This is a genomic window from Streptomyces sp. DT2A-34 (genome assembly GCF_030499515.1).
Classification (GTDB): Bacteria; Actinomycetota; Actinomycetes; order Streptomycetales; family Streptomycetaceae; genus Streptomyces.
This window is the reverse complement of record NZ_JASTWJ010000001.1, coordinates 2,460,001-2,575,343: the sequence shown is the minus strand read 5'-3', so window position 1 is coordinate 2,575,343 and position 115,343 is coordinate 2,460,001. Positions and strand designations below refer to the sequence as shown.

The following is a 115,343-nucleotide window of genomic DNA, read 5'->3' as shown; positions in this document are numbered from 1 at the left end:
CCGGGATGGTCAGCCACGCGGGGGAGCAGGGCCGTACCTTCCAGGAGGTCAAGCGGATCGGCGCCGAACTCGCCCTGCTGAGCGAGAAGGTGGCCGACAGCCGCGTCGAGGCCGCCGAGGTCGCCGTACTCCTCGACTGGAACGCCTGGTGGGCGAGCCAGCAGGACGGGCGGCTGTCTACCGAGGTCGACCACCCGCAGGTGGTCCGGGCCTGGCACCGCGCCCTGTGGGAGGCGCAGACCGTCGCGGACTTCGCCCACCCCGAGCACGACCTGTCCGCGTACAAGCTGGTCGTCGTCCCGCAGCTGTACCTGATGACGGACGCGGCCATCGACCGCCTCGTCGCCTACGTCGAGGGCGGCGGCACCCTCGTCGCCGGCTTCCAGACCGGCGTCGCCGACGAGGACGACCGGGTGCGCGCGGGTGGCATGGACGCCCGTCTTCGCGACCTCTTCGGCATCCGCGTCCTGCACGAGTGGTGGCCGCTCGACGCGGGCGAGAAGGCCGACGTCGAGGGCTTCCACGGCACCCTGTGGTCCGAGGAGATCGAGGCGGCGGACGACGTGGACGCCGTGACGCCCTACAAGGGCGGCGAGCTGGACGGGCTGCCGGCCGTCCTGCGCAAGGGCCGTGCCTGGTACGTCTCCACCCTCCCCGAGCCGCACGCCCTGCGCACCCTGCTCGCCGACATCGCCGCCGGCGCGGGCGTACGGCCGACCCTCACCGGGCTCCCGGCCGGCGTGGAGGCGGTCCGCCGGGGCGGGCTGCTGTTCCTGCTCAACCACGGGCGCGACGGCGTCACCGTGCCGGTGCCCGGCCGCCACCGCGACCTGCTGACCGGCGCGGACGTCACCGACGGGGTGGAGCTGGGGCGGTACGGCGTGGCCGTGCTGGAGGCCGCCTCATGAGCGGACCGGTACACGGCATCTGGGACCCCACCCCCGCCGCCCGCTGGGAGGACGCCTTCCTGAGCGGGAACGGCCGACACGGCGTCATGGTGTTCGGAGATCCGAACGCCGACCGGATCATCGTCAACCACCACACCCTGGTCCGCCCCAACGGCAGCGAACACGCCCGCCCACCGGCCCTCGCCGCCGAACTCCCGCAGCTCCAGGACCGGTTGCTCGCCGGAGACGTCATGGCGGCCGAGCGGTTCACCGACGGGCGGGAGCTGCAGTGGGTGCAGCCCTTCCATCCCGCCTTCCAGATACGGCTGCGTCGTCCGGTCGCAGAGGAGCGCGAGAACCGCGAGGACTACCGCCGCGAGGTCGACTTCGCCACCGGCGTCTGCACCGCCATGCGGGGCGGCTGGCGGAGCCAGGTCTTCGTCTCGCGCGCCGACGACGTCATCGTCCAGTACGTCACCGAGCCCGGCCTCACCGCCGACGTCACCCTGGACCCTCAACTGCCCGGCGCACCCTATGGCTTGGCCGTCGGACACAGCGCAGTCCTCACCCCCGACGGCGCGCTCCTCACCCTCCGCGTCCGCTACCCCGGCAGCGACCGCGCGTACACGGGCGTCACCCTCGCCCTGGTCACCGGCGGCAGCACCCGCACCTCCCTGCCCGGCATCCGCGTCGAGGGTGCCCGCTCGCTGCTCCTCCTCACCCGGGTCCAGCGGCACACCGGCGAGCTGGACGCCCTCGCCGAGGCGCGAGCGCTGCGCGCCCTGCTCCCCGACGGCGACGAGGACCCGTACGACCGCCTCCTCGCCCGCCACACCGCCCTGCACCGCCCGGCCTACCTCCGCGCAGGCCTCGACCTCGGCGCCGACGACGCCGAACGCGCCCTTCCCGGCTCGGAGTTGGCCAGCAGCCCGAAGAGCCCCGCCCTCCTGGAACGCCTCTTCGCGGCCGGCCGCTACCACCTCCTGTCCGCCGCCGGAATGCTGCCGCCCCGGCTCACCGGCCTGTGGACCGGCGACTGGAACACGGCGTGGTCGGGCGCGTTCACCACCGACGCCAACCTCAACCTCCAGACCGCGTCGGCCGCCGCGGCCGCGCTCCCGGAGGTCACGGAGGCCCACGCCGCCCTCATCCACGGCCAGTTGGACCACTGGCGCGACAACGCCCGCACGATCTTCGGCACCCGGGGCGTCGTGGCCCCCGCCCACACCGACGGCGAGTCCGGGCACCTCTACCACTTCAGCCGCGAATACCCCCTGCACCTGTGGACCGCGGGCGCCGACTGGCTCCTCAAGCCCCTCGTCGACCACGACGAGACACGCGGCGACCGCGATTCGCGCACCGCCGCCGTTCTCGCCGAAGCGGCCCGGTTCTACGAGGACTTCCTCACCCGGAGCGACGACGACGGCCATGTGGTCGTCGTCCCCTCCTACTCACCCGAGAACCGCCCGGCGAACGCGAGCTGGGTCACCCTCAACGCCGCCATGGACCTCTCGGCGGCCCGGCACGCCCTGCTCACGGCGGCCGACTACCACCCGGACACCCCGGACGCCGACCGCTGGCGCACCCTCGCCGACCGCCTCCCGCCCCACCGGATCAACGAGGACGGCGCCCTCGCCGAATGGGCCTGGCCCGGCCTGGCGGACACCTACGACCACCGCCACCTCAGCCACCTCTACGGCGTCTGGCCGCTCGACGAGATCACCCCGTACGACACCCCCGCCCTCGCGGCGGCCGCCCACCGCGCCCTCGAACTGCGCGGCGCCGAGAACGACTCGGCGCACGGCCACCTCCACCACGCCCTGATCGCGGCCCGCCTCAGGGACGCCGCCCGGGTCGCCCACGCCCTCGACCAGGTGCTGGGCGGCGACTTCTTCCACGCCTCCCTGATGAGCGCGCACTACCCGAAGCGCGACGTCTACAACGCGGACGCCGCGCACACCCTGCCCGCCGTACTGATCGAGATGCTGGTGCAGTCGACCCCGGACCGGCTGGTCCTGCTGCCCGCGCTGCCGCCGACGCTCCCGCAGGGCCGCCTCCGGGGCGTACGGACGCGGTTCGGCGCGGAGGTCGACCTGACCTGGACGCCCGACGGGGCGACCGCCGTCCTGAGACCGTCTCGCACCGTCCGCATCGAACTCCGGACTTCCTCCGGCGACGGCGATGTACGACCGCTCGACCTCGTCGCCGGAGAAGACCACGTCCTCACCTTGGGGGCGTGGTAACTCCCCCCGCAATTCCCCCCACCCATGGAAAGGGACACCATGGCAAAGACAGCTCTGCGCAAGATCACCACGGCCGTGCTGGCCCCGGCGATGGCCCTCGGTGCCGTCGTCGGTCTCGCCTCCGCCCCCGCCTCGGCCGCGGTCTGGAACTCCTGCGACCAGTGGGGCAACACCAGCCTGAACGGCTACACGCTCTACAACAACATCTGGGGCTCCGGCGCCGGCAGCCAGTGCGTATGGGCCAACTCCGGCACCAACTGGGGTGTCTGGGCCAACCACCCCAACACCGGCGGCATCAAGTCCTACCCCAACTCCAAGAAGGTGATCAACAAGACGATCGCCTCCCTCGGCTCGCTCACCAGCAGCTACAACGTCAGCGTCCCGTCGTCCGGCGCGTACAACACGTCGTACGACATCTGGGACACCGACTACGACTACGAGATCATGCTCTGGGTCAACTACAACGGGGCCGTCGGCCCGCTCGGCACCTCGCAGGGCAACGTCACGCTCGGCGGCCACACCTGGACCGTCTACAAGGGCACCAACGGCGTCAACGAGGTCTTCTCGTTCCTGCGGACGTCCGACTCCTCCTCCGGCACCGTGAACATCAAGCCCATCCTCAGCTGGATCGCGGGCAAGGGCTGGATGTCCAGCAACGAGACCATCGGTGACGTCCAGTTCGGCTACGAGATCACCTCGTCGTCCGGCGGTCTGGACTTCACCACCAACAACCTGACCGTCAGCAGCAGCTGACGTCTCATCAGGGCCGGGGTCGGTCCGCGTCCGTTCTCAGGCGCGGTCGACCTCGGCCCGCAGCGCGTTGTAGTCGGCGAAGGCGGACTCCACGTCGGCGCGGGTCAGGCCGTAGCGGGCCAGGTCGTAGCGGTGCGGGCGGGTGCCCTTCGGGCGGGCCACGGCCCCGGGGAGCCGGGTGGCCTCGGCGTCGGTCCAGCGGGCGCCGATCGCGTCGTACAGCTTGGGGGCGCCCGTGGCCGGCTCGGAGGCGAGCCAGGCGTACGGGGCGTCCACCAGGGCGTGGGGCGGGATGGCGGCGCGGGCCGCGAGGCCGCGCGTCATGGCGTGGCTCAGCAGGTCGAGCCAGAGGGTGCCGATGCGGTGCAGGTCCAGGGGGCGGGTGCTGACGGCCATGCCGTGCTCGACCAGACTGCAGAAGGAGGCCACGACGGTCACCGGGTCGCGGTGGCACCACACGATCGTGGCGTCCGGGAAGACCGTGCGCAGCGCGTCGAGGTTGCCCAGGTGCATGGGTGACTTGAGGACCCAGCGGCGGCGCGGGCGGCCGTACTGCAGGACCTGGAACACCTGCTTGAGATACCGGTAGTCGTCGACGAACTCCCGCTCGCGGTACCACGCCGCGTACTCGGGGATCACCGCCTGCGACAGCGGCATCAGGGCGTGCGGCAGGGCGAAGGTGCACTCCTCCGGGCCCTCGGCGGCCATCGCGTGGATGTCGCGGAAGCGCGGCGCGAACAGGTTGGTGCCCTGGACCAGACGACGCCCCGCCGTGACCGCCTTGCGGCGCTGCCGGGGCGGCAACTCCAGGTCGGGTGTGAGCAGTTCCCACAGCAGCGGGCCTCGGTGCTCGGCCGAGAGCGACAGGACGGCGTGCGTGACGGTGGTCGCGGTGCGCGGCAGGCCCACGACGAACACCGGCTTCTCGATCGGCTCCCGCTCGATCCCGGGATGCTCGGCGATCAACCGCCGTACGCGGGCCCGGTTGGTGAGATGCCGGCGCACGAAGACCTGCGCGGACTGCCAGCCGACCGGGGTGAGGTTCTCGGCCTTCGCCCACCAGCCCAGCAGCGACCGGAAGTCGTCCACGAACTGCCGGTCTCCCGGAGACTCCCCGGCCTCCACCGCGATCCGGTCGAAGACCCGCTCGTGCCCGTGACGGGAGCCGAAGGTCGGACGCAGCAGCAGATCGGCCAGGGTGAGGGCTATCGGAGACGTGGACACGCGGCGACTCTATCCCGCCTAACTCACTTGCACGAGCGGCGAGTTGGTCGACCTGTCGAGGGAGTGACCGGAAGACCTCCACCCCCCCGGCCACCCCCTCCGACACGGCTACTCCGCTACAGGCAGCCGTGCCCCGTCCCGCAGGAACAGCGGGATGCGGTCCAGCGGGGCGTCGACCGTCACGGTCGTACCGCCCTCGTACGTCTCCCCGGTCCACGCGTCCGTCCAGCGCGCCCCCGCCGGGAGGTACACCGTCCGGGCCGTCGCGCCCGCCGTCAGCACCGGCGCGACGAGCAGGTCGTGGCCGAACAGGTACGAGTCGTCGACCGACCAGGCCGCCTGGTCCTCGGGGAACTCCAGGAACAGCGGGCGCATCACCGGCAGGCCCTCCTCGTGGGCCTCGCGCATGACCTGCAGGACATACGGCTTCATGCGCTCGCGCAGCCGCAGGTACTGCTCCAGGATGGCGCCGGCCTCCTCGCCGTACGACCACACCTCGTTCGGGCCGCCGGTCATCTGCGGGCCCAGCGGCATGCCCGGGTCGCGGAAGCCGTGCAGTCGCATCAGCGGGGACAGCGCGCCGAACTGGAACCAGCGGACCATCACCTCGCGGTACGCCGGGTCGTCCGGGTCGCCGCCGTGGAAGCCGCCGATGTCGGTGTTCCACCAGGGGATGCCGGACAGCGCGGTGTTGAGGCCGGCGGCGATCTGGCGGCGCAGGGTCGGGAAGTCGGTGCCGATGTCACCGGACCACAGGGCGGCGCCGTAGCGCTGACTGCCCGCCCACGCCGAGCGGTTGAGGGTGATGATCTCGTCCTCGCCGGTCGCGCGCAGGCCCTCGTAGAAGGTGCGGGCGTTCTCGGCGGGGTAGATGTTGCCGACCTCCAGGCCCGGGCCCGTCCAGTAGCGCAGGTTCTCCTGGAAGCCCGGCTTCAGCTCCGGCTCGCAGGCGTCCAGCCAGAAGGCCGTGATGCCGTACGGGTCGAGGTAGTTCTGCTTGACCTTGGACCACACGAACTCGCGGGCCTCGGGGTTGGTGGCGTCGTAGAAGGCCACCTGGACCGTCGACGCCACCTCCTTGTCGGGCCAGTCGGCGTGTGCCATCGGGCCGTACTGGGTGCCGATGAAGTAGCCGCGCTGCTCCATGACCGGGTGGTTCTCGGAGAGGGGGGAGACCGAAGGCCAGACACTGACCACCAGCTTGATGCCGAGCTCGTCCAGCTCGCGCACCATCGCCGCCGGGTCCGGCCACTCCTTCGGGTCGAACTTCCACTCGCCCAGGTGGGTCCAGTGGAAGAAGTCGCAGACGATGACGTCGATGGGCAGACCGCGGCGCTTGTACTCCCGCGCGACGGAGAGGAGTTCGTCCTGCGTGCGGTAGCGCAGCTTGCACTGCCAGAAGCCCGCCGCCCACTCCGGCAGCATGGGCGTACGGCCGGTCACCGCGCTGTAGCGGCGCTGGCCGTCGGCCGGAGTGCCCGCGGTGATCCAGTAGTCGATCTGGCGGGCGGAGTCGGCCACCCACCGGGTGCCGTTGTGCGCGAGCTCCACGCGGCCGATCGCCGGGTTGTTCCACAGCAGGGTGTAGCCACGGCTGGAGGCCAGCACCGGGATGCCGACCTCGGCGTTGCGCTGGACCAGGTCCAGGACCAGGCCCTTCTGGTCGAGGCGGCCGTGCTGGTGCTGGCCGAGGCCGTACAGCTTCTCGTCGTCGTACGCGGCGAAGCGCTGCTCCAGGCGGTGGTAGCCGTTGCCGACGGCGGTGTAGAGCCGCGAGCCCGGCCACCAGAAGTGGGCGCGCTCCTCGGCGAGCACCTCGGTGCCGTCCTCGGTGCGCAGGAAGCGGATCAGGCCCTCGGCGTCGACCTCGACGGTCAGCGCGCCGACGGTCAGCACCCCCAGCCCGTCCTCGATCTTGACCGTCGACTCGGTCGCCGGGGCGGACTCCAGGAGCGCGCCGGGCAGTCCGTCGAGGATGGGGCCGCCGAGCCGGGCACGCACCCGGACCGCGTCCGGACCCCACGGCTCGACGCGCAGCGTCTCCTGGCGGCCGCTCCACTCCAGCGCACCGTCCCGCTCACGGAACGTGCCGACGGTCGGGGACGACTGCGCGAGGCTGACCGTGCCTGGCTGAGGCTGGTTGTCGGCAGACTGATTCACGAGAGGCGCTCCTGAAGAGGGCGGCGGGGGCAGACATGGGGGTGCCCGGTAAGGGCTCGGTGCGGAAAGGAGGCGGGAGAACGGGGGTGGGAGAGCGGGTGGGGAAACGGTCAGTGGGTGGCGGACGGCGCCGGGCCCGTGCTCGCCCGCTGGGTCAACTCGGGTGCGATCAGCACGACTTCGTCGCTGCCGCGTCCCTCCAGCTTGGCGACCAGCTGCTGCACGGCATGCCGGCCCATCTCCTGCGCGGGAATGGAGACGGACGTCAGCCGCACCGAGGCCTGGGTGGCGACCTGGTCGGGGCAGATGCCGACCACCGACACGTCCTCCGGCACGGCCCGGCCCTGCTGGCGGAGCAGGGCGAGCAGCGGCTCGACCGCCGACTCGTTCTGCACGACGAACCCCGTGGTGCTCGGCCGCTCGTCGAGTATCCGGGCCAGGGTGACGGCCATCGCGTCGTACCCGCCCTCGCAGGGCCGGTGCAGCAGCCGCATCCCCAACTCCTGGGAACGCAGCCGGAGTCCGTCCAGCGTGCGCTCGGCGAAACCGGTGTGCCGCTCGTACACGGCCGGGGCCTCGCCTATGACAGCGATGTCCCGGTGCCCCAGCATCGCCAGATGCTCCACACACAGCGCGCCGGTCGCCTTGAAGTCGAGATCGACGCAGGTCAGCCCGGAGGTGTCGGCCGGCAGCCCGATCAGCACGGACGGCTGGTCGGTGCCGCGCAGCAGCGGCAGCCGCTCGTCGTCCAGCTGGACGTCCATCAGGATCATCGCGTCGGCCAGCCCGCTGCCGGTGACCCGGCGTACGGCGTCGGGGCCCTCCTCGCCGGTCAGCAGCAGCACGTCGTATCCGTGCGTACGGGCCGTGGTGGCCACCGCGATGGCGATCTCCATCATCACCGGCACATACATGTCGGTGCGCAGCGGGATCATCAGCGCGATGATGTTCGACTTGCTGCTGGCCAGGGCACGGGCGCCCGCGTTCGGGTGGTAGCCGAGTTCGCGGATGCTCTGCTCGACCCGCGTCCGGGTGGTCGCGGAGATGGACCGCTTGCCGCTGAGGACATAGCTCACCGTGCTCGCCGAGACTCCGGCGTGCTGGGCGACCTCGGCGAGGGTGACCATCCAGCTCTCCAAGCTTTGTGAAGCGCTTCGACAGTGCGCGGTGCGAATAGGGGCAGGTGTGTGGGTGGTTCGACAGTAGCTCCACCGGGGGTGGGTGTCCATAGGTTGTCGAAGCGCTTCGACTCAGAGTTTCCCGAGGGTGCCGACGCGGGCCTCGGCGGGTACGCCGGCCCTCCGCGCCGCGTGCCCGGGACGGCTTTCCGGGGCGCGTGTCCGCGATGGGCTTCCGGGGCGCGGCTTCCTCCCTACCATGACGACCGATGCGGTGTCGGCGGTGCGCGGGCCGGGGGACGCGCCGGTGACGGAACCTTTCCCGGAGGCGGCGGCCACTGAGGGGACGTAAGCGATCCAGCCCCGGAAGGACCGTCCCCCATGCAGCACCGCCGCCCCCGCCTGTCCAAGAAGGCGAAGACCCTCGTCTCCGCCGCGGTCGCCCTCGCGGCCGCCGCCGGTGTCACCGTCGCCCAGGCGGACGAGTCGAGCAAGAAGTGCGCGGCCTTCGACACGATCACGCTCGGCAAGTACTACGTGAACAACAACCTCTGGAACGAGGGCAAGTTCACCGGCACCCAGTGCGTCTGGGACAACTCCCGGTCGGGCTCGACGATCTCCTGGGGCACGGACTACAGCCTGGCCAACAGCGCCACGGGCAAGGACTACGACGTCAAGACGTACGCCTCCACCGTCCTCGGCTGGCACTGGGGCTGGAAGGTCGACAAGGCGACGACCGGCCTGCCGATCCGCGTCGGCGACCGCAAGCCGGTCCGGACGAGCTGGGAGTTCTCGGTCAGCTCCAACCCCGGCACCATGAACGTCGCCTACGACCTGTGGCTGCACACCAAGAACACCGCCGACTGGCAGGACCAGCCCACCGACGAGGTCATGATCTGGCTCAACCGCCAGGGCGGCGCGGGCCCGCTGGGCACCAAATACGGCAGCGTCAGCCTGGGCGGCGCGATGTGGGACATCTACGAGGGCGACATCGGCTGGAAGGTCCACTCCTTCGTCCGCCGCGCCAACACCACCAAGGCCACGCTCAACCTCGACGACTTCACCCAGGCACTCGTCCGGCGCAACCTGCTCAGCAACGACAAGTACGTCTCCGGCATCGAGTCCGGCACCGAGGTCTTCAAGGGAACCGGCCGCCTGGACACCAAGGCGTACTCCGTCAACATCGGCTGAACGGACGCGCGCGGGGTGGTGGGGTCGCCCGGAATCGGGTACATACGATCGGGTAGCACCCGTCGGTAACCAAACGGCCCAAGATCCCGATTCGCGGCGAGGTGAGCCTCATGTCCGCAGCACCCCCGAAGCCTACTGTCAGTGAGCGTGAGGCCCGCCAGGTGGCGGAGGCCGCCCGGCAACAGGAATGGCGCAAGCCCAGCTTCGCCAAGGAACTGTTCCTCGGCCGCTTCCGCCTCGACCTCATCCACCCCCACCCGATGCCCACCGACGAGGCCGCCCAGCGCGGCGAGGAGTTCCTCGCCAAACTGCGCGACTTCGTCGAGACGAAGGTCGACGGCGCCCTCATCGAGCGCGAGGCCCGCATCCCCGACGACGTGATCGACGGGCTCAAGGAGCTCGGCGCCTTCGGCATGAAGATCGACACCAAGTACGGCGGGCTCGGCCTCGGCCAGGTCTACTACAACAAGGCCCTCGCCCTGGCCGGCTCGGCGTCCCCGGCGATCGGCGTCCTGCTCTCCGCCCATCAGTCGATCGGCGTACCCCAGCCGCTCAAGCTCTTCGGCACCCCGGAACAGAAGGAGCGGTTCCTGCCGCGCTGCGCCCGCACCGACATCAGCGCCTTCCTGCTGACCGAGCCCGACGTGGGCTCCGACCCGGCCCGCCTCGCCACCTCCGCCGTACCGGACGGGGACGACTACGTCCTCGACGGGGTCAAGCTGTGGACGACCAACGGCGTCGTCGCCGACCTCCTCGTCGTCATGGCCCGCGTGCCCAAGTCCGAGGGCCACAAGGGCGGCATCACCGCCTTCGTCGTCGAGACCAACTCGCCCGGCATCACGGTCGAGAACCGCAACGCCTTCATGGGCCTGCGCGGCATCGAGAACGGCGTCACCCGCTTCCACCAGGTCCGCGTCCCCGCCGCCAACCGCATCGGCCCCGAGGGCGCCGGCCTGAAGATCGCCCTCACCACCCTCAACACAGGGCGGCTCTCGCTCCCCGCCTCCTGCGTCGCCGCCGGCAAGTGGTGCCTGAAGATCGCCCGCGAGTGGTCGGCGGCGCGCGAGCAGTGGGGCAAGCCGCTCGCGCACCACGAGGCCGTCGGCTCGAAGATCTCCTTCATCGCGGCCACCACCTTCGCCCTGGAGGCCGTCACCGACCTCGCCTCGCAGATGGCCGACGAGGACCGCAACGACATCCGTATCGAAGGCGCCCTCGCCAAGCTCTACGCCTCCGAGATGGCCTGGACGATCGCCGACGAACTCGTGCAGATCCGCGGCGGCCGCGGCTTCGAGACGGCCGAGTCGCTGCGGGCCCGCGGCGAGCGCGCCGTCGCCGCCGAGCAGGTCCTGCGCGACCTGCGCATCAACCGCATCTTCGAGGGCTCGACGGAGATCATGCACCTCCTGATCGCCCGCGAGGCCGTCGACGCCCACCTCTCGGTCGCCGGCGACCTCATCGACCCCGAAAAGTCCCTCCAGGACAAGGCGAAGGCGGGCGCGAACGCCGGCGTCTTCTACGCCAAGTGGCTGCCGAAGCTGGTCGCGGGGCAGGGGCAACTGCCGTACTCGTTCGGCGAGTTCAAACGCGGCGTCGACCTGTCCGCTCACCTGCGCTACGTCGAACGAACGTCCCGCAAGCTCGCCCGCTCCACCTTCTACGGCATGTCCCGCTGGCAGGGCCGCATGGAGACCAAGCAGGGCTTCCTCGGCCGGGTCGTGGACATCGGCGCCGAGTTGTTCGCCATGAGCGCGGCCTGTGTCCGCGCCGAGCACCTGCGCGGCCAGGGCGAGCACGGCCGCGAGGCCTACCAGCTCGCCGACGCCTTCTGCCACCAGGCCCGCCTGCGCATCGAGGAGCTCTTCGGCCGCCTGTGGTCCAACACCGACGACCTCGACCGCAAGGTCGTCAAGGGCGTGATGTCGGGCACGTACGAGTGGCTGGAGCAAGGGATCGTCGACCCGTCGGACGACGGCGCCCCGTGGATCGCCGACGCGACACCGGGCCCGAGCCGGCGGGAGAACGTGCACCGCCCGATCAGGTGACGGACACCCCGAGGGGTCACTGCCCGCAGTGACCCCTCACCGTCCTGTTACCCGCCGATGGGGACGCCCTGTCCTTCCTGTCGGCCCTTACGGCCACAATGGGGGGATGAGCGACAGTCCAGCCCCCCTCGCCGACCCGCATCTCGTCTACGACCCCGTGGCGGGCGACGGCCCCAAGGACGTGGTGATCCTCGGCTCCACCGGCTCGATCGGCACCCAGGCCATCGACCTCGTGCTGCGCAACCCCGACCGGTTCCGGGTCACCGCCCTGTCCGCCAACGGCGGCCGGGTCGCCCTCCTCGCCGAGCAGGCGTACCGGCTGAGGGCGCGGACCGTCGCGGTCGCCCGCGAGGACGTCGTACCGGCACTGCGGGAAGCTCTGACGGCCCAGTACGGCACGGGGGAGCCGCTCCCCGAGATCCTGTCCGGCCCGGACGCCGCCACACAGGTCGCCGCCTCCGACTGCCACACCGTCCTGAACGGCATCACCGGCTCCATCGGCCTCGCGCCCACCCTCGCCGCCCTGGAGGCGGGCCGCACCCTCGCGCTCGCCAACAAGGAGTCGCTCATCGTCGGCGGCCCGCTGGTCAAGGCCCTCGCCAAGCCCGGGCAGATCATCCCGGTCGACTCCGAGCACGCGGCCCTGTTCCAGGCGCTGGCGTCCGGCACGCGCGCGGACGTCCGCAAGCTTGTCGTCACGGCGTCCGGCGGCCCCTTCCGCGGCCGCACGAAGGCCGAGCTGGCCCACGTGACGGTCGAGGACGCCCTCGCCCACCCCACCTGGGCCATGGGCCCGGTCATCACGATCAACTCCGCGACCCTCGTCAACAAGGGTCTGGAGGTCATCGAGGCGCACCTGCTCTACGACATTTCCTTCGACCGCATTGAGGTGGTCGTGCATCCCCAGTCGTATGTTCACTCGATGGTTGAGTTCACGGACGGATCCACGATCGCCCAGGCGACGCCCCCCGACATGCGTGGGCCGATCGCCATCGGCCTCGGCTGGCCGGAGCGCGTCCCCGACGCCGCCCCCACGTTCGACTGGAGCAAGGCGTCGACCTGGGAGTTCTTCCCGCTCGACAACGACGCGTTCCCGTCGGTCGACCTGGCGCGCCACGTGGGCGAGCTCGCGGGCACCGCGCCCGCGGTGTTCAATGCGGCCAACGAGGAGTGCGTGGAGGCCTTCCGGGCCGGCGCACTGCCGTTCAACGGGATCATGGAGACCGTGACGCGGGTGGTGGAGGAACACGGCGCCCCGCGGGCGGGAACCTCACTCACCGTCGCGGACGTCCTCGAAGCGGAGACCTGGGCCCGCAGGCGGGCACAGGAACTGGCGGTACACACGGCGGAGGCCCGTGCATGACGACCCTGATGTTCATCCTCGGCATAGTGCTGTTCGCGGTCGGGCTGCTCTTCTCGATCGCATGGCACGAGCTGGGCCACCTGTCCACGGCCAAGCTGTTCGGCATCCGGGTGCCGCAGTACATGGTCGGCTTCGGCCCGACCATCTGGTCGCGGAACAAGGGCGAGACCGAGTACGGCATCAAGGCGATCCCGTTCGGCGGCTACATCCGCATGATCGGCATGTTCCCGCCCGGCCCCGACGGCCGCCTCGAAGCCCGCTCCACCTCGCCCTGGCGCGGCATGATCGAGGACGCCCGCGCACAGTCCTACGAGGAGCTGCGCCCCGGCGACGAGAGCCGCCTGTTCTACACGCGCAAGCCGTGGAAGCGCGTGATCGTGATGTTCGCGGGCCCCTTCATGAACCTCGTCCTCGCGGTGGCCCTGTTCCTCACCGTGCTGATGGGCTTCGGCATCCAGCAGCAGACCACCACCGTCAGCTCGGTCTCCCAGTGTGTCATCGACCAGAAGGAGAAGCGCGAGGACTGCAAGGCGTCCGACGACAAGTCCCCGGCCGCGGCCGCGGGCATGAAGGCCGGCGACAAGATCGTCTCCTTCGACGGGGTCCGGACCGAGGACTGGAACACCCTCTCCGACCTCATCCGCGGCAGCGCCGGCGAGAGCGTCCCGATCGTCGTCGACCGCAAGGGCGAGGAACTGACCCTGCACGCGAAGATCGCCACCAACTGGGTCGTGCAGAAGGACTCCGGCGGCGCGTATGTCGAGGGCAAGTACGTCCAGGCCGGCTTCCTCGGCTTCAGCGCGGCCACCGGCGTCGTCAAACAGGACTTCGGCGACTCGGTGACCTGGATGACCGACCGGGTCGGCGAGGCCGTCGACTCCCTCGTCGCCCTGCCCTCCAAGATCCCCGCACTGTGGGACGCGGCCTTCGGTGACGGCCCGCGCGAACCGGACTCCCCGATGGGCATCGTCGGCGCGGCACGGGTGAGCGGTGAGATCGCCACGCTGGACATCCCCGCCTCGCAGCAGCTGGCCACCTTCGTGTTCCTCCTGGCCGGCTTCAACCTCTCCCTGTTCCTGTTCAACATGCTCCCGCTGCTGCCGCTCGACGGCGGCCACATCGCGGGCGCCCTGTGGGAGTCGCTGCGCCGCAACACGGCGAAGGTGCTGCGCCGCCCGGACCCGGGTCCGTTCGATGTGGCGAAGCTGATGCCGGTGGCTTACGTCGTCGCCGGAATCTTCATCTGCTTCACACTCCTCGTACTGGTCGCGGACGTGGTTAACCCGGTCAGAATCTCCTAGTCACACGGAGTTCGAGGCGGCCCGGGATCATGGGGAGTCCCGGGCCGCCTTCCATTGAGTGGGTTTACGGGCCGATGGGGGTCCCCCCGCCGAGTGCATTCGAGGTGGGGGAGTGCTGGGGTGAGGGCCCGTGCCGTAATCTCGAAGCCTGGAGCCCGCTGCTGACGGGACCGGACCTTGATCCACGACTTGGGGTTGCACAGCAGATGACTGCGATTTCTCTCGGCATGCCGTCCGTTCCGACCAGGGTTGCCGAGCGCCGGAAGAGCCGGCAGATCCAGGTCGGCTCCGTGGCGGTAGGCGGAGACGCCCCGGTGTCCGTGCAGTCGATGACCACGACCCGTACGTCCGACATCGGCGCCACCCTCCAGCAGATCGCCGAGCTCACGGCCTCCGGCTGCCAGATCGTGCGCGTGGCCTGCCCGACCCAGGACGACGCCGACGCCCTCGCGACGATTGCCCGCAAGTCCCAGATCCCGGTGATCGCGGACATCCACTTCCAGCCCAAGTACGTCTTCGCGGCCATCGAGGCCGGCTGCGCCGCGGTCCGCGTGAACCCCGGCAACATCAAGCAGTTCGACGACAAGGTCAAGGAGATCGCGCGGGCCGCCAAGGACCACGGCACCCCGATCCGCATCGGCGTCAACGCCGGCTCCCTGGACCGGCGCCTGCTGCAGAAGTACGGCAAGGCGACGCCCGAGGCCCTGGTCGAATCGGCGCTCTGGGAGGCCTCGCTCTTCGAGGAGCACGACTTCCGGGACATCAAGATCTCGGTCAAGCACAACGACCCGGTCATCATGATCGAGGCGTACAAGCAGCTCGCCGCCCAGTGCGACTACCCGCTCCACCTCGGCGTCACCGAGGCGGGCCCGGCCTTCCAGGGCACGATCAAGTCCGCTGTCGCCTTCGGCGCCCTCCTCTCCCAGGGCATCGGCGACACGATCCGCGTGTCCCTGTCGGCTCCCCCCGCCGAGGAAGTGAAGGTCGGCATCCAGATCCTGGAGTCCCTGAACCTCAAGCAGCGCGGCCTGGAGATCGTCTCCTGCCCGTCCTGCGGCCGCGCCCAGGTCGACGTCTACAAGCTGGCCGAGGAGGTCACGGCGGGCCTGACCGGCATGGAGGTCCCGCTGCGGGTGGCCGTCATGGGCTGCGTGGTGAACGGCCCCGGCGAGGCCCGCGAGGCCGACCTCGGCGTCGCCTCCGGCAACGGCAAGGGCCAGATCTTCGTCAAGGGCGAGGTCATCAAGACCGTCCCCGAGTCCAAGATCGTCGAGACCCTCATCGAGGAGGCCATGAAGCTGGCCGAACAGATGGAGGCGGACGGCGCCACCTCGGGCGAGCCTTCGGTCTCGGTGGCGGGCTGAGGTTCGGCCCTGAACGGGCCTCGTCCTCAAACGCCGGATGGGATGTGGGGGCCGCAGTCCCCCAAGGGGCGCGGGACTGTATCGATCTGCGGCTCCGCCGCGTGGGCGCGACCAGCCCCCACCCACCCGCAGTCGCCAACCTCTCGGAGCGGCCCGAGCTCGTAGGCGTCCGGCCCAGCGGCGCAGCCGAGGGGCGGCGTGGCTCAGCTTCCGCAGGTACAGTGCGGGGATCAGCAGAACCCCAGCGTGAGGCCCCGTACGTGTTGACCCAGACCACCTCACGGGTGCTCGAACCGAGCGACCTGGACGCCGCGCTCGCCGTCCTCGACCGCGAGCCGGTCGCGAACGCCTTCGTGACGTCCCGTGTCCAGATCGCCGGCCTCGACCCCTGGCGCCTCGGCGGCGAGATGTGGGGCTGGTACGACGGCGGCATGCTGACATCCCTGTGCTACGCGGGCGCCAACCTCGTCCCGATCTGCGCCACCCCACGGGCGGTACGGGCCTTCGCCGACCGGGCCCGGCGCGCGGGCCGCCGCTGCTCCTCCATCGTCGGCCCCGCCGAATCCACCGCCCAGCTGTGGCGCCTGCTGGAGCCCAGCTGGGGCCCGGCCCGCGAGGTCCGCCGCCACCAGCCCCTCATGGTCACCGACCGCATGCCCGCCGACATCACCCCGGATCCGTACGTCCGCCGCATCCGCAAGGACGAGATGGAGACGATCATGCCGGCGTGCGTGGCGATGTTCACCGAGGAGGTCGGCGTATCGCCGCTGGCAGGCGACGGCGGGCTGTTGTACCAGGCCCGCGTCGCCGAACTCGTGGGCTCCGGCCGCTCCTTCGCCCGCCTCGACCAGAACGGCAAGGTCGTCTTCAAGGCGGAAATCGGCGCCGCGACGGACAGGGCCTGCCAGATCCAGGGCGTGTGGGTGGCCCCGGAGTACCGAGGCCAGGGCCTGGCGGCCCCCGGAATGGCGGCCGTACTGCGCTACGCCTTGGCGGATGTCGCCCCGGTGGTCAGCCTCTACGTCAACGACTTCAACACGGCGGCGAGAAGGACGTACACCACGGTGGGCTTCCAAGAGGTCGGCGCATTCATGAGCGTCCTGTTCTGAAGTGCCGCAAGGGGCGCGGGACTGTATCGATATGCGGCTCCGCCGCGTGGGCGAGACCAGCCCAACCCGCGGCCGAACTACAACCTGTAGCCCCCTGTACGCTCCCCACATGCGCCTTCCCGGTCACGGACACCGCCGCCGGCCCGACGACATCGTGATCGCCCCCCTGGACCTCTCAGCCCGAGTCGATGAGGCCCTGGCCGTCCAAGCCGTCGCCTTCGGCCTGGGCCCCGACGAGGTAGCCGTACGCCGCCAAATCGTCCTGCGCCACATGACCTACCCAGGCGCCCGCTCCCTCGGCGCCACCACCGCCGGGCGCCTCGTCGGGTTCGTGTACGGCATGCCAAATGACCGCACCCACTGGTGGTCCACCGTCGTGGAGCCCTACCTCCGAGCCCAGGGTTACGACGACTGGCTCGACAACTCCTTCGTCATCACGGAACTCCACGTCCACCCGCGCTACCAGAACCGAGGCGTCGGCCGCTCCCTGATCACCACGATCACGGACGGCGCCACCGAACCCCGCTCGATCCTCTCGGCGATCGACGTCGAAAGCCCGGCCCGCGGCCTCTACCGCTCCCTCGGCTACCAGGACCTCGCCCGCCAGGTCCTCTTCCCCAGCGCCCCCAAGCCGTACGCCGTGATGGGCGCCCCTCTGCCGCTGCGCCGCCGATAACCGATTTCCACCGCCCCGTACCCCCCGGCTAACCTCCTGCCATAACCCAAACCAGCAGGAGTACGAGAACCATGGCGAACGCACCGGTCCAGCGCATGTCCCAGTTGATGGCGAAGACGCTGCGCGACGACCCGGCGGACGCCGAGGTCCTCAGCCACAAGCTGCTCGTCCGCGCCGGCTACGTCCGCCGCACGGCGGCCGGCATCTGGTCGTGGCTGCCCCTCGGCAAGCGGGTCCTCGCCAACGTCGAGCGCATCGTCCGCGAGGAGATGGACGCGATCGGCGCCCAGGAGGTGCTGCTCCCCGCGCTGCTGCCGCGCGAGCCGTACGACGCGACCGGCCGCTGGGACGAGTACGGCCAGGAACTGTTCCGGCTCAAGGACCGCAAGGGCGGCGACTACCTGCTCGGCCCCACCCACGAGGAGATCTTCACCCTGCTGGTGAAGGACCAGGCATCCTCCTACAAGGACCTGCCGGTCATCCTCTACCAGATCCAGCACAAGTACCGTGACGAGGCCCGTCCCCGGGCCGGCATCCTGCGCGGCCGCGAGTTCCTCATGAAGGACTCCTACTCCTTCGACACCGAGGACGAGGGCCTCGCCCAGTCCTACGCCCTGCACCGCGAGGCGTACCAGAAGATCTTCGCGCGCCTCGGCCTCGACTACCGCATCTGCGCCGCCACCGCCGGCGCGATGGGCGGCTCCAAGTCGGAGGAGTTCCTCGCCCCGGCCGGCGCCGGTGAGGACACCTTCGCGGACTGCCCGAACTGCGACTTCGCGGCCAACACCGAGGCGGTCGCGTACGAGCTGAAGCCGGTGGACGCCGACGGCGTGGCCGCTCTCGAAGAGATCCCCACCCCGGACACCCCCACCATCGAGACCCTCGCCGCCCACCTCGGCGTCCCGGCCTCCGCCACCCTCAAGAACCTCCTGGTGAAGGTCGACGGCGAGATCGTCGCCGTCGGTGTTCCCGGCGACCGCGAGGTCGACATGGACAAGGTCGAGGCCCACTTCGCCCCGGCCGTCGTCGAGATGGTCACCGAGGCGGACTTCGCGGGCCGCCCGGACCTGGTCCGCGGCTACGTCGGCCCGCAGGGCCTGGGCGAGAAGGTCAAGTACATCGCCGACCCGCGCGTGGCCCCCGGCACCTCCTGGATCACCGGCGCCAACAAGGACGCCACCCACGCCAAGAACGTCGTCGCCGGCCGTGACTTCGAGGTCGGCGAGTACGTCGACGTCGTGGTCGTGCAGGACGGCGACCCCTGCCCGAACTGCGGCACCGGCCTCAAGCTCGACCGCGCCATCGAGATCGGCCACATCTTCCAGCTGGGCCGCAAGTACGCCGACGCCCTCAAGCTCGACGTCCTCGGCCAGAACGGCAAGCCGGTCCGCGTCACCATGGGCTCCTACGGCATCGGCGTCTCCCGCGCGGTCGCGGCCCTCGCCGAGCAGACCGCCGACGACAAGGGCCTGTGCTGGCCCGCGGAGGTCGCCCCGGCCGACGTCCACGTGGTCGCCGCGGGCAAGGCCCTGCAGACCGAACTCGCCCTCGACGTCTCCGAGAAGCTCTCCGCGGCCGGTCTGCGCGTCCTGTGCGACGACCGGGCGGGCGTCTCGCCGGGCGTGAAGTTCACCGACTCGGAGCTGATCGGCGTACCGCAGATCCTGGTGGCCGGGCGGCGCGCGGCCGAGGGCGTCGTCGAGCTCAAGGACCGCAGGACCGGTGAGCGCGAGGAGCTCACGGTGGACGAGGCGATCGCTCGCCTGACGGCGTAGTACCGCCGGAGGCGCCTTAAAGGAACCCCTCAGAATCTTCTCCGGGGGCCTAAAGGCGCCTCACAGCTATTCCTCAGGCCGTTCCCCGACCGTAGGACGTGACAGAGCGTCACTACGGAGGGGAACGGTCTTGCGTACCAGGGAAAGAGGCGCCGCGGCAGCGGTCCGCAGAGGAGCACAGCGCACGGCGGCGACCGCGGTGGCGATCACGCTCGCGGCCACCGCGGGGGTCTTCGCCCTGATCGGCACCATGCAGACGGACGCCGACACGACGGCGAGCGGCAGCGCGGGGTCGAGCAGCTCCAGCAGCACGAGCACTTCCAGCAGCACGTCGAGCGGCGGCACGGAATCGACGTCCTCGACATCGTCGACCGACAACTCCTCGTCGACCGACAACTCCTCGTCCTCATCGAGCAGTTCCGCGTCGGACTCCTCCGCGTCGGACTCCTCCTCATCGAGTTCGTCCTCGTCGAGTTCGTCCTCCTCCGGCCTGACCTCCGGCAGCGGCTCCGCCGACTCCGCCTCGGGGGCGTCGTGATGAGCACAGCCCTGCGCACGACCGCCGCCACCGACTGGCGTGCCCTCGGCACGAGCGTCCGGCTCGTCGTCACCGACCCGGCACTGCTGGACTCCTGCAACCTCCTCCTGGCCCGGCACCTGGCCGAGGTCGACGCCGCGTGCAGCCGCTTCCGTACGGACTCGGAACTCGCCTCCCTCGACGACTCGGCAGGCCGCCCGGTCAGGGTCAGCCCCCTGCTCGCCGAGGCCCTCGCGGTCGCCCTGCGCGCGGCCGAGACCACGGACGGCGACGTCGACCCGACGGTCGGCTCGGCGATGGAAGTGATCGGCTACGACCGGGACTTCACCCTGGTCAGCGAGGACGACCGGCCGGTACGGCTGAGGGTGCGGCGCGCTCCCGGCCGGCGTCAGGTGCGGCTGGACCGGGAGACCGGCACGGTCAGCGTCCCGGCCGGGGTCCGCCTGGACCTGGGCGCCACGGCCAAGGCCTGGGCGGCCGACAGGGCCGCCGCGATGCTCGCCGAAGCGGCCGGCTGCGGAGTGCTCGTGAGCCTCGGCGGCGACACGGCCGTCGCGGGCGAACCCCCGGCGGGCGGCTGGCAGATCCGCGTCCAGGACGTCACGGGCCCGGTCGACGAGACGCCCACGCAAGGGCCGTACGCCACGGTGGGCCTGCACAGCGGAGGCCTCGCGACCTCGGGCACGGCGGCCCGCAACTGGCGCCGCGGCGGCCACGCCCTCCACCACATCGTCGACCCGCGCACCGGCCTGCCCGTCCGCTCGCCCTGGCGCACCGTCTCGGTCGCCGCGGCCACCTGCGCCGACGCCAACGCGGCGAGCACGGCGGCCCTGGTGAAGGGCGCGGGCGCGGAGCGCCGGCTGACGCGGCTGGGCCTCCCGGCACGGCTGGTCGCGCAGGACGGGACCGTGGTCACGACACCGGGCTGGCCGACCGCTGCCGCCTCCGATCCGGAGCCGGCCGCATGACCTCCGAAACCCTCTGGTACGCCAACCGCGCCACCGGCGCCGTCTGCCTGGTCCTGTTCACGGTCGTCGTCCTGCTCGGCATCGCGGTACGCCTGCGCGGAAGGATCCCCGGCCTGCCCCGCTTCGGCACCGTCACCCTCCACCGCACCCTCTCCCTCTCCGCCACGGCCTTCCTGGCCCCGCACATCGCGTTCGCGGTGATCGACGACTACGTCGACATCACCGTCCTCGACGTCCTCGTCCCCTTCGCCTCCGAGCACCAGCCCCTGTGGCTGGGCCTGGGCACGGTCGCCTTCGACCTGATGCTCGCGGTACTGGTCACCAGCCTCCTGCGGGAACGCGTCGGCCACCGCACCTGGCGGGCCGTGCACTGGCTGGCGTACGCCTCCTGGCCCATCGCCCTGATCCACGGCGTCGGCATCGGCACGGACACCGGCAGCGACTGGATGACCTGGCTCACCGTCGCTTGCGTGGCCGCCGTGGTCACCGCCTTCGGTCTCCGCCTCGCCCACTCCGCACGCGCCGCCCGCCGCACGCCCGCCGCCCTGCTCCGCACGGCTGAAGGAGCCCGACCGTGACCATGACCTTCACCGACGTCCACATGTCCCCCCGGCTGCTCGCCCCCGGCGGCGCCCCGGCCGACTTCACCACGCACGAAAAGCGCTACGGCCCCGTGCCGTACGGCGATCCCGCCGGCCTGCTGCGGGAGGTCGCCGAGTCCGGCCTCACCGGTCGCGGGGGAGCGGCGTTCCCCGTCTACCGCAAGCTGCTGTCGGTGACCGAGGCGGGCCGGCGCTCGGGCCGTACGCCGGTCGTCGTGGCCAACGGCGCCGAGAGCGAGCCCGCGAGCCGCAAGGACCGGACGCTGCTGCGCCTGTCACCCCATCTCGTCCTGGACGGCCTGCAGTTGGCCGCCGCCGCGGTCGGCGCGGGGGAAGCCCATCTGGCGGTGGAGGACGGCGCGTCCTACCTCGAGTCGGCCCTCGGCCAGCGGGTACGACCCCGTGCCCGTGCGAGTCGTACGGCTCCCCAAACGGTTCCTGTCCGGCGAGTCCTCGGCCCTCGTCCGGTACGTCTCGTCAGGCGCCGCCCTGCCCACGTACCAGAGCCCGCCGGTTCGCGAACGCGGCGTCCACCGGGCCCCGACCCTGGTCCAGAACGTCGAGACCCTGTCCCACCTCGCCCTGATCGCCCGCTACGGCGCCGACTGGTTCCGCTCCGCCGGCACCCCTGCCCAGCCCGGCAGCGCCCTGTGCACGGTGCATGTGCCGGGACGCGGACCCCGGGTCCTGGAGGCCCCGTTCGGTATGCCGCTGCACCGGCTGCTGCCCCTCGACGGCATGTCGGCCGTCCTGCTCGGCGGCTACCACGGCACCTGGATCCCGGCCGCCGATGCGGCCCGACTCACCGTGGACTCGGCGCACTTGGGCGCCGGTGTCCTCGCCGCCCTCCCCGCCGACCGCTGCGGCCTCGCGGAAACCTCCCGAGTGCTGCGCCACCTGGCCCTCCAGTCGGCCGGCCAGTGCGGCCCCTGCCTCAACGGCCTGCCCCGCATCGCCGCCGCCTTCGCCACCCTGGCCACCGCCGGGCCCCAGGGCAGCACCCGCACCGACGTGGCCCGCTGGGCCGGCCTGGTGGAGGGCCGCGGCGCCTGCCACCACCCCGACGGCACGGTCCGCCTGGTCCGCAGCGCCCTGACGACCTTCGCGCCCGAACTCGACGCCCACGCAAGCGGCTTCTGCACCGCGACCGACCGCACGCCGCTACTGCCCGTACCCCAGGAGACCTGACATGGACCAGCGGATCGACATCGACTGGACGTCCTGCGAGGGCCACGGTTTGTGTGCGGAACTCCTGCCGGACCACATCACGCTGGACGAGTGGGGCTACCCGTTCGTCGCCGACACTCCCGTCCCCGCCAGAACGGTCAAACGAGCACGCAGAGCAGCGACGGACTGTCCTGCGCTGGCCTTGAAGCTGATGGCGAGCCCAACCCCCTAAGGGGCGCGGGGCTCCTCAAAGCCACCCGGCAAACTCCAACAACAACTCAGCATCCTTCGGCCGCCCAACCCTGACCGCCCGCACCCCGGACTCCACGGCCCGAAACAGCGTCCACCCCCGCAACCGGTCCTGATCCACCTCCAACGACTCCGCAAGCCGCTTGACCCGCCGCCGCGTAGTCGCCGCCCCCGAAGGCGAGGCAATCAGATCCTCCACCCGATCCCGCACCAGCCGAGCCAGATCGAACGCGCACTCACCCACCACCGGATCCGGCCCCACCGCCAGCCACGGCATCCGCTCCCCGGCCAGCACCTTGCTCTGCCGAAACGTCCCATGCAGCAACCGCCGCTCAGGCGGCGCGGCCAACAACTCCTCGCGCGCGGCAAGCGCGGCGTCGACGAGCGCCGTCACCTCGGCATCCGCAGACGCAGTCGCCCGCATCGCCTCGGCCTGCCGACCCGTCCGCCCGGCGACGGTCTCGAAGGGATGCTCACCAGGGGGCTCCACCCACAGCCGCCGCAGCGTCCCCGCCGCCTCCAGCAGCGCCTTCGCCTCCGGCAACGACCGCACCGACACATCCGGGTGAAGCCGCTCCAGCAACAGCACACCCTCGACGGAAGGCTCGTCGAGCAGTTGTACGGCGCCCACGCCACCCCAGTGCGCCAGCGCCGCCCGCTCGCTCTCCGGACGGGCCCGGGGCGGGGCCAGCTTCAGCACGGCGGGAGTGCCGTCCGGGCGCCGTACCAGCACCACCAGGCTGCTGCGGCCGCCCGGCACCTGCACCCGCTCAACGGTCAACTCGCGTAGCGCGACGGCCTGGTGGGCCGCCTGCGGCAGCTTCTCCAACCAGTCGTCACCGTCCGGTGCCGTCTCACCGAGCGCCCTGACCAGACGCTGCGGCGGTTCGAAAGCCATGCGCGAGTCGTTCCCTTCCCGTGTCCCGTGTCCCGTGTCCCGTGTCCCGTGTCCCGTTCCGGTACTCCCGTACTCCCGTACGTGTTCGCCGGCCCGGCGTCAGGCGGTGGGCGCCGCCGATGCCGACGCCGTGGCCGCCCGCTCGGCGAGCCCAGGGAAGGCTACGCTCTCGCCCCGCCAGCGCACCGCCCGCACCGCGGCCTCCCGCAGCGCCTCGGCGGCCGTACCCCGCAGCTCACCCTCGGCTGCCCGCACCAGGTCGGAGTACACCCCGGCCACCCGGTCCTCCAGTTCGGCGGCGAGCCGGACGGCCGCGGCCGAGTCCGGCACCGGGAAGGGCAGCGCGTACGCGGCGCTCGCGGCGGCAGGCTCGGCGCCCAGGTCGCGTACCTCGCGCGCCAGCGCGTCCCGCCGCGCCCGGTGCGCGTCGTACGCCGCGCGCGCTTCAGCGCGCCGTCCCTCGCGGATCCGGCCGCCGACGACGCCGTATCCGTACACCGCCGCGTGCTCGGCGGCGAGCGCCGCCTGCAGCGCCGTCAGCCGCTGCTTCTTCGCCTCGCTCACTTGGCCCCCTCCGTCAGCAGATACGCGTGCGCCGCCCCCGCCGCGGCCACCGAGGCCAGCAGCCGCGCCGGCTCACCCGGCAGGTCCAGCAGCGCCTTGGCCCGCCGATCCGCGAGAGCCCGTTCGGCGGCGGCGAGGTCGGCGAGGGCCTCCTTCTCGTCGAGGGGCACGGCGGCCGACGGCGAACCGGAAGGTGACGGCGACGCGGAAGGTGACGGACTGTCCGAGGCCTTACGGCCGCCTCCGAACGCCTCCACATGCCGTACGGCCTCCGCCCGCAACGGCCCCACCAGCTCCGCCAGCGCCGGATGGGCGGCGAGCACCGCGTCGTACCGCTCGACCAGCCCCTCGCTGTCCCGTGCCGCACGCGCGCGTGCCCGCTCGGCGACCGACGGGCTGCCGCTCGTGCCGCCGTCGGAGTCCTCGGAACCGGACGAGCAGCCCACCAACAGGGCGGCCCCGGCAGCCGAGGCGAGCAGAGTCCTTCTGCGCGGCCCCGAGGGGATGCGCGAGGGCGGGGGGTACGGCACGGCAGACGTCCTCGGGGCTCGTACGAACACGCGGGCGGGGAACACCGGCCCGCCGCTGATCACGGTACCCGCGAACCCCCGAGACTCATGTCACCGGCTCGTGGACCGCCCAAGGGGCGCGCAGTCCCCGAGCTCTTGGGCGCGGCGGCCCCACCGCCGGAGGCACACGTGACGGCAACAGCCCTCGCGACCGGATACCCTTTGACCAGACACGCGACCCATCCCACAACAGCACACGCGGCCGAGGAGTCACCCGGATGAGCACCACCCAGAGCGAGAGGCTGCGAGAACTGCTGGAACCGCTCGTCACCTCCCAGGGCCTGGACCTCGAAGAGATCGCGGTGGAATCGGTCGGACGCAAGCGAGTGCTGCGCGTCGTCGTCGACTCCGACACCGGGGCGGACCTGGACCAGATCGCCGATGCGAGCCGTGCGCTCTCGGCGAAGCTGGACGAGACGGACGCGATGGGCGAGGGCGAGTACACCCTCGAGGTCGGCACCCCCGGCGCGGAGCGCCCCCTCACGGAACACCGGCACTACGTCCGTGCCGTCGACCGGCTGGTGAAGTTCCAACTGGCCGAGGGCGGCGAGCTGGTGGCCCGAATCCTGAAGGTCGACGACAACGGTCTCGACCTCGAAGTGCCCGGAGTGAAGGGCCGCAAGGCCACCTCCCGCAGACTCGGCTTCCCGGAGATCGACAAGGCGCGCGTGCAGGTCGAGTTCAGCCGCAAGGACAGCAAAGACAACAAGGACGAGAAGGAAGAGGAGGCGTAGCCGTGGACATCGACATGAGTGCCCTGCGGGGCTTGGTACGGGAGAAGGAGATCTCCTTCCCCCTGCTGGTCGAGGCGATCGAGTCGGCCCTCCTCATCGCCTACCACCGCACCGAGGGAAGCCGCCGCCACGCGCGCGTGGAGCTGAACCGGGAGACCGGCCATGTGACCGTGTGGGCGAAGGAGGATCCCGAGGATCTGGAGGAGGGCCAGGAGGCCCGCGAGTTCGACGACACCCCGTCCGGCTTCGGCCGTATCGCCGCCACCACCGCCAAGCAGGTCATCCTGCAGCGGCTGCGCGACGCCGAGGACGACGCGACGCTCGGCGAGTATGCCGGCCGTGAGGGCGACATCGTCACCGGCGTGGTCCAGCAGGGCCGCGACCCGAAGAACGTGCTCGTGGACATCGGCAAGCTGGAGGCCATCCTGCCCGTGCAGGAGCAGGTGCCCGGCGAGACCTATCCGCACGGGATGCGGCTGCGGTCGTACGTCGTACGGGTGGCGAAGGGCGTCCGCGGTCCCTCCGTGACCCTCTCGCGCACGCACCCCAATCTGGTGAAGAAGCTCTTCGCCCTGGAGGTGCCGGAGATCGCCGACGGCTCCGTCGAGATCGCCGCCATCGCCCGCGAGGCCGGCCACCGCACCAAGATCGCCGTACGGTCCACCCGCAGCGGCCTGAACGCCAAGGGTGCCTGCATCGGCCCCATGGGCGGCCGTGTGCGCAATGTCATGGGCGAGCTGAACGGCGAGAAGATCGACATCGTCGACTGGTCGGACGACCCGGCCGAGATGGTGGCGAACGCGCTGTCGCCGGCCCGGGTCTCCAAGGTGGAGGTCGTGGACATGGCGGCCCGCTCGGCCCGCGTGACGGTGCCCGACTACCAGCTGTCGCTGGCGATCGGGAAGGAAGGGCAGAATGCCCGGCTTGCCGCCCGGCTCACCGGCTGGCGGATCGACATCCGTCCGGACACCGAGCAGCCCGGGGAATAGATCCCGGCCGCAGGCCGCTTAGATCACGTCAGGTTACTGCGCGACAACTGTTCGGATCCTGCCCCGAAGGGGTGAGGTCGGTGCGGGGAGGTAGACTTAAGAGTGTCTGGCCGGACACGCGTCCGCGCATGCCCTGAACGCACCTGTGTGGGGTGCCGGGAGCGAGCGGCCAAGGCTGATCTGCTGCGCATCGTGGCGATCAAGGATGAATGCGTCCCTGATCTTCGCGGTACGCTGCCCGGCCGGGGTGCGTATGTGCACCCCGCACTGGTCTGTCTCGACCAGGCGGTACGCCGCCGGGCGTTCACGCGGGCGTTGCGCGCCCCGGGAGCGCTCGACACAAAGGCGTTGCGCCAGTACGTCGAGCGGACAACAGTTGCTGAGCAGGCAACACCGTAAGAAGCGTCGCGCGGAACCCCCGTGCGGCCCAGGTACCCCGCGAGTTGGAAGTAGGTCGAGATTGCGATGAGCACTCGATGAGCACGCGATGAGTACGCCCATGAAGTAGCGACGGTCCGGCCGCAACCCGGACCTAAAAGGAGCGAAGTGGCTAAGGTCCGGGTATACGAACTCGCCAAGGAGTTCGGGGTTGAGAGCAAGGTCGTCATGGCCAAGCTCCAGGAACTCGGTGAATTCGTCCGTTCGGCGTCTTCGACCATCGAAGCGCCCGTCGTCCGTAAGCTGACGGACGCCCTCCAGCAGGGCAACGGAGGCGGCAAGCCCGCCCCCGCACGCAAGGCTGCTCCGGCCAGGCCGGCAGCCCCCTCTCCCGCGCAGGCTGCCCGTCCGGCCGCCCCACGCCCGCCGGCCCCCAAGCCGGCCGCCGCCGAGAAGCCCGCGGCTCCCGCCGCGCCGGCCGCTCCCGGCCCCCGTCCCACTCCGGGCCCGAAGCCCGCGCCGCGGCCCGCCCCGGCGTCCCCGGCTCCGACCACGCCCGAGTTCACGGCACCCCCGTCGGCTCCCGCCGCGCCGGCCGCCTCTCAGGGCCAGGGCCAGGGCTCCGGCCCGCGTCCGGGCGCCCCGCGTCCGGCCGGCCAGGCCCCGCGTCCCGGCGCCCCGCGTCCGGGTGGCCCCGGCCAGGGTGGCCAGGGCCGTGGTGACCGTGGCGACCGTCCCGGCGCTCCGCGTCCGGGTGGCGGCGCCCAGCGTCCCGGCGGTCGTCCGGCCGGTCCCCGTCCGGGCAACAACCCGTTCACCTCTGGTGGCTCCACCGGCATGGCGCGCCCGCAGGCGCCCCGTCCCGGCGGTGCCCCGCGTCCCGGTGGCCCGGGTGGCGCCGGTGCTCCCGGCGGCGCTCCGCGTCCGCAGGGCCAGGGCGGTCCCCGTCCCCAGGGCGCGGCGGGCGGTCCCCGTCCGCAGGCTCCGGGCGGCGCGCGTCCCACGCCGGGCGGCATGCCCCGTCCGCAGGGCGGCGGTCCTCGTCCCGGCGGCGGCCCCGGCGGCCCGCGTCCCAACCCCGGCATGATGCCGCAGCGTCCTGCTGCCGGCCCGCGTCCCGGCGGCGGTGGCCCCGGTGGCCGTGGTCCCGGTGGCGGCGGTCGTCCCGGTGGCGGTGGCGGTGGCGGCGGTCGTCCGGGCGGCGGCGGCTTCGCCGGTCGTCCCGGTGGCGGCGGTGGCGGCGGCTTCGCCGGTCGTCCCGGTGGTCCCGGTGGCGGTGGCGGCGGTTTCGCCGGTCGTCCCGGTGGTCCCGGCGGTGGCGGCGGTGGCCGTCCCGGCTTCGGTGGCCGTCCCGGTGGTCCCGGTGGCCGTGGTGGCACGCAGGGCGCCTTCGGTCGTCCCGGTGGTCCCGCGCGTCGTGGCCGTAAGTCGAAGCGGCAGAGGCGCCAGGAGTACGAGGCCATGCAGGCCCCGTCGGTCGGCGGCGTGATGCTGCCTCGCGGCAACGGCGAGTCCATTCGCCTGTCGCGCGGTGCGTCGCTCACCGACTTCGCGGAGAAGATCAACGCCAACCCGGCGTCCCTCGTCGCGGTCATGATGAACCTCGGCGAGATGGTCACGGCCACGCAGTCCGTCTCCGACGAGACGCTGCAGCTCCTCGCCGACGAGATGAACTACACGATTCAGATCGTCAGCCCCGAGGAGGAGGACCGCGAGCTGCTCGAGTCCTTCGACATCGAGTTCGGCGAGGACGAGGGCGACGAGGAAGACCTGGTGGTCCGTCCGCCGGTCGTCACCGTCATGGGTCACGTCGACCACGGTAAGACCCGACTGCTCGACGCCATCCGTAAGACGAACGTCATCGCGGGCGAGGCCGGCGGCATCACCCAGCACATCGGTGCCTACCAGGTCGCGACCGAGGTCAACGACGAAGAGCGCAAGATCACCTTCATCGACACCCCGGGTCACGAGGCGTTCACCGCCATGCGTGCCCGTGGTGCGAAGTCGACCGACATCGCGATCCTGGTCGTCGCGGCCAACGACGGCGTCATGCCGCAGACGGTCGAGGCGCTCAACCACGCCAAGGCGGCCGAGGTCCCGATCGTCGTCGCGGTCAACAAGATCGACGTCGAGGGTGCCGACCCGACCAAGGTGCGCGGTCAGCTCACCGAGTACGGGCTGGTGGCCGAGGAGTACGGCGGCGACACCATGTTCGTCGACATCTCCGCCAAGCAGGGTCTGCACATCGACTCCCTGCTGGAGGCCGTGATCCTCACGGCCGACGCCTCGCTCGACCTGCGGGCCAACCCGAACCAGGACGCGCAGGGCATCTCGATCGAGTCCCGCCTCGACCGCGGCCGCGGTGCCGTGTCGACGGTCCTCGTCCAGCGAGGCACGCTGCGGGTCGGCGACACGATGGTCGTGGGCGACGCCTACGGCCGAGTGCGCGCCATGCACGACGACAACGGCAACAACGTCACCGAGGCCGGCCCGTCGACGCCGGTGCAGGTCCTGGGCCTCACCAACGTCCCGGGTGCGGGCGACAACTTCCTCGTGGTCGAGGAGGACCGTACGGCCCGCCAGATCGCGGAGAAGCGTGCCGCTCGCGAGCGCAACGCGGCCTTCGCGAAGCGCACGCGCCGCGTGTCGCTGGAGGACCTGGACAAGGTGCTGAAGGCCGGCGAGGTCCAGCAGCTGAACCTGATCATCAAGGGTGACGCTTCCGGTTCCGTCGAGGCCCTCGAGTCCTCGCTGCTCCAGCTGGACGTCGGCGAAGAGGTCGACATCCGCGTCCTGCACCGCGGTGTCGGTGCGGTCACGGAGTCCGACATCGACCTGGCCATGGGCTCCGACGCCATCGTCATCGGCTTCAACGTCCGGGCAGCCGGCCGTGCGCAGCAGATGGCGGAGCGCGAGGGCGTGGACGTCCGGTACTACTCGGTCATCTACCAGGCGATCGAGGAGATCGAGGCGGCCCTCAAGGGCATGCTCAAGCCGGAGTACGAAGAGGTCGAGCTCGGTACGGCGGAGATCCGCGAGGTCTTCAAGTCGTCCAAGCTGGGCAACATCGCGGGTGTTCTCATCCGCTCCGGCGAGGTCAAGCGCAACACCAAGGCGCGCCTGGTCCGCGACGGCAAGGTCATCGCGGAGAACCTCAACATCGAGGGTCTGCGTCGCTTCAAGGACGACGTCACCGAGATCCGCGAAGGGTTCGAGGGCGGTATCAACCTCGGCAACTTCAACGACATCAAGGTCGACGACGTCATCGCGACGTACGAGATGCGGGAGAAGCCGCGGGCGTAAAGCCGACGGTTCGTGCTGGCCGGCGGGACTTCGGTCCTGTCGGCCAGCGCGCCGTTTGCGGAGAGTGTCCGACCGGCACGGGGACGCCGGGCCGCACGGTCCACGGAGCGTAATATCCGTCGATCCGCCCGGCCCCTTCGTTGTACGGTTTCTGATGTCCCTGGCCACACGGCCGGCAGGACCATCGATCCCGTACCGGCGGGTGAACCGGTTACACATGTACGTGGGGACGCTGTCCTTCGACCTCCTCCTCGGCGACGTACGGTCGCTGAAGGAGAAGCGCTCCGTCGTCCGCCCGATCGTCGCCGAGCTCCAGCGCAAGTACGCGGTGAGCGCGGCCGAGGTGGACCACATGGACCTCTACCGGCGGGCCGAGATCGGCATCGCCATGGTGTCCGGCGACGCCGGTCACCTCACCGACGTACTGGACCGGTGCGAACGGCTGGTCGCCGGGCGTCCCGAAGTGGAACTGCTGTCGGTACGGCGGCGCTTCCACGGTGAGCACGACGACTGACGACCAACAGCCAAGAACGTAGAAGAAGAAAGAACGGGAGACGGACCAGTGGCCGACAACGCGCGGGCGAAAAAGCTGGCGGACCTCATCCGAGAGGTGGTGGCCCAGAAGCTGCAGCGCGGGATCAAGGACCCGCGGCTCGGCTCGCACGTCACCATCACGGACACCCGCGTCACGGGTGATCTGCGGGAGGCGACCGTCTTCTACACGGTGTACGGGGACGACGAGGAGCGCAAGGCCGCGGCCGCCGGACTGGAGAGCGCCAAGGGCGTGCTCCGCTCGGCCGTCGGGGCGGCCGCGGGCGTGAAGTTCACGCCGACCCTCACCTTCGTCGCCGACGCCCTGCCGGACACCGCACGCACCATCGAGGACCTCCTCGACAAGGCGCGCCAGTCCGACGAGAAGGTGCGCGAGGTGTCCGCGGGCGCGAAGTACGCCGGTGAGGCGGACCCGTACCGCAAGCCGGGTGCCGAGGACGAGACGGACGGCGACACCGCGGAATGACGCAGAAGCACACCACGCCCGACGGCCTTGTCATCGTCGACAAGCCGTCGGGCTTCACTTCGCACGACGTGGTCGCCAAGATGCGCGGCATCGCCCGCACCCGCCGCGTCGGGCACGCCGGCACCCTCGACCCCATGGCGACGGGCGTGCTCGTCCTCGGCGTCGAGAAGGCGACCAAGCTCCTCGGTCATCTGGCCCTGACCGAGAAGGAGTACCTGGGCACCATCCGCCTGGGCCAGACCACGGTCACCGACGACGCCGAGGGCGAGATCACGGCGTCGGCCGACGCCTCGAAGGTCACCCGCGAGGCCATCGACGCCGGGATCGCCAAGCTGACCGGCGACATCATGCAGGTGCCGTCCAAGGTCAGCGCCATCAAGATCGACGGCGTGCGCTCCTACAAACGGGCGCGGGACGGCGAGGACTTCGACATCCCCGCGCGGCCGGTCACCGTCTCGTCGTTCTCGGTGTACGACGTCCGGGACGCCGTCGCCGACGACGGCACCGCCGTTCTCGACCTGGTCGTGTCGGTGGTCTGCTCCTCCGGCACCTACATCCGGGCCCTCGCCCGTGACCTCGGCGCCGACCTGGGCGTCGGCGGCCACCTCACGGCGCTGCGCCGCACCCGCGTCGGCCCCTACAAGCTGGACGCCGCCAAGACATTGGACCAGCTCCAGCAGGAGCTGACCGTGATGCCGATCGCCGAGGCCGCGGCGGCCGCCTTCCCGCGCTGGGACGTGGACGCCAGGCGCGCCCGTCTGCTGACGAACGGCGTCCGCCTCGACATGCCCGACGAGTACGCGGGCAGCGGCCCCGTCGCCGTCTTCGACCCCGAGGGCCGTTTCCTGGCGCTCGTGGAGCAGCACAAGGGCAAGGCGAAGAGCCTCGCCATCTTCGTCTGAGGGGCAGGCAGAGGGGCCGGCTGAGGCGCCCGGCCTCCGGCCTCCTTCGGAAGTCCGCCCGTGGAGCGGCGGTCACGGGGTGGTCCTCTGCCCGCCGCTCCACGGTCCCCCCTCGGTTCCCCCACCCCTAGGGTGTATCCAGCGACCCCCGTCTGTTCACCCGTCCGTGCGGGCGCTCGGAGTGAACCGAGGGAGCGGAAGGGGGCGCGTTCACCGCGCGAGCTGTCCCGCTGATCACATCGCACCTACCGTCGAAAAAACAGGGCGCGGGCGTATGGGCGTGTGGACGTACGGCGGGGAGGTTCGACGATGGCGGGACGGGGCCCGCGGGCGGGCGGCGACCGCCGGATGCCGGGGATGCAGGGGATGCCGGGGATGGCTGACGGGGCGCGGGTGACGGGGGAGGCGTGGGGCGCCGAGGGCCCGGATCCATCGGGCCCGCGGGACATGTCGGACGGCATCGGCGCCCGTGTCCGCGACGCGGCCCTGGTGCGCATCCACGACCCGGCCGGTCGGCCCCGCGGCCTCGGCTTCGTCGCCGACCACCGCGGCACGGTCGTCACCAGCCACGAGGCCGTCGACGGCCTGTCCCGTCTGGTCCTGCACGCCGCCGAGGGCGACCGCAGCTGTGTGGTGCCCGAGAGCGCGGTGACCCCGTTGCCCGCCCTCGACCTGGCGCTCGTACGCACCGAAGGGCTGGGCGTGGACCCGCTGCCGGTGACCGTGCGGGACCGGGTCGAAACCGGGGCGTACGTCCGGATCGCGGCCGGTGGCTGGCGGGAGGCGCGGGTGCTGGGCGCGACGTCCGTGACGTACCCGGCGACGGACCGCTGCCATCTCCTCGACGACGCCCTGGAGTTGGCGATCGGCACCGCCGGCCGGGACGCGCTGCGGCCGGGCGGAGGGGCGGCCGGGGGCCCCGTGCTCGACGCCGGGACCGGCGCGGTGGTGGGCGTCCTCGGCACGGCACTGCGGTCCGGCCACCGCGACGCCGGGTTCGCCGTGCCGCTGCTGCCTCCCGTCACGGCCGACGGGCCGCTGGCCGAGCTGCTCGCCGAGAACGCGGCGACCGTGCCGGCGTACGGCGCCGACCTGAACCTGGCCGGCGTACTGGAACTGACGGCCACGTCGGTCGGCCAGGACGGTCCGGCGGGGGTTCCGGCAGGCTGCGTCGGCGGTGTGGAGGCCGGGGGAGTGGGGGCGGTGGCCCCGGTCCAACGGGCCTCGGTGGTACGGGAGTTCAACGCCTTCACCGAGAGCGGGGCAGCGGTGCTGGGCCTGGTCGGGCCCCCGGGCAGCGGCCGTACGACCGAACTCGCGGCCCTGGCCGCCCGCCGCCACCGCGATCCGGAACCGGCCCCCACCCTGTGGCTGCGCGGCGCCGACCTGAAGGACGACGACACCTCGGTGGCCGACGCCGCAGGTCGGGCTCTGACCCGGGCGGCCCGCATCGTGGCGGCGGCGGCCTCGTCCGACCTCGCCGCCCTGGGCGACACGACCCCCGAGCGCCTGGCCCACCTCTCCCGCAGCACCGGCCGCCCCCTCCTGCTCCTCCTGGACGGCCCGGAGGAGATGCCTCCCGTCCTGGCCCACCGCCTCACGGAGTGGACCGAGGGCACGGAGGAGTGGCTGCGGGTGACGGGGGCGCGGCTGGTGGTGGCGTGCAGGGCGGAGTACTGGGAACGGGCGGGCGCCGAGTTCCCGGAGGAAGTGCTGTACGGCTCCGCCGATCGGGCGGTGCACGGCACGTCCGGGTGGTTTCCGCCCTGCGTACGGCTCGACGACCTCACCCCCGACGAGGCCCGGCACGCCCGAATCCGTTACGGCATCCCGGAGGGCGCCCTCGCCGGCCCCGACGCCCGCCACCCCCTCACCCTCCGCCTCCTCTCCGAGGTCCGCGCCGCCCTCCCCGACACGCCCCACCCCCGGCTCGACCGCGACGACGTCCTCTCCGCCCACCTCGACCTCATGTGCCTGCGCATCGCCGTCCGCCTCGCCGCCCAGAACGGCCTGCGCGGCACCGCCGTACGCCGCCTCGCCGCCAAGGTCTCCGGCCAGGTACACGAGGCCGCCCGCCGCAGCCTCGGCCCCGGCCAGGGGGAGCTGGACCGCGCGTCCTTCGAGGCCGTGTTCCCCTGGGGCACCGCCCCCGCGAGGCTCGGCGGCGGCACCGGCTGGGCGTCCGCCGTGCTCACCGAGGGCCTCCTGGTCCCCGCGGGCAACGGCTACCGCTTCGCCCACGAGGAACTCGCCGACTGGATCCAGGGCATGCACCTCGACCTCGACGAGGCCCTGCACGCCCTGGTCCACCGCCGCCGCACCGACCCCGACGCCGCTCACCCCGTGCCCGTACCGCACCACCGCATCGGTCCCGTCGTCCAGGCCCTCCTCCTGCTGGCGCGTCACCAGGGTGCCGACCAACTCGCCCTCCGGCTGGAGGAGTTGGCGCAAGCGCTGGACGCCGACCGGCACTCCTGGTGGGCCGCCCGGCTCCTCACCGAGACCCTGCTGCGCGTCCCCGACGCGACGCCGTACCAGGACGTACTGCGCCTCCTCACCGACCGGATCGTGGCCTGGAGCCGGCACCACGGCAGCGTGCCCCCCGAGCTCGGCCCCGACTTCTGGACCGCGCTGCCGGTCCCGGACGGCGAGCGCCTCGACCTGCTCCGCCGCCTCGTCCTCGCCGACGGCCCGCCGACCGACGCCGCAGCGCCCCGGCATCCCCGCTACCTCGACGCCGTGGCCCAGCTCCTCGCCGCCGACCCCACCGCCGTACAGCCCCACCTCACCCGCTGGTTCGACGACGACCGCCCGCTCCCCGCCACCCCCGACGCGACCGTCGGCCGCGCCGCCCAGGCCCTGCTGTACGCCCACCGCGACCGCGCGCCGGACGAGCTCACCGAGACGCTGGTCGACAGCGCGCACCGCCGGGCCGACGAGCTGCTCGCCGTGCTGGCCGAAGAAGAACCGTCCGCCCTGTGCCGCGCCGTCGACCGCTGGGCGCACGACGAGAGGCCCGCCCGACGCGTCGCCGCGGTGGTGTACGGGCCGCGCGCCGCGCCCCATGCCCGCACCGAGGCCGACCGCGAGCTTCTGCGCCACGCGGCCCTCGCGCTGCTCGACCGCCCCACCGACGGCACCCTGCACGGCGGCGCGCTCGCCATGCTGGTGCGTGACCCCCGCACCCGTGCCCGTCATCTCCCGCAGGCGGTACGGCACTTCGCGGCCGGTGACCCGCAGCTGCCGCCCAGCGCCCTGGTCACCGCCCTGACCACGCACCCCGAGCCGGTCCTCGACGCCTTCCGCGCGCGCCTGCACCGACCGGACGCCACGGAGGCGCTGCGCACCCTCGCCGACGTCACCCCGCCCGGCCTCGCCGGCCGGGTCGCCGCCCTCGTGGGGGAGGCGGTGGAGCGGCACCCCGAGGCCGCCGAGGACATGGCCGCGTACGTCGGCCGGCGCCTCGACCACGGCCCCATCGCCCGCGCCGTACTCCTCCCGCTGGTCACCGGCCTGCTGGCGGGCGGTCCGGAAGAGGTGCGGGCCGCCCTCGCCGCCGTACTCGCCGCTCCCGGCACCCCCGCCTCGCGCGCCCTGCGCCGCGAGCTCCTGGACTTCCTGCTGGACCACGAGCGCAGCCCCGCCGTGCTGGACGCCTTCCTGCACGCCTCCGTCCGGCAGAGCGGCGAGCAGGGCGACGGTCACCTCCGCGATCTGGTCCACCACACGGGAGTGCTCCTCGTCCGCACCCCGGACGGCGCGGCCCGCTTCGACCGCGGACTGGTCGATCTCGGCCGCCACGTCCCCGGCTTCGCCGCGCGCATCGCCGGCTGGCTGAACGACACCCCGCAGGAATGGGCGACGGTCGTGGGGCCGAGCACCCGCCGGATGATCGAGAGCCTGGCCGGCGTACGAGTTCCCGCATGAGCAGCTGACCAGCGCGTCCCTACGTGCACCCGGTCACAGCCCCATGCCGATGCGGGCCCGAGGCGCCCGGCATGGCACCCTTAGACCTGCGTAAGAGCGTCCGAGGCACAGACGGACACGGGTTCGACGAGTTTGCGACAAGGAGCAGGCACAGTGCAGCGCTGGCGTGGCTTGGAGGACATCCCCGAGGACTGGGGGCGCAGCGTCGTCACCATCGGCTCCTACGACGGGGTCCACCGCGGGCACCAGCTGATCATCCGGCACGCCGTCGACCGCGCCCGTGAGCTGGGCGTTCCGGCCGTCGTCGTCGCCTTCGACCCGCACCCCAGCGAGGTCGTCCGCCCCGGCAGCCACCCGCCCCTGCTGGCCCCGCACCACCGCCGCGCCGACCTCATGGCCGAGCTGGGCGTGGACGCGGTGCTGATCCTCCCCTTCACGACCGAGTTCTCGAAGCTGTCGCCGGCCGAGTTCGTGGTCAAGGTCCTGGTCGACAAGCTGCACGCCAAGGCGGTCGTCGAGGGCCCCAACTTCCGCTTCGGCCACCGCGCGGCGGGCAACGTGGACTTCCTCGCCGAACAGGGCAAGACCTACGACTTCGAGGTCGAGGTCGTCGACCTGTACGTGACCGGTGAGGCGGGCGGCGGCGAGCCCTTCTCCTCGACTCTGACCCGGCGCCTGGTCGCCGAGGGCGACGTCACCGGCGCCGCCGAGATCCTGGGCCGCCCGCACCGCGTGGAGGGCGTGGTCGTACGGGGTGCTCAGCGGGGGCGAGAGCTCGGCTTCCCGACCGCCAACGTCGAGACGCTGCCGCACACCGCCATCCCCGCCGACGGCGTCTACGCCGGCTGGCTGCACGCCCAGGGCGAGGTGATGCCGGCCGCGATCTCCGTCGGCACGAACCCGCAGTTCGACGGCACCGAGCGCACGGTGGAGGCGTACGCCATCGACCGCGTGGGCCTGGACCTGTACGGCCTGCATGTCGCCGTCGACTTCCTCGCCTTCGTCCGCGGCCAGGCGAAGTTCGAGTCGCTCGAGGCCCTGCTGGAGCAGATGGCCGAGGACGTGAAGCGCTGCCGGGAGCTGATCGCTGCCGCGGGCTGAACGGCACGACGACAGAGGGCCGGCACCGTGAAGGTGCCGGCCCTCTCCCTTTTCCAGCCGTCCGCTACTGCTGCGTCCAGCCGGGCGGTACGACGCCCGGCTGCTGGTTCGGCTGACCCTGCTGCGGATCCTGCGGCGGCGGCGCCTGCTGCTGCCAGCCCTGGCCCGGCGCGGGCTGCTGCGGGGCCTGCCCCCAGCCCTGACCCGGCTGCGGGGCGCCGCCGGGCTGGGCGTAGGGCTGCTGGGGCTGCTGCTGCGGGTACTCCTGCTGCTGCGGGTACTCCTGCTGCTGCGGGTACTCCTGCTGGGGCGGGTACCCCTGCTGGGGCTGCTGCTGGTACTGCATGTTCGGGTTGCCGAAGCCCTGCTGCGTCCGCGCGATGTCCTCGGCGATGAGGGCGGCGAGGTCGAAGTAGGCCTCGCGGGTCTTGGGACGCATCATGTCGAGGTCCACCTCGGCACCGGCCGCCAGGTGCTCGTCGAACGGGATCACGACGACACCGCGGCAACGCGTCTCGAAGTGCGCGACGATGTCCTCCACCTTGATCATCTTGCCCGTCTCGCGGACACCGGAGATCACGGTGACCGACCGCTGGACGAGGTCGGCGAAGCCGTTCGCCGACAGCCAGTCGAGCGTGGTCGAGGCGCTGCTCGCGCCGTCCACCGACGGGGTGGAGATGATGATCAACTGGTGGGCGAGGTCCAGGACTCCACGCATCGCGCTGTAGAGCAGACCGGTACCCGAGTCCGTGAGGATGATCGGGTACTGCCGGCCCAGCACGTCCAGCGCGCTGCGGTAGTCCTCGTCGTTGAAGGTGGTGGAGACCGCCGGGTCCACGTCGTTGGCGATGATCTCGAGACCGGAGGGCGCCTGCGAGGTGAAGCGGCGGATGTCCATGTAGCTGTGCAGCTGCGGGATCGCCTGCACCAGGTCACGGATGGTCGCGCCCGTCTCGCGCCGGACCCGTCGGCCGAGGGTGCCGGCGTCCGGGTTGGCGTCGATCGCCAGGATCTTGTCCTGACGCTCGGTGGCGAGCGTGGCGCCGAGCGCCATGGTCGTCGTGGTCTTGCCGACGCCGCCCTTGAGGCTGATCACCGCGATCCGGTAGCAGGACATCACCGGCGTACGGATCAGACCCAGCTTCCGCTCCCGCTCCGCCGCCTCCTTCTTGGCGCCGAGCTTGAACCGGGACGGGGCCTGGTTGTTCTTGCGGGCCTTGGGCTGGTTGCGCAGCAACCGGTCGGAGGAGAGCTCCACGGCGGCGTTGTAGCCGAGCGGAGTCCCGGGCGCGGCTTGCTGCTGCTGGGGAGCACCGGGGCCGGCCTGGGGGCCGGGAGGGGCGCTCCAGCCCTGGTTGCCCTGGGCGCCCGGGTTGCCGTAAGCGGCGGGCGGCACAGCGGGGTTCTGCTGCGGCGCGGGCTGCTGCGGCGCCTGCTGCTGAGGGGCCTGCTGCTGGGGCTGGGCCGGGGGCTGCTGTTGGGGGGCGGGCTGCTGCGGCTGCGCGGGCTGCGGGTAGCCGTAACCGGCCTGCTGGGGCGGGTAGCCGTAGCCGGGCTGTGCGGGGTGCTGCGGCTGCTGGGGGTAGCCGTACCCGTCCGCCTGCGGTTGTCCGGCCTGGGGGTGCCCCGGCTGGGGCTGTCCGGGCTGCGGCTGTGCGGCCTGCGGTGCCTGCTGGGGGTAGCCGTATCCGGCGGCCTGCGGCTGTCCGGGATGCGGCTGTCCGGGCTGAGGCGCCTGCCGCGGGTCGACGGCGGGCTGTCCGGCCTGCGGCGCCGGGTAGCCGGCCTGCTGGGCCGGGCCGAACGTGCCTTGCGGCGGGGTCTGGTGTGCCGGAGGTGCGGGCTGCTGCTGGGCGGGAGGCTGGGGGTAGCCGTATCCGCCCGCCTGTGCGGCGGCGGCTTGGGCGGCGGCAGCCTGTGCGGCGGCGGCCGCGGCCTGCTGGTCCGGCTGTCCCGCCTGCTGCGGCATGCCCTGGCCGGGGTGCGCGGGGGCGAAGCCCTGGGGCAGCGGGGGAAGCGGCTGCCCGGTCTGGGGCGGCGTGGGGGCCTGGCCGGCGGGCTGTGCCTGAGGTGCCTCCGGGGCCTGCCCGGTGGGCTGTGCCTGCGGCTGCTGTCCTTGAGCCGTCGCCGGGTCCGCGGGGGCCTGCGGCTCTGCCTCCGCCGTCGCCGCAGCGGCCTCGGAATCGGCATGCCCGGGGGAGTCCGCGTCGGCCTGGACGGGCGCCGACTCGTCGCCCTCGGCACCGGGGACGGAACCGGTGGAGTCACCCGGCTCCGCCTCGTCGCCCGGCTGCTCGTCCACGTCGTCGTCGGCACCGCCGAACAGCAGCGCCGCCTCGGCGTCGGCGGCGGCGTGGTTGAGCTCGGGCTCCGGCTCCGCCACCGGCTGTGCGGGGGCGGGCTGTTCGGGCGCGGGCGCTGCCGGGACGCCGGCCGCCGGGGTGGCGGTCGGGGCCGGGCCGGCCTGGGCGTCCGTGTCGACCGGACGCAGCACGGGGAAGCCGGGTGCGGCGGGCGGCTGGGCAGGCGTGTGCTGTGGGGGCGCGGCGGGCGGCTGGGCAGGCGCGCCCTGCTGCGGGGCGGTGAAACCACCCGAGGTGTCCTGCTGCGGTACGCCGAAGCCACCGGACGTGTCCTGCGCCGGCTGCGGCGCTCCGGCTCCGGTCTGCTGGGGATAGCCGTACCCGCCGGCCGCGGGGGCGCCCGGCGCGGACTGCTGCTGCGGAAAACCGTAGCCACCCGTGGCGGGGCCCTGCTGGTGCGGGCTGGGCGTGCCCTGAGCCGGAGTGGGCTGCGCGGGCTGGGCCGGGTGCGGGGGCTGGGCGGGCTGCTGTGGCGCACCCTGGGCCGGCGGCTGAGCCGGTCCGGGAGCGGGCGGTGCGGGAACGCCGGGCGGACCGGTGGGCGACCCGACGGGCGATCCCGTCGGCGGTGGCGGCGACGGCTGCCCGCCGTCCTGCTGTTCACCGGCCGCGGAACCACTTTGCGTACTTTGGGCGTACCAGGCGGGAGGTGTGTAGACGATTTCGAACTCGCCGGTGAGATCCACCTCGTGATCGTCCCCGTCCGAGGAAGGGCTCCCGCCGTTGTACTCGGACCGATCCCTGTTCACTGCTTGCCTCCTGGTCAGCCACTGCTGCTGAGCTGGTCGTCGTCGCGGCCGGGCGGACCGAGTGGCTAGTCCCACGCGACTGCGATCGTCACCGCACCACCAGAAGCCTAATCACTCGCATGGCGGGACGGAAAAGCCCCCACGGGCGCGGACGCTATAGCCCCGGTCGCGTGGACGGAAGTGCCGCATGGGCGCGGACGGAAAGCCCCCTGGGCGAGGCCTCGTTCGCGCCCCGCCCGAAGACGACGACGTGTCAGTCCATACGACGGGCCACGCCGAGCAGGCCCGTCTCCGCATCGGTGGGTTCGGTCATGACGAACTTCTGATGCTTGCGAGTGCACCACAGGGCGACGCCGTCGTGAAGGGTCGGCAGGTGCTGGAGTTGTTCCTCCGGGATCCCGAGCGTGTCCCGTACGGCCTCGGTCTCGTAGGGCGAGATGCGCTGGATCCCGACCAGATGGGCCTGAGCCAGCCAGCGCGGCGCATGCTCACTGACGAACGGCAACACCGTCACCACCGCCTGCCACGGCACGGACGTCACCCGCCCGCGCGGCGGTCGGATGCCGCAGTCCCGGAACAACACCACCGGACTGGACACCGACGGTCCCTGCGCGGGAACCCGGCCCACCGGATAGACCGTCACGCACTGCTGACCGCCGCCGGCCGCCTGGGCCAACTGCTGCCAGGCCTGCGGACGTCCGGTCTCGACGCCCACGCGCGCGCCCGTCGCGGCGGCGCGCAACGCCAGCACCTGGGCGAGCCAGAGGCCACCCACGAGCACGACGTCGAAGGCGGTCGGACGGGACAGACCCAGCACGGCCGGCTGCTGTTCCGGGTCGGTGCCGATGATCACGCCGTCGTCACCGATCGGCATGCTGATCGCCGCGAGCTCGTCGGCGGTGACGACATGGCGGTTGCGGCGCGGCCCGCGCAGCCCGAACCCCGGGCTGACGATGCGGCGTTGCTGCTGCGGGGTCTCCGGCTGCCGGATGATGGGGATCATGCCGGTGTCGGTGGGCGAGGCCACGTGTGCCGGCGTGCGCCCGGGGGCCCGGCCCTGCTGCCCCGGGGGCATGGTCGAGGCGGGGTGGGACATCAGTACGTACCTCCGAGCGGCAGAGTGGCGAGAGCACCGGGGACCTGCTCCCGGTCGAGACGGACCAGACCGACCTTCGCGGCACTCGCGGCCCGCTCCAACTCCCGCCCCACCTGGCCGACTTCACTGTCACCGCGAGCGGTGACGCGGACGTGCCCGGTGAGGGCGACACCCCGGTTGCCGGCCTTGCTCAGGGTCATGCTGAACGTCGTGGCGAGCACCGGCAGCGAGGTGAACCGCGTGACCAGTTCGGGCAGCGCCACACCACCGCTCCCCAACTGCGGCCAGCGGGAGACCCAGTACGTCGTGTGGTACCGGTCGTCGACCCGCCAGGTCCGCACCGACTCGACCGTACGGCGCTGGGGAGTCCGCCCGTCCTGGGCGTGCTGGGCGTTGGCGCGCGGGTTCAGGCAGCTGGACGTCGCGAGCGCCTGCACCAGCTCGGTCTCGTCCAGGATGGTCGCCTTGAAGCCGGCGCCGGCCAGCCGGCTCGCCAACTGGTCGGCCACGCGCAGCAGGGCGCGCTGCGCGCCGGGGACGCCGTCACCGCGGGCCTGGACCGCCTCCGGGCACAGCTCCGGGTCGAGCTTGAGGGCGACCCACGTGAGCCGGAGCGCGGGCGAACCGGACTGCGCCTGGAGGGGGCCGTACGACCGCGCGGCCAGCGACTGCTGCGGCAGATGCGGCGCCGGCGCCGGCTGCGTGTGCTGCACGACCTGTACGGAGGCGAGACGGATCCCGTCGACCTCGAGGGCGTCCTGGATCAGCCGCAGCGGCAGCTGCCGCTCGGCGGCGCCGGGACGCAACGGCTGGTCTCCCGGCTGCACGAACAGGACGGCGGTCAGGAAGGAACCGTCGCCGATCATGCCGATCGAGCGGTCGTCACGGGAGACGAAGGAGTACGTCCGCAGGGCGGGGTCGCATTCGACGACCGCTGCCAGCATCGCGTCCGTCCCGGGCGACACGGGCTGCTTGGCGTCGCGCCGGCGCTGCCTCAGCGCGCGGGTCGTCTCGTACCACTCGGGCAACGGACGGCGACCCCGGCGCAGAACCGCCAGGAGCAGCAGCAACGCCGCCACGACACCGGCCGGTACGAGCAGCCAGGACGTGTCGGCGGCCCAGGCGGCCAGCATGACCGCCGCCGCGAGCTCCACCAGGATGAGCTGCTGCAACCGCACCGGGCCCAGACCGCCGGGGCGCGGCAGCGTGCGCGGCGACGCGGCGGCGGGGGCGGCCGGGGCAGTCGACGAACGTCTGCCGCCCGGACCTCCCTGTTGCTGCTGTGCGCGGCGTCCGCGCCGAGTGCTCGTAGCGCTGGTCATCCCCCGGGACATCCCTTTCGCGAAGTAGTGGCCGTTGGCCGGGCGGGATCCTCTGTTCCGAGAGGTCCGCGATCCCGGCGACGGGCCAGGGGCACCGATGGCCCTCAACATCCATGCGGGTGGCTCACGGTACCCGCTGCGGAACACCGGGCGACACAGGGGACACCCAAAACCCAGGTGGTCAGCCTGTCATGGACCGGCCCCGCGTGGTGGAGCGCTGTCGTGAAGCTCTGTGAAGATGCGGGGTCGGCCGCACACCTGATGGATCGTCGCCCCGTGGCGCAGGGCATAGTAGGTGCCTGCGCGGCCGGATCGGCCTGTCGAGCGCGGTCGAAGTATCGCGATCACGCCCGAAACACCACGACCGCGATCGAAGCATCACGACCGTGATCGAGCAGTACAGACGCGGCAGACGCGGCCGGAACGTCGCAACACCATCGAGCATCACAAACGGGAGAAACGGGGACCATGGCAAAGCGTCGGGATGAGCTCGCCGCCTACACGTTCGCTCGCAAGCGCACCGTCGCGGCGTTCCTGGCGCCGTCACCGGGCGGCTCGGAGGAAGGCGCCCCGCGTCCCATTCGTACGGTGATGCCCAGCCTCGGCGTGGGCCTGGTACTGGTGCTCGGCTTCATCGCCTGGGGCGTGATCAAGCCCACGGCACCCAAGGGCTGGGACACGCCGGGCGAGTACATCATCGTCGACAGCGACTCCACGACGCGGTACGTGGTCCTCGATCCGGACCCGGACGACAGCAAGGTGGAGAAGGTCCTCCACCCGGTCCTCAACTACGCCTCCGCGAAGCTGCTGCTCGACAAGGGCAAGGGCACCGTTCTCGAGGTCCCCGGCAAGGAGATCGACAAGAGCGGCATCCGGCACGGCGCGACGATCGGCATCCCCTACGCTCCCGACCGGCTGCCCGCCAAGGAGGACGCGGAGACGCCGAAGACCTGGGCGGTGTGCGAGCGTCCGACCCCGGGATCGGAGACCGGCGCCATCGACCGTGCCGTCTTCGTCCTCGACGCCGACGACGCCAAGTCGCTGAACAACGCGGGGAAAGTCAACCCCAGCGAGGCTCTCTACGTCGTAGAGCGCCAGACCGGACGGCAGTTCCTGGTCGACAGCAAGGGCAACCTCTTCTTGCTGGGCGATACGGCGGGTCTCGACAACGTCACCATGGAACTGCTGCGCAACGCCGTGGTCGGCCGGGATGCCGAGCCGCAACCGGTGAGCGCCGAGTGGCTGCGCACCCTCAACAAGGGCAGCGTCATCACCTTCCCGACGGTCCCGAACGTCGGCGAGGCGACCTCGGTCCAGGGACTCCCCGCCAACGCGAGCACGGTGGGCCGGGTGCTCAAGGCGCAGGACGCGCAGGGCGAGCAGTACTACGTCGTCCTCAAGAACGAGATCGCCGCCATCACGCCCTTCGTCGCAGCCCTGATCAAGGCATCGCCCGCCGCCGAGGAGGCGTACGGCCAGGACGCGATCGAAGACATCAAGGTCGCCCCCCAGGACATCACCACAGCCAACAACGGCCCGGCGAACCGCTTCTACCAGAACAAGGGCTGGCCCCAGACCGTTCCGCAGCAGGCCAACCCCGCGACCACGCCGAACGGCGAGGCCCGTAACACCTCGTGCAGCGTCTACGACGGCACCATCGGCGAGGGCAACAAGCCGCAGCTCGCCGCCTGGGCCGGAACGGCGTACCCGAAGAGGGTCATCGCCGACTCGCTCAGCGCCTACGTCTCGTCCGGCTCGGGCCTGCTCTTCACGGAGGTCACCGGTGCGGCAGGGGGCGGCGGCGCGCAGTACCTGCTGACGGACACGGGCCTGCGGTACTCGCTGCCGAAGGGCAACGACAGCGCGGCGAAGGCGGAGGAGAGCGGCAGCGACTCGTCCTCGGACGCCTCGGGCTCTTCGAACGGTGACGCGAGCGAGACGGACAAGGCGCGCACGCGGCTGGGTTACGAGGACGTCTCCCAGCCCGCGATCGTGCCGCAGACGTGGGCGACATTCATCCCGAAGGGGCCCACCCTGGACACCGGAAGCGCGGCGCAGGAACAGAGTCAGTGACCTGACCAACAGGCTTGCGGGCAGGCGCACTTGACAGTAAGACGGCGTGAGCGTCACAAGATGATCGCTCAAGTGTGTGAGCCGTGTAACTGATTGGCCGTGCCTGTGGTCTGGTGACAGGCTGGCGATAGAGTGTTTGCAGCGCTCAACGGTGCGAAGCTTCTCCGGGCACCAGTGCAGGTTTCCCGGATCAACGACGACATGGGGGAAGGTTCATCATGGCCGGCCAGTTCCGGGTAACAGAGGACGAACTCACCAAGCTCTCCGGTGACATCAACACCGTCAACGGCCAGCTCCAGGGCGAGATCCGCCGCCTCAACGGAGTGATCGACCAGATCGCCGGCGGCTGGAAGGGCCAGGCGGCCCAGTCCTACCGCCAGCTCCAGGACCGCTGGAACGCGGACGCGAAGAGGATGAGCGACATCCTCAACGACATCAAGGAAGCCGTGGACTCCACGCGGAGCAACTACTCGGCGTCGGAAGAGCAGCAGAACGCCGAGATCAGCAAGATCATGTCGGACTTCGGCTGATCGAGCCGTTTGGTCCGTTCGGGCTGATCAAGCCGTTCGATCCGATCAAGCCGTTCGATCCGATCAAGCTGGTCGGGCTGAAGTTCTCCACTTCCTCCCGACTTCCACAGACTTCCTTCGATTCTTCCTGAAAGGGAACGACGATGTCGATCCTCGTCAATTACGCAACCATCACCAACGCGTCCACGGACGTGAAGTCCACGGCCGGCCGCATCAAGCAGCAGCTCGACGACATCGAGGCCGCGGTGAAGCGCGTCGCCAGCACCTGGGAAGGCGAGGCGCAGGAGGGTTACCAGCGCAAGCAGCGCGAGTGGGACCAGACCGCCGCCGACCTGCACGCGACCCTGCTGAAGATCTCCACCGCGCTGCAGAGCGCGGCCGAGAACTACCAGGCCACTGAGAAGAGCAACGCCAACACCTGGGCCTGAGCCCGTCGGCGGCCCGAGGGGCTTGAGATGAAGAGAATCGGCCCAGCTGACGCCACGGCGTCGGCTGGGCCGACCTCTGCTTCGGGGTCGTACACAACTTCTGCGGGATCGCGGACAGCTTCTGTGGGATCGCAGACGACTTCTGTGGACCTGCATGCAGCAAATCCCGCAAATCTTCACAAGTGTCGCTACAGCCACGACACCAGCTACATCCACGACATCCGTCACATACACATGACCCAGCTTCGAGAGAAGCAAGGAAGCCCTGGGGGCCTGAACATGGGGGGCCTGAGCGTGAAGGGCCGGACAGCCCGCTCGCGTAGCCGTAACAGTGGAACCCGCGCACTGCAGCGGGTTTTTGGTGTGCTCGCGGTGACGGGGATCTGCTGTACGTCGGCGTTGGTGACGCCGGCATTCGCTGACCCGTCGGTACCTACGCGCCACACGGCGGCAGGCGCCCTTGGTTCGAGCGGCACCGTGTCGGCCGGCACGGAATTCGGCCTGGCGGACAGCACGGAATGCGTCTTCGGCGGCAAGGTCATCAAGTCCACGCCGTGGTCGCTCCAGCGGATCCTGCTGGACCAGCTGTGGGGACAGGCGAAGGGCAAGGGCGTCACGGTCGCGGTGATCGACACGGGTGTCGACGCCTCCAACCGCCAACTGACCAACGCCATGGCCCCGGGCAGCAAGACCTTCGTCGACGGCGCCGCCACCAAGGACATCGAAGGACACGGCACCCGGGTCGCAGGCATCATCGCGGCCCGTCCGCTCAAGGGCACGGGCTTCGTGGGCATCGCACCGGAGGCCAAGATCCTCTCCCTCCGTTACACGGGCGGGCAGGAGAAGCAGGGCGACGCGGGGACGATGGCGGCGGCGATCCGTTACGCGGTCGCCCAGGACGCGAAGATCATCAACATCTCCTCGGACACCCAGAACAAGAAGGACGACCCGACACTCGCGGCCGCCGTGGCGGACGCGGTGGATGCGGGCGCCCTGATCGTGGCAGCCGCTGGCAACGACGGCGCCGACGGCAAGCTCGCGAAGACCTACCCCGCGGCCTACGACGGCGTCCTGGCGGTGGCGGCCTCCGACCGCAACGACGAACGCGCCCCCTTCTCACAGTCGGGCAACTTCGTCGACGTCGCGGCACCGGGCGTCAGCATGGTCTCCACGGTCCCCCTCGGCGGCCAGTGCACCGCGGACGGCACGAGCTTCGCGGCGCCGTATGTCGCGGGTGTCGCGGCTCTGCTGATGGACAAGTACCCGGAGTGGAACGCCGCCCAGATCGCCACCCGCATCGAGGAAACCGCACAACGCCCGGGGCGCGAGCCCAACCCCTACATCGGGTGGGGCGTCGTCGACCCGGTCGCCGCGTTGCAGGAGGAGTCGACACCGGGCGAGTCTCCGGAGCCGGATCCGCCGGTCGCGCCCGGAGCGGGCGGAGTCGTTCCGATGGCTGTGACCATGGGGGAGAGTGAGGCTGAGCGGGAACGCCGGGTAGCTATCTATGTGTTGGGCACGGGGATGGCTCTGGCGTTGGTGGTTGCGGGGAGTGGGGTGGCTTTGCGGGACTGGCGTAGTCGGCGGGATGCGTTGGCTGGGCCGGTTGGACGGGCTGGGCAGTCCGTCAGCCGACGTGGGCGATGATTTGAGCACCGAGTGGGTGCTGACAACTTGAGGAACAGGGGAGAGGACAACGGGGTATGAGTAACGGAATGCGGGTTGATCTGAGCGAGCTGGATAACGTCATCCGCAAGCTCAACGGCCTTCTCTCAGACATGGACAAGGCCAACACCAAGGCCAAGTACGAGACGGACATCCCGAGTACTGCTTTCGGAAGTATGAAGTTCCTGGAGTCCAACGAGCTTCATCAGGCTCACCAGAAGCAGAAGACCCGGATCGAGAACATCATCCGAGATCTGCACAAATTGATCGACGACTTCAGTACAAGCACCTCGAAGGTCAGGGACAAGTACAGCAACCAGGAGCAGGCGAACAAGCAGGGCGTGAGCGCTGCTCCCGACGGCGGGTCTACGGGCTCGGCCTACTAATCGGTTCAGCGACAGGTCACTGACAGAGGGGACGTTACGGCAATGGGCTACGGCTACGGCGGTTACTACAACAGCCCTGAGTACTACGAGGCTCAGCAGAAGGCACAGCAGCAGCGCATCCAGGACAAGCACGACCAAAGGCTTGAGTCGACCAAGGACGGCGGTATGGGGGGGCCGGACCGCAGCAAACTCGACTCGGATTTCATGAAGATGAGTATCCCGGAGCTGCGATCCATGATCCTGGACGCGGACCCCGGCCGGATCTACGAGGTCAGCCAGCACTGGAAGTCGGTCCACAACATCCTGTCCGGCGGTGACGGCGACGGCAAAAGCGGCGGTGTGGACTCGGTATCCGCGAAGGACAGCGTCGCGGGCATGATGCAAAGCGCAGTGGAAAACGTCCTTGAACACTGGGAGGGCGACGCGGCCGAGGCGTTCCGTAAGAAGGCCAACGAGATCATGCAGAACATTCGGAACGGCGCTGCGTGGGCGAACCACTACGGGGAAACCATGCACGCCGTCCAGAACGATCTGCGGAACTCCATGACCCAGATGCGGGAGGTCGAAGAACCTTCTGGCTGGGACAGGGCCTGGGACAAACTCACGGACGATGAGCGCAGCGATGAGCAATTGCTGGCAGACATCAACAAGGGCGTGAGTACTGAGGCCGCCGCCAAGGCGAATGCAGACTCCCTGTCTGCGGGCAAGGAAGCGCAGCTGAAGGGGGTGGCGATCATGGAGCAGTTGGGGGTCAATTACAAGGCTTACTCGAGCGGAAATCTTCGAGAAACTGACCCGAGGGATCCCTTCCAGCCCCCGAACCCTCAAACGCCGATGCCTCCCCCTATCCCTGTGCCGTCTGGTGGCGGCTCAAGTCCGAGTAGGGGAGGCGCCACGGCCAAGCCGTGGAGCGCGGGGCCGACGACGAACATTAAGCCGACGCCTACGGTGCCCCGTAACCCTGGCATCACCGGCGGTTCCCAGCTCCCGACAGCTGGAACGAAGGTTGACAGCATCTCCCCAGGCTTGACAGGGACTGGCCCCAGCACGGGCGTTGGCGGACCAGGCGTCGGTGGTGGCAACTTCGGCACCAGCGGAGCTCAAGGTTCCGGCATCGTGGCCCCTGGCGGAGCATCTGGCCTGGCGGGCGGTGCTGCCGCACGCGGCGGCATTGGCGCTGTTGGCGGTCGCGGTGGTCTGACTGGTGGCGGTGCGGCAGCAGGCCGCGGCGCTGGAGGACGATCCGGTATGGGCGGTATGGGTGGCGCCGGAGCTGGCGCAGCTGGCCGAGGCGGTGCTGGTGCTGGCGGCCGGGGAGCCCTTGCGAAGTCCCGTGGCGGCGTGGTCGGCGCGGCGAAGGGAGTCACTGGCAAGGGTGCCGGTGGCGGTGCAGGCCTCCACGGCAGCCGTGGCGGAAGCCAGCGCGGCGCTATGGCGGGCGGGGCCGGCGGCATGGCTGGTCGCAATGGCCGACGGTCCGAGGACGAGAACAGCCGGGGTGACCGTCCCGACTACTTGGTCGAGGACGAAGAGACCTGGATCTCGGAGGAGGAACGCAACCGGAACGTGCCCCGAACCATCGAATAGGCAGGCAAGCGGACCGGAGCCATTGGTTCCGGTCCGCTGTGAAGTCTGGTGAAACCAGTCTTAGTTGAGTGAGGAGCAAGGAATTGGGTGTCAAGCGATTCTGGTCCACGACAGGAGTCGTGACGTTGACAGGAGCCTTGCTCCTCACTTCGGCCCCAATGGCGTCGGCGGATCAAGTCCGAGAGGCTCAGTGGCCGCTGACGGTGTATGGCGCAGAAAAGGTCTGGAAAACCTCGCAAGGCGCGGGCGTCACGGTTGCTGTAATTGACTCAGGCGTAGATTCCAGTCATCCGGATCTCACCGGACAAGTTCTGCCTGGTAAGGACTTCACCGGAGCTGGAAACCCTCATGAAGACAATGTTGGACATGGCACTGCAATGGCTAGTCTCATCGCTGGACACGGGCATGGGATAAATGCTTCTGCGGGCGTGATGGGTCTTGCGCCCAAAGCGAAGATTCTCCCGGTGCGGGTGAGCGTGACGCGGGGGGTGGATGAGACTGATGGCAAGATTGATACGGCGGGTTGGGTCGCTGGAGTCCGCTTTGCGGTTGAGCAGGGTGCGGAAGTAATCAACCTGTCTCTCGATGATTCTTCCGCCTACCCTGGCTCGAAAGCTGCCAAGGCAATTGAATATGCGCAAGCGCACGACGTCGTGGTTGTAGCGAGTACGGGCAACGACGCAGGGACGGTCAATTATCCGGCCGCTCTCCCAGGCGTGGTGGCTGCCGCTGCTGTGGACAAGGACCTCAACCCTTGGTCTAAGTCAAACACCGGGAACGTGATTGTCGCAGCCCCCGGAGTGGAGGTGGCCCAGGCTGACCCGACCACAGGTAGTGGTTATTCGGTGGCAGACGGAACCTCTGGCTCCAGCGCTTACGTCTCAGCCATCGTTGCGCTCCTCCGCTCCAAGTACCCCGACCTAACCGCAGGCCAGATCATCAACCGCCTGATCAAGTCGGCGTCCTTCCTGAACAACAAGGGCAGGACGGCCCCGGACAGGGAACTCGGCTACGGGATCGCCCGCCCCGGTACTGCCTTGACGATGGACATCCCCAAGGGCTCCAAGCAGGGCCCCCTCGCGCACTCCTCCCCGTCCACGTCCACAAATTCCGGCGCCGCCCCCGACGACAACGACGGCACAAGCCTGGCCAAGAAAAAGAAGAAGTCCTCCTCGGGCAGCTTCCTCCTCATCGCCGGCATCGCAGCCGCCGTGGTCGTCATCGGCATCGCCATCGCGGTAATCCGCAGCCGCCGCAACGGCGGTTCCGGTGGAGGAATGCCCCCCGCCAGCACGGGCTACCCGCCCCAGCCTCCCACGGGCTATCAGCAGCACCCCCACGCGGCTCCCAACCAGGGCTACCCCACGCCTCCGGGACAGTCCCCGCAGCACCCCCACCCCTACGCCCAACAGCCCCCGCACCAAGGACAGTAGGGGTAACTCCCCTCGGAGAGCCCGTGAGCTCGGAACTACCGGACCTGAATTCCTAATCCCCTGCCGATGAGATGACGGCGCGCACAGCGAGCCACTTCACCACCATCTTGCTCGGGCTGGGAATCCTTGTTCCTTGGCTGCTCTTCGTTATGTCGATCATGTCTGGCACGCTCTGGTGGCTGACAGCGCTCAATTTGATCGGCACGCATGTGGCTCTCTTGGTCATGCTGCGTGGGTACCACGATGACAATCGAGCCTTGAAAAGGTGGGGAGCCGGGACTCATGCTACGACCCTGCTGCTCTGTATCGTCATTGCCCAGATTCTGCAGTGACCTAGAAGCCGAGAACGAGAAGGGATCCTCCTCAATGGGCCTCGTCGTCCTTGTGGTTGGCGTGATCGGCCTTGGAGCCGTAATCGGCGCCGTCGTCGTCTTCGCTGTACTACGCAGCCGCCGTAACTACGGCCCTGGAACCTACCCCCAGAACATGGGCTACCCGCCCCAGCAGCCGATCCATTCACCCGCTCAGCAGCAGTACCCCGCCCCTCCGGGGCAGGCCCCCCACCAAATCAACCCGTACGAGCGGTAGTTTCCAACTCAAGCAACCGAGGACGGCGGATAATGCCCGAGTCACTTCCTGGGACGTTTCGCGTGGACGTCCAGCAGCTCAGCCGGCTCGCTGGACATTTGGAGGACTGTGCCTCTGAGATGAAGTCTGCCGGTTACAAGATGGAGCAGGCGTCCGTTCGTGAAATCGGTCATGCCGACCTTGAGGAACGCTGTGGCGAGTTCCGCGATGCGTGGAAGTACGGAATTCAGCAGCTCTCGAAGCTCACTGACGCGATCCAGGGCGGAGTGCGAAAGACCGCGGAGAACTACGCGGAGACCGATCGCCGGATCGGAGAGTTCTTTGCCGGGGGCGGCGGAGAAACCGGTGGCGGATCTGCCGCATCGGGCAGCACGAGCACGGAAGCGGGTGGGCAGAATTACAGCTTGGCCGCCGACTTTGGCTGACAGCCGACGAAGGCACCTTGGCTGACGTTTCCCGCACCGGTCTTCATAGCATAGTCGCCGACCGCAGTAGCCCGTTTAGGAGAAGATCTTGGCTACCCCTGCCACGACCACTGTCGAGGGCTACCCGTCGCTCGGCTTTGACCCCGCCCCTGGTTCTCCCGCCGCCGTTTCCACGCTCGCCCAGGACATCAACGGGACGTACAGCAAACTCAAGGCCGCGGACGACATTCTCACCGGCATCATCAAGGGCACGGGCGGATGGACCGGCATCGCAGCCGATGCCTTCACCGCCAAGGTCAAGGAACTGCCGAAGCTCCTGGACGACGCGACAGCCAGTTTCCAGCGTGCGGCCGGCGCACTACTGGATTGGCAAGACCGGCTCGCCCATATGAAACAGCAGGCCATTGCCTACGAAGACCAGGCTGCATCCGTACGCGGACGAATACGGACCGCCGAAAGCAATCCCGACCTCAACCTTGCCGGTCAGCAGTTTCCCTCCCAGGAGGAAGCCGACCAGGCCCAGCGCCGCCTGGACAACGCGATCGCGGAGCTCAACGCCGCACGTCGGGACCTCGACGCGATCATCGCCGACGCGAAGCAGCTCCTGGCTCGCCACGACGAGATCGCAGACTCCGCTGCCGAACTCATCAAGAAGGCATGCGAACAGGCCCCCGACGAACCCGGCTTCTGGGACCGTCTCTTCGACGGTCTCGAATCCCTCGTCGAGGCTCACGCCCAACTCGCCAACGAAGCCTGGGACTGGGTCAAGGACCACGCAAATGCCATCTCCGCGGTCGGTGACGTCTTCTCAACGATCAGTACCGTGACAGGCGTCGTCGGACTTGCTCTTGATGCCACCGGCATCGGTGGCGTCGTGGGTGTTCCATTGGGCATTGTCTCCGGGGTCACGGCGGGCGTCGGCCTCGGACTACACCTCACTGCCAAAGCCGCGGGCGCTGATGTAAGCGACCGGACTCTCACCGAAGACGCGTTGGGACTCGCCTCATTTGGGATTGGGAAGGTTGCGTCCAAAGCCGACGATATCGTTGAAGCTCCCGTCGCGATCTACAGGGGACTCAAGTCTGCAGAACATGGGGCGGGCTGGACATCGATCGCCATGACGGGGCAGGACTACCTCAAGGACAGCACAGCCCTTGGCTACTTCGTCCCGGACAGCGCAACTGAAGCGGGAGTGCTCGGCGGCTCGATGCTGGTGCCAGGACTCGGCCCGGTGGTTGGCCTCGGTATGGCATTCGAGGATGCTTGGGAAAAGGGCTCGGAGAAGGATGTCGCAGCTGCCGAACAACGCGCGGGACAGTGAGGAGACAGCCCGATGGATTTCATCTGGTTTGTGCTTGCCGCGTTGGCTGGCGCGTTGCTCGTCGTCTATTTCCTCATTTCCAACTTCCGTGATCACGTGGGGACACGGCAGCTGCACCTGCAGCGCCAGGACAACGTGATGACCGCCTTTGACGGCAGAGATGAAGTGCGCGTCCGTTGGAGCGGTACGGGTATGACCATCGAGCAGATTGTCTGGTACGGCCGGCAGTACGGATACGACCTCTACTGCCTGAGTGGCACGGGCAGCGCCGCTCGCAAGCTGGTGATGCGGCGACTGCCGTACGGGCCACCACCCCACCCCATGCCTGGGTATGGACAACCGCATGCTGCTGAGTTGGCGGCGATCGCGAAGGATGTGCGCCGGACGGTCAATCCCGAGGCCATCGTGGCGCTGGCGGGCATGCTCGTTGTGATGGCGGGCGTTTGTGGTTTCGCCGCGCGTGATCGGTATCAGGCAGGTGACAGCTTCTTCGTACCGTTGGCGATCGCTGTGGTGCTGGTGCTGTTGGCACTGGGCGTGGCAATTGGGGGGCGTGTGGCGCTGCTCCGGCGACGCCGAAGGTTCGTACAGCACAAGAGCTCGGGCTACGTAGCGCCGCCGGGTCGGTCAGGAGGAGCACAGTGAACGTCAGTATGCAGGTACCGCCGTTCTTCCGGCCGATCACGCCAGGGTTGTCCGCCGAGGAGGCCAGGGCTGAAGCGCTGGCACGGATTGGTCAGCATCCGGTTGACTTGGAGGCCGGGTACGTCGATCAGCTGGTGGTGGACTATCGAAGGACTTCGGAATCCCTGGCCTCCGCAGGCGTCTTCTACGCGGCAACCTGCCTGGGAAAGATCAACAACGAGCCATCGGCCGGCACATTGATCATCGGGCTGCAGCCACTCAGCTATGCCGACTCCGATGCCGCCGCCGTCGGAATCCACGAGATCATGCTCGGCAAGCATGGCCGGCGCGCCTTGGTATCCACTCGGGACCTACCGTGTGGAAAGGCCGTCATCGTGATCGAACAGAGTCCCTCACTGCGTATACCGGCGGAATTGACCGAGAACGGTGAGGACATCCCGATCGACGTCGCACAGCTCCAGGCCTTCATACCCGTGCCTCAGCAAGCGGTCCCGGGTGCGCAGGAGATGCTCGTCCTGACCTTCAGTACGCCGAGTACAGACCACTGGGTGGAGTACTCCGAGGTCGTCGTGGACGTACTCCGCAGCCTCCGTTTCATGCCGGATGAAGAATCGGCGCAGCAGCCCGCATCACCGACAGAACCGGTTGGTGTCTGAGCCCGGCGCAACTATCCAGTACGCACAGAGCAAGGAACTGCGTTTCGAGTCTGTTCCGAGACAGGATTGGGGGCGCTGACGCCTTGCTCCTCGCTTCAGTCTCAACTGCTCGGCGGACCAAGCCCGAGATGTGCGGTGATCAGTACCTCCTGCACTCCGGGGAACATCACAGGGACGTGCAATGGATCTCACCAGCATGGCGGCCCAGCTTGACGGCCGCTCTGTCGTTGAGCTGACGTGTCCTCGTTTGGGGACGCCGGACCTGTGTGTCTGGCTGGCTCGGTTGTACGGCTACGAGTACTCGCACATCGAGCACAGCGGCCGCCGCGCCGCCCCGTACCACGTGATCGTCACCCGCTACGACTCCCCCCAAGCGCGCCAACGAGCCCAATGGATGTGGCGCCCGGTGTTCCAGCCCGGCGCTCCGGCTCCAGTCGGTTGGACCACCGTCCCTGCCTGGAATCTATCGCGCTGGCAGCCCTTGGCTGGCCACCTGGTGTGTTCGCGTCCCTCCCCGCAGATAGTGCGGCGCCTGATCTGCGCCGAGATCCACGAGGACATGCTCGCCACGGAGGGGGCGAAGTACGGGCTCATATTCTTCGGTGACCGGGCCGGGACTTCCACGACACTGCGGGCAGTGGCCGCTGCGACTGAAGCTTCCCCTTGTGAGTGGACACCTGGACGACATTAAGGAAGCTTTCGGATGACTCCTTCTGGCAACACTCAGTGGCCTGTCTCTGGACCCGCAAGCCGCTCCCTCCGCCGCATACACCGTTTGCCTTCAGGGTCCCTTCGCCGGGAAGGCGTCGAGACAGGGCCGGCATGTATGAGGCGACGAGGACCGAGATTCTCCTCGGCGGAGCAGGAGCAGGTGGTGCCGGTCACTTGTTGGCGGAGGTCCATTGGCCCACCCTCGAAGGGACTGGTGTTCTCTTCTCGATCCATGGGGTCGCTGAGCGTGCAAACCTCTGCGCGGTGAGGCGGGTTGGGGTAGACGCCTACGAGGTGTATTCGTCAGATGGGGTACTGCTTGCCCGGATCGGCAGGAGTAGGGCACGTTTCCTGCCTTGGCCGAGGCGGCTGCGGTGGACTGTGGAGACTGGCGGCACCAGCCAACCACTCGTGGGCAAGTCGGGTACCTGGTACGCGTGGACGTTCTATGTGGTCCTCGCCCCCATCTGGTTCCCGTTGGGGCTCGCCATGGCTGTGTACTCATGGTTCGAAGGTGACAGCGACGTGAGCATCGACCCGCCTCGACGCACACGTTGGCGTCGGCGTGGTGATGCGGTCGTGCTGGACTGGCGCGGATTGAGTGACCCTCAGTACCACCTCGTCCCGCAGGGCCTGGACTACCGGGTCGCATATACACAAGCGGTCATCGCCAACAGTCCATGGCGGAAATGAGTCGTGCGTCCGGCAAGTTGCCCACGTACGAGCTGCATCACCACCTCGACCTCAGCAACCTCGAAGCGGCTGCTGATTGCTGGGAGGAGACCGTCACCAAGTTCAAGGGGCTGCACACGGCGTACGGCGCCCAGGTCGCCCGCCCCTTCCGGCAGGCGGGCCGGTTCCCAGCCAGTCCTGACAGCGGCCAAGGCCGACAACGACGTACACGCTGCCCACCAGGAGTTCAAGGACGCCCATAAGGAGGCGCAGAGCATCGCTGGTCTCCTCACGACACCGCGCACCGAGTCCATCAACGCCGAAGCCGCCACCACCGGCCGCCCCTGGGACGGTGACCCAACGCCGATTCCGTCCGTCCCGCAAACGGAAGAACAGGCCAGCCTGACCCGCCAGATCGTGGACACCAGTTCAAACGCCTCGCTGTCCGCTGGGAACGCCGAACCGAACTCCATGACGTCTTCGCCTCGTTGTCTTGCGGCCTCATTTGCTGGCGACGACTGGAGTAGCACCGGTCCTGATCGTGTTACGAGTTCAAGGGACTGGCCACTCCTACCCGTGGAGACTCGCGCACATCAAGGGTAAGTCTTGTCAATATTGCTCATGGGCAGTCGCAAACGCCTCATGTGTTGTGCCTAAACTGACGCGCGGTCGTGTCCTGTGACTGGGATGCGGCCTCATGCAGCCGGAACGATGCGAGCAGGGAAGCGCGCGCAGATGCACAACGGGGGCGGGATCCCGCCGAGCAGTCAGCACGACGGCGAGCCGGCGGACATAGCCGCGCTGCGCGCCCATATGGCCGCCATGGCCCGCGGCACGGGGGATCCGGACGAACTCATCGCGGCGGTACGCAGCGCCGAGCTGTTGGTGGCGCTGCTGGATCACGGCCGGCTGTGGACATGCGAGCTGGAGGGCGCCCTGTGGCTGTTCGCCTTCACCACCGCCCGCGAATTGCGCGACTTCGTCCAGCGCAAGTGGGCTGCCGCCCGCCCCGGTGACCTGCCGATCGAGCTTGCGCAGCGCGCCCCGTGCATGCGTTTGACCGGTGCGGAGCTACTGGAAGACCTCATTCCCGCGCTGATGGAGCGCGACCACCTGCCTTACGGCCTCGCCCTGGACGTCACCTCCAGCCAGCGCGCTTTCCTGCCGCCGCTGCCCGGCATCGTTCCCGATCACGCCGCTCTCGACCTCGATGCCGCCACCGGCACCGGCGTGGGAGGTGCTGCGGCATGAGCGGCGGCTACGACGTCGACCCGCAGCTGCTTCAGCAGTTGTCGAAGAACCTGAACGCGGCCATGGATGAGCTCAAGGAGGTCACCGACGCGACCGAGGCCACCACCGGTCAGGGTTTCGAGGATCTCGCGCTGCCGCCCAACGCCGTGGGCGCGGCCCGCCCCGCCCAGGCACTCAAGGACTTCGCGAGCCGCTGGTCCTGGGAGGTACAGACCCTGCTGGACGAGGGCAATCAGATCGCCGAGGCTCTCGATTTGAACGCCGGCTACTACCACGAGGCCGAGGAGTACGGAAAGGGCGCGCTCAAGGACGTTGCCGCTGCCTTCGTCGCGCCTCCGACGATTACCTCTGAGCAGGCGCAGAAAATGTCCACCCAGGACTTGACCGCCGCCGTCAAGGAGAACGGCTCCTTCCACTACTCGGGCGACGACTTCAATAAGGGCTTCTCCCAGGCCCGTAAGTCACTCTCCGCCGAATGGGACGACGTGACCAGCTCCGGCCAGACCGGACTGGGGATCGACGCGATCAAGGAGGCAGCCTCGCCCGGCCAGGACGGGGCGTCCCGTTGAGCGGCCTGCCCGGCTTTGATGAACTGGGCAACGCTACCCAAGGCCTGCGCGACGGCATCGCCGATGGCGCGCAGTTCCTCGCCCATGGCGCGGCTGAGGGCCTGGACGCCGTCGGCGCGCACAAGTTGGCCGACAAGACCGAAGGCGCCAGCTCCTGGCTGACCGAGCACCTCAGCGCCAGCACCAGCGAACTGGAGCTCGGCGAGAGCGACGATCCGGCCCAGCTCCTGCACGGAGACGCCTCCCGCATTCGGGAGGCCGCCGTCCACCTGAAGAAGTTCTCCGCCGCTTTCGAGCGCACCGGCCAGGCCCTGCGCAAGATGGACGCCGACGACTGGCGCGGCGCGGCCGCCGACCGCTTCCGCGAGAAGGTCTCCACCCACCCCAAGCGCTGGCTCAAGGCCGCCGACGCCTTCGAGGACGCCGCCTCCGCCATGACCTCCTACGCCCACACCGTGGAGTGGGCCCGCGGCCAGGCCAAGGAAGCCGTCGCGAAGTACAAGGCCGCACAGGCCCGCACCGACGCCGCCCGCGAGCGCTACGACGCCCAGGTCGAGGCCTATAACAACGCCCTGTGGCAGCAGGAGACCTCCTGGACGGCCGCACGTGGCAGCACCGACCAACTGCCCCAGAAACCCGGCGACTTCCAGGATCCCGGCGCTGAGGAGCGCGCCGACGCCGAACACCTCCTCAAGAACGCCCGCCACAAGCGCGACGCCGACGCCGAAACCCTGGCCTCGGCCCTTGCCCGCGCCTACTCGCAGGCCCCGCCCGCACCCCAGGGCACCGAACTCCTGAAGCGCTCTGCCTCCAACACACTGAAGAACACCGTCGTCGGAGCCGAGCACCGCCTCGGCGGCGTGGTCAAAGCCGGCGCCTCGATGGTCCGGCTGTGCCGGACCGTCAGCCCCACGGACCCCTACAACATCAGCCACCCCGGCCAGTACGTCGCGAACCTCGCCGCCGTGAGCACCGGGCTGCTCCACAGCGCCAACCACCCCACCGAACTGGTCAAAGGCGTCGTCGGCGAAGGCTGGTCCACCGACCGCAACCAGGCCCTGGGAACCTTTGCCACCAACTTCATCCCCGTCGGCGGCGCCGCCAAGGCCGGAGCCTCGACCGCCGCCCACGCCGCCGAGAACGCCCTGGCCCACGACGCCGCCAAGGCCGCCGGCTCAGCCACAGCCAAGGAAGCCGGAAACGCCGCCGCCCATGCCGGCACCACCGCTGCCACCGACGCGGCCAAGGACATGTCAGCCGGCGCCGCCAAGATCTTCGAGGAGTTCGGCGGCGGTATCGACAACAACCTGACCAGCATTGAGGCCAGCATTGGCGCCGCTGCTCCGGATGCTGCCCAGGGCGTATCGCACGGCGGAGCCCAGCAGTTCCAGCACGCAGCCGAGCCAGCCACCAGTGCTCTCGACGGCATCGGCCGTGAGATCGACGGCATCCAGGTCAACCACCCGGATTCCCCCACGGCCGCCAGCCACGAAAACACCGTGCCTCCGCAGGCGACCACTGACCACACCGCCCCGGAGAGCGGACCCGTGGAGTGGACAGCCCCGCCCACTCAGAAGAACACACCGACTCCGGAAGCAGAGCCGGCACCGCAGAGCGGCCCGTACCAGAGTGACAATGCCAACAAGGCTTTCAACGACTTCGCACCGAAGCCCCCGCAGGTCGACGAGGCCGTTGGCCACGACCTGGACGCCATCGGCAAGGAGATCGACGACCTCCACGTCAACGAGCCGCACGCGCCCGATGACGTGGCGTCCAGTTCCAACACATCGGCATCACAGCACGCCGAGCCCGGTAACGCTCCCTTCAGTAACGCCAAGGACTTCCTCCACAGGGAAGAGGAGACCTACGCGTACGGTGGCGAACACTCGAGGAGCTTCATCGAAGAGCTCCCACAAGAACAGTTCGATTCCCTCAAGCACTATTCGACGAGCCACGGGTGTGACCTGATCAACGGCCACCTTCGCAATCCGGACGCGCCACAAAACCCGCTGACCGCTGAACACATCGATAACATTGACAAGATGTTTGATAATGTGCCGAAGACGCAGGAGCCACTGATACTGCGACGAGGAACCGGGATCGATCACTGGCTGAAAGAGTTCAATGTTGCCGATGCGAGGGAACTACGCGGGCTCGAACTCGGCGATGAGGGCTTCATGTCCACATCGCTCGGAGAGGCAGCATTCAAGGACAAGCCCGCGAAGCTGCACCTAGAGCTCCCGGAGGGGCGCCCCGCCATCTGGATGGACCGGAATGGAAGCACCATCGAGGGCCGTGGGATAATCACCGAGCACCCGACCGAGAGGGAGATGCTCCTTCCCCGTGGCACCAAGTTCGAGGTCACGGACGTCTATAAGGAAGGTGGCCAGTGGCAGATTCACGGAAGGATCGTGTAGTGAACGCCGACGACAAGACCGAGGGTGGCGGGCCACTTTCCAAGGACCTTGTCGTCAGCTGCATCTCTGCACCGGATGCGTATGCAAGCCTCTCACAGGGTGCCGTCGACTTCATTCCCCTGGCTAACCCCGTGGGCATCATCGGCGCCTTGGCAATCAGGGACACTGACGGCGCCTTCACCGTGCTGAACAATGAAGAGCAGGGTGAGGATTCCTTCAACAGTGGAATGTATTGGATAATGCTGGGCAGGAAGGCCAAGGAGCGCGGACTGACCCCAGCGCAATTTATTGTCGAAATCCAGCAGTCCCAAGATATTGGCGGATGGCCCTTGCCGGGAAGGCTGCTCCCCGTACCACTGCAGTCGTCCACGCTTCCAGAGCTCACCGAATACATCGAGAACGGGGTGTCGCGTCCGGATGTCGGCGGACGGGAGCTGCGTTCGTATGCGGCTGCGCCGCACGAGGCGGAGTACTCCGCGAGCCAGCAGGGATTCGTCGTGCCGACCACGGACGAGATCCGGAAGATGGCTGCCTATGCGCGCAATCCGAAGGCGCAGCGGTGGTGGACGGTGGTGGACCGCTCCTTCCCCGACCTGTATGCGGAACAGGTCCCCCTCCAGCACGTGTTCGGCGGCTGGGTCATCGAGCCGGACGGCACCCTGAGCGACTTCATCGCGAACCGGGAGTACCAGCCCACGCTGGTCGGCCTGGGGTGGCGTGCGGAAGTCAACGAGTTCGAGGGCAGCATCCAACGCCGGTACATGGGGCGCGAGAGTGACGCGGACTTCGGCGCGCACTTCCGCGCAGCCGAACTCATCGTCCCCGTGGGCGAGGATGGCGGCTACGCCCTCGAGGGTGATGTGGTTTGGCATCCGGTCCTGCGGGTGTACACCAGCGAGGGCCACCTGCCGGCAGGTGAGCAGCTGTGGGCGCGAGCGACCGGCGCCGAGCTGTCCGCCACGCTGCCTCGCAGCCTGTTGCTGATCATCAACCCAGGTGGCCGACCCGAGACGCGGATCACCCTCCGCGAGGCTGTCACAGGCGTGTAACCGAGCCGAGCAGCACGGCTACAGGGACCGCCCCTCGGCAAGGCTGGTGACATTCGCCGTGACGCGGTCGACGCGCTCCTCGGAGGCGCCGCCGGTTCCGGGTGCGCTGGCGACCGACAGCTCGTTCCCCTCCAGCCGGACGGTGAAGCCGCCGGCGCCGGGGATCGGAAACCACAACACCGGCTCGGCCAGTTCCGTGAGGACCTCCGGCTGCGGCAGGCGCAGGCCGAGGCGGCCGACGGGATCCTGGCCGGTGCCGCCGTCTGCCCGGTAGTGCAGGAGGCGGTGCAGCTGCTGCTGGAGGCCAGCCAGGACCTGCGGCGGCAGGGGGTGGTGAACCTGCGGCTGCAGGAGATCCGCCAGGTGACGGTGGCCGCGCTGGGTCGCGATGTCGACGGGGCGGGATCCATCGCTCGCGCGCAGACTGGACCAGGCGCCGTAGCCCTTCAGCAAGCGGATCGTGTCCGGGGATACCCCGTGCCAGGCGGCCTGGTGCAGGGCGGCGTAGCCGCTGGCGCCGCCGGGACGGGGGCTGTTGGCCAGGGCGGGCTGAGCGTGCAGGCGCTGCAGCACGACGTACCAGTTCCCATCCCGCGCGGCATCCGCGAGCCGGTCGCGGACGGCCAGGTCAGCGGCGGGCAGTACATCGCGCCGCGTAGTTCCGTCCCACATCGGCATCCCCTGACCAGCCATGCCGATCATCCTAGTCGCGCTCCTCAACCATTCCATGGCCAGGGAGTGGAGAACGGTATCTGGGTCGCGGGCGATCTTGCTTTTTGGGCTCGTTTCCGTGTCCAGCAGTGGATCATTCCTGCTGACGCACCCCGAGAAGCGGGACCGGCTGCTGTTGCGGGTCATGACGTTGTTGACGTGGTGTCGGTCAGCGGCTTCTGAGGGTAGGCGCGGAGCACGAGTGATGTGGTGACAGGGCCGTAACGGACAAGTGCGTCGACAACTTCTTCGAGTCGTCCTGCCTGCGGGTAGTAGACGTCGAAGATGAGGCAGTCTTCCCCGGTGACTCCGAAGGTGGAGGCGATCTCGGGGGTCCGGGAGGCGAAGTCCAGGGCGCGTGAGAGCTGGGCGTGCGTGGTGCGCAGCCGGATGACCGCGTGAATGTTCAGACCGAGGGCTGCCGGGTCGACCACGGCTCGGTAGCCGGTGATGACGCCGGGCATGTCCTATCCCTGTGGGTGGTCGGTGATCCTCAGGAGAACTGGGAGGCGGTGCGCGTCTCGTTCGCGTCGTAGGCGTCCGCACTGAGGCGGAAGTTGGCCGCCCGGTCGAGCCGCTGGACGACGACGTGCTTGTTCAGCGCCTCCCAGCGGCCCTGGAGTTCGTCGAGACTGCCAACGAAACGCCAGCCAGCCGAGCCAGTGCCCGCCTCCTCGGCCACGCCACGCGTCTGGCGGATGACCTCAGACGCTGCCTAGCAGTGGTGGGCCCGCCTGCCCAGGAACGACAAGGTGATGCCGAGGTCCAGGTCGGAAGCCCACGGCGTCGGCGGGGTCGGGCTTGGGTTCGGCGAGGGAAACGGTTCCGGGCCGGACGCACCGGCTCGGCTGACGGGCAACATCTCAAGCCGAGCCGATGGCCAACGTCACGGAGCAGACCCCACCGCACCCTGGCTGTTGCCCGACTGCCTCTGCGCCGCCGGGTCCTGGCTCCCGACTACGAACAGGCCATAAGCCAGAAGACCAACCGTGCCGGCGATTCCGACGACCAGGCGCCAAGCCCCCGAGGGGGCGGGAAGCGCGAGCACTACGACGCAGAGCGACCAGAGCAGGAGGACGTTCATCAGCCGGTTCGGGATGCTGAGGATCCAGCCGCTTTCGAGATCGAGCAGGCGACTCTCGCCTGCAGCGTCGACAGAAGTCTGGTGATCGGCCCCCGCACCTGCGGACTCCTCATACTCCGGGGCGAGCCCGCCCGGGATGAACCAGCCGGCATCGCTGATGAAGACCGCGCCTGTACGATGCGGCCCCTTCCGGCCTCCGTGCTGGTTGCTGCCCGGCACCCAGACCAGGTGGCCTTCGGCGTGCCCCACCGTGTCCACGTACCTGGCGTTGTCAACATGGACATGCAGCTGTACGGGGCCGGTGGACGTGTCCAGGGAGATGCGTGTCTTCCCCTCCCCATAACCGTCGTACCCGGAAATGCTTGCCCTCAGCACACGCTCGTCACCGCGCAGCCGCCGCGGAAATCGCTGGTCCCGGAGGATCATGGGATAGGTGACGGAGACCATCCCCATGAGGGCCAGCCACGCGAGAGCCAGGATCCAGGTCCACCAGTTGCCCATGGCGCGACCGGAGAGTTCACGGTCGACTTCGCTCCTGTCGTTGTCGCCTACGGCTCCCAGTTCAAGTCGGTCGGGGGCGTAGGCGACATAGACCTTCCCGCCAACCACCGCGGGGTCTGGCCACTCCGATCGGAACTCGGCGCGCGTCTCGCTCACGGCTCCGTCCGCCGGAGGCAGAGTTACTGTCACTGTGCAGAAGTACGTGCTGCCGTTCTTGTGCTTGTCCTCGACGACATCCCGTACCGACTCGATCGGCAACGCCCGCACAACGGCGCCCGAAGAGGCGATCTCCGCCGCCTTGCCCGTGGGCGTGGGAGTACCTACCCCAAGGGCGAGCGGCAGGATCAGCGCCATGATCGCGCCGTACGTCGGCAAGACTTCACAACCCACCCAAGCGGAGGCGCCTCGCAACCTCGCGGGGAGCGTCCTGGTTCCGCTCTCTCCTGCGGCCGATGTGCGGTCGGCCAGGGCGCGATAGACCGACGCGGGGTCCGGGTTGCCCGACAAGCGTCGCAACGCCCATGCCGAGAGGGCGAAGACAGCGAGTACGACCGCGCAGCCCAGCACCAGCGCGTCACGGAGGGTGGACTTCTCCAGGAAGAGCCAGCATCCGAGGAGCACCGTCACCAGGAGGCATGCCAGCCAGGCGACCATCCTGCCCAGGAGAATGGCCGGGCCGAGCGTGCGAATCCCGCCGTCGTTCATGGCACCTGCTCTCGTTGCGTTTCCCGTTCCGTCTGAAGCGTTCATCCGAAGTCGTCCACCAGACTCGTGTTCTTTGCGTGATCGCGGAGCTTTTGGGCTGTCTCCTGCTGCCCCTCGGCCACGTCGTCCTCCAGGCTGTCGGCCTCCTTGAGCCGATTTCCGGCCGCGCCTATCTCCGTGCCCACTCGGCTGTTCGTGGCCTCGTCGCGCATCGCGTTTCGCTGCTCTTGTGTCAGCCCTTCGGCATCGGCTCCCGTGTCGGGCGTTGCCTGGTCGCCGCTGCCCTCACTGGCCCCAGCGGCGCTGTTCGTTCCGCTCGCGTCAGCGGCTCCGCCGGAAGCACCGTCTGCTGTGCCATTCCCGTCGACTGCACCACCGGACGCGCCCTCTCCGGTGCCGTTCGCTTGCCCGTCCCCGGAACTATGCGTCATTCCGCCTCCGATGCCGCCGCCGGCTGCTCCGGCTCCGGCCCCGATCAGCGACTGCGACCAGTCGAACTCGTCGTCCTGGTCCGCCCACGGACCGTAGGCGTTGGCGGCATCCCCGACCAGGCTGCCCGTCGCTCCACCAACAGCGCCTGTCCCTATCGACTCGCCGATTCCTCCCCCGAGCCTCCCGCCTAGCGCGGCATCGGCAAGCTTTCCCATGCCTGCGCCAGCCACCCCTCCGACCAGGTTGTTCTCCCACTCGGGGCCCTTGCCGCTGATCAGGCTGGTGGCCACTCCGTTGCCGAATTCGATCGCGGTCCGGCCGGCGAACGTACTGCCGTGGCGGACCGCGAAGGCACCGAGCCGCGCGTACTTGCCCGAGCGTTCAAACGTCCGCAGCCTCTCGAACCAACGGGCGATCGTGGCCAAAATCCTGCCGAGCCTCGCGGCGGCGGCCGCCGCCTGCCCGGCGAGTCGGGCCGCGTTCGCGGCGCCGGCGGCCGCGGAGAAACCGAGGGTGATGAAGGAGGTGGCGATGGCGACACCGATCGTGACCCCGATCTCCTTGTAGATCGCATGGATCTCGTCGTTGATCTCTTTGATCTTTGCCGCTGCCTCGTTCAGGCCCTTCTTCGCCTCGTCGAAGGTCGGTTGAGCGTCCTCGACGGACTTCTTGACCTCTTCCCAGTGCTTGACGAAGGCGTCGGCGGCCGGCCCCCGCCATTCGTCGCCGTAAACGTCACGGACGACACTTGTCCATGCGGACGACGAACTTGTCGAGGGCGTCCCCCATCGCGCCCCACGCCTTGGCCGCGTCCTCCAGAACATCCGGCTCGCCACCGGGGTTCCAGAGCTCAAGTCCGGCTTCGTAAATGGTCTCCGCGGCCGACTCGTCACTCACGGGTGCTCCACCTTGAACAGATCCTCCAAGGCATGCTCGGCGGCTCCAGTGTTGCGGGAGTTGTCGGATAGGTTGTCGGCCATGTCATAGAGGTGGTCCTGCAACCCCTGGATCGCCGTGGTCATGTGGTCGGCCAACTCGATATACGCGGTGGTCACTTCCTCCGACTCCGTCAGAAAGCCGAACCCGTCGTGGATGGCCTCGGCATCCGTCTTCGGCTTGAACTTGGCCAACTCTTCGCCGAGTCCGTCGGCCTCCTTCTTGAAAGCGCCGCTCAACCTTTCGAGCGCGGAGTGGCCGATGTAGAACCCGTCCGACACAAGGTCCTCCTTCTGGGTGTTGCCGCGCGACACGCAGCCGACCCGGCGGCTCTGCATCTTGCGCCACGCGAACGCTAAGCGGAATGGTCGATTTTGCCAGGCGGCGGCTGCGGCTCTGAACGTCGGTGGTGCCTGCTGCGCATCTTCACAAAGCTTTACGCTCTGCTCTCAGTTCCAGCACGAAGGGCCTGGTGGCCGTTCGATCGACGAGCACCAAGTCACTGCATCGGGCATCTGGGGGCTGTCCGATAGTTCGCGTTAACCCTGTATGACCCGCCTAGTGTGAGATGCGATCTCTGTCGGGGAGGATTACGGGTGGTCAGCCAGGGTGAACGGCCCTGCGAGGGAGAGCTGGGCAGCTCACTCTGCGGAAGATGGCGCGACGCTCGGGAACCCAAGTTGCAGCTCAGTTCGGCACGCTGAACAGCGATGTGCAGACGATCAAGCACGCCATCGAACTGTCCAGCGCTACATATGTGCACCCTGTCTGATTCCCCTGCCAGGGGCGCGTTGTTCATCCGGTTTCGTCCGACGTCTCAGTCGGCAACCCGGACGACGACCAGGAAGCGCAACCAAGGTCCGCAGTCTCAGCGCACCGTGTCAGTGGTTCGCTCCCGGTGTCCCTCGTAGTTGGGGACGCCGCAGTGGCCCGGCTCGCGTTGCATCTCGCCGAGCCAAAGGTGCGGGACATGTTGCCGGATCGCCTCAACCAAGGGCTCCCGGTACCTCGCCGATGAGCCGTTGGTGACGAAGCTATAGCGCAAGCGCGGAAGGCCAGGGCGGATGGGTTCCTCGTCGCGGACCAGGATCCACAGGACTGGGTCGTCACGGTCGATCGGGCCACTCGGGCACAACTCGATCGAGTACCGCCTGCCACCCCGTTTGTCGGTCTCGCTCCAGTACACGGCAACTCCGGCGAGGGTGTCCCAGCGGATGACGCTCTGCCGAGTGCGGGTTCGCAGCCACATCCCCGTGTCGTCGATACTCACGGCCAGGTGATAGTGCGAGAGGGCAGAACGGAAGATCTTGAAGCCCGAGTAGCCGATGGTTGCGAAGAGCAGTGCAATGAGTCCCACTGGCTGAGGCTCGTTGCCGTTTAGGCCAGCAGTGATGACCACTGCCAGGGCCACGAAGAAGGCACCCATCGCCATGAAGATGCCACCGAGCACGAACCCTTCCCGGGCGGTTCGCCGACCGTAGTGGATGACCGTGGCTGTGGGGGCGGGACCACCGAGGGAGGAGGACGTCGACATGATCCGAGAGTCTATGCAGGTTGCCATGCTCACGTACGACGAGACCATCGGTACCCGCCCTACGCCCGACACGAAGGACTTCGGCTGACTCGTCACTCCGGCCTGATCGTTTCAGCTCCACCCGCGCGGCGTCCCCCTGAGTCCTCCCGAGACGATCGCCGGCAGGACTCAGTTCATCCGCCGAGCGTGGATCGCTGGCCGATTAACACTCGTTTTCGGTCTCGTGGCGGAAGTGGCTGCAACGGCCGTAGCCAGGGGGCGCGAACTGGGCGGGCAAGGAGGCCCGCGAGGTCTGGGGTGGTGCGGTCCAGAAAGCCGTGTCGGATGCCGGTGGCGATCGAGGCGAGCATGGGCGGCTGGAACGGCAGCAGTCCTGGCGTCTCGGGGAGGAGCCTGCGCCGGTACTCGCCCAGGCTTGTCGTGCGGGGCGGGACGCCGAGGCGATCGGCCACTGGCCGGCCGTGATCGGCGTGCCGACGAGGTCGTAGACGCGCCCGCTGTGCCGTGCGGGATCCGAGGCCGCGACGATCGCAGCGGCCTCGGCGAGATCCTCACGTACGACCGCGGCGAGGGGGCCATCGTCGAACGCGGACTCCACACCATCGTCGGCCCACATCAGGAGGCCGCCGAAAAGCTCGGCGTAGAAGACGTTGCGCAGGATCGTGCACTGCAATCCGCTTGCCTGTAGAAGGCGTTCGGTCGCACGGTGGGCGAGCGCGGAACCGAGATGGTCGCCAGCACCGGTGAGGCTCGTGTAGATGACGTTGGCGGACGCCGTCACGGACCGCGGCGTCCAGGACCGCCGCGTGCCGCCCCACGACCTGGTCGTCCTCGGCATGGGCGGCGGAGATCAGTACCAGGGGCGACAGACCTGCGAGGTCGAGGCTCGTGTGGTCGTCGAAGTCTAGGCGTCGTATCGCCTCTCCTACTGGGTCGGGGACAAGTGGTCGGTGCTCGTGATCGTCGAACTCGCGGGCGGGCCGCGCCGGTTCCGGGAACCTCAGCGCGCCATCGACGGCATCTCCCAGCGCATGCTCACGCTCACTGTGCGGAGGCTCGGTCGCGCCGGCCTCGTGCTGCGCACGGTGTACCCGACGGTCCCGGCCCAGGTCGACTACCGTTGACCGAGACCGGGGCTGGCTTGACCCACTTGGTCAAGGCACTCGCGGACTGGTCCCTTGCCCACCGCGTCGTCATCGCCGAGGCACGGCGCGCGTACGACGAGACCCACCACCCCGATCACGACATCCGCCGACGCTACGGGGCTGGCTCCGCGGCCTGGGCGATCAGGCTCAGGATGCCGACGGGGATGGCGACGACGACGGCGTAGCCCACTCGGTCGACCACCTTCTGGCGTCGCGAGGGCTCCCGGCCGTGGGCCTCGCGGCGTCGGTCCTCTCCGCGCGGCTTGATGGCCTGGTGCGCGAGGACCGCGAGGACGGTCACGCAGATCGCGACCTGCCAGAGCTCGCCCACGACGCCCCAGAACCCCACCCGTTGGATCGTCTCCGGCTCGATGCCCTGTCGCACGTCGAGCTCGGTGCCGTCCGGGTAGTCGCGTCCGGTGTCCTCGAGGTGCACGTAGTCGGCGTCGTCAGGGGTGCCGCCGACCGGTGTGAAATCCCCGTTGCAGTCGTAATCGGAGTTCTTGCCGTTGGAGTTGGTGTCGTAGCAGGTCTCCACCTTGTACGTGCCCGGGGTGCCGTAGATGCTGGCGGACAGCGCCAAGTCGGCGGTCGCGGTGACGCACCAGAAGGTGGTGACGAGGGCGAGGAGGACGCCGCACACCCAGCCGAGCACGCGCTTCATCCGATCACCCCGATGTTCGGCTCCCTCTCCAACAGACGGGAGATGCCGGCCTGTTCTGCGAGGGCCCGGCGCTGCGGGTCGGCTTCGGCGCGCTCCTGCTCGTACTTCTGCCAGTCCGCGGGCTGCACGAAGAGCATGTTGTTGTTCCCCGGCACGATCATGACGCCGCCGAAGGCCGGGTCACCGGCGAACCAGGCGCCGCCCTCCTCAGCCTCCTTCGGCCAGCGGCGTACGGTCGAGGCGTTGACCGCACGCAGAGAAGGGGCGCCGTGCTGTCCACGCACTGACAGTCGGACCGTGTGCACATCGCCGAGGTACTTCCACTCGGAGCCCTTCTTGGACACCCGGGTGCGGTACTCCAGGGGGTAGGTGCGGAGCACCTTCTCGCACACCTTGAGCCGCGAGCCGTGACGCAGGCGGAGCATCAGGAAGATCAGCACGAACAGGGCGGCCGGGATACCGAATGCGGGCAGGGCGGCGTCGTACCCGAGCAGATGCGACACATACGGCATGGAGAAGAGGGCCACTGCGAGCGCGAGGCGCGTGGCGATGTGTCGGTACAGCAGGGTGCGGTTGTGCTTGAGCACCTGCGCGACGTCGGGTGCCGCGGGTGGGCCCTCCATGTGGTGCTTCCGTTCCTGTCTGAATTCGTTGCGCATGGTCGCCGAGGCCGAATTCGGTCGCGGTCTGTCCGGTGTCCGCGCCGGCTCCGTCGGGCCGGTAGACGTCGGCTTGCCCATGGCCCCATGTCCGGGAGGTCGAGCAATGTGTGGGCGTCGCCAGCGGTGTTGGCGACGCGCGCGTGATGCGTCGGCCGTGCCGGGCAGGAGCAGGGGGAGTGGTCAGCGCACCGCGGACGCTGCCGCTCCGAGCAACCCGAGAATGGCGATCAATCCGGCGTAAAACACCACGTAGAATCGCCTCAGCTTTCGCTTTCGAGCCGCTTCCCAGCGCATATACGACTCGTATTCCGGCGATTCGGGCAGAAACGGGGCCGGCTTTGCCTCGGAACCACGCAGCACGAAGTGATACGTGGACTCTTTCATTGCTCCTGCCCCACGCCGCCCGGTTCGCTCCAGCTCATAGCCATGCCGCAGGGCAAGGCGTACCAGCGGCTCGCTCTTCAGGTTCGCCTCGGACGCTCCAACTTCGACCGGGGGTTCCGCCGCGGCGAAGAAACGTTGTTCGGCTTCCGCGATACGTTGTTGTTCCGGCTTGGTTCGGCGTCTCAGTTCAGCTACCCCGATGGCGGCGACGATGAGCAACATCACGCACACCATGACCATTTCCCACTGCACGCCCGACCCCTCCATGCCTTGCTCTTCGCTACGACAAGGCTGGTGATCTTATCGCCGGTTGTGACGGACAGGATGCCGACGACCTCCCTGGGCGCTCCCCGTACACAACAGCCCGCGCCCGACGCCATCGCGGCGGACAGCCCCGCGTTCTATGGGAGCGCGGCGTAGAAGGGAGGGCAGGGCAGGTCCGGCGGAGCGGCCACATCTACTCGCCGTCTCGTAGCCAACGAAGCTCCGCTTGGAGCGGGTGACCGCCCAAGTCGTATGCCTCGTCCGGAGATTCGAGGCCGTGGTGCCGCCGGCGGTCCGAGCCGACTGCAACAGGTGCGGAAGGCTTGGGCCCAGAGCCGCGGCTCATGCGACTTTTGATCACAGTTTCTCCACAGCAGTCCCATGCCGGCAGGTAAGGGCCGCGTAAGCAAAGGTCATAAGGTGTTGTGTGACTTAAGGGGAGGATGAGACGGGCAGTGCGACTGCCGCTCAAAGAGCCTGTACGCATCGCTCATTGAGGCCTGGGTAAGTCACCCAGGCCTCTGCCGCGTGCGGCCGGACCGCATCGTGCCCCTCATCAGTATGTCCGCGTGAGAGGTTGTCATGTCCTATTCGACGCCGCCGGGAGGGCCGGGGAATGCCGGCCCGTACGGGGCACCGGTCCAGCAGCAAGGGTGGTATCAGCCACCGCCGCCACCACCTCCGCCGCCTGGCAACTCCGGCGGGGGCAAGGGGCTCAAGGGCCTCGTCATCGGTCTGCTGGTCCTGGCTGTGGTAGCCGTCTTCGCGGTGGGCGGGCTGGCTCTGTACCAGGCTGTCGGCGGGGGCTCGCTGCCCGGCGCCCAGGGTGGTGACGATGAGAAACAGCAGATCTTGAGCTCGGACGAGATCGCGACGTTGCTCAACGGCCGTACGAACGCCCTGAAGAGCGGGGACGAGGACGAGTTCCTGGAGCCCTTCGTCGGTGCGGCCAAGGACAAGCAGCGCGCGATCTTCAAGAATCTGCGGAAGATTCCCTTCACGGAGAGCAAGTACATGGTGCTCCAGCAGACGGGCGACGGCTCGGACGAGTGGGGTTCCGATGTGAAGCTCGCGCTGGATGTTGCCTTTGTGCATCAGATCAAGGGCGTTGATGTTCGGCCGGTCTCCGAGTGGTATCGGTGGACCGTTGAGAAGCAGTCCGAGTCGGCTGAGCCGCAGATCAGTGAGGTGGGCGGATCGCCGGGCGCGAGTGCCATGGCCAACGCGGTCTACTATCCGGCCCCTTGGGATCTCTACGACGACATGTACGTCAAGCGTCAGGCGCACACCATTACGATCGCGGCCAAGAAGAACGCTGCGGACGCCAGCCGTTTCGCGCCGATTGTCGAGGACAGCGCTAAGAAGGATCTCGAGTTGTGGGCATCGAATGCGTCGTCGGTTCCCAACACCCCTGAGGGTTTTCTCGTCGTACTCGAGCCCGACCGTAAGACGTACACAAAGCTGTACAACAACAACGGTCAGGACGTGGGGTGGGATGCAGGACAGAGCGTTCCCATGCCCGCCTTCAACGCTAGTTACGGCGGCGGCGAGGACGCCCTCGAATACGGTGGCGCCCGCATCAAGATGGACACCTCGACGGGCCGATTCACTTCGTCCTGGTGGCAGAGGGGCGTCGGAGACATCTCCCGGCATGAGATCGCGCACGCCCTCGTTCAGCCGCAGGATCCCGGCGCATACGGCCAGGATGAGGAAACGAGCATTCGGGCGTGGGTCGTCGAGGGGTTTGCAGAGTACGTTTCCTACCGGTTCGACCGGGCTATGGGCGACGCGAGCGTACGTAGTGATCTCGCGGGCGAGGAGTTCGATGGCCAACTGCCCGGCCAGGACTTCGAACTGCAGAACAGCTCCGTGGGCGCGAACTACTCCCTCAGCTATCTGGCCATCCGCTTCATCGCGGAGAAGGGCGGCGAGGAAGCGCTCTTCGAGTTTGTCGTAGACCATTACAGGAAGCCCACCAACCTCGATCAGCAGCTGCAGACGGCAGTTGGCATGAACGAGAGCGAATTCGAGGCCGCGTGGGCCCAGTACGTCAGGAGCAACATCTGATGAGCGCCAACGGACCCATGCCGGGTACCGGTCCCGGTCCCGGCCCTGGTCCCGGCCCCTACGGGCAGCAGTACCCTCCGCCGCAGGAGCCCCCCATGCCACCGCAGCAGGGCAACCCGCCCCCGCAGGGATACGGCTATCCGCAGCAGGCGTACGGTCATCCGCAGCAGCCGCCACCCGCCGCGCCTCCGGGACAGCCTGGTTACGGCTACCCCCAACAGCCGGGGCCCCCGCAGTATCCGATGGCCCCCCAGCCGGGCTACGGCCAGCCAGGTCATCCGCAGCAGTTCCCCGGGGCGCCCGTCCCGGCTGGACCGCCGAGGAAGAAGAAGACCGGGCTGATCGTGCTGCTCGTCGTCGCACTCGTCGTGCTCGGTGGGGCCGGCGGGGGCGCGTGGTACCTGATGGCGAACGCTGCCACCGAGCCGCTGTACAGCGTGCCGACGGACGTCAGCTGGGGCCTGAGGGAGCAGGAGGTGGACGGCACCTGGTTCACGGACAAGGCAGTCGTACAGACACTGTCCGGTGGTGTGAAGGCCTACGAGCTCGACACCGGTAAGCAGCTTTGGGCCACAGCGCTGCCGGGCGCGGGTCAGCAGGCGTGCTTGGCTCCTTCTGATTCCGACGGCGGAGTCGGCATCGTTGCCTATGGCGCTTCGGCAACGGCCGGGGCTAGGGGTAAGTGCGACCATGTTGCCGCCTTCGACCTGTACTCCGGCAAGGTGCTTTGGAAGCGGGCCTTCAAGGTGAAGGACGAGTTCGGCATGGGTGACGGGCTGACGGTGGCTCGTTCCGGCGAGGCCGTGGTGATCGCGGCGGATACGGAGCACGTGGCGCTGAAGGTGGCCGACGGCAGTAAGGCCTGGGACCCGATGCGGCTGGAGGACGGCAGCAAGGTCTGGAATACACAGGACCTGTATCACGACGGTGGCTGCTCAGCCGGTTCGTACACCGGCGGCAAGAATCTGATCCGGGTACGCGCTTGCACCGAGGGCGACGACACCAGCGACAAGGCCTGGGACGAGGTGTCGCTGATCGACCCCGCCAGTGGCAGGGCCAAGTGGACCAAGCAATTTGCCGACGGCACGGCAGGGCAGGTCGTTTCCACGTCTCCTCTCGTCATCAGTGGCGATGAAGGCGGCGTATATGCGCTCGACGAGAAGACCGGCGAAAAGCGCGGCGGCAAATTCCAAGGAAAGCCGGAGAAATACACTCGGAGCGCTGAGGACAACGGCAGTCCGATGCGTCAGGCCGCAGGTTTCGGAAACATCTTCCTCATGGGCGGCTATGACCCGGACGGGGGCGCCGGCAGCCCCAGGTCGCTGGTCGCCTACGACCTCGACAGCGGAAAGGAGCTGTGGCGGTCGAAGGCATCACCCAAGATGGAGTACATCCCACTCCGCGAGACCGGTGACGAGCGTCTGTTGGTGTACGTCACCGAGTCCACGGAGAGGCCGAAGCTGGTGGAGTTCAACCCGGAGGACGGTGCGATGACGACACTCGTCGAATATCCGGAAGAGGTGGACACGAACACGGGCATCGATGCGTGGCCGTTCTGGCACAAGGGCGTGATCTACGTCACCTCGGTCGGTGCCGGCATCAGTGGGGATTCCTTCTCCCTCGCGGCATTGCCCACGACTGATTCCTAGATACCTAAGAAACACCGGCACCAACACCAGCAGCAACAGCAACTCGGCGGCATGGCAGACCTTCATGGTCTGCCATGCCGCCGAGTGCCGTTCGGGATCAACGCCAAGGCTTCTGTCACGCGAAGGTGACGCGAAGGTCAAGCGAAGAACCCCACCAACAGGCTGACAAGCAACCCGATCACCCCCACCACGACCAGCACCAAGCACGTGCGGAACAACCCCGCACTCGGCGCCCGCGTAGAGGAGAAGCCGGTAACGACCCCGAAGTAGCCGATCGCGAGCGGCATCAGGCCACCGAAGAACCACGCGCAGCCGGTGGCGATGGCGCCGACCCAGCCGCGGTCCAGCTTGTAGGAGGTGTCGCCGGTCTTGAGGGTCTCGATGACGTAGCCGCGCTGGTGCAGGGCATCGCTCTTGAGCTCGGCGTTGAGGTCCTTCATGGAGCCGTCGTTGGCGGTGAAGGTGCCGTAGCACCACCTGGTCTTGGTCTTCTTGCGCGAGCTGCTCGACGTGCTCGAGCGGTACTTGTAGTCGACGGTGCAGGTGTCGACGGTGAGCTTGCCCGGCGTGGACGTGGCGTAGGTGTACGGGCCGAGGTAGGCGCCCAGGGCCATCAGGACGACGCCTACGAGGATCAGGCCCGCGCCGATGAGGCGGCCGAGGCCCGCGCGGGTTTCCGGTTCGGCGGCGTTCGGCGCGGCGTTCCCGTGTACTTGTGTCATTGGGGGTTCCTCAGGGATGGGGATATGGCCGGCTGTCACAGGGCGAGGGCGCAGACGAGCGCTCCCAGGGCGCCCAGGGCGCAGAGGCCGCCCAGTACCGGGCCGGTGACGGTCTGGGCCGGCAGGCGCTGCCAAGAAGCGGTGAAGCCGGGGCCGTTGCGGGTACCGAAGCCGGTGAGGAGGCAGTAGATGCCGAAGGACAGCAAGGAGAGGCAGAACGCGAGGATCGCGGCGTCGTCTCCGGGGTCGCGGTCCTGCGGTTGCTCGAAGGTGTCGTCCACCTGAACCACGGGGATTTCTGCTCCGGTTTCGAAACGCGATGAGGTTTCCACCACCACGTCTTTGTAGGTGGCCTTCCCTTCTTCCGCGCTCCAGTTTCCGGTGCAGCTGAACTTCAGTTCCGTGGAACGCCTGTTCGTGCCGTAGTGGGTCTTCGTGTGTGTCTCGCATGAAGAAACGGTGAGGGTGCCGTCGGTGCCCTCTCCGGCGAGTTCACTGCGCAGTTCCGGAATGGTCACCGCGGCGACGACTGCGGCCAACAGGAGCAACCCCAGGCCGAGGAGTCTTCCCGCCCACAGGCTCCCTGTGTCGCCGTGACGCGACTGTACTGTCACCACTTTTTGTCGTCCCCTTGCTCAACTTGACGATCTCTTGACTGGCGGGCTTGGCAGGGTAGTGCGCGAGGAGTCTAAGGTATCCGTCTGTCGTTCAATATGAAGTGCAGCAAGGGGAGTTCGGGGGAGCGCAATGGAGTTTGAAACCTTCGATGTGGACACTGGTGTACTCCGCAAGCAGGGCGGGAAGTTCGTCGACCTCGGTGGTGATTTCTCAACCGCGTCCAAGCGGCTCAAGGGCAACCTTGAAGACCTTGGCGAGCCATGGGCGGATGCGGACTTCGGGGAGATCTTCGGACAGGTGTACACGCCGATTCGCGACGGAATCCTCACATCGATGAACAGCCTCGCGGAACGGCTCCAGAAGGTCGGTTACAACCTGCAGGACATGGCACGTAACTACGATGCGTCGGAAGCGTCGAACAACGGCCTGCTGAACGGTGTTTCCGGCGAACTCTAATAAAATACGGGGCTATTGGCATGTCGCTCACACTGCCCGGCGAGCTTGTCTGGGTACTCGACCTCCTCGGCTACAACTGGCCCGAGGCCGACGAAGAAGCACTGCACAATGTCGCCGAGACCTGGCGGGCTTTCGGCGAGGAACTCGAAGAGATCCAGCGGCAGGGCGAAGGTCTCGCCCGCACTGTCGTTTCTCACAACTTCGGTACGGCTGTCGATGGATTCAGCAAGGACTGGGGCGCCTATACCGGCGCGAATGGCGAGGACAGATATCTGCCGGACGCCAAGACCGCATGCGAAGTGATCGCCCTCGCTTTCGACGCGGCGGCGGTGGCGGTACTCACGGCGAAGCTGGCCGTGATCGTCCAACTCGTGGCGCTGGCCATCGAGATCATCGCGGCGCAGGCCGCGGCGCCCTTCACCTTCGGACTGTCCGAGATCGGTGCGCTGGGCGCGACACAGGCCACTCGGCTGATCGTCCGCGAGCTGCTGGACCGGCTCAAGCGGGAGGTCATGGAAGCGGTCACCAAGGCCATGGAGCACGCCACCATGGACGCCATCAAGAAGATGGCCAAGGAGCAGCTCGAGAAGGTCACCAAGGAGAAGGTCAAGCAGTTCGCCAAGGACCAGCTCAAGGAGCAGGGCAAGCAGTTCGTCCAGGAGAAGGTGGTCGACGCCGCCAAGGAGAAGGCCACCGAGGCCGCCGTAGGAATGGCGCAGAACATCGGCCAGCAGAGCATCGAGACGTACTTCGACGCGCGGTCCGGTGTCGACCTCGGCGAGACGGCGGACGTTGCCAAGACGGCGGCGGGCGAGTACGTGGACGGCCTCAAGAACGAGGTCACCGGCGGTGAGGGATCGACCTTCGCCGACTACGTGGACCCGACCGCGCACGTGAACAACGCCGTGGACGCCGCGACGGAGCGCGTCACCGGCGCGGCCGGGGACCGTGTACAGCATGGCGTCGACGCGCTGGTCGGACACGGTGCCCAGAGCGGGCAGGGGTCCGACGGGGCTGCGGCCACCGCGTCCGGGGCGGGTTCCGGCTCCTCGGGCACCATGCAGGCGTCCAACAGGCCGGCGGCGGCCACTGCCTCCGCGCCGAGCTCCGGTTCCTCCGGCTCCTCGGGGGGCGCGGACGACTGGGCCCGAAACGAGTTCGGATGACGCCGCCGCTGCTTCGGTTGCCCCCACCGAAGCCGGCCCCATCAACCACCAACGGGAAGGGCATGCCGCACCCATGACCGCGGACCGGGAGATCCAGGACGAGGAACTCATGGGGATCGCCCAGGACCCCGAGCAGGCCCTGCGGCTGCGCCGCTCCCTGCGCACCATCGCCGACGCGACCTCGCTCGGCCCGGACCTGCGCGAGATGGCGCGGACCGTGCTGAGCGGGAGCGTCGACATCAAGGACGCCTTCCAGGACCCGCGCTACACCGAGGCCGTGTTCCAGCGGATGCACGAGATCCGCCGGGCGGCCGACGACCAGACGTACGCGGAACGCCAGCAGTCCACGGCCCAGTTCGAGCAGTGGGACGCTCGGCAGCAGGCGGAGCTGGATCGCGAGCGTGCCGAGCGGGATGCGCCGGTGCACGACTCCGGGCGGGGTGGGCGGGCTCAACAGCGCTGAAGTGGGGAGACCGGCGGACGTGCGCCGACGGCAGTCCCGAGCAGCCCTGCCCTCCGGACGGGTCCGTGCCGTAGCGTTGAACCCCCGTACGCACGCGCCACGTTGACCCCTCACCGCGTACGGACACAAGTGCTTCCGCGCGACCTCGTGCGTTACATTCGCGGCAATGATCAAGGACAGCACTACACCTGCCCGCCTCCCGATCCGCAGCGGCTCACAAAACGTACGGACGCGACTCTGCCGAACGCGGCCAGGACAGTGCAGGACCGTGAGGGGCCATCTCGGGTGAGCAGAACGGATCGCGGACGGGAGACGCCCGCCGAGCGGGCGAGGGCGTTGGTGCCGGCGGGGGAGGTGCTGCGTGGTGAGCACGGGGTCTCTTTGGCCGACAGGGCGCCGCGGCCCGGCTACTTTCGCCGACCTCGCGCTCTGCGATCCGAGCGCCGCACGCTCGGGAGCTGGTGCATGCTCCCCGTCTATGGGGCTGCGAGGCTCTACGCCATCACCTGGAACCCGTTCGAGGCGTTCTTCGAAGCGGTCTTCTGGCGTGAGGAGAAGAAGCCGGGCAAACCGTTCCACGGCGGCTGGAACAGCATGGCCGGTCTCCTGGCCCGTGCCGTACTGCCTCGGACCAAGAACAGCAGGGCCGTGATGATGCAGGTCACCGACCGGCGCCTGCAGCTTGTGTACGTGTCCTGCGCGCGCTCCTTCACCGGTACACGCGGACGCGGCCCGGTCGAGGTGGGGTGGGCCACGGATATTCGCAACGTGACCTATATCCGCGACCGGAGCGACGTGGCGGGCGGCGACCACGAAATCGGCTTCGTCGACGGTTCGTGGTGCTCGGTCCACTTCGGGGGCCAGGGCTGGAGCCGTATGGCGTCGGCGTTTCCGGCGCGGTTGAGCCACCTCGACCCGGTTCCGTACCCGGGGTGAGGCGCGGGCGTGCGCTGCGCGGCGCGGGACTCGACGAGTTTTCGGCGGCGGACGGATTTCCGCAGGCGGCTTCCAGTGGTTGCGACCACCAAGCGGTGTAGTGGCGAAGGCGGTTCAGGATCAATGGGTTTTCTTGGCGGGGTCGACGACCTGGAGCGGTTCCTCACGCGTGCGTGCTACTTGAGTATCGCGTCCGTCCCGGCCTGCTGGGGCCTCATGGTCTTCCTCATCGGAGATGGTGGCTGGCGATTCAGCTTTCTGGTGACTGCGGTCCTCCCGCTGGTCGCCGCTTACCTGGGGATCCGCGCCAAACGGGAAATTCGTACGGTGATGTCGGCTACGGCGTTCGGACTCGCCTTCGCCTCAGTGCCGTTGATGCTTGCACTGGCGTATCTCGAGGGCTCGTGACGCGACAGGCTCGCGGCCGGCGGGTGGTCGTCGACCGATAGGCTCGGCTGCCATGACAACGCATGGCGGTAACGCGGCGAACAGGTCGGACGGATCGGGCGGGCGGCCCCTGTCTGGGGCGAGCGCGGACGAGCTGCGGGCGGAGTTCCAGGCTCAGGGCCGGCCAGGGCTCGCGGAGGAGCGGCGGCGCGATGCGCGGCAGGCACGAGGGCTGTACACGGCGTTCGCCGGATTGGTCGCCGTCGTCTGCCTGGTCCTGATCGGCGTACGCCTCGGTCAGGGCGATGCGCTCGGCGTCTGGGTCGCCACGTATGCCATGGGTGTGGCTCTGGGCGGTTGGGGTTTCGTGCTCGCCAGGATCGGCCACACCCGCTGGGCGATGATGGTCACCTGTATCGGGGGAGCGTTGGCGGGCCTCGGCGACAGCCCCGCTTTTCGTTGAGGCGGGTCGGCTGAAGGCGGGTCGGCTGAAGGCGGTCGACTGACGGCGGCCGTGACGGCAGGGGTTCAGTTACCGACCGGGCACCAGGCGGTGGACGCCCGGACCGGCACCTGACGAGAAGTCACGCCTGACGGCGCTTGTTACCGATGACGTAGGCGAGACCCCAGGCGGCGGCCGCGGCGAGCACGAGGCCGAGCAGGGAGAACCAGTCGACGCCGCCGTGGGTGTTGTCGGTCCACCAGAGTTTGGCCGGCCAGAAGGGGTCGTACCTCACCATGTCCCAGACGGTGCCGCCCCCGCTGCCATCGGCGATCATGAGCACGATGGCATTGGTGGAGCCGAAGAACGCGCCGAGCGCTGCGATGACGGCCCCACAGATCCAGGCGCCGTTGCTGCGGTGCCCCACCGTGCCGACCAGGAAGCCGACAATCGCTCCGTTGAGCAGCGCGTGGCCCAGGTAGAGCGTGTTGCCCACCGCGTATGACTGGTCCTCGTACGTGACCAGGTTGAGACCGCTGTAGAGCAGCGAGACGATGACCGACACGAAGAATCCGAGGAAGACCGCACCCACCGGACTACCGCTCGCGTTCGGCCGCTGGCCGAAAGGGGGCGCCTGGAACGGCGGCGCCGCGTGCATGCCATACATCGGTTGCCCGGGCGGCTGTCCCGGTCCAGGAACGGGCGGCGATCCGGGGTACATCGGGGGCTGGCCGGGGGCAGGCGGCGGCCCGGCCTGCATCGCGGGCTGCCCTATCGGCATGGGGGGCTGGCCCGGAGCCGACGGCTGACCGAACCCTGGTGGCTGCTGCGGCGGAGCGGGCTGCGTGTAGGGGTTGTTGGGAGCCTGCGGTGGCTGCGAAGGCTGTGGTGGTGGTTGGAACGGCGGCTGGCTCATTGACTTCCCACGGAGTGAACGGTCTGGAGCAGCAAGCTATCAGTGAGATCAGGAGGGGGCCGTCGGAGCCGGAGCGGGCCGCGTGAAGGGCGCCCAGCGGATCAGCCGCCGGAACGGCCCTCGACCGCCGTTCGCTCGGCCTCAGGGCTGGGCTGCCCGGCGAGATACGGCACCATCTCCGCGAGTCCCGCCACCCATACACGCGCCGTCTCGCCACCGGGGTCAGCCAGGAGGCGGCGTGCGCAGTCGAGCACGAGCGGATCGGCCGTCATGGCATCGGTGTCGGCACGGACCTGGCTTCGGGCATCGAGCAGCTGGGCTGTGTGGGAGTCGGGGCTCTCGGAGATGTGGATCATGCCCGCTTGCGACGCGTGAACGGCAGTGGCGGTTGCTGTGGAGTGGCTGGTGGGACGCTTGACCTGCAGGAACCGGCCTCGCGAAGATCTTCTGAGCCAGTAGGTGCACGAGCACCATGTAGGGGAACGGGACAGCATTGAAGACGGACGCGAATGGTGGGCAGAACCTGCGGAAGGCCGGAACGGGAGGGCCGGGCGCCGGCCCCGCTGCTGCGAAACGGGGCGTCGGCAGCCGTATAGGGGCCGGAATGGTGGGCGTCTTCTTCTTGCTCTTCGGCCTGGTCCTCGTCGGGGCGGGTTATGAGGAAGGTCCCAGGAGGGTGTCCGGCGGCACGGAAGGGACGATCACCATCGCGCGTTGCGGCAAGGACGACATCGGGGACGACGTGGAGTGCTCGGGCACCTTCCGCTCCGACGACGGCGGGGACCGCTACGACGTGGAGGACTTCGCGCCCGGTGCGGCGTACGACAAGGGTGAGAAGGTCGAGGCGGTGGCATACGACTCGGGGTGGTGGTTCGACCGCGGCACCTTCGCGTCGTTCTACGTCGAGGGTGTGCGGTTCTGGTGCGTAGCCGCCGCCATGTTCGGCGTGGCGACCTTCCCACTGAGCGCCGCCTTCCGCCGGGGGAACCGACCCAGGCGGCGCGGGACGTTCATCACCGGCCTCATCCTGCTTTTCGGCGGTCTGCTCGGCTGTGGTGTCTGTGTCCTGGTGAACTCCATGCTCCTTTAGCGGCCTTGGTAGGGGCTGGGGCTGGGGCTGGGGCTGCGAGGACTGCGGGGGCGGCTGTTGTCAGTGGTGGGTGCCAGGATGACCGTATGAATGAGGAGCTCGACGACGTACTGGCTGACCCCGCACGGCTGTTGACCGCTGACCGGGAGCTTGTGCGCGACCACCTCGCGGCGGGGAATGGCGCACAGAGCGTAGGGCGCGAGGTCTTCCTTCAGGCCGAGGCGATCTTCGGCGGCGCGGAGGTGCCCGCCGCCGAGTTTGCGTCCTGGCTGCACTTCGCGGCGAAGGCGACGGGGCACGAGGAGTACGCCGAGCGGATCGCGAAGGCCGAGCCGGGGATGCCGTGGCGCACAGTGTGGGCGTGGTGGCGGCCGGCCAACTGGTTCCTGGCCCACCCGAGCCTGAACGGTGACTATTGCCAGGTCCGCCGCCGCCTGTACGAAGGGCGGGAGCTCATCGAGGTGGTCGACCACCGCGGCCCGCTCTGGCTCGATGCGGGGACAGGGCGAAGAGTGAGGGTCCGTGACGAAGGAGCGCTGGATGCGGCGCCCTTGCCGTCGGAGACGCTCGATGTACCCGCGCTGTACGACCGGGAGTTGACCGCACCGGCGAGCTGGGAAGGCGCTGTCGCGGTCGCCGCCGAGGGTGGCAGGACCCGGTATCTCGTCAAGGACATGCATGGCATAGCGGTGCTCGAGACGGACGCGGAGGTGCTGCGGGACTGGCCGCGCGGTGACGGGATCGACTGCACGTCGTCCGAGGCAGCTCCGATCAGCCCTGAACCGGAGCTGCGGCGACCGACGGGGCCGCTCACCTCGGCCCGGGTCGACGACGCCTTCGGGGCGCGGCACGTGCTGCGCATATCGGAGAGCGCTCTGCCCGAGGGGCTCGAACACCCGGGAAGCAGGCGGCACTTGCGCGACGTTGGCGTACCCGCCTGGTGGGTGTGCCAATGGGCCGAGTACGAGGCCCTTCCGGCCGAAGCCCTGTGCCCACCGGCCGACGGCGACCTCACCGAGGACGGCCTGCCCGACGGTGTGTCCGCCGCGGACCTGATCGCCTTCGGCGCGTGCGAATACGGAGAGCTGTATCTGCACCGCCACGACGGGTCTGTGCACATCTGGAGCCGACTGGAGGGCCCGACGGACGGGACGCTTGTGCCGCTCGCGCCGGACCTCGATGTCTTCACTCGCATCCTTGAGGCCGTGTACCGCTACAGCAACGCCTGCTGGCATCCCTATCCGGTGGAGGGGGACCAGGAGGTGGTGGCGCAAGTGTTCCTGGACGAGATGAAGGAGCTGGCGCCGGGCCTGTTCGAACCGGAGACGTCCAGCGCGACGGTGTGGAGCTGGCTCTACGCCGGGATCACCGAACTGGGGGTGGATGGATTTTAGGAGAGGGTTCGGAGAGGGGGAGGGTGCCCTTGAAGGGGGAGTTGGGTACGCCGGTTCGGCTTCGTTCCGTAGTCCGGTGGGCAGGTCGACTACGCGGAGGCGCTGCAAAAACAGCGTCACGATCGCTTCGAACGAGAGTTTCAGCGGGTGGACGAAGTCGTTCACCGATCCGAGGCTCTGCGCGGCCATCGTCGACCGGCTGACCTTCAACGGCGCCATCACCCAGACCGGCACCGAGTCCTACCGCCTCACCCACACCAGGGGGCCCAGGCCGGACAAGCCCAGGCCAGCTGACCGGCGCCACGCAGGAGGAGCCGCTGCATGGTCGATCGGTAAATGAGTAGCGTGTTGCTATGGGTGTCGGAACACTGCCTCGGTGACTCATACGGCACTGCCTCACCTGCTTCGACCTCGTGCCCTGACGCCCGGAGATCTCGTTGTCATCGCGTCGCTGTCCGGGCCGCTCGGTGCCGCTTACGAGCCCGACCCCGAGCAGGCAGTGGTCGTACTCGACCGGATGGGATTCCGCGTGCGTCGGGCACCGCTACTCGAAGCAGGGCGGCACCATTGGTGGAGCGCGGCTCGGCCGGCGGAGATCGCCGAGGAGCTCAACAGCTGGGGCTGGTTGTTCGGTGCCGGGGTCACGTGGTGGACCGGGACCGGGATGACCTGAGGCTGCGGCTGTTGGTTCGGGGTGTTCGCCGGGGGCTGTTGGGTGTTGGGCTGCGCGCCCGGCTGGTTCGGGGTGCTCGGCGTGCTGCCCGCGGGCTGGTGGGGTGGCTTGTTGGGGGTGGCGCCGGCGTTCGGCTGGTTCGGGGTGCTGGGTGAGCCGGGTGTGCCATGGGGGGTGGGGCTGTGGGTGGCGGGGCCGGGCTGGGGTGAGGAGTTCGGGGTGCTGTTGCTCGGAGTTGAGGAGCCCGGCGTGCTGCTGCTCGGTGTCGACGTGGACGGCGACGTCGTGGAAGTGCTCGTGGACGGCGATGCGGCTCTGGAAGGAGTCGACTGGGCCGAGTTCTGGTTCGGGCTGGTCGTACTCGGGTTCTGTCCGGGGGTGTTAGTACGGCTGCCGCCGGTCGAGTCCGTGGAGTTGCGGAGCGTGGTGCGGTCGCCCGGTGTTGTGGTGCCGGGGTTGTTGCGGGGCGGAGTGCGGTCGCCCGGCGTCGTACCGGGGGTGTTCCGCGGCGTGCTGCCGTCGCCCGGCGCCGTACCGGGAGGGTTCCGTGGCTGCTGCCGTCGCCCGGGATCGCACTTCCGGGGCGCTGAGTCGGTATTCGACCGTCCGGCGTGCTCTGCGTACCCGGCGTGCCTGGCGTACGGCTGCCCCCCGTACCCGGAGCTTGCCCGTCCGGTGTCGAAGCAGGCGTACTCCGAGGTGTTGTCGGCGACGTGGGGCTCGGAGTGGACGCCGGGCCGGTCCCCGTGGCGGAGGGCGTGCCCGGGGTGCTGGCGGCGGGGTTCCTCGCCGGGCCGGAGTTGGGTGTTGGCCTCGTGGCGGTCGGGGCGCCGCCTGAAGCGCTCGGGGTGTGGTGCGTGCCCGGAGCGGCAGTCCCGGTGGAGGGTGCCGTGGGCGACGTCGGCATGGCCGAGCCGCCGTCCGAACGGCCGCCGGAACTGGAGGGAGACGGGTCGGCCGTAGCCGGCGTCGGTGCCGCGTTGGACTGCGTGGGCGCGCTGGCGGCCAGGCCGTCGATCTGGGTGCCGATCGAGCCGCCGCCCGGCGTGGACGACGTACCGCCGGACGACGTGGCCCCGGACGTGGGCGCGGATTGCGGGCTGGGGGACGACAGGCCGGATACGGGGGAGCCGCCGCCGGAGTGCGAGGGGCCGGACGTGCCTCGGCGTGCCGGACGAAGTGTCGGAGTCGGAGCCGTTGGACGAGGGACCGCCGGGACGAGGGTCGTCGAAGTCCGACAGGGACGGCCCGGTGGATGGCGTCGGCCGCGAGTACGGGCTGTCCGAGGAGGACGTGTTCCCGGAGTCGGATCCCGGCCCGGAGCCGGAATCGGGGCCCGCGCCGATATTGGGTGCCGGAATGTCCGGGCCGCCTGTGTCGGCGGATATGCCGTTGCCTATGTTCGCGCCGGGGATGCTGCCGTTGCCGTTGCGCGTCGAGGTGGAGGAGTCCGACCCGCCGAACTCGAATCAGAGGACGAAGAGGAATCGGACGACGAAGAGGAGTCCGAGGACGAGGAGTTGGAGCTCCCCGGCCCGGAGTCGCTGCCGATGTCACCCCCCGGAAAGTCCGACCCCGACGGCCCGTCGTACCCGTCGGTCCGGCTGTCGATCGCGTCCCGCGCCCGGCTGCCGGCCTTCTGGCCCAGGCTGTCGCGGACGCCTTCGGCGAAGGTCTGCGGGCTCTGCCTGAGGGCGTCGAGGCCTGCCTCGCCGCCGGCCTTGAGGGTGGCGCCGACGTCGTAGCCTTCCTGGGCGCCGAAGCCGACGTTCACCGTCTGGCGGATGAGGTCGGTGATCATCGCCTCGACTGCCGAGATCGCGGGTTCCTTCAGCGTCTCGATGAGCGCCTCGATCATGGCCTGTTTGAGCTCGTTCAGGAGGCGTCGGACGATCAGGCGGGTGACCTGGGTGGCGCCCATTCCCGCTACCGAGGACAGACCGAAAGTGAAGGGCGCGGCGGCAGCGGCGGCGGCGATCTGGATGGCCAGGGCGATCAGCTGGGCGATGACGGCCCATTTGGCGAACTCGACGAGGTAGGCGCAGACCTCCAGAACGTTCGCGATGAGGAAGGCGGCCTCGGCAGCGCTGCGGAGGTAGCCGTCGTTGCCGCCTCCGCCGTCGAACTTCTCGTACGTCTTGGTGAACTTGTCGATCGACTCACCGGCGTTGTGCGCGGTGACCTGGCGGGCGGCGCTGTTCGCCGTGGTGTGGAGCTCGTTGACCTTCTCCCCGAACTCCCGCCACACGTCGGCGCAGTCTCTGAGCCTGTCCTCGTTCGCCGTAGGCCACTTGTAGCCCAGCATCTCGAGAACCCACTCGAGTTCCCGTCAGACCGCACGGCGGTACACGTCCCTCTCCAACCAAGGGAAATCACATAGGAGTACAGCCGCACGCAGAGTTTTCGGACTCACCCGCCGGTGGCTTCAGGTGTTTGCTGTCACAAGTCCGTTGCAGGTCGCCGCTGTTGTCCGGAGCCGCGTGGTACGGGGGCGGCCGTTCACCGCGTACGGCCCTGGGTGCGCTGTCGGTGTCCCTTGACGTCGGGTCGGCCGACGTGTCCCTCCGCGCGCTCGGACTCGCCGAGCCAGAGGTGCGGGACGTACTGCTGGACCGCCGTGACCATCTCCTGTCGGCAGGGGACGGGGAAGGGGAGGCGGTAGCGCAGGCGGGGCAGGTCGGGGTGCAGCGGTTCCTCGTCGCGGACGAGGGTCCACAGGACGGGGTCGTCCCGGTCTATGGGACCGGAGGGAAACATCTCCAGGGAGTAGACCTTCTGGCGGCCGAACTTGCTCCAGTACAGGCCGACTCCGGACAGGGCTTGCCAGGGGATGACGTTCCGAAGCCTTCCGTTTTCGACCCACAGGCCGGTGGCGTCGACGAGGATCCGGGTGCGGCGGTTCCCCCAGTGGACGATGAAGAGGCACACACCGAGCACACCGAGCAGCAACATGAACACGAGGCCCGCGTAGCCTGCGGGGTTGGACTTCCCCTTCTGGTTTCCGGTAGCAATCACGACAGCGCCGAAGAAGCCGACCGCGCCCATCGCGATGAGCAGGACGGAGCAGGGGAGCCCGGTCATTGCGCCACGACGGCCGGTCCGTATGACCGTGGCGTCGGGTACGGGGGAGGGCGTGTGCGAAGGCAACATGATGCGTGAGCTTAGCGACTTGACCTACGCTGCCTCCTCATGACGACGCACGGCCGGGAACGCGGCGGGGAACTGGTACAGACGCAGGTGCGAGGCGACGAGGGTGACCTGGTCCTGCCCAACGCCGACGAATTCAGGGCGAGTTTCCAAGGGCAATCGGATCCAGGGTTCGCGAGACAGCGGTCGCAGCAGGCGCGGAGCGCTCGCGCTGGGCTCATGGCCGCCGGGGCGTTGGTGGCGCTGGTCTGCCTCACGGTGATGGTGGGCCGGCTCACAAGCGGTACGCAGGCGGGTGTGGGTGTGGGGACCGTGGTGTACGGCCTGAGCCTCGCTTTTGCCGGTCTCAGCGTGGAGTTGGCACGGCGCGCACGCACCCGCTGGGCCATGATGGCGATCATCCTCGCTGCGGCGGGCGCGTCGCTGGCCGATGCGATGCCCTGACCCTGCCCCTGGCCGCTCAGCCGCTCAGCCCGGTCAGCCGATCCGCTCGATCAGCCGATCCGCTCGATCAGCTGTCGCGAGAACCGGCCGCCGCCCGCTCTCGCGGATGGCGGACGGCGGACGGCGGCCGGAAAGAAGGCCGAAGCTCAGACCTTGGTGAAGCACAACGTGTAGCTGGACGTGTGGCCGGTGTTGCGGTACTGAATCCCGTAGTCGTACGCCGACCCGCATTCCCTGCCCTTGCCGGGCATCCACTCACCCAACTTGTACTCGGCCTCGGCGGAGTCACAGTCGACCACCGTCGGCACCGGGTCGCCGTCGGGGTCCGCGACCTTGACACAGTCGCCGATCTCCGGCTCGTGCTTCTTGGCCTCCTCGGCCGCCGCCGACGCCGAAGCCTCAGCCTTCGCCTTGCCACCGGTCGGGCTGGTGTTGTAGTCCCAGACCCAGTAGCCCACGGCGCCGAACACCGCTATGACGATCACGGCGGACTTCGCGGCCCGCAACAGACCTCCCGGCTGGGGTCGCTGTGGCCCGCGCGGAGGCTGCGGATGCGCTTGCTGCGGGTATCCGTACGGCTGCTGCGGCTGGCCGTACGGCGGCTGATTCTGGTACTGCGGTGGAGGCGTCGACATGCCTGAAAGATCCCGTGATCGATTGAACGAGCGTAGATCAACTCGAAGTTGACCGGCGCAGGCTACTCTCCTGCGCCGGCCGGCGCGCCACCGGGTGCCCTGTCAGAAGAAGTAGCTGACCAGGAACGACACCCCGGCCCCGACCAGCCCCGCACCGATCATCCCGATCACGACCGGCCGCGTCACTCCCCGCCCCGCCGCCTCCCACGCCGCGTCGAACGAGATACGGCTGCGCCCGAACGGCGCGAACCCGGTGGCGAGGCAGAAGACCCCGAGTCCCGTGAGGACCCAGCCACCGAAGAAGGCACCGAACCAGCGCCAGGCCCGGTCCATGCCGGTCTGTACGTACTCGGCATCCGTCGCGCCCGCCGCAGTCGGCGGTTCGGCCTGCTGCACCGCCAACTCGGCGCCCTGCGCGTACCGCCGCCTGACCTGCACCACGGCATGTGCGTCCGTACTCCTGCCGTCCGCCGAGACGAAGGTGCCCTCGCAGCGGACGGGCCGGCGGTTCTTACGGCTGCTGCGGGAGGCGTTGCTCGGATAGCTCACCTCGCACTGCTGCACCGTCAGGGTGCCGGGCGTACCCGCCCAACCCGCCGCGTACGCCCCCTCGTACGCGCCGAATCCGCTCAGGGCGAGCCCCGCGAGCAGAAAGACCAGGCCACCCGCCCGCCCGAGGCGCCCGAAGGCTCCGCCGACGAGGCCGGCGAGGGAACGGTCGACGCCTGTGCCACTTCCTGTGCCTTGCGTCCGAGCCATGACGATGAGGTCCTTCTCCTCGGTCCTTGAGATCCTTCTCCTCGGTCCTTCTCCACTTCGGCCAGTGGTGCATTGGCCCGGCCCCAGCATGCCACCCATGTGGGACGGGAGATACTTCAGGTATCGAGAGGCGAGGAGAAGCGAGAATGACCAGGAAACCCGAGAACTCACCGAACTCACCCACCCCGCACGGCTCTTCGCAGGAACGCGGTGTGCTCGACGAGGCACTCGAACCGGAGCAGATCCGTTCCCTGAACTCAGCCCTGCGCAAGCTGTCCGAGACCGACGCCGCCGGCAAGGACATGCAGGAGGCGGCCAAGAAGCTGCTCTCCGGCCGCCTCGCCCTGCGCGACGCCCTGGACGACCCGGCGGTGTCACGCGCCCTGGGCGGAGGCATGGCGTCCCTGCGCGGCCAGTGGGAGGCGCTGTCGGAGGAGGAACGCGATCAGGTCAGGCACGGCGAGCCGCTCGCCGGCGGTGGCCCCTCCTCCGGGTCGTCCGAGCCGAGGCGGTCGGAGGGCGAGGGATCGCAGTCCGGCAAGAAGAACCAAGGGCGGCACAGCGGCGGGTTCTCGCTGTACTGATCAGGCGCTCGACGTACGTGTCATGACAGGCGTTACGACTGGCCGCGTGTCATGGCAGGCGTCACGACCGGCCGCGTGTCATGACTGGCGCTGCTTCCGGTACAGGGTGATGGCCGCCTCGGTCGGGTAGTTGGGGACGGTGACGGTCTCCCCGTTCTCCTTGGAGACCACGATCTTGCTGCCGCCGGGCGGAGCCGGCTGAGGCCGCCCGGCGGCGTCCGTGACAGGCGGGAACACCGCGTACACCAGGTATCCGATGTCGAACTCCTCGACGCGCAGCTCGGCGGGGGTGCCGTCCGGCAGCTTGGGCTCCGCATACCGGTCGCGCACGATGGCGAGGGCCTGCTCGGAGGTGGTGGGCGGTGTGGGCGATGTGGCTGGGGTGTCCGAAGTCATGGGTCGCTCTCCTGGTCGTCTCGGTCGTCGGTCGTCTCGGATGTCTCGGATGCCTTGGTGAGGATCGGCCAAGAGGGCCGGGCGGCGGCCGGTCAGAACAACCCGTGCCACATCTGCTCGACAACCAGCGACCACCACGTCTCGACGTTCCCCAGCGCAGACGCGTCCACGGCCGCCAACTGCGCCTGCAGCGCGGCCACTTCCGCACCGGCCGTGACCGGATCCAGTCCCTGCATCCGCTGCCGTGCGGTGGCGAGCAGGGCCAGGGAGCGGGCGAAGGCGGCGACCGAGACGTTGACGTAGCGAGCCGCGGCGGTGACCGGGTCCACCGCCCACACCGCACCGAGGCCGTCCGGCTGCCCCGTCCCCGGCAGGCACTGCACCGCGATGACCGCGACGCCGTCGAAGCCGATCCGGGTCAGGTACGACAGGGCGCCGATCTTCTCCTCGCCGGCCGGACTGCGCCGCTCGCGCAGATTCGTGGCGACGTCGGCGAACAGGCCACCGGCCGGAGGCGCGTCGGGCCGGTCGGCGGTGAAGAAGAGCGGGAGGTCGGCGGGGATCCCCGCCCAGGTGAGCGTCGACTTGGCGGCCCCGGGCAACTGGCTCTCGGCCACGTCGTCGGCGTCGTGACGAAGTACGCCGTCCCGGCCGAAGACCTCGACGAGACGGCGGCCCAGGGCCACGTCACGCATCGGTTCCGCGGGAGTCACCTGCGCGGGAACCGGTACGCGGTGCGGTCGGGGCGGCGGTTGCCGGCCGGCGATCCGGTGCATCGTCTCGACCTGCTCGACCAGCGCCGCAACCCCCTCCGCACGCGCCTCGGGACGAGACCCGTAGGACTGCGAGCAGGAGAGCTGGGCGTTGCGGAAGGTGTTGAGGAGCTCGGCCGTGTAACCGCCGGGGAGCAGGCTCGGGCGCAGGTCGGTGTGGACGGCCACGACATTGTCGGCGAGTACGTTCATCCGCCGCAGCTCCCCCCACGCCTGATGCTCGGCAGGGGGCAGACCCGGGGCGGAGGTGCGGAAGAGGGTGGTCTCCTCGCCGTTCGCCGGGTCGACGTACGTGAAGACCGCAGTGTTGCCCGGACCGGTGACCGGACGGCCACCTTCCGGTGAGCTCGCGCCGCCCTGAGCGGCGACGCTGTGCTTCTGCCGGTACATCCGGACGACCTCGTTGACCGGCACCGACGGCCAGACCGTCAGCTCACCGCTGCCGCGGTCCACGACCCCGCACGCGCTGCCGATCTCGGCGGGCGGCCGACGCTCACCGGTCACCGGGTCGCGTTCGGGCTCTGCCGGTTCGGCCCACACAACCCAGCCCAGGTCGAACTCCTGCATCCGTAGCTCGCGGCGGGGCCCCGTCGAGCCTTCCGGGTTGAGCCAACGGTCGGCGATGGCGAGCGCCTGCTCCTGGCTGGTCACGGGGAGGCTCCTTTGAGGTGGTCGTCGACAGGGGCGGAGGTCGAAGGGGTGGAAATGAACTCGTACTAGGCGGCTACGAGGTTATCGCCGGGTCGGACCGATCGGATGCGGAGGGCCTTCGCCCCGCGTGAGGTCGCGACGACCAGGACGCCGTCGGGGGACAGGTCGGCGGAGACGAACGGGACATCGGAGATCAGCGCGGCCACGACCTCATCGTTCGCCCGGTCCCAGATGCGAAGGTAGTCGGCGCCGCGGCTCAGCCCCAGAGTGGCGGCCCCACGCTCCTCCTCGGAGGGACGGAGGATCTGTCCGAGGTCCGCGTACACACCGTCATCCGGTGATACCAGCCCGCGAACGAGCACCGCGGGTCCGCCATTCTCGTCCGCAGGACGTGCGCCGGGAGTACCCGGTGGCACTACGAGCACCGCTACCGGCGTGGCAGGTCCATCGGGGCTGGGAAGGCTGCCGACCGTCACGTCACCAATGTCGGCGACAGGCAGGCTCCACATGGTCTGCCAGGGCAGTTCGAAGCCGAGTCGATGCAGAGCGGCGGCATACTCGGGCAGCCCGTCCTCGACGAACGCCGTCTCCAGTAGAGCGGCACGCCAGGGCGCGGAGACCTCGTTACGGGTCAGCAGGGGCGCGACCCGCAGATACGTACGGGCGGGCGCGCCCAGCTCTTCCACCGGGACGCCCTCGATGGCGGCACGCAGCGGCACCGGATCGGCGTGGACGAACAGCCCAGGGTCCGTGAGGAGTTGTGGCAGCAGTCCCGCCGCCAGCGTGTGGCCGGCGATGTGGTCGCGAACGTATGGGGCGGCCCTGCCCCAGTCCTGTTCCGGCACGGCTTTCAACAGCGCCATGGCGATCTGCGTCTGAGCTGCGCGGATGTTCGGCAGGCCGGCCCGGATCGCGTCGCCTATGGCGGGATGCAGGAGGCGTAGCAGCGTCTGCCCGCTGTTCTCGTCGCCTGCGTTTTCATCAGGTTCCGCTGTCTTGTCGCCGCCCGCTTTCCGCTCCACCGACTGTATGAAGGGGGCGACGAGCGGCATCCCGTCCATGATGGCCTGGGTCATGTCCTGTCCGGCGACCGCGCTCGCCAATCGTGCCCACAGAGGGACGGGGATGCCGTCGGCCTCGGCAAGGGCGAGCGGGGCCAGCATCAGCCGCAGCGCCTGCGGGTCGGCGCCGAGCCGTGCGGCATGCAGATCGAGTGCCTCGCCGACAGTGGTCGGCAACCGGCCTTCGTCGGCCGGGTCGGCACCCTCGGGGGCGATGAGAATGCTCTGTACGGCCAACTGCACGACGAGCGGGCTGGTGCCGGCACGACGTGCGATGGCCGCGGCGAGAGCGTGCCGGGTCTCCGGATCGACGGTGAACGGCAAGTCCGCTCCGGCGAACGAAGGTCTCAGTGCCGCCTCCGCGTGCCGTACCAGCCCTTCGGGGTCGGCCCACTGCGGCTCGTCGAGATCGATGATCTGCACCGCGTCCGTCGGAAGCCCCTCGGCCAGTTCAGTGACGAGATGCCGGGGCAGCTCCGCAACCAGGCGGACCGAGTCGAGGGCGGCGAGCGGCTTGAGTACCTGGCGTACGAGTACGGAGGGTTCGTCCGTGTGCCGGACCGGGCCCGCCTGATCGACGTCCAGAACTACGAGTGAGACGGGTTCGCCGATGGCTGCCAGCTCCGCGTAGACGTCCTCAGTGCGGGCAACAGGCAGTTCGTAGTGATCGGCGAGGGCCCAGAGGAATTGCTGGGCCGTCAGCCCACGCGCATTCTCCGCGGCGGGTGCCGGCAGCTCAGGAGGCACGCTGGCAGGGTCGAGCTGATCGAGAGGCAGTTGTTTGCGGGACTCCGGGTCGCAGAGCATCAGAAACCCGGTGAGCAACCGCGAGCGCCCACTACCGGAGTTACCCGTCAGTGCCACCACACGAGGCGTCCCTGGCGCCGCGGTGTGCCAAGCGGCGAGCGCACGCAGCGCGTTGGTGCGGCCGCCTATATGGGGGTGTGGGGCATAGCCGCCGGTTGAATCGGTCATGGGATCCCGTCCTCCGCTGGCGCGGACGTGTGCGAAGGCTTCTGTCTGTCGACGGTTCAGGCAATGAGCCGGTGCGGGCTTCAGATGGGCAGGACACCCTTGAAGCGGGAGTTCGGTACGTCGGGATGGGTGGTGGCGAGCCAGCCGTGGCCATAGGTGTCTTCCGCGAGTTGACGCCCGGGTTCGACCGACAGATTTTCGGCTGCCTTGGAGGCGTCGGGAACACCTTCGGCGTAGGCTTCGGCTTCGTCCTCGTCGGCGTTCTCCATGTACCAGGCTTCGAAGGGCATTGGTTCTCCTTCGAACTGTGGGTACGCGTAAGTGCTGTAGCTCCGCCGCGTGTGACCGTCGAGAGCGACGTACCAGTTCTCGGAGGCGTTATAGGGGTCGAGGACGTAGAAGTGAGCCTCACCGCAACGCCCACTGAGTTCCTTGGCCAGCTCGAAACCGTCGAGTTCGTCCAGGAACGAGTTTCCCCACAGCATGCGCCAGCGCTTGTGGTCTCCCTCTGTGTACGGGTTCTCGAATTCCGGCGTGATGAATACCCGATAGGCCCTGTGCGTCGTGCCCTGGGCGTCCTGGAATTCCAGCGAGTCGGTGGCCTGAGTCGCGGCCGCTACGCCCATGACGGTGGTGACCGGCCGAACGTCATGCAGGCCGAGAGCGGCTACGGCATCGTCGAGCCGGTTCGCCGGGAAGGCCAGCCAGCGGCCGGCCTCCGAGGGGACCTCCACCGGGAGTTCGTTCAGAATCTTGATCCGCACAAGGCGTTCCACGGCACTCCGGTCACCCTCGTCCAGGTTCTCGGTGCCGCCCAGGTCGACCAGGACTTTCAGGGCGTTGCTGCGTAGACGCCCCGGTCCCTGCCGTCGGATCTCCCGCAGACGGGGCAATGCCGTGTCGCCCAGCCTCCGCAGGACGGACTCGGCACTTCGTCTCAGTCGTGACGATCCCTCCTCTCCGACATGGGGCAGCAGGTGGTCGACCACCTGTGCGCCGAGGGCCACCAGACGGTCCTCCGCGGCCTTCCACACGCTCCGATCATCGTCGGAGAGGTCCCGTACAAGGGCGTTGATGCTATCTGGCATGGTGCACAGCCTAGTTGTTGTGTGTGGAGAGTATGTAAGGGCGTAGATGAACGGTAGCTAGCCGCCGTGTTGGGGCGGACCTTGAATGTCGGCACGGAGCTTTTTCCAAGTTCCCTGCAAGGCGCTGATATGCCGGTCGAATTCAGCTTTGATGGCGTCCTCCTTATGAGTTGAAGTCCCCTTGCGTTGGGCGTCGAATTCACCTCGTATGGCCTTGATCAGGTCGCTGCCGCTGTTGCTATCAAGCTTTTTCAGGGCTTTTTCGAGGCCCGCCTGGTCGTCTTTGTAGTGCTCCCGCCATACCTCTTCCGCGAGCTGTCTGCGCTCCTGGTCGGACATGTTTGCCATCTGCTTGAGCGTGGCCTTCTTGTCGTCTGCCATTTCTCCGCGTGCTGCCACACCCACTGGGTCGTCGCGGTAAGTGGTGCTGTAATGGATGGGTATGCCCTTCAACCGCTCGTCCTGGAGGGTGTCGGAGCATTTCGCGTGGCCTTGGCCCTCCCCGCACGGTTCCCGCTCGGTATACAGGCCGAGTGGCGTGTACTTCGATCCGTCCGGGTCCATTCGCTTGAGCCAGTCGAGCAGGTGTCGCTCCGAGTGGCGCGGTTGGACGCCCTTCAATTGCTTGTTGGCTGGGACGGACGAGTCCACGATGTAATGAACATCGTTCTTTGGCGGAGGGCCCTGTAGCTCCAGGACCGCATAGTTTTTTCCGCTGAAATCAGGTCCGTGGCGCTTGATTTCCTTGAGCTTTTCGGGATTTTTTTCCTCTAGAGTCTTGAATTCCGCCCTCTTGAAAAGTGCGTTCATGGCCATGCGATGCAACCGCACTCCGAGCGACTCCTTGGAGAGCTTCGCGCCGCGGTCCGGTGTGGTGTTGCCGGGGGCGTCTTCGCCGTCGTTCCGGTAGGGATGCGGGATCCGTTCCGGGCTGCGGCCCACCGCGTGTTCCTGGTGGAAGGAAAGACTGAGCCGGGCCAGGGACGCCACAACGGCTTGCTGCTCTCCACGTGACAGGTCACCGAAGCCCGGGAGACTGTTGCTGAGCTGGTCCCGCGTGAAGCTTCGTGACCCGTCCGGGCTGGCGAGCGGGCCTTGGCCGGTCGTGGCCCGCATGACGTTCGCGAGGTCGCCCGACTCCGCCCAGCGGTCGAGTCGGTCGTGGACCCGGTCGAGTTCCACCCTGTGGACGGCCTGCTCCCGACGCAGCCCTTGCTGGAGCGTGTCGGGCTCGATGCCGTACTCCTTGGCCTTGTCACCCTCTGGTGCTTCATGGGTGCGCGAGACATCACTGTCTGGTCCGTCTTCGGTGACACGGCGGCTTTCGGCCGCCGTGTCACTGGTGCCCCGGTCGTGAGGCTCGTCGTAGGGCCGGTCGTCTGGATCCTTGGTGTTGTTCTTGTCGCCCGTCGGATCCGAGGGATCGTCGTGCGGGTGAGCGTCCTGTCCGGCGGGGTTTTCGGGTCCTCGGCGGGCTGTGTCGTCGTCGCGGGTGTTGTCTGCTGGACGGTCAGGACGCGCCGGGGTGTCGCGGGTGGCGTCGGGCCGTTCGTCTCGGTGGGGTTTCCGGGTGGACGGGTCCTGCCCGCGTGGATCGGCCGACCGCGTAGTGGGGCTGTGCTGCTGTGAGGCCGCGCGCGGGTCCGTGACAGGGTGCTGCTGGCTGCTGGACCGATCGGTGGTCGGGGCATCCGCTCCTGGGCGCGTGGAAGTGTCGGAACGGTCGCTCGGCGCGTCTGACTGGGGCTCAGGTGCCGGATTGGTGGCCCTGTCCGGGCTGGGCGTACTTGCCTCGTTGGTGCGAGTGCCGTTGTCGCGCGGCGACGTCTCGTCCTGGCCAGGGGTTGTGACCCGGTCGGATTCCGAGTGCGGCAGGTTCTCGCCGGGAGTGTGTGAGGGAGCCTCGCCCGCGTGATCCGGCTGGTCGGCCTGCTGGTTCTCGGGACCGTCCGATGCGTTGTCGGCCTCCTGCTGGGCATTGTCACTGCCCTCTTGGGGCGTGTCCGTCCCCTGCTCGGCTTTCTCGGAGTCCTTGGCTTCCTCGGAGTCCTTGTCCTTGGGCTGGGTGGTGTCGATGGGGTTGCGGTCGGCATCCAGCGGGATGTGCCAGACATGCTTGGCCTGGTCGACGTGGAGGGGCTTGTCGCTGACCTCTCCGCTCTGGGTGTCGATCCATACGATCTTGCCGTTGTGGTTGACGACGTTGAAGGCGTGGCCGCCTCCACCGGGCCAGTCGACCTGGACGATGGCCGCTGAGCCGGGCCCGGCCTGCTGGAGGGTGGAGGCGATGTTGTTGGCGGTGTTGGGGTCGCCACCGGGTCCGGCGTAGGTGTGGGCGGCGCCGGTCCAGCGGATCTGGTTGGCGTTCGCGTTGTCCTCGGGGGTGAACGGGTTGTGCTTGCCGTTCTCGTCGAGGTCGACGGTTCGCGGGGCCGAGACCTGGGGGTTTCCGTACCAGGTCTCCAGGAACGAACGGGAGCAGTCGGCGCAGTTGTTGCTGCGTCCCGGGACCGTGTTGCCGCCGTCGTTCTGGAGCTGGGCCCAGGGACCGAAGGGGTCGGGGAAGCGCTGCGGGGTGCCGTCCTCGTTGTGCGGGACGGCGTCGGCCAGTGCCTGCTGGTCGGCCTGGTCGGGCTGGGACAGGCCGCCCGGCGCGTGGTCCAGGTCGGAGCGGATGTCGTCGAGGCTGTCCTGCTGCGGCGACTGGTTGTTGGAGTTGCCGGGGTTGGCCTGGGGGGAGCCCGGCGACTGCGGTGTGGCGGGATCCGCGTGCGGCGGTGTGGAACCCGGGGTTGTGACGACTGTGTGGATCGGGACTGCCGTCACCTGCTGCTGGTGCTGCCGATCCCGGTCATCCCGGTCGGGAGGCGTGCTCTGTGCCTGGTGGGGTTGCGCGGCCGGCTGCTGCGGGGTGTTCGGCCTGTGATTCGGCGGAGTGTTGGGCGTGTTGCCCGCGGGCTGGTGGGGCCGGGACGGTGTGGCGCCGGTGTCGGCGCTCGGCTGGTTCGGAGTGCTGGGTGGCGGCGGGGTGCCGGGCGTTTGGGTGCGGCCAGGCTGTGTCGATGGACTCTGGGTGCTGTGGCTCGGCGGCGTCGAGGCTCGGTCAGCGCCGTTGTTGGGGGAATTGAGGGGTGGCGTCGTCGGGGTGTTGGCGGACGGGGACGATGTCCTGGAGGGTGACGGCTGGGCCGGGTTCTGGCTCGCGGGCGAGTGCGTGGTCGGGCTCGGGTTCTGGCCGGGCGTACGGGTGCCGGTCGAGTCCGGGGTGTTACGCGGCGCCGTGCGATCGCCCGGTGTGGTTCCCGGGTTGTCTCGGGACGGAGTCCGGTCCCCCGGTGTGGTGCCCGCGTTGTCTCGGGACGGAGTCCGGTCGCCAGGCGTGGTGCCAGGGGTGTTCCGAGGCGGCGTGCGGTCCCCTGGCGTCGAGCCAGGACTGTTCTGGCTCGGGTTGCTCTGGTTCGGCACCCGACTGTCCGCTGTACCCGGCGTCCGGCCGTCGGAGCCGGGCGTTCGGGGGTCCGGCGTCTGCGACGGCGTTGTCCGTGGCGTCGTCGAGGGCGTGGTGGAACTCGGCGTGGAGGCAGGCCCGGATCCCGTGGCGGACGCGGTGGTGCCCGGCGTCGATGCAGGCGTACTCCGAGACGTCGTAGGAGAGGTAGGGCTCGGCGTGGAGGCAGGCCCCGTGCCCGTGGTGGAGGGCGTGCCAGGAGTGCCGGCGGAAGGGTTCCTCGCCGGACCGGAGTTGGGATTCGGACTCGTCGCCGAAGGGGTGCCGGCACCGCCCGAAGCAGTCGGGCTGTGGTGCCCACCCCCCGGAACGGCACCCCCGGCGGAAGGCGTCGTAGGCGACGTCGGCATGCCCGAGCCGCCGCTGTCCGAACGTCCCCCGGAACCGGAGGGAGAGGAGTCCGCCGTCGGCGTCGGTGCCGCGTTGGACTGCGTGGGCGCGCTGGCGGCCAGGCCGTCGATCTGGGTGCCGATCGAGCCGCCGCCCGGCGTGGACGACGTACCGCCGGACGACGTGGCCCCGGACGTGGGCGCGGATTGCGGGCTGGGGGACGACAGGCCGGATACGGGGGAGCCGCCGCCGGAGTGCGAAGGACCGGAGGTGCTCGGGGTGCTGGACGAGCCGTTGGAGTCGGAGCCGTTGGACGAGGGCCCGCTGGGGGAGGGGTCGTCGAAGTCCGACAGGGACGAGGCTGGAGTCTGGGTCGGCCGTGAGTACGGGGAGTCCGAGGAGGACGGACTCCCGGAATCGGGGCCCGCGCCGATGTTGGGTGCCGGAATGTCCGGGCCGCCTGTGTCGGCGGATATGCCGTTGCCTATGTTCGCGCCGGGGATGCTGCCGTTGCCCGAACGTGTCGAGGTGTTGGAGTCCGAGTCCGACGAACTCGAATCGGTGGACGAGGAGGAGTCGGAGGACGAGGAGGAGTCGGAGGAGCTGGAACTCTCCGACCCGCTGCTGGAGTCACTGCCGATGTCACCCCCCGGAAAGTCCGACCCCGACGGCCCGTCGTACCCGTCGGTCCGGCTGTCGATCGCGTCCCGCGCCCGGCTGCCGGCCTTCTGGCCCAGGCTGTCGCGGACGCCTTCGGCGAAGGTCTGCGGGCTCTGCCTGAGGGCGTCGAGGCCTGCCTCGCCGCCGGCCTTGAGGGTGGCGCCGACGTCGTAGCCTTCCTGGGCGCCGAAGCCGACGTTCACCGTCTGGCGGATGAGGTCGGTGATCATCGCCTCGACCGCCGAGATCGCGGGTTCCTTCAGCGTCTCGATGAGCGCCTCGATCATGGCTTGTTTGAGCTCGTCGAGGAGGCGTCGGACGATCAGGCGGGCGGCCTGGGTGGCGCCCATTCCCGCTACCGAGGACAGACCGAAAGTGAAGGGCGCGGCGGCAGCGGCGGCGGCGATCTGGATGGCCAGCGCGATCAGCTGGGCGATGACCGCCCATTTGGCGAACTCGACGAGGTAGGCGCAGACCTCCAGAACGTTCGCGATGAGGAAGGCGGCCTCGGCAGCGCTGCGGAGGTAGCCGTCGTTGCCGCCTCCGCCGTCGAACTTCTCGTACGTCTTGGTGAACTTGTCGATCGACTCACCGGCGTTGTGCGCGGTGACCTGGCGGGCGGCGCTGTTCGCCGTGGTGTGGAGCTCGTTGACCTTCTCGCCGAACTCCCGCCACACGTCGGCGCAGTCTCTGAGCTTGTCCTCGTTCGCCGTGGGCCACTTGTAGCCCAGCATCTCGAGAACCCACTCGAGCTCGTCCGGCAACATCATCGCCACAGCAGAAGCACCCCCGTCAGACAGCACGGCCGTACACATCCCTCACCAGCCAAGGGAAATCACACAGGAGTACAGCCGTCCGCAAAGTTTACGGACTCACTTGCCGGTGACTTCAGGGGTTTGCTGTCACAAGTCCGTTGCAGGCCGCCCCGGTTGTGTGGAGGGGCCCGGAAAGGGGTCGGCCGTTCACTGTGTACGGCCCTGAGTGCGCTGTCGGCGTCCCCTGACATCGGGTCGGCCGACGTGTCCTGGCCTTCGCGCGCTCACACTTGCTCACTCGCTGCTCAGGGCCAGTACCCGCGCACTACGCTGCCTCGACATGACGACGTACGAAGGCGAACAGGCGCGGGTACAGGGCCCAGATGCAGGGGCAGATGTCGGAACCTGCACCAGGCAGCGACGGTGATCCCGCCCGGCCTGGCACGGACGAGCTCAGGCAGCGTTTTCAGGGGCAACCGGACCCGGGATTCGCGAGGGCTCGTTCACGGGAGGCGCGGAACGCTCGCGGAAGTGTCATGGCCGTCGCCGTGATCATGGCGCTGGTCTGCCTCTTCGTGATGATCCAATGCCTCACCAGCGCTTCTCGGACGGCACTTTGGGCCGTGGCGCCAGGGGCGGGCGCCGGTTTCTGCGCGCTCAGCGTGGAGTTGGCACGGCGCGGACGCACCCGCTGGGCCACGGTGGCCCTGTTGCTGGGGGTTGCCTGCGGGGTCCTGGGAGAAGGTGGCCGCTGACCAGGCTCCATCGGCCCGGCCAACTCGCACGACGACGGCCGCCGCCCGCTGCAGTGGACGGCGGCCGCAAGACCATCTATGCGGAATCCCCGTGGATTCTCGGAATCCACGCGGGGCGCCCTATTCCGCCGCCACCCCACCATTGTGCGGCGTCGGCTCCAGGTCGAACTCCCCGTCCCGCGCCCCGAGTACGAACGCCCGCCACTCCGCCTCGGTGTACCGCAGCACGGTGTCGGGATCCAGGGACGACCGCATGGCCACCGCCCCCTCGGGCAGGTACGCGATCTCGACGCGCTCCTCGTGCTCCTCGGTACCGGGCGCGCAGTGCCACTCGACTCCCGAGATGTCGAGGGCGTAGAGCTCGTCCCGCTCCCGTTCCTTACGCGCCTTGATGTCCTCGGCCTGAGTCCCGACCTCGTTGTCCCGTGCCTCGGTCATGCTGCTGGGCCTCTTCCTGACGTGCGAACGAAGTGTGTGTCTCACCCTACTGGCGTGGGTGGACCGCCAGAGGTGCGTTGCAGATCAGGTGGCCGGCTCAGGTGGCCGGCTCAGGTGGTCGTCCGGGTGTGGATCTCGCCGTGCGCGACCCCGGGCGGCATCTTCACCTGGCCGTCGTATTTGGCCATCGTGTCCCGCCAGATGGCGTCCTGCGCGGCCTCGTTCTGCTCGTGTGAGACGCCCATCTTGGCCAAGGCGGCCCCCATCCCGGCGATCCGCTCCGCCAGGCTGCCCATCGAGTCGTACATGCCGTCGCGCAGACCCTCGTAGACGACTCCGAACTTCTCGCCGATGTCGTCGTCACCCCACGGAGGGGTGTCACCCTTTTCGAGGGCACCCAGCCGGGTCGTCAGGTTCTTCACCGCCTTGGCGAACTCCACGCCGGTGTTGAACATGTGGAATCCCTCGGTCTTCAGTACCTCAGGATCGGAGTCCATGTAGTCCGACGGCACAACTGCCCCCCGTGGCTCGTCATTTCTGTCGCGACTCCACCTTAACGGCGGTGCCCGGGCGAGACCCAGCCCCCAAGGACAACGAACACGGACAACGAAGAGGGGCGGCACCCACGCGGGTACCGCCCCTCCGGCTGGACGGAATCGTCGAGCCGCCGCCGCTCAGAACCGAGTCGGCAGCCACCCCGTCTGAATCAGCTGCCCACCGCGTCGGCGCGTGTGGAAGTACCCACGGCCGGGCGGCAGTTGGGTCGCCGTGATGTTGCCGAGCAGCGCGCCCTCCGCCCGGTCGCCGGAGAGCACGAGGCCCTGGGCGCCGAGCTCGCGCAGGCGCTGCATCACCGGCTCGTACAGCGACCGGCTGGCACCGCCCGAGGCGCGCGCGATGATGATGCGCAGGCCGACGTCACGGGCGAACGGCAGGTACTCCAGGAGCGGGGCCAGCGGGTTCACGCCGGTCGCCACCAGGTCGTAGTCGTCGATGATGACGAACGCGTCCGGGCTGCTGTACCAGCTGCGGTTGCGCAGCTGCTCCGGCGTGACGTCCGGACCCGGCATACGGCGGCTGAGCGAGCCGGCCAGGCCCTCCAGCGTCTCCGACAGGGCCGGCGCCGAGGCGCAGTAGCGCGACAGGTGCGTCTCCGGGACGCCCTCCAGGTGGGCACGCCGGTAGTCACCCATGACGATCTTCGCCTGCTCCGGCGTGTACCGCTCACAGATCTGCTTGATGAGCAGCCGCAGCACCGCCGACTTACCGGACTCGCTCTCACCGAACACGATGAAGTGCGGGTCCGTCTCGAAGTCGACGAAGACCGGCGAGAGCGACGACTCGTCGATGCCGATGGCGACACCGCGGTCGGGGTGCTCGAAGCCCTTGGGCAGCCGGTCCGACGGCAGCATGGTGGGCAGCAGCCGTACGGCCGGAGCGTGGTTGCCCTGCCAGTTGTCGTTGATGCCGCGGATGAGGATCGACTGCGCCTCGGACAGGTCCTCCGTCTCCGAGGAGCCGTCCACGCGGGGCAGCGCCGCCATGAAGTGCAGCTTGTCCTGGGTCAGACCACGGCCCGGGACGGTGGCGGGGACGTTCTGCGCGACCTTGCGGTCGATCTCCGACTCCGTCGGGTCACCGAGGCGCAGCTCGATCCGGTTCTGCAGCATGTCCTTGAGCGCGGGCCGCACTTCGGTGTAGCGGCTCGCCGTCAGGATCACGTGCACACCGAAGCCGAGGCCGCGCGTCGCGATCTCCGTGACGGTGGACTCGAGCATCTCGTAGTCCGTCTTGAACGTGGCCCAGCCGTCGATGACGAGGAAGACGTCACCCCAGGGCTGGTCCGGCAGCTGGCCCGCGTTCCGGCGCTGACGGTACGTCTGGATCGAGTCGACGTTGTTCGCGCGGAAGTACTCCTCACGCGCGTTGAGGATGCCTTCGACCTCGCTGACCGTACGACGCACCTTCTCGGCGTCGAGACGGTTCGCGACCCCGCCGACGTGCGCCAGCTCCTCCATCGAGATCAGACCGCCACCACCGAAGTCCAGGCAGTAGAACTGCACTTCGGACGGCGTGTGGGTGAGGGCGAACGACGAGATGAGCGAGCGCAGCAGCGTCGACTTGCCGGACTGCGGACCACCGACGAACAGACCGTGACCGGCACCGCCGGAGAAGTCCCGGTACAGCACGTCACGCCGCTGCTCGAACGGCTTGTCCACCAGGCCGACCGGCACGTTGAGCCGGCCGAGCGCCGTGTAGTCGGGCGCGGTGAGGCCGCGCTCCGGGCTGACGGCGAGCTGGGGGAGGAGCTGCTCCAGCGAGGGCGCCTCGTCCAGCGGGGGCAGCCACACCTGGTGGGCGGGCGGGCCCTGGTTGATCATCCGGCCGACGAGGACGTCCAGGACGGTGTCGGCGAGCGCGTCGTCCACCCGGTTGTCGGGCTCCGGCTCCTCGATCACCGGCTGCGGGGGCAGCGCCACGTGCTCCGCCGAGAACAGCGCGGGCCGCAGCTGCGTCGAGCGGTGCACCCGGGAGGGGCCCTCGCCGTGGTACGGCCCCGACACGTACGCCGCCTTGAAGCGGACCATGGTGTCGGTGTCGTAGCGCAGATAGCCGGAGCCGGGGATCGACGGCAGGTGGTAGGCGTCCGGGACACCGATCGCCGTACGGGACTCGGCGGCGGAGAACGTACGCAGACCGATCCGGTACGACAGGTAGGTGTCCAGTCCGCGCAGCTTGCCTTCCTCCAGGCGCTGCGACGCGAGGAGCAGGTGGATGCCCAGCGAACGGCCGATACGGCCGATCTGGATGAACATGTCGATGAAGTCCGGCTTGGCCGTGAGGAGTTCGGAGAACTCGTCGAGCACGATCACCAGCGAGGCCATCGGCTCCAGCGCGGCGCCCGCGGCCCGGGCCTTCTCGTAGTCGTGCAGGTTGGCGTAGTTGCCGGCCGAGCGCAGCAGCTCCTGACGGCGCTGCGTCTCACCCATGATCGAGTCACGCATACGGTCGACGAGGGTGAGGTCGTCGGCAAGGTTGGTGATGACGGCCGCGGTGTGCGGCATGTCCGCCATGCCGGCGAAGGTCGCACCACCCTTGAAGTCCGCGAGGATGAAGTTCAGCGTCTCCGAGGAGTGCGTCACCGCGAGACCGAGCACCAGCGTACGCAGCACCTCGGACTTACCGGAACCGGTGGCGCCGACGCACAGACCGTGCGGGCCCATGCCCTCCTGCGAGGCCTCCTTGAGGTCCAGCATGACCGGCTCGCCGTTCTCGCCGACACCGATCGGCACCCGCAGCCGCTCGTGCAGCGTGCGCGGACGCCAGGTGCGGGAGACGTCGACCGTCCCCGCGTCGCCGATGCCCATGAGGTCGGTGAAGTCCAGGTTGGACAGAAGGGGTTCGCCCTCCTCCGCGGAGCCGACCCGGAACGGGGCCAACTGCCGCGCCAGGGACTCGGCCTGCGCCGGGTTCAGCACGTCGGGCTTGCCGGTGTACGCCGACTCGTGGCCGACGAACAGCCGCATCCGGTCCGGCTTCACATAGGCCGTCAGACCGGCGCGCAGTTCCTCCTCCAGTTCGCCGGGGGCGATCTCCAGGAAGGTGACGCCCTGGAGGCCCTCGCTGCCGGCGAGCTCGGAGTCCGGCGGCACGGTGCCGCCGTCGAGCACCACGATCAGGTGCGGCTGGTCGTAGACGGGGGTCGCCTCACGGTTCCAGCGGGCACGGTCGTCCAACTGGTCCGCGAGCGCCTCCTCCAGCTCACCGAGGTCGTCGAAGAGGAGCCGGGTCGAGCCCGCCCCGTCCTTCGCCTTCGGGTGCTGGCTGTGCGGCAGCCACTTGATCCAGTCCCAGTCCGCCGCCGCCGAGGGATGCGCCACCACGGCGATCATCAGGTCCTCGGGCGAGTGCAGCGTCGCCAACTGGGACAGGGTCGCACGGGCGTTGCCGTAGACCGTGTCGGTCTCTCCGCAGATCGTCACGTGGTAGAAGGCACGCAGCGAAATGGAGACGGGCAGGTCGTGCAGACTGCCGTGCGCGTCGAGGAAGGCCTTCATCGCCGCCGCGGTCAGCGGCTCCAACTCGTCCTTGGGAGCCGTCTCCGGAGCGACGAGCGGAGTGTTCAGCTGCTGCGTGCCGCGACCGATCCGTACGGAGGCGAAGTCCGCGTCGACCGGACGCCGCTCCCACAGCCGCTTGCTGTCGGCCGCCACCGCCCAGAGCTGCTCCGGGTCGGGATGCTGGAACAGCTGGCTGCGCCGCTGCAGTTCCGCGGTCTTGTGCACGTCCTTGCGGACCTGCTCGAGGTAGCGGAAGTAGTCCCGCCGGTCCTGGGCCATGCCCGCGCCGGGGCCCTGGCGGGCCTTGGCGATCTGGGCGATCATCATGGCCAGGGTCGAGGCGAGCATGAGCCCGCCCACCACCTTCATGTAGGACTGGCCGGCTGTGAAGAAGAAGGCGACGGAACCAAGCATGCCCATCATGGGCAGCATGTTCATCAGCATGCTGTCGTCGCCCTCGCGCGGAATCTCGGGCGGCGTCTCGAGTTTTACCTCGCCGTCCGGGACGGCCGGGGGCACTGTCCGCGGTGGTCGTTTGATGATGACGACGCTCACCGATGCACTCATCCTTCGCGATTGATACGTGATACGTCCTGGCACCGACGCCCCCGTGTACCGCGACGTGTTCTCGTTCGCGTAGGCGTCGTTCGCGTAGGCGTCGATCCTACTGATGCGCAGAGTGCCCGAGTGAGGCAGGCGGATGGAGATGCGGCGCAGGTCCTGGGAGGAATGGGGGAGGTAGGTCCTGCACCCGGTACGGCAACGGATATGGTGGCGCTCCGCGTCGTACGAGCGGCGTGAGGAAGCCTTGTCTAGCAGGGGGAACACCAGGTGAGCACGGGGACTTCGACAGGTTTCTGCCGAATCACCATCGCAGCACCGGACAGCCGTGTAGATGTCGCGCTGCCGGAGGACCTGCCGATCCAGGACCTCTTTCCCGAGATCATCAGGCTCTCGGGCCTGGTCCAGTCGGACACCAGCCCCTCCGGTTATCACCTTGTGACCCGCGAGGGCCAAGTGCTCGATGCGAGCCGTTCGTTGCTCGAGCACCGCGTCAGGGACGGCGAGGTGCTGCTGCTGCGCACCTTCGCCGATTCGCTGCCACCGGCCGTCCACGACGACGTGGTGGACGCGATCGCCGCCGCGGTCAAGCAGGACATGCGCAGCTGGAACGACAACCTGATGCGGGTCGCCGGCCTCGTCGCGGGGTCGCTGCTGCTGATCATGCTCGGCTTCGTCTTCTGGTTCGCGGATCCGATCCGGCACGACATGCACGGCCTCCAGGGCATCCTTGCCGGCGTGACCGCGCTCGCCCTGACGGCACTCGCCGGCGTACGGGCCCGGGTGTACGACGACCGGGGCTCCGCCGTCGCGCTCGGCATCTCGGCGCTGCCGCACGCGCTCATCGCGGGCTCCGGCGCCATCGCCCAGGACCCGGGTGAAGGCCCCGGCCGCATCCAGTTCCTCGTCGGCTGTGTCGCCGTACTGCTCTTCTCCGTCGTACTGATCATGCTGCTGCCGCAGGGCGACGCCCCGTTCGTGGCCGCCGCGCTGGCCTCTGCCATCGGCACGCTCGCCGTGTTCTGCGGGGTGCTCACCGAGGCGGAGCCGCGCGAGATCGCCGCCGGCACCTCGGTCGTCGCCCTCGCGGTCGTCGGCTTCCTGCCCGGCTGGTCGGCCCGCTTCGCCAAGCTGCCGATCGGCTTCCGCAACCCCGAGGACCTCGCCCGGGCCCGTCGCGAGGGCCACGAGGGCGACCTCGAGGCCGTCGACGTCCAGCGCATCGTCGCCCAGACCAGCCGGGGCCACGAACTGCTGCTCGGCCTGGTCGGCGGTTGCGCCGCCGTCATCATCGGCGCGGGCGGCGCGGTGCTCGGCTTCAGCAGCAGCGGCTGGGCCCAGCTGCTGGCCCTGTGCACCGGCCTCGCCGCGATGCTGCGGGCCCGCCTGTTCCGCTACACCGCCCAGGTGACCTGCCTGTTCGTGGCCGGTGTCGTCACGCTCGCCCTGCTGGTCCTCGGCCTCGCGATCTCGCCCCCGGCCGACATCATCATGGAGCTGCTCCAGAACAACTCCGGCCCGGTCAACGTACGGACCCTGTGGCTCGGCGCCTCGGTCGGCGTCGGCGTGCTGCTCCTGATCGCGATCGCCCTGATCGTGCCGAAGAAGGGGCTCTCCCCCTTCTGGGGCCGCATGCTCGACCTCGCCGACTCGCTGGTGCTGCTGTCCCTGGTCCCGATCTGCCTGGCCGTCCTCGACATCTACGCCAAGGTCCGCGGCGGTCTCTGACCTGCGCGGCGCCCCGGGGGACCGCCTGTCAAGGGCGCGCTCGTGTGCTGGTACGCTGTGTAACGGCCGTTTGTGTACGCGTCCCCGGTCCACCTGGGGGCTGCGCCCAGCGGATCCCCGCCTCCCGAGTCATGGAAGCTCCCCTGCGAAGTAGACCAGGGGCACTCGGTGGCAAGAACGAAGACCCACGAGGAGTACGCGTGCCGCTCGACGCCGCTACGAAGAAGCAGATCATCACCGAGTTCGGTACCAAGGAGGGCGACACCGGCTCCCCCGAGGTCCAGGTCGCGATGCTCTCGCGCCGTATCTCGGACCTGACCGAGCACCTCAAGACCCACAAGCACGACCACCACTCGCGCCGTGGCCTGCTCATCCTGGTCGGTCAGCGCCGCCGCCTTCTCCAGTACCTGGCGAAGAAGGACATCCAGCGCTTCCGTACGCTGGTCGACCGCCTCGGCATCCGCCGCGGTGCGGCGGGCGCCAAGTAAGACGCCGTGAGGGGAGCGGTTCCCGGAGAGATCGGGAGCCGCTCCCTTTGCCGTACGTACGGAAACGTGCGGAGTATCACACCCACTTTGTAGTGTGGTAGCACAACGCAATACCACGAGGAGAAGTGCACCTCGCCGCCGCCGGTCCTCGGTAGTGGCCCCCGGGCAATGCGAACCCCGGGTGCTTCGATCGAAGACCGGCCCGCACCAGAAGGAGCGCTTCTCCGCTCACGTCCCCCCGCCACACGGGCGGATCGGGACAAAAGACGAAAAGTAACGGAGAAAACGCTAGTGGAGAACGAGACCCACTACGCCGAGGCCGTCATCGACAACGGCTCCTTCGGCACCCGCACCATCCGCTTCGAGACGGGCCGCCTGGCCAAGCAGGCCGCCGGCTCCGCCGTGGCGTATCTGGACGACGACACCATGGTGCTGTCGGCCACCACCGCCTCCAAGAACCCCAAGGACCAGCTCGACTTCTTCCCCCTGACGGTGGACGTCGAGGAGCGGATGTACGCCGCCGGCAAGATCCCCGGCAGCTTCTTCCGCCGTGAGGGCCGCCCCTCCGAGGACGCCATCCTCACCTGCCGTCTGATCGACCGCCCGCTGCGCCCGTCCTTCAAGAAGGGCCTGCGCAACGAGATCCAGGTCGTCGCCACGATCATGGCGCTCAACCCCGACCACCTGTACGACGTCGTGGCGATCAACGCCGCCTCCGCGTCCACGCAGCTGGCCGGCCTGCCCTTCTCCGGCCCGATCGGCGGCGTCCGCGTCGCGCTGATCAACGGCCAGTGGGTGGCCTTCCCGACGCACACCGAGCTCGAGGACGCCGTCTTCGACATGGTCGTCGCGGGCCGCACCCTGGAGGACGGCGACGTCGCGATCATGATGGTCGAGGCCGAGGCCACCGAGAAGACCATCCAGCTGGTCAAGGGCGGCGCCGAGGCCCCGACCGAGGAGGTCGTCGCCGCCGGTCTGGAGGCCGCGAAGCCCTTCATCAAGGTCCTGTGCAAGGCCCAGGCCGACCTCGCCGCGAAGGCCGCCAAGCCGACCGGCGAGTTCCCGATCTTCCTGGACTACCAGGACGACGTCCTGGAGGCCCTCACCGCCGCCGTCAAGCCGGAGCTCGCCTCCGCGCTGACCATCGCCGGCAAGCAGGAGCGCGAGTCCGAGCTGGACCGCGTCAAGGCGCTCGCCGCCGAGAAGCTCCTGCCGGAGTTCGAGGGCCGCGAGAAGGAGATCTCCGCCGCGTACCGCTCGCTGACCAAGGCCCTGGTCCGTGAGCGCGTCATCAAGGAGAAGAAGCGCATCGACGGCCGTGGCGTGACGGACATCCGCACGCTCGCCGCCGAGGTCGAGGCCATCCCGCGCGTGCACGGTTCCGCGGTGTTCGAGCGTGGCGAGACCCAGATCCTGGGCGTCACCACCCTCAACATGCTCCGCATGGAGCAGCAGCTGGACACCCTCTCGCCGGTGACCCGCAAGCGCTACATGCACAACTACAACTTCCCGCCGTACTCCACCGGCGAGACCGGCCGCGTCGGCTCCCCGAAGCGCCGCGAGATCGGCCACGGCGCCCTCGCCGAGCGCGCCCTCGTGCCGGTCCTGCCGACGCGCGAGGAGTTCCCCTACGCGATCCGCCAGGTCTCTGAGGCGCTGAGCTCCAACGGCTCGACGTCCATGGGCTCGGTCTGCGCCTCCACCATGTCGCTGCTGAACGCCGGTGTGCCGCTCAAGGCCCCGGTCGCCGGTATCGCCATGGGCCTGATCTCCCAGGAGATCGAGGGCGAGACGCACTACGTCACCCTCACCGACATCCTCGGTGCGGAGGACGCCTTCGGTGACATGGACTTCAAGGTCGCCGGCACCAAGGAGTTCGTGACCGCCCTCCAGCTCGACACCAAGCTGGACGGCATCCCGGCCTCCGTCCTGGCCGCCGCCCTCAAGCAGGCCCGTGACGCCCGCCTCCACATCCTCGACGTGATGATGGAAGCGATCGACACGCCGGACGAGATGTCCCCCAACGCGCCGCGGATCATCACCGTGAAGATCCCGGTCGACAAGATCGGTGAGGTCATCGGCCCCAAGGGCAAGATGATCAACCAGATCCAGGAGGACACCGGCGCCGAGATCACGATCGAGGACGACGGCACCATCTACATCGGTGCCTCCGACGGCCCGGCCGCCGAGGCCGCCCGCACCACGATCAACTCGATCGCCAACCCGACCATGCCGGAGGTCGGCGAGCGCTACCTGGGCACGGTCGTGAAGACGACCACCTTCGGTGCGTTCGTCTCGCTGCTCCCGGGCAAGGACGGTCTGCTGCACATCTCGCAGATCCGCAAGCTGGCCGGCGGCAAGCGCGTGGAGAACGTCGAAGACGTGCTTGGCGTGGGCGCCAAGGTCCAGGTCGAGATCGCCGAGATCGACTCCCGCGGCAAGCTCTCCCTGATCCCCGTGATCGAGGGCGAAGAGGACGCTTCCGAGGACAAGGACGACACCGACAAGTGACGTCGAGTAGCTCCACGGCGACGGCCCGCACCTCCTCGGAGGCGCGGGCCGTCGCCCGTACCCAAACCCTCATCAAGGGCACCAACGGCATCGGTACGGTCCGCAAGACCACCCTCCCCGGCGGCCTGCGCGTCGTCACCGAGACCCTGCCCTCGGTCCGCTCGGCGACCTTCGGTATCTGGGCGCACGTCGGCTCCCGCGACGAGACCCCGGCCCTGAACGGTGCCACCCACTACCTGGAGCACCTGCTCTTCAAGGGCACCACCCGCAGGTCCGCCCTCGACATCTCCTCCGCCATCGACGCCGTCGGCGGCGAGATGAACGCGTTCACGGCCAAGGAGTACACGTGCTACTACGCGCGCGTGCTCGACGCCGACCTGCCACTGGCCATAGACGTCGTCTGCGACATGCTGACGGGCTCCCTCATTCTCGAAGAGGACGTCAACGTCGAGCGGGGCGCCATCCTCGAAGAGATCGCCATGACCGAGGACGACCCGGGCGACTGTGTGCACGACCTGTTCGCGCACACCATGTTCGGCGACAACCCCCTCGGCCGCCCGGTCCTCGGCACGGTCGACACGGTCAACGCCCTCACCGCCGACCGCATCCGCCGCTTCTACAAGAAGCACTACGACCCGACCCACCTGGTCGTGGCGGCCGCGGGCAACATCGACCACAACAAGGTCGTACGACAGGTCCGCGCGGCCTTCGAGAAGGCGGGCGCCCTCAAGAACCTGGACGCCACGCCCATCGGCCCGCGCGAGGGCCGCCGCGCCCTGCGCACCGCGGGCCGCGTCGAGCTCATCGGCCGCAAGACCGAGCAGGCCCATGTCGTCCTCGGCATGCCCGGCCTGTCCCGCACGGACGAGCGCCGCTGGGCCCTGGGCGTCCTGAACACGGCGCTGGGCGGCGGCATGTCCTCCCGCCTGTTCCAGGAAGTCCGCGAGAAGCGCGGCCTGGCCTACAGCGTGTACTCGTACACCTCCGGCTTCGCCGACTGCGGCCTGTTCGGCGTGTACGCGGGCTGCCGCCCGTCGCAGGTCCACGACGTACTGAAGATCTGCCGCGACGAACTCGACCACGTCGCCGAGCACGGCCTGTCCGACGACGAGATCGGCCGCGCCATCGGCCAGCTCCGCGGCTCCACGGTCCTCGGACTGGAGGACACCGGCGCGCTGATGAACCGCATCGGCAAGAGCGAGCTGTGCTGGGGCGAGCAGATGTCCGTCGACGACATGCTGGCCCGGATAGCGGCCGTGACCCCGGACGACGTCCGCTCGGTCGCCCGCGAGATCCTGGGACAGCGGCCCTCGCTGTCGGTCATCGGCCCGCTGAAGGACAAGCAGGCGTCCCGGCTGCACGACGCGGTCGCCTGACCATCCCCTGGTGAAGGAAGCACAAGAGATGAGCAAGCTGCGCGTGGCGGTCCTCGGTGCCAAGGGCCGCATCGGCTCCGAGGCCGTACGGGCGATCGAGGCCGCCGAGGACATGGAGCTGGTCGCCGCCCTGAGCCGGGGCGACAAGCTGGAGACCCTGGCGGAGACAGGCGCCCAGGTCGCCGTCGAACTGACCACGCCGGACTCGGTGATGGCCAACCTCGACTACTGCGTGGGCCACGGCATCCACGCCGTCGTCGGTACGACGGGCTGGACCGACGAGCGCCTCGCGCAGCTGAAGGGCTGGCTGGCCGGCTCCCCGGAGACCGGCGTGCTCATCGCGCCGAACTTCTCCATCGGGGCCGTCCTGACGATGAAGTTCGCGCAGCTCGCCGCGCCCTACTTCGAGTCGGTGGAGGTGGTCGAGCTGCACCACCCGAAGAAGGTGGACGCCCCGAGCGGTACGGCCACCCGCACCGCCCAGCTCATCGCGGAGGCCCGCCGCGCCGCCGGCACGGCCCCCGCGCCGGACGCCACGGAGACCGCCCTCGACGGCGCGCGCGGTGCCAGCGTCGACGGGATCCCGGTGCACGCCGTCCGCCTGCGCGGCCTCCTGGCCCACCAGGAGGTCCTCCTCGGTGGCGAGGGCGAGACCCTCACGGTCCGCCATGACTCCCTCCACCACAGCAGCTTCATGCCGGGCATCCTGCTCGGCGCCCGCCGCGTGGTGACCACTCCGGGCCTGACCTTCGGCCTGGAGCACTTCCTGGACCTCGGCTGACACGAGACTCACCGATGCGCGCGAAACTCTCCTACGCCATAACGGCCGCCGTCCTGGTCGTCTACTTCGTCCTGGTCGGCAGCCGTGGCGTGATGCTCATCCAGTCCGGCACGGTCCTCACTGTCACCTTCGGCGTGGCGGTGCTGATCCTGCCGGTGATCGGCGTCTGGTTCCTCTGGCAGAACACCCAGTTCGTCCGCAAGGCCAACGCTCTCGCCGCTGAACTCGACGCCGAGGGCGGCCTGCCCGTCGACGAGTTGAAGCGCACCCCCAGCGGCCGTATCGACCGCGACTCGGCCGACGAGGTCTTCGCACGGCGCAAGGCCGAGACGGAGGCGGCTCCCGAGGACTGGCGCAGCTGGTTCCGCCTCGCCATCGCCTACCACGACGCCCGCGACACCCCCCGCGCGCGCAAGGCGATGCAACGGGCCATTGCCCTGCACGACGGCAGGACCGTCGAGGCCTGAGCCCTGGGACCGCCGCCCAAGCCCTGCGGCGACTCCTCAGCCGTACGCCGAAGGGGCCGGCCCGCACTGAGCGCGGACCGGCCCCTTCGGCGTCTCTGCCGGGCTCAGCCGCGCGTGTTCTCCGCAGCCCACGCCTCGACCGCGTCGGTGGCCCGGTCGAACGCCGCGACCCGCCCCAGGAAGTCCGCATTGTGCGTGGTCATCAGCGTCGGCATGTCATCCGCCGCCCGATCCCGCCGTACGAGCATCAGCGCCTGCCCCTGCACGGTGCGCGGCAATCCCAGCCAGCGCACCGGCTGCTGCACCGTCCGCACGGCGACGACCTGCTCCCAGGGCACCGTACGCGTGACGAGGAAGCTCACCCGGCGCAGCCCGTGCGCGCTCACCCACACGCCCATCCGCAGCAGCCGCAGAGAACCGGCGATGACGAGCAGCGCGACACCGAAGACGACACCGGCGTCGGTCAGCGTCCCGGTCAGGGCGATGATGACGGCCGCGAACAGCACATACGAGGCGAGCAGCAACCACAGCGCCGCCACGCCCACCCGGCACGGCCCGGGACGGTAAGGGCGCCGCCAGCGGTCACGGTCGTCGAAGGGCAGCGCGACGTCATCGGCTGCCTCGAATGCGCGGTCGGCCGTCAGGAAGGGCAGGGGCACGGCTGGTCCTCACTCAATCCATGCTTGGGCTGTGCCCGGTGAGGTTATCGACCTGTGTCCCTGCTCACCACCCTTGGGGGTCCATGGGGGTACCTCCCACGCCATTCAGGCAGTGGGAGGAGTCAGTGCCCCTGGGAGGCCTGTGACTGCTGAGTCTGCGTGGCGGTGTCGGTGGACAGGGCCGGCATGCCGACCACCAGCGAGCCCACCAGCGCGGCGACGATGGTGAGGCCCAGCAGCCAGCGCCCGGCTATCTGACCGGCGGACGCCCGCTCACGGGGTGGGGGAGTGACATCACTGCGGAACCTGTCGGCCTCGGCAAGAAAGGCGAACGGGACGGGCTCGCGCCGACGGAACATGGGTAGTGCGTCTCCCCTCGGGATCGAATGAATCACTGTCATCAACACAGACGAGCGAGTGCCCCAAAAGGTGCCCGGTTTCACCGATTTCCTTCGGTCACGACGGTGAACGCCCCGTTTGGTGGGCCGTAGAGTGGCGTCGCCAAGAGACGAGATGGGAAGGACCCTCCGAACCGTGACCCCCACCCCCGACGACGATTTCAAGATCGATCTGCGCAGCGATGTCACCGTCGAACTGGTCAAACACAGCGCGGCCGACTCCGACGTGCTGTTCGCGGCCCGGGTGTCGACCGTCGGGGAGCAGTCCCTGGATGAGTTGAACAAGGACCCGGAGCGTTCGAAGGGCCTGATCAACTACCTCATGCGGGACCGGCACGGCAGCCCGTTCGAGCACAACTCCATGACGTTCTTCATCAGCGCCCCGATCTTCGTCTTCCGCGAGTTCATGAGGCACCGCGTCGGTTGGTCGTACAACGAGGAGTCCGGCCGGTACAGGGAGCTGCAGCCGGTGTTCTACGTGCCGGACGCCTCGCGCAAGCTCGTCCAGCAGGGCCGCCCCGGCAAGTACGTCTTCGTCGAGGGCAGCCCGGAACAGCACGAGTTCGTGCAGCACGCCATGGAGGACTCGTACCGCCAGGCCTACCGGACCTACCAGGAGATGCTCGCGCAGGGCGTCGCCCGCGAGGTCGCCCGCGCCGTCCTCCCGGTCGGCCTGTTCTCCTCGATGTACGCCACCTGCAACGCCCGCTCCCTGATGCACTTCCTCGGCCTGCGCACCCAGCACGAGCTGGCCAAGGTCCCGTCCTTCCCGCAGCGGGAGATCGAGATGGTCGGCGAGAAGATGGAGGCGGAGTGGGCCAAGCTCATGCCGCTGACGTATGCCGCCTTCAATGCGAACGGTCGTGTGGCGCCGTAGCGCACCCAGGTTCCCCGACCGGGCAGGGCCGCACGGCCCAGCCTCACAAGGTGTCCGTATTGCGGCATTTAGAGAAGTTCATCTAGCCTGATCAAACGGACCCGGCACTGCTTGAACCCCCGAGCAGGCAGTGCCGGGCTCCATCTTTGTCCGGACTTTTCCGCACCCCCCGAGGGCAGACCCGGCCGTGCGCAACGAGTAGCGTGTAACCCATGGCTCCGACCTCCACTCCGCAGACCCCCTTCGGGCGGGTCCTCACCGCCATGATCACGCCCTTCACGGCGGACGGCGCACTCGACCTCGACGGCGCGCAGCGGCTCGCCACGCACCTGGTGGACGCAGGCAACGACGGCCTGATCATCAACGGCACCACCGGCGAGTCCCCCACCACCAGCGATGCGGAGAAATCGGACCTGGTGCGAGCGGTACTGGAGGCCGTCGGCGACCGAGCCCACGTGGTGGCCGGCGTCGGCACCAACGACACCCACCACAGCCTCGAGCTCGCCCGCACAGCGGAGAAGGTGGGCGCACACGGGCTCCTGGTCGTCACGCCGTACTACAACAAGCCCCCTCAGGAGGGCCTGTACCGGCACTTCAAGGCCATCGCCGATGCCACCGAGCTGCCGGTCATGCTCTACGACATCCCCGGCCGCAGCGGCGTCCCGATCAACACCGAGACGATCGTCCGCCTCGCCGAGCACCCGCGGATCGTCGCCAACAAGGACGCCAAGGGCGACCTCGGCCGCGCCAGCTGGGCCATCGCCCACTCCGGCCTCGCCTGGTACTCCGGCGACGACATGCTGAACCTGCCGCTGCTCTCCGTGGGCGCGGTCGGCTTCGTCTCGGTCGTCGGCCACGTGGTCACCCCGGACCTGCGCGCGCTCGTCGAGGCGTACGTCTCCGGCGACGTCCAGAAGGCCACCGAGATCCACCAGAAGCTGCTCCCGGTCTACACCGGCATGTTCCGTACCCAGGGCGTCATGACCACCAAGGCCGCGCTCGCCCTCCAGGGCCTGCCCGCCGGACCGCTGCGCGCGCCCATGGCGGAGTGCTCACCCGAGGAGATCGAGCAGCTCAAGATCGATCTTGCCGCAGGCGGGGTACAGCTGTAGCACCAGACTTCGCGCGCCCGGGCGCGCACCAGACTTCACAACTGAATAAGCGGGCCACCGGTGCCTGCACCCCACAACGACAACTGCTTCTGCACGAACGTCACGCGCGCCACGTGCCCAACCGGTACGTGGCGCGCGTGGTGAGGAGAGTCTTTTGAGTCATCCGCATCCTGAACTCAGCGCGCCCCCGCCGCTCCCCAAAGGCGGCCTGCGGGTCACCCCGCTCGGCGGCCTCGGCGAAATCGGCCGAAACATGACGGTCTTCGAGTACGGCGGCCGCCTGTTGATCGTCGACTGCGGAGTGCTCTTCCC

General features: G+C 69.1%; 103 protein-coding genes and 3 pseudogenes (2 of these 106 only partly in view). 67 read left to right on the top strand and 39 right to left on the bottom strand.

Annotated elements, in window-relative coordinates:
- The 3 genes in view from QQM39_RS11115 to QQM39_RS11105 are tightly spaced (at most 39 nt apart) and all read left to right on the top strand, a layout consistent with a single transcriptional unit that may run on beyond the window.
- Positions 1-908 carry the end of a beta-galactosidase gene (locus QQM39_RS11115; RefSeq protein WP_301996535.1) on the top strand. Its footprint begins 1,111 nt before the window's first position, so 908 of the gene's 2,019 nt are visible here — the last part of the coding sequence; the start codon falls outside the window, past its left edge; it ends in the stop codon at positions 906-908.
- Positions 905-3,130 carry a glycoside hydrolase N-terminal domain-containing protein gene (locus QQM39_RS11110; RefSeq protein ID WP_301996534.1) on the top strand — a complete coding sequence of 742 codons (2,226 nt, stop codon included), beginning with the start codon at positions 905-907 and terminating at the stop codon, positions 3,128-3,130. Before QQM39_RS11115 ends, QQM39_RS11110 begins: the two co-directional genes overlap by 4 nt.
- Positions 3,131-3,169: 39 nt before the next feature.
- A complete protein-coding gene (locus QQM39_RS11105; protein ID WP_301996533.1) occupies positions 3,170-3,883 on the top strand; it encodes a hypothetical protein in 714 nt (237 codons plus the stop codon).
- Between the two features lie 36 nt (positions 3,884-3,919).
- Here QQM39_RS11105 and QQM39_RS11100 read toward each other — a convergent pair whose 3' ends face one another.
- The 3 genes from QQM39_RS11100 to QQM39_RS11090 all read right to left on the bottom strand — a co-directional run bounded on the left by QQM39_RS11100 (position 3,920) and on the right by QQM39_RS11090 (position 8,394).
- Positions 3,920-5,107, bottom strand: coding sequence for a sulfotransferase (locus QQM39_RS11100; RefSeq protein WP_301996532.1), 1,188 nt, complete (start codon positions 5,105-5,107; stop codon positions 3,920-3,922).
- Positions 5,108-5,215: 108 nt separating this feature from the next.
- Complete coding sequence (locus QQM39_RS11095) at positions 5,216-7,267, bottom strand: glycoside hydrolase family 31 protein (protein WP_301996531.1); 2,052 nt, start codon at positions 7,265-7,267, stop codon at positions 5,216-5,218.
- Between the two features lie 110 nt (positions 7,268-7,377).
- A complete protein-coding gene (locus tag QQM39_RS11090) occupies positions 7,378-8,394 on the bottom strand; it encodes a LacI family DNA-binding transcriptional regulator (RefSeq protein ID WP_301996530.1) in 1,017 nt (338 codons plus the stop codon).
- 372 nt (positions 8,395-8,766) lie between these two features.
- Here QQM39_RS11090 and QQM39_RS11085 point away from each other — a divergent pair, with 372 nt between their 5' ends.
- From QQM39_RS11085 to QQM39_RS11050, 8 genes are all read left to right on the top strand, one after another.
- Positions 8,767-9,576 carry an endo-1,4-beta-glucanase gene (locus QQM39_RS11085; protein WP_301996529.1) on the top strand — a complete coding sequence of 270 codons (810 nt, stop codon included), beginning with the start codon at positions 8,767-8,769 and terminating at the stop codon, positions 9,574-9,576.
- Positions 9,577-9,686: 110 nt separating this feature from the next.
- Complete coding sequence (locus QQM39_RS11080; protein WP_301996528.1) at positions 9,687-11,621, top strand: acyl-CoA dehydrogenase family protein; 1,935 nt, start codon at positions 9,687-9,689, stop codon at positions 11,619-11,621.
- Between the two features lie 106 nt (positions 11,622-11,727).
- Positions 11,728-12,984 carry a 1-deoxy-D-xylulose-5-phosphate reductoisomerase gene (gene dxr, locus QQM39_RS11075; RefSeq protein ID WP_301996527.1) on the top strand — a complete coding sequence of 419 codons (1,257 nt, stop codon included), beginning with the start codon at positions 11,728-11,730 and terminating at the stop codon, positions 12,982-12,984.
- An 8-nt stretch (positions 12,985-12,992) separates the two neighbouring features.
- Positions 12,993-14,285 carry an RIP metalloprotease gene (locus tag QQM39_RS11070; RefSeq protein ID WP_302003546.1) on the top strand — a complete coding sequence of 431 codons (1,293 nt, stop codon included), beginning with the start codon at positions 12,993-12,995 and terminating at the stop codon, positions 14,283-14,285.
- 206 nt (positions 14,286-14,491) lie between these two features.
- Positions 14,492-15,649 (top strand): flavodoxin-dependent (E)-4-hydroxy-3-methylbut-2-enyl-diphosphate synthase, encoded by a 1,158-nt coding sequence (gene ispG / locus QQM39_RS11065; protein WP_301996526.1) that lies wholly within the window; start codon positions 14,492-14,494, stop codon positions 15,647-15,649.
- 260 nt (positions 15,650-15,909) lie between these two features.
- Positions 15,910-16,758 carry a GNAT family N-acetyltransferase gene (locus QQM39_RS11060; protein WP_301996525.1) on the top strand — a complete coding sequence of 283 codons (849 nt, stop codon included), beginning with the start codon at positions 15,910-15,912 and terminating at the stop codon, positions 16,756-16,758.
- A gap of 109 nt (positions 16,759-16,867) precedes the next feature.
- Entirely contained in the window at positions 16,868-17,434 is a 567-nt protein-coding gene (locus QQM39_RS11055) for a GNAT family N-acetyltransferase (RefSeq protein ID WP_301996524.1), read from the top strand.
- A gap of 71 nt (positions 17,435-17,505) precedes the next feature.
- Entirely contained in the window at positions 17,506-19,209 is a 1,704-nt protein-coding gene (locus tag QQM39_RS11050; RefSeq protein WP_301996523.1) for a proline--tRNA ligase, read from the top strand.
- Positions 19,210-19,275: 66 nt separating this feature from the next.
- On the opposite strand, the gene QQM39_RS11045 is transcribed toward QQM39_RS11050, so the two are convergent.
- Positions 19,276-19,605 (bottom strand): hypothetical protein, encoded by a 330-nt coding sequence (locus tag QQM39_RS11045; protein WP_301996522.1) that lies wholly within the window; start codon positions 19,603-19,605, stop codon positions 19,276-19,278.
- A 141-nt stretch (positions 19,606-19,746) separates the two neighbouring features.
- Here QQM39_RS11045 and QQM39_RS11040 point away from each other — a divergent pair, with 141 nt between their 5' ends.
- The 5 genes and pseudogenes from QQM39_RS11040 (at position 19,747) to QQM39_RS11020 (ending at position 22,716) form a co-directional block, all read left to right on the top strand.
- On the top strand, positions 19,747-20,715 hold the full coding sequence (locus QQM39_RS11040; protein WP_301996521.1) for an FAD:protein FMN transferase: 969 nt from the start codon (positions 19,747-19,749) through the stop codon (positions 20,713-20,715).
- On the top strand, positions 20,712-21,293 hold the full coding sequence (locus QQM39_RS11035) for a ferric reductase-like transmembrane domain-containing protein (RefSeq protein ID WP_301996520.1): 582 nt from the start codon (positions 20,712-20,714) through the stop codon (positions 21,291-21,293). Before QQM39_RS11040 ends, QQM39_RS11035 begins: the two co-directional genes overlap by 4 nt.
- 2 nt (positions 21,294-21,295) lie before the next feature.
- Positions 21,296-21,628, top strand: a pseudogene (locus QQM39_RS11030) (NADH-quinone oxidoreductase subunit E); the annotation flags it as partial.
- Positions 21,629-21,719: 91 nt separating this feature from the next.
- Complete coding sequence (locus tag QQM39_RS11025; RefSeq protein ID WP_301996519.1) at positions 21,720-22,505, top strand: NADH-ubiquinone oxidoreductase-F iron-sulfur binding region domain-containing protein; 786 nt, start codon at positions 21,720-21,722, stop codon at positions 22,503-22,505.
- 1 nt (position 22,506) lies between these two features.
- The gene (locus tag QQM39_RS11020) at positions 22,507-22,716 is read left to right on the top strand and encodes a ferredoxin (RefSeq protein WP_301996518.1); all 210 of its coding nucleotides are present in this window, start codon (positions 22,507-22,509) and stop codon (positions 22,714-22,716) included.
- 15 nt (positions 22,717-22,731) lie between these two features.
- Here QQM39_RS11020 and QQM39_RS11015 read toward each other — a convergent pair whose 3' ends face one another.
- From QQM39_RS11015 to QQM39_RS11005, 3 genes are all read right to left on the bottom strand, one after another.
- On the bottom strand, positions 22,732-23,631 hold the full coding sequence (locus QQM39_RS11015; protein WP_301996517.1) for an aminoglycoside phosphotransferase family protein: 900 nt from the start codon (positions 23,629-23,631) through the stop codon (positions 22,732-22,734).
- A 99-nt stretch (positions 23,632-23,730) separates the two neighbouring features.
- The gene (locus tag QQM39_RS11010) at positions 23,731-24,195 is read right to left on the bottom strand and encodes a ferritin-like domain-containing protein (protein ID WP_301996516.1); all 465 of its coding nucleotides are present in this window, start codon (positions 24,193-24,195) and stop codon (positions 23,731-23,733) included.
- Positions 24,192-24,725 carry a hypothetical protein gene (locus tag QQM39_RS11005; RefSeq protein WP_301996515.1) on the bottom strand — a complete coding sequence of 178 codons (534 nt, stop codon included), beginning with the start codon at positions 24,723-24,725 and terminating at the stop codon, positions 24,192-24,194. Before QQM39_RS11005 ends, QQM39_RS11010 begins: the two co-directional genes overlap by 4 nt.
- 257 nt (positions 24,726-24,982) lie before the next feature.
- Between QQM39_RS11005 and rimP the strand changes: the two genes are divergently transcribed.
- The 9 genes from rimP (at position 24,983) to QQM39_RS10960 (ending at position 37,116) form a co-directional block, all read left to right on the top strand.
- Positions 24,983-25,498, top strand: coding sequence for a ribosome maturation factor RimP (gene rimP, locus QQM39_RS11000; protein WP_301996514.1), 516 nt, complete (start codon positions 24,983-24,985; stop codon positions 25,496-25,498).
- 2 nt (positions 25,499-25,500) lie between these two features.
- Entirely contained in the window at positions 25,501-26,487 is a 987-nt protein-coding gene (nusA, locus tag QQM39_RS10995; protein WP_062723060.1) for a transcription termination factor NusA, read from the top strand.
- A gap of 102 nt (positions 26,488-26,589) precedes the next feature.
- A complete protein-coding gene (locus QQM39_RS10990) occupies positions 26,590-26,886 on the top strand; it encodes a YlxR family protein (RefSeq protein ID WP_301996513.1) in 297 nt (98 codons plus the stop codon).
- A 147-nt stretch (positions 26,887-27,033) separates the two neighbouring features.
- Positions 27,034-30,168, top strand: a complete 3,135-nt coding sequence (gene infB / locus QQM39_RS10985) for a translation initiation factor IF-2 (protein WP_301996512.1) — start codon at positions 27,034-27,036, stop codon at positions 30,166-30,168.
- 217 nt (positions 30,169-30,385) lie between these two features.
- Positions 30,386-30,682 (top strand): DUF503 domain-containing protein, encoded by a 297-nt coding sequence (locus QQM39_RS10980; protein WP_302003545.1) that lies wholly within the window; start codon positions 30,386-30,388, stop codon positions 30,680-30,682.
- 48 nt (positions 30,683-30,730) lie between these two features.
- Positions 30,731-31,186 carry a 30S ribosome-binding factor RbfA gene (gene rbfA / locus QQM39_RS10975; protein WP_301996511.1) on the top strand — a complete coding sequence of 152 codons (456 nt, stop codon included), beginning with the start codon at positions 30,731-30,733 and terminating at the stop codon, positions 31,184-31,186.
- A complete protein-coding gene (gene truB, locus QQM39_RS10970; protein ID WP_301996510.1) occupies positions 31,183-32,088 on the top strand; it encodes a tRNA pseudouridine(55) synthase TruB in 906 nt (301 codons plus the stop codon). Before rbfA ends, truB begins: the two co-directional genes overlap by 4 nt.
- A 447-nt stretch (positions 32,089-32,535) precedes the next feature.
- A complete protein-coding gene (locus tag QQM39_RS10965; protein ID WP_302003544.1) occupies positions 32,536-36,015 on the top strand; it encodes a trypsin-like peptidase domain-containing protein in 3,480 nt (1,159 codons plus the stop codon).
- 153 nt (positions 36,016-36,168) lie between these two features.
- Positions 36,169-37,116, top strand: a complete 948-nt coding sequence (locus QQM39_RS10960) for a bifunctional riboflavin kinase/FAD synthetase (protein WP_301996509.1) — start codon at positions 36,169-36,171, stop codon at positions 37,114-37,116.
- A 64-nt stretch (positions 37,117-37,180) separates the two neighbouring features.
- Here QQM39_RS10960 and QQM39_RS10955 read toward each other — a convergent pair whose 3' ends face one another.
- The 3 genes from QQM39_RS10955 to eccE form a co-directional block, all read right to left on the bottom strand.
- Complete coding sequence (locus QQM39_RS10955; RefSeq protein ID WP_301996508.1) at positions 37,181-40,228, bottom strand: SCO5717 family growth-regulating ATPase; 3,048 nt, start codon at positions 40,226-40,228, stop codon at positions 37,181-37,183.
- Positions 40,229-40,481: 253 nt separating this feature from the next.
- Positions 40,482-41,324: a hypothetical protein gene (locus tag QQM39_RS10950; protein ID WP_301996507.1), complete on the bottom strand. Its 843-nt coding sequence runs from the start codon at positions 41,322-41,324 to the stop codon at positions 40,482-40,484.
- The gene (gene eccE / locus QQM39_RS10945; protein WP_301996506.1) at positions 41,324-42,646 is read right to left on the bottom strand and encodes a type VII secretion protein EccE; all 1,323 of its coding nucleotides are present in this window, start codon (positions 42,644-42,646) and stop codon (positions 41,324-41,326) included. Before eccE ends, QQM39_RS10950 begins: the two co-directional genes overlap by 1 nt.
- A 468-nt stretch (positions 42,647-43,114) precedes the next feature.
- Here eccE and eccB point away from each other — a divergent pair, with 468 nt between their 5' ends.
- From eccB to QQM39_RS10870, 15 genes are all read left to right on the top strand, one after another.
- Positions 43,115-44,719 carry a type VII secretion protein EccB gene (eccB, locus tag QQM39_RS10940; protein ID WP_301996505.1) on the top strand — a complete coding sequence of 535 codons (1,605 nt, stop codon included), beginning with the start codon at positions 43,115-43,117 and terminating at the stop codon, positions 44,717-44,719.
- Between the two features lie 218 nt (positions 44,720-44,937).
- Positions 44,938-45,249: a WXG100 family type VII secretion target gene (locus QQM39_RS10935; protein ID WP_301996504.1), complete on the top strand. Its 312-nt coding sequence runs from the start codon at positions 44,938-44,940 to the stop codon at positions 45,247-45,249.
- A gap of 143 nt (positions 45,250-45,392) precedes the next feature.
- Entirely contained in the window at positions 45,393-45,677 is a 285-nt protein-coding gene (locus QQM39_RS10930; protein ID WP_274243957.1) for a WXG100 family type VII secretion target, read from the top strand.
- Positions 45,678-46,154: 477 nt separating this feature from the next.
- Complete coding sequence (gene mycP, locus QQM39_RS10925; RefSeq protein WP_301996503.1) at positions 46,155-47,324, top strand: type VII secretion-associated serine protease mycosin; 1,170 nt, start codon at positions 46,155-46,157, stop codon at positions 47,322-47,324.
- Positions 47,325-47,380: 56 nt separating this feature from the next.
- Entirely contained in the window at positions 47,381-47,728 is a 348-nt protein-coding gene (locus QQM39_RS10920) for a hypothetical protein (RefSeq protein WP_301996502.1), read from the top strand.
- Positions 47,729-47,770: 42 nt separating this feature from the next.
- Positions 47,771-49,315, top strand: coding sequence for a WXG100 family type VII secretion target (locus tag QQM39_RS10915; RefSeq protein ID WP_301996501.1), 1,545 nt, complete (start codon positions 47,771-47,773; stop codon positions 49,313-49,315).
- A gap of 158 nt (positions 49,316-49,473) precedes the next feature.
- The gene (locus QQM39_RS10910; RefSeq protein WP_302003543.1) at positions 49,474-50,748 is read left to right on the top strand and encodes a S8 family serine peptidase; all 1,275 of its coding nucleotides are present in this window, start codon (positions 49,474-49,476) and stop codon (positions 50,746-50,748) included.
- Between the two features lie 650 nt (positions 50,749-51,398).
- Positions 51,399-51,761, top strand: coding sequence for a hypothetical protein (locus QQM39_RS10905; protein WP_301996500.1), 363 nt, complete (start codon positions 51,399-51,401; stop codon positions 51,759-51,761).
- A gap of 88 nt (positions 51,762-51,849) precedes the next feature.
- Positions 51,850-53,082, top strand: a complete 1,233-nt coding sequence (locus tag QQM39_RS10900; protein WP_301996499.1) for a putative T7SS-secreted protein — start codon at positions 51,850-51,852, stop codon at positions 53,080-53,082.
- 12 nt (positions 53,083-53,094) lie between these two features.
- Entirely contained in the window at positions 53,095-53,727 is a 633-nt protein-coding gene (locus QQM39_RS10895) for a hypothetical protein (RefSeq protein WP_301996498.1), read from the top strand.
- A complete protein-coding gene (locus QQM39_RS10890; RefSeq protein WP_301996497.1) occupies positions 53,724-54,383 on the top strand; it encodes a hypothetical protein in 660 nt (219 codons plus the stop codon). The genes QQM39_RS10895 and QQM39_RS10890 overlap by 4 nt, the downstream gene beginning before the upstream one ends.
- A gap of 2,094 nt (positions 54,384-56,477) precedes the next feature.
- Positions 56,478-57,017: a hypothetical protein gene (locus QQM39_RS10885; RefSeq protein WP_301996496.1), complete on the top strand. Its 540-nt coding sequence runs from the start codon at positions 56,478-56,480 to the stop codon at positions 57,015-57,017.
- Positions 57,014-57,586 carry a hypothetical protein gene (locus QQM39_RS10880; RefSeq protein WP_301996495.1) on the top strand — a complete coding sequence of 191 codons (573 nt, stop codon included), beginning with the start codon at positions 57,014-57,016 and terminating at the stop codon, positions 57,584-57,586. Before QQM39_RS10885 ends, QQM39_RS10880 begins: the two co-directional genes overlap by 4 nt.
- The gene (locus QQM39_RS10875; RefSeq protein WP_301996494.1) at positions 57,583-60,003 is read left to right on the top strand and encodes a putative T7SS-secreted protein; all 2,421 of its coding nucleotides are present in this window, start codon (positions 57,583-57,585) and stop codon (positions 60,001-60,003) included. Before QQM39_RS10880 ends, QQM39_RS10875 begins: the two co-directional genes overlap by 4 nt.
- Positions 60,003-61,052: a hypothetical protein gene (locus tag QQM39_RS10870; protein ID WP_301996493.1), complete on the top strand. Its 1,050-nt coding sequence runs from the start codon at positions 60,003-60,005 to the stop codon at positions 61,050-61,052. The genes QQM39_RS10875 and QQM39_RS10870 overlap by 1 nt, the downstream gene beginning before the upstream one ends.
- An 18-nt stretch (positions 61,053-61,070) precedes the next feature.
- On the opposite strand, the gene QQM39_RS10865 is transcribed toward QQM39_RS10870, so the two are convergent.
- The 8 genes from QQM39_RS10865 to QQM39_RS10830 all read right to left on the bottom strand — a co-directional run bounded on the left by QQM39_RS10865 (position 61,071) and on the right by QQM39_RS10830 (position 67,736).
- Entirely contained in the window at positions 61,071-61,745 is a 675-nt protein-coding gene (locus tag QQM39_RS10865; protein ID WP_301996492.1) for an ankyrin repeat domain-containing protein, read from the bottom strand.
- Positions 61,746-61,906: 161 nt separating this feature from the next.
- Positions 61,907-62,227 carry an Lrp/AsnC family transcriptional regulator gene (locus tag QQM39_RS10860; protein WP_301996491.1) on the bottom strand — a complete coding sequence of 107 codons (321 nt, stop codon included), beginning with the start codon at positions 62,225-62,227 and terminating at the stop codon, positions 61,907-61,909.
- 29 nt (positions 62,228-62,256) lie between these two features.
- Complete coding sequence (locus QQM39_RS10855; RefSeq protein WP_301996490.1) at positions 62,257-62,445, bottom strand: hypothetical protein; 189 nt, start codon at positions 62,443-62,445, stop codon at positions 62,257-62,259.
- Positions 62,446-62,649: 204 nt separating this feature from the next.
- A complete protein-coding gene (locus tag QQM39_RS10850) occupies positions 62,650-64,053 on the bottom strand; it encodes a hypothetical protein (RefSeq protein WP_301996489.1) in 1,404 nt (467 codons plus the stop codon).
- A 41-nt stretch (positions 64,054-64,094) separates the two neighbouring features.
- On the bottom strand, positions 64,095-65,339 hold the full coding sequence (locus QQM39_RS10845; protein ID WP_301996488.1) for a hypothetical protein: 1,245 nt from the start codon (positions 65,337-65,339) through the stop codon (positions 64,095-64,097).
- A 39-nt stretch (positions 65,340-65,378) separates the two neighbouring features.
- A complete protein-coding gene (locus tag QQM39_RS10840; RefSeq protein WP_301996487.1) occupies positions 65,379-65,759 on the bottom strand; it encodes a hypothetical protein in 381 nt (126 codons plus the stop codon).
- A 530-nt stretch (positions 65,760-66,289) separates the two neighbouring features.
- Positions 66,290-66,955 carry a hypothetical protein gene (locus QQM39_RS10835; protein WP_301996486.1) on the bottom strand — a complete coding sequence of 222 codons (666 nt, stop codon included), beginning with the start codon at positions 66,953-66,955 and terminating at the stop codon, positions 66,290-66,292.
- Positions 66,956-67,157: 202 nt separating this feature from the next.
- Positions 67,158-67,736 (bottom strand): hypothetical protein, encoded by a 579-nt coding sequence (locus tag QQM39_RS10830; protein WP_301996485.1) that lies wholly within the window; start codon positions 67,734-67,736, stop codon positions 67,158-67,160.
- On the opposite strand from QQM39_RS10830, the gene QQM39_RS10825 reads away from it, so the two are divergent.
- Positions 67,714-67,863: a hypothetical protein gene (locus QQM39_RS10825; protein ID WP_301996484.1), complete on the top strand. Its 150-nt coding sequence runs from the start codon at positions 67,714-67,716 to the stop codon at positions 67,861-67,863. The genes QQM39_RS10830 and QQM39_RS10825 overlap by 23 nt on opposite strands.
- A 24-nt stretch (positions 67,864-67,887) precedes the next feature.
- Positions 67,888-68,207 (top strand): annotated as a pseudogene (locus QQM39_RS10820) (winged helix-turn-helix transcriptional regulator); the annotation flags it as partial.
- Between the two features lie 5 nt (positions 68,208-68,212).
- Here the strand turns inward: QQM39_RS10820 and QQM39_RS10815 are convergent.
- The 3 genes from QQM39_RS10815 to QQM39_RS10805 all read right to left on the bottom strand — a co-directional run bounded on the left by QQM39_RS10815 (position 68,213) and on the right by QQM39_RS10805 (position 70,062).
- Positions 68,213-68,764: a hypothetical protein gene (locus tag QQM39_RS10815; protein ID WP_301996483.1), complete on the bottom strand. Its 552-nt coding sequence runs from the start codon at positions 68,762-68,764 to the stop codon at positions 68,213-68,215.
- Entirely contained in the window at positions 68,761-69,387 is a 627-nt protein-coding gene (locus QQM39_RS10810; protein WP_301996482.1) for a hypothetical protein, read from the bottom strand. Before QQM39_RS10810 ends, QQM39_RS10815 begins: the two co-directional genes overlap by 4 nt.
- A gap of 219 nt (positions 69,388-69,606) precedes the next feature.
- A complete protein-coding gene (locus QQM39_RS10805; protein ID WP_301996481.1) occupies positions 69,607-70,062 on the bottom strand; it encodes a hypothetical protein in 456 nt (151 codons plus the stop codon).
- 594 nt (positions 70,063-70,656) lie between these two features.
- Here QQM39_RS10805 and QQM39_RS10800 point away from each other — a divergent pair.
- Together QQM39_RS10800 and QQM39_RS10795 are read left to right on the top strand one after the other, a co-directional pair.
- The gene (locus tag QQM39_RS10800) at positions 70,657-72,141 is read left to right on the top strand and encodes a hypothetical protein (protein WP_301996480.1); all 1,485 of its coding nucleotides are present in this window, start codon (positions 70,657-70,659) and stop codon (positions 72,139-72,141) included.
- 95 nt (positions 72,142-72,236) lie between these two features.
- Positions 72,237-73,790 (top strand): PQQ-binding-like beta-propeller repeat protein, encoded by a 1,554-nt coding sequence (locus tag QQM39_RS10795; RefSeq protein WP_301996479.1) that lies wholly within the window; start codon positions 72,237-72,239, stop codon positions 73,788-73,790.
- 137 nt (positions 73,791-73,927) lie between these two features.
- Here QQM39_RS10795 and QQM39_RS10790 read toward each other — a convergent pair whose 3' ends face one another.
- Both QQM39_RS10790 and QQM39_RS10785 read right to left on the bottom strand, forming a co-directional pair.
- A complete protein-coding gene (locus QQM39_RS10790) occupies positions 73,928-74,512 on the bottom strand; it encodes a hypothetical protein (protein ID WP_301996478.1) in 585 nt (194 codons plus the stop codon).
- Between the two features lie 35 nt (positions 74,513-74,547).
- Positions 74,548-75,129 (bottom strand): hypothetical protein, encoded by a 582-nt coding sequence (locus QQM39_RS10785; protein ID WP_301996477.1) that lies wholly within the window; start codon positions 75,127-75,129, stop codon positions 74,548-74,550.
- 130 nt (positions 75,130-75,259) lie between these two features.
- Here QQM39_RS10785 and QQM39_RS10780 point away from each other — a divergent pair, with 130 nt between their 5' ends.
- From QQM39_RS10780 to QQM39_RS10755, 6 genes are all read left to right on the top strand, one after another.
- Positions 75,260-75,586, top strand: a complete 327-nt coding sequence (locus QQM39_RS10780; RefSeq protein ID WP_301996476.1) for a hypothetical protein — start codon at positions 75,260-75,262, stop codon at positions 75,584-75,586.
- Positions 75,587-75,606: 20 nt separating this feature from the next.
- The gene (locus QQM39_RS10775) at positions 75,607-76,752 is read left to right on the top strand and encodes a PE-PGRS family protein (protein WP_301996475.1); all 1,146 of its coding nucleotides are present in this window, start codon (positions 75,607-75,609) and stop codon (positions 76,750-76,752) included.
- A gap of 73 nt (positions 76,753-76,825) precedes the next feature.
- Complete coding sequence (locus QQM39_RS10770; RefSeq protein WP_301996474.1) at positions 76,826-77,215, top strand: hypothetical protein; 390 nt, start codon at positions 76,826-76,828, stop codon at positions 77,213-77,215.
- A 465-nt stretch (positions 77,216-77,680) separates the two neighbouring features.
- The gene (locus QQM39_RS10765) at positions 77,681-78,151 is read left to right on the top strand and encodes a hypothetical protein (RefSeq protein ID WP_301996473.1); all 471 of its coding nucleotides are present in this window, start codon (positions 77,681-77,683) and stop codon (positions 78,149-78,151) included.
- A 123-nt stretch (positions 78,152-78,274) separates the two neighbouring features.
- Positions 78,275-78,559: a hypothetical protein gene (locus QQM39_RS10760; RefSeq protein WP_301996472.1), complete on the top strand. Its 285-nt coding sequence runs from the start codon at positions 78,275-78,277 to the stop codon at positions 78,557-78,559.
- Between the two features lie 52 nt (positions 78,560-78,611).
- Positions 78,612-79,001 (top strand): hypothetical protein, encoded by a 390-nt coding sequence (locus QQM39_RS10755; protein WP_301996471.1) that lies wholly within the window; start codon positions 78,612-78,614, stop codon positions 78,999-79,001.
- Positions 79,002-79,122: 121 nt separating this feature from the next.
- Here the strand turns inward: QQM39_RS10755 and QQM39_RS10750 are convergent, their stop codons facing one another.
- Positions 79,123-79,638 (bottom strand): hypothetical protein, encoded by a 516-nt coding sequence (locus tag QQM39_RS10750; RefSeq protein ID WP_301996470.1) that lies wholly within the window; start codon positions 79,636-79,638, stop codon positions 79,123-79,125.
- A gap of 359 nt (positions 79,639-79,997) precedes the next feature.
- Entirely contained in the window at positions 79,998-80,252 is a 255-nt protein-coding gene (locus tag QQM39_RS10745; protein ID WP_301996469.1) for a hypothetical protein, read from the bottom strand.
- A gap of 248 nt (positions 80,253-80,500) precedes the next feature.
- Here QQM39_RS10745 and QQM39_RS10740 point away from each other — a divergent pair, with 248 nt between their 5' ends.
- The 4 genes and pseudogenes from QQM39_RS10740 to QQM39_RS10725 all read left to right on the top strand — a co-directional run bounded on the left by QQM39_RS10740 (position 80,501) and on the right by QQM39_RS10725 (position 84,016).
- Entirely contained in the window at positions 80,501-80,986 is a 486-nt protein-coding gene (locus QQM39_RS10740) for a hypothetical protein (protein ID WP_301996468.1), read from the top strand.
- An 86-nt stretch (positions 80,987-81,072) separates the two neighbouring features.
- Positions 81,073-82,380, top strand: coding sequence for an SUKH-4 family immunity protein (locus tag QQM39_RS10735; RefSeq protein ID WP_301996467.1), 1,308 nt, complete (start codon positions 81,073-81,075; stop codon positions 82,378-82,380).
- Positions 82,381-82,486: 106 nt separating this feature from the next.
- A pseudogene (locus tag QQM39_RS10730) lies at positions 82,487-82,720 on the top strand (ATP-binding protein); the annotation flags it as partial.
- Between the two features lie 375 nt (positions 82,721-83,095).
- Positions 83,096-84,016 (top strand): hypothetical protein, encoded by a 921-nt coding sequence (locus QQM39_RS10725; RefSeq protein WP_301996466.1) that lies wholly within the window; start codon positions 83,096-83,098, stop codon positions 84,014-84,016.
- 433 nt (positions 84,017-84,449) lie between these two features.
- Here QQM39_RS10725 and QQM39_RS10720 read toward each other — a convergent pair whose 3' ends face one another.
- Both QQM39_RS10720 and QQM39_RS10715 read right to left on the bottom strand, forming a co-directional pair.
- Complete coding sequence (locus QQM39_RS10720) at positions 84,450-85,358, bottom strand: hypothetical protein (RefSeq protein WP_301996465.1); 909 nt, start codon at positions 85,356-85,358, stop codon at positions 84,450-84,452.
- A gap of 194 nt (positions 85,359-85,552) precedes the next feature.
- Positions 85,553-86,134, bottom strand: coding sequence for a hypothetical protein (locus tag QQM39_RS10715; protein ID WP_301996464.1), 582 nt, complete (start codon positions 86,132-86,134; stop codon positions 85,553-85,555).
- 108 nt (positions 86,135-86,242) lie between these two features.
- Here QQM39_RS10715 and QQM39_RS10710 point away from each other — a divergent pair, with 108 nt between their 5' ends.
- Complete coding sequence (locus QQM39_RS10710) at positions 86,243-86,644, top strand: hypothetical protein (protein WP_301996463.1); 402 nt, start codon at positions 86,243-86,245, stop codon at positions 86,642-86,644.
- A 146-nt stretch (positions 86,645-86,790) separates the two neighbouring features.
- Here the strand turns inward: QQM39_RS10710 and QQM39_RS10705 are convergent, their stop codons facing one another.
- Positions 86,791-87,279, bottom strand: coding sequence for a hypothetical protein (locus tag QQM39_RS10705; protein WP_301996462.1), 489 nt, complete (start codon positions 87,277-87,279; stop codon positions 86,791-86,793).
- 102 nt (positions 87,280-87,381) lie between these two features.
- Positions 87,382-88,038 (bottom strand): hypothetical protein, encoded by a 657-nt coding sequence (locus QQM39_RS10700; RefSeq protein ID WP_301996461.1) that lies wholly within the window; start codon positions 88,036-88,038, stop codon positions 87,382-87,384.
- A 146-nt stretch (positions 88,039-88,184) separates the two neighbouring features.
- Here QQM39_RS10700 and QQM39_RS10695 point away from each other — a divergent pair, with 146 nt between their 5' ends.
- Positions 88,185-88,622: a hypothetical protein gene (locus QQM39_RS10695; RefSeq protein ID WP_301996460.1), complete on the top strand. Its 438-nt coding sequence runs from the start codon at positions 88,185-88,187 to the stop codon at positions 88,620-88,622.
- Between the two features lie 78 nt (positions 88,623-88,700).
- Here QQM39_RS10695 and QQM39_RS10690 read toward each other — a convergent pair whose 3' ends face one another.
- From QQM39_RS10690 to QQM39_RS10670, 5 genes are all read right to left on the bottom strand, one after another.
- Positions 88,701-89,018 (bottom strand): hypothetical protein, encoded by a 318-nt coding sequence (locus tag QQM39_RS10690; RefSeq protein ID WP_301996459.1) that lies wholly within the window; start codon positions 89,016-89,018, stop codon positions 88,701-88,703.
- 92 nt (positions 89,019-89,110) lie between these two features.
- A complete protein-coding gene (locus QQM39_RS10685) occupies positions 89,111-90,442 on the bottom strand; it encodes an SUKH-4 family immunity protein (protein ID WP_301996458.1) in 1,332 nt (443 codons plus the stop codon).
- A 65-nt stretch (positions 90,443-90,507) separates the two neighbouring features.
- Positions 90,508-92,478, bottom strand: a complete 1,971-nt coding sequence (locus tag QQM39_RS10680; RefSeq protein WP_301996457.1) for an ATP-binding protein — start codon at positions 92,476-92,478, stop codon at positions 90,508-90,510.
- An 80-nt stretch (positions 92,479-92,558) separates the two neighbouring features.
- Positions 92,559-93,566 carry a HEAT repeat domain-containing protein gene (locus QQM39_RS10675; protein ID WP_301996456.1) on the bottom strand — a complete coding sequence of 336 codons (1,008 nt, stop codon included), beginning with the start codon at positions 93,564-93,566 and terminating at the stop codon, positions 92,559-92,561.
- Positions 93,567-93,623: 57 nt separating this feature from the next.
- A complete protein-coding gene (locus QQM39_RS10670; protein ID WP_301996455.1) occupies positions 93,624-96,392 on the bottom strand; it encodes a toxin glutamine deamidase domain-containing protein in 2,769 nt (922 codons plus the stop codon).
- Positions 96,393-96,972: 580 nt separating this feature from the next.
- Between QQM39_RS10670 and QQM39_RS10665 the strand changes: the two genes are divergently transcribed.
- Complete coding sequence (locus tag QQM39_RS10665; RefSeq protein WP_301996454.1) at positions 96,973-98,238, top strand: hypothetical protein; 1,266 nt, start codon at positions 96,973-96,975, stop codon at positions 98,236-98,238.
- A 39-nt stretch (positions 98,239-98,277) separates the two neighbouring features.
- Positions 98,278-98,532, top strand: a complete 255-nt coding sequence (locus QQM39_RS10660; RefSeq protein WP_301996453.1) for a hypothetical protein — start codon at positions 98,278-98,280, stop codon at positions 98,530-98,532.
- A gap of 1,162 nt (positions 98,533-99,694) precedes the next feature.
- Here QQM39_RS10660 and QQM39_RS10655 read toward each other — a convergent pair.
- From QQM39_RS10655 to eccCa, 3 genes are all read right to left on the bottom strand, one after another.
- Positions 99,695-100,012, bottom strand: a complete 318-nt coding sequence (locus QQM39_RS10655; RefSeq protein ID WP_301996452.1) for a DUF397 domain-containing protein — start codon at positions 100,010-100,012, stop codon at positions 99,695-99,697.
- 110 nt (positions 100,013-100,122) lie between these two features.
- Positions 100,123-100,509 carry a hypothetical protein gene (locus QQM39_RS10650; protein ID WP_301996451.1) on the bottom strand — a complete coding sequence of 129 codons (387 nt, stop codon included), beginning with the start codon at positions 100,507-100,509 and terminating at the stop codon, positions 100,123-100,125.
- Positions 100,510-100,686: 177 nt separating this feature from the next.
- Entirely contained in the window at positions 100,687-104,628 is a 3,942-nt protein-coding gene (gene eccCa / locus QQM39_RS10645) for a type VII secretion protein EccCa (RefSeq protein WP_301996450.1), read from the bottom strand.
- Positions 104,629-104,904: 276 nt separating this feature from the next.
- On the opposite strand from eccCa, the gene eccD reads away from it, so the two are divergent.
- From eccD to QQM39_RS10615, 6 genes are all read left to right on the top strand, one after another.
- A complete protein-coding gene (gene eccD, locus QQM39_RS10640) occupies positions 104,905-106,362 on the top strand; it encodes a type VII secretion integral membrane protein EccD (protein ID WP_301996449.1) in 1,458 nt (485 codons plus the stop codon).
- Between the two features lie 200 nt (positions 106,363-106,562).
- Positions 106,563-106,850, top strand: a complete 288-nt coding sequence (gene rpsO, locus QQM39_RS10635; RefSeq protein ID WP_301996448.1) for a 30S ribosomal protein S15 — start codon at positions 106,563-106,565, stop codon at positions 106,848-106,850.
- Positions 106,851-107,141: 291 nt separating this feature from the next.
- Complete coding sequence (locus tag QQM39_RS10630; protein ID WP_301996447.1) at positions 107,142-109,361, top strand: polyribonucleotide nucleotidyltransferase; 2,220 nt, start codon at positions 107,142-107,144, stop codon at positions 109,359-109,361.
- A complete protein-coding gene (locus tag QQM39_RS10625) occupies positions 109,358-110,737 on the top strand; it encodes a pitrilysin family protein (protein WP_301996446.1) in 1,380 nt (459 codons plus the stop codon). Before QQM39_RS10630 ends, QQM39_RS10625 begins: the two co-directional genes overlap by 4 nt.
- A 28-nt stretch (positions 110,738-110,765) precedes the next feature.
- Entirely contained in the window at positions 110,766-111,518 is a 753-nt protein-coding gene (gene dapB / locus QQM39_RS10620; RefSeq protein WP_301996445.1) for a 4-hydroxy-tetrahydrodipicolinate reductase, read from the top strand.
- A gap of 14 nt (positions 111,519-111,532) precedes the next feature.
- Positions 111,533-111,985 (top strand): hypothetical protein, encoded by a 453-nt coding sequence (locus tag QQM39_RS10615; protein WP_301996444.1) that lies wholly within the window; start codon positions 111,533-111,535, stop codon positions 111,983-111,985.
- Between the two features lie 104 nt (positions 111,986-112,089).
- Here the strand turns inward: QQM39_RS10615 and QQM39_RS10610 are convergent, their stop codons facing one another.
- Together QQM39_RS10610 and QQM39_RS10605 are read right to left on the bottom strand one after the other, a co-directional pair.
- Positions 112,090-112,644, bottom strand: coding sequence for a PH domain-containing protein (locus tag QQM39_RS10610; protein WP_301996443.1), 555 nt, complete (start codon positions 112,642-112,644; stop codon positions 112,090-112,092).
- 122 nt (positions 112,645-112,766) lie between these two features.
- A complete protein-coding gene (locus tag QQM39_RS10605) occupies positions 112,767-113,003 on the bottom strand; it encodes a hypothetical protein (RefSeq protein WP_301996442.1) in 237 nt (78 codons plus the stop codon).
- A 175-nt stretch (positions 113,004-113,178) separates the two neighbouring features.
- Here QQM39_RS10605 and thyX point away from each other — a divergent pair, with 175 nt between their 5' ends.
- The 3 genes from thyX to QQM39_RS10590 form a co-directional block, all read left to right on the top strand.
- On the top strand, positions 113,179-113,919 hold the full coding sequence (thyX, locus tag QQM39_RS10600) for an FAD-dependent thymidylate synthase (RefSeq protein ID WP_301996441.1): 741 nt from the start codon (positions 113,179-113,181) through the stop codon (positions 113,917-113,919).
- Positions 113,920-114,131: 212 nt separating this feature from the next.
- Positions 114,132-115,031, top strand: coding sequence for a 4-hydroxy-tetrahydrodipicolinate synthase (gene dapA / locus QQM39_RS10595; protein WP_301996440.1), 900 nt, complete (start codon positions 114,132-114,134; stop codon positions 115,029-115,031).
- Between the two features lie 154 nt (positions 115,032-115,185).
- Positions 115,186-115,343, top strand: the 5' end (the start) of a protein-coding gene (locus QQM39_RS10590) for a ribonuclease J (RefSeq protein ID WP_301996439.1). 1,528 nt of this gene lie beyond the right edge of the window; 158 of the gene's 1,686 nt are visible here — the first part of the coding sequence; the start codon lies at positions 115,186-115,188; the stop codon falls past the right edge of the window.

What these genes read in the sequence shown, in the direction of transcription:
- QQM39_RS11110 (WP_301996534.1), top strand. Translation starts at nt 905, where the DNA reads ATGAGCGGACCGGTACACGGCATCTGGGACCCCACCCCCGCCGCCCGC.
- QQM39_RS11105 (WP_301996533.1), top strand. Translation starts at nt 3,170, where the DNA reads ATGGCAAAGACAGCTCTGCGCAAGATCACCACGGCCGTGCTGGCCCCG.
- QQM39_RS11090 (WP_301996530.1), bottom strand. Translation starts at nt 8,394, where the DNA reads ATGGTCACCCTCGCCGAGGTCGCCCAGCACGCCGGAGTCTCGGCGAGC.
- QQM39_RS11085 (WP_301996529.1), top strand. Translation starts at nt 8,767, where the DNA reads ATGCAGCACCGCCGCCCCCGCCTGTCCAAGAAGGCGAAGACCCTCGTC.
- QQM39_RS11080 (WP_301996528.1), top strand. Translation starts at nt 9,687, where the DNA reads ATGTCCGCAGCACCCCCGAAGCCTACTGTCAGTGAGCGTGAGGCCCGC.
- dxr (WP_301996527.1), top strand. Translation starts at nt 11,728, where the DNA reads ATGAGCGACAGTCCAGCCCCCCTCGCCGACCCGCATCTCGTCTACGAC.
- QQM39_RS11070 (WP_302003546.1), top strand. Translation starts at nt 12,993, where the DNA reads ATGTTCATCCTCGGCATAGTGCTGTTCGCGGTCGGGCTGCTCTTCTCG.
- ispG (WP_301996526.1), top strand. Translation starts at nt 14,492, where the DNA reads ATGACTGCGATTTCTCTCGGCATGCCGTCCGTTCCGACCAGGGTTGCC.
- QQM39_RS11055 (WP_301996524.1), top strand. Translation starts at nt 16,868, where the DNA reads ATGCGCCTTCCCGGTCACGGACACCGCCGCCGGCCCGACGACATCGTG.
- QQM39_RS11050 (WP_301996523.1), top strand. Translation starts at nt 17,506, where the DNA reads ATGGCGAACGCACCGGTCCAGCGCATGTCCCAGTTGATGGCGAAGACG.
- QQM39_RS11040 (WP_301996521.1), top strand. Translation starts at nt 19,747, where the DNA reads ATGAGCACAGCCCTGCGCACGACCGCCGCCACCGACTGGCGTGCCCTC.
- QQM39_RS11035 (WP_301996520.1), top strand. Translation starts at nt 20,712, where the DNA reads ATGACCTCCGAAACCCTCTGGTACGCCAACCGCGCCACCGGCGCCGTC.
- QQM39_RS11020 (WP_301996518.1), top strand. Translation starts at nt 22,507, where the DNA reads ATGGACCAGCGGATCGACATCGACTGGACGTCCTGCGAGGGCCACGGT.
- QQM39_RS11015 (WP_301996517.1), bottom strand. Translation starts at nt 23,631, where the DNA reads ATGGCTTTCGAACCGCCGCAGCGTCTGGTCAGGGCGCTCGGTGAGACG.
- rimP (WP_301996514.1), top strand. Translation starts at nt 24,983, where the DNA reads ATGAGCACCACCCAGAGCGAGAGGCTGCGAGAACTGCTGGAACCGCTC.
- QQM39_RS10980 (WP_302003545.1), top strand. Translation starts at nt 30,386, where the DNA reads ATGTACGTGGGGACGCTGTCCTTCGACCTCCTCCTCGGCGACGTACGG.
- truB (WP_301996510.1), top strand. Translation starts at nt 31,183, where the DNA reads ATGACGCAGAAGCACACCACGCCCGACGGCCTTGTCATCGTCGACAAG.
- QQM39_RS10965 (WP_302003544.1), top strand. Translation starts at nt 32,536, where the DNA reads ATGTCGGACGGCATCGGCGCCCGTGTCCGCGACGCGGCCCTGGTGCGC.
- QQM39_RS10950 (WP_301996507.1), bottom strand. Translation starts at nt 41,324, where the DNA reads ATGTCCCACCCCGCCTCGACCATGCCCCCGGGGCAGCAGGGCCGGGCC.
- eccE (WP_301996506.1), bottom strand. Translation starts at nt 42,646, where the DNA reads ATGACCAGCGCTACGAGCACTCGGCGCGGACGCCGCGCACAGCAGCAA.
- eccB (WP_301996505.1), top strand. Translation starts at nt 43,115, where the DNA reads ATGGCAAAGCGTCGGGATGAGCTCGCCGCCTACACGTTCGCTCGCAAG.
- QQM39_RS10935 (WP_301996504.1), top strand. Translation starts at nt 44,938, where the DNA reads ATGGCCGGCCAGTTCCGGGTAACAGAGGACGAACTCACCAAGCTCTCC.
- QQM39_RS10930 (WP_274243957.1), top strand. Translation starts at nt 45,393, where the DNA reads ATGTCGATCCTCGTCAATTACGCAACCATCACCAACGCGTCCACGGAC.
- QQM39_RS10920 (WP_301996502.1), top strand. Translation starts at nt 47,381, where the DNA reads ATGAGTAACGGAATGCGGGTTGATCTGAGCGAGCTGGATAACGTCATC.
- QQM39_RS10915 (WP_301996501.1), top strand. Translation starts at nt 47,771, where the DNA reads ATGGGCTACGGCTACGGCGGTTACTACAACAGCCCTGAGTACTACGAG.
- QQM39_RS10910 (WP_302003543.1), top strand. Translation starts at nt 49,474, where the DNA reads ATGGCGTCGGCGGATCAAGTCCGAGAGGCTCAGTGGCCGCTGACGGTG.
- QQM39_RS10895 (WP_301996498.1), top strand. Translation starts at nt 53,095, where the DNA reads ATGGATTTCATCTGGTTTGTGCTTGCCGCGTTGGCTGGCGCGTTGCTC.
- QQM39_RS10885 (WP_301996496.1), top strand. Translation starts at nt 56,478, where the DNA reads ATGCGAGCAGGGAAGCGCGCGCAGATGCACAACGGGGGCGGGATCCCG.
- QQM39_RS10880 (WP_301996495.1), top strand. Translation starts at nt 57,014, where the DNA reads ATGAGCGGCGGCTACGACGTCGACCCGCAGCTGCTTCAGCAGTTGTCG.
- QQM39_RS10865 (WP_301996492.1), bottom strand. Translation starts at nt 61,745, where the DNA reads ATGGCTGGTCAGGGGATGCCGATGTGGGACGGAACTACGCGGCGCGAT.
- QQM39_RS10860 (WP_301996491.1), bottom strand. Translation starts at nt 62,227, where the DNA reads ATGCCCGGCGTCATCACCGGCTACCGAGCCGTGGTCGACCCGGCAGCC.
- QQM39_RS10850 (WP_301996489.1), bottom strand. Translation starts at nt 64,053, where the DNA reads ATGAACGACGGCGGGATTCGCACGCTCGGCCCGGCCATTCTCCTGGGC.
- QQM39_RS10840 (WP_301996487.1), bottom strand. Translation starts at nt 65,759, where the DNA reads ATGCAGAGCCGCCGGGTCGGCTGCGTGTCGCGCGGCAACACCCAGAAG.
- QQM39_RS10835 (WP_301996486.1), bottom strand. Translation starts at nt 66,955, where the DNA reads ATGTCGACGTCCTCCTCCCTCGGTGGTCCCGCCCCCACAGCCACGGTC.
- QQM39_RS10825 (WP_301996484.1), top strand. Translation starts at nt 67,714, where the DNA reads ATGACGTTGGCGGACGCCGTCACGGACCGCGGCGTCCAGGACCGCCGC.
- QQM39_RS10815 (WP_301996483.1), bottom strand. Translation starts at nt 68,764, where the DNA reads ATGAAGCGCGTGCTCGGCTGGGTGTGCGGCGTCCTCCTCGCCCTCGTC.
- QQM39_RS10810 (WP_301996482.1), bottom strand. Translation starts at nt 69,387, where the DNA reads ATGGAGGGCCCACCCGCGGCACCCGACGTCGCGCAGGTGCTCAAGCAC.
- QQM39_RS10800 (WP_301996480.1), top strand. Translation starts at nt 70,657, where the DNA reads ATGTCCTATTCGACGCCGCCGGGAGGGCCGGGGAATGCCGGCCCGTAC.
- QQM39_RS10795 (WP_301996479.1), top strand. Translation starts at nt 72,237, where the DNA reads ATGCCACCGCAGCAGGGCAACCCGCCCCCGCAGGGATACGGCTATCCG.
- QQM39_RS10790 (WP_301996478.1), bottom strand. Translation starts at nt 74,512, where the DNA reads ATGACACAAGTACACGGGAACGCCGCGCCGAACGCCGCCGAACCGGAA.
- QQM39_RS10780 (WP_301996476.1), top strand. Translation starts at nt 75,260, where the DNA reads ATGGAGTTTGAAACCTTCGATGTGGACACTGGTGTACTCCGCAAGCAG.
- QQM39_RS10775 (WP_301996475.1), top strand. Translation starts at nt 75,607, where the DNA reads ATGTCGCTCACACTGCCCGGCGAGCTTGTCTGGGTACTCGACCTCCTC.
- QQM39_RS10770 (WP_301996474.1), top strand. Translation starts at nt 76,826, where the DNA reads ATGACCGCGGACCGGGAGATCCAGGACGAGGAACTCATGGGGATCGCC.
- QQM39_RS10765 (WP_301996473.1), top strand. Translation starts at nt 77,681, where the DNA reads ATGCTCCCCGTCTATGGGGCTGCGAGGCTCTACGCCATCACCTGGAAC.
- QQM39_RS10760 (WP_301996472.1), top strand. Translation starts at nt 78,275, where the DNA reads ATGGGTTTTCTTGGCGGGGTCGACGACCTGGAGCGGTTCCTCACGCGT.
- QQM39_RS10755 (WP_301996471.1), top strand. Translation starts at nt 78,612, where the DNA reads ATGACAACGCATGGCGGTAACGCGGCGAACAGGTCGGACGGATCGGGC.
- QQM39_RS10750 (WP_301996470.1), bottom strand. Translation starts at nt 79,638, where the DNA reads ATGCACGCGGCGCCGCCGTTCCAGGCGCCCCCTTTCGGCCAGCGGCCG.
- QQM39_RS10745 (WP_301996469.1), bottom strand. Translation starts at nt 80,252, where the DNA reads ATGATCCACATCTCCGAGAGCCCCGACTCCCACACAGCCCAGCTGCTC.
- QQM39_RS10740 (WP_301996468.1), top strand. Translation starts at nt 80,501, where the DNA reads ATGGTGGGCGTCTTCTTCTTGCTCTTCGGCCTGGTCCTCGTCGGGGCG.
- QQM39_RS10735 (WP_301996467.1), top strand. Translation starts at nt 81,073, where the DNA reads ATGAATGAGGAGCTCGACGACGTACTGGCTGACCCCGCACGGCTGTTG.
- QQM39_RS10720 (WP_301996465.1), bottom strand. Translation starts at nt 85,358, where the DNA reads ATGCTGGGCTACAAGTGGCCTACGGCGAACGAGGACAGGCTCAGAGAC.
- QQM39_RS10715 (WP_301996464.1), bottom strand. Translation starts at nt 86,134, where the DNA reads ATGACCGGGCTCCCCTGCTCCGTCCTGCTCATCGCGATGGGCGCGGTC.
- QQM39_RS10710 (WP_301996463.1), top strand. Translation starts at nt 86,243, where the DNA reads ATGACGACGCACGGCCGGGAACGCGGCGGGGAACTGGTACAGACGCAG.
- QQM39_RS10705 (WP_301996462.1), bottom strand. Translation starts at nt 87,279, where the DNA reads ATGTCGACGCCTCCACCGCAGTACCAGAATCAGCCGCCGTACGGCCAG.
- QQM39_RS10700 (WP_301996461.1), bottom strand. Translation starts at nt 88,038, where the DNA reads ATGGCTCGGACGCAAGGCACAGGAAGTGGCACAGGCGTCGACCGTTCC.
- QQM39_RS10695 (WP_301996460.1), top strand. Translation starts at nt 88,185, where the DNA reads ATGACCAGGAAACCCGAGAACTCACCGAACTCACCCACCCCGCACGGC.
- QQM39_RS10690 (WP_301996459.1), bottom strand. Translation starts at nt 89,018, where the DNA reads ATGACTTCGGACACCCCAGCCACATCGCCCACACCGCCCACCACCTCC.
- QQM39_RS10680 (WP_301996457.1), bottom strand. Translation starts at nt 92,478, where the DNA reads ATGACCGATTCAACCGGCGGCTATGCCCCACACCCCCATATAGGCGGC.
- QQM39_RS10675 (WP_301996456.1), bottom strand. Translation starts at nt 93,566, where the DNA reads ATGCCAGATAGCATCAACGCCCTTGTACGGGACCTCTCCGACGATGAT.
- QQM39_RS10660 (WP_301996453.1), top strand. Translation starts at nt 98,278, where the DNA reads ATGAGGTCGGTGATCATCGCCTCGACCGCCGAGATCGCGGGTTCCTTC.
- QQM39_RS10655 (WP_301996452.1), bottom strand. Translation starts at nt 100,012, where the DNA reads ATGACCGAGGCACGGGACAACGAGGTCGGGACTCAGGCCGAGGACATC.
- QQM39_RS10650 (WP_301996451.1), bottom strand. Translation starts at nt 100,509, where the DNA reads ATGGACTCCGATCCTGAGGTACTGAAGACCGAGGGATTCCACATGTTC.
- dapB (WP_301996445.1), top strand. Translation starts at nt 110,766, where the DNA reads ATGAGCAAGCTGCGCGTGGCGGTCCTCGGTGCCAAGGGCCGCATCGGC.
- QQM39_RS10615 (WP_301996444.1), top strand. Translation starts at nt 111,533, where the DNA reads ATGCGCGCGAAACTCTCCTACGCCATAACGGCCGCCGTCCTGGTCGTC.
- QQM39_RS10605 (WP_301996442.1), bottom strand. Translation starts at nt 113,003, where the DNA reads ATGTTCCGTCGGCGCGAGCCCGTCCCGTTCGCCTTTCTTGCCGAGGCC.
- dapA (WP_301996440.1), top strand. Translation starts at nt 114,132, where the DNA reads ATGGCTCCGACCTCCACTCCGCAGACCCCCTTCGGGCGGGTCCTCACC.